The sequence below is a fragment of the Curtobacterium sp. Csp2 genome (assembly GCF_013347165.1).
The window spans coordinates 2,213,122-2,324,607 of record NZ_CP054593.1; the positions used below are offsets into that span (position 1 = coordinate 2,213,122).

Genomic DNA, 111,486 nt, shown 5'->3' on the forward strand with positions numbered 1-111,486 from the left:
TGGATGACGCCCTTGCTCACGGCCTTGTCGAGCTTCTTCGAGGCGAGGACGAGGGCCGCGGTGGCCTTGTCCTTGTCGCCGGCGGCGACGGCCTCGTTGGTGTGACGGATGACCGTCTTGAGCTCCGAGCGGTAGGCCTTGTTGCGCTCCTGGGCCTTCAGGTTGGTCTTGATGCGCTTGATCTGCGACTTGATGTTCGCCATGCGTGTTGCTCCTTGTCGTCTCTCCGGGTGGTCGCGACGTCTGGGTAGAGGGGCCCTCCGTCGCATCGCGTTCCACCCGTGGGCGGGGAACGCGGAAGCCAGCCACCTACTCTACCAGCAGGACGGGGTCCCACCAAAGACCGGAGCGTCGCGGTCGGAAACCGCCCGGCAACACGCAGCCGCTACCGTGACGGCATGCCCTCCCTCGCGCCCCGGATCGACACCGTCCCCGCCTCCGGCATCCGCCGGGTGTACGAGCAGGCCGCCCTGCTCCAGGCCGACGGCACCGACGTGGCGATGCTCGTGATCGGCGAGCCGGACGTCCCGGTGGCCCCGCACGTCGGCGAGGCGGCGCGCCGTGCCTGGTCCGAGGACCGCACCGACTACACGCCGAACGGTGGGATCGCCCCGCTCCGTGCCGCGATCCAGGAGAAGCTGCGCCGCGAGAACCGGATCGAGGTCGACCTCGAGCAGGTCTGGATGACGATCGGCGCGACGCAGGCCCTGTTCCAGGCGATGACCCTCGTCCTCAGCCCGGGCGACGAGGTGCTCGTGCCGGACCCCGGGTACACGACCTTCACGATGAACGCGCACATCCTCGGCGCGACCCCGGTGCCGTACCGGCTCGAGCCGCAGCACGGCTTCGAGCCGGACCTCGACGCGCTCGAGGCGAGCATCACCGAGCGGACCCGGGCGCTCGTCGTGAACTCCCCGTCCAACCCGCTCGGCTCGGTGTTCAGCGAGGACACCCTGCGCGCCCTGCTCGCCCTCGCGAAACGGCACGACCTCTGGGTGATCAGCGACGAGGTCTACGAGTACTTCACCTACGGCACCCGGCACGTCAGCATCGCCGCCCTCGACGAGGACGACCGCGTCTTCAGTGCCTTCTCCCTGAGCAAGACCTACGCGATGACCGGTGTCCGCGTCGGCTACCTCGTGACACCGAAGGGCCTCGGCCCGACGATGCGCACCACGCAGGAGGCGATGATCAGCTGCGTCGCCGAGCCGGACCAGTGGGCGGCGCTGGCCGCGATCGTCGGTGACCACCAGTCCGTGCAGGACGCCCGCGAGCACTACCGCGCGAACCTCGCCGTCGCGAAGGAGGTCCTCGACGCCGCCGGGATCCGCTACCTCGACCCCCGCGGGGCGTTCTACCTCTGGGTCGACGTGTCGCACGCCGCCGCCGGCGACGTCGCGGAGTGGGCCCTCGCGTTCCTGCACCGCGAGCACGTCGCGGTCGCGCCCGGCAGCGCCTTCGGTCGCTCCGGCGAGGGCTGGATCCGCGTCTGCCTCGCCGCCACCGCGGACGACCTCCGCCGCGGCCTCGGCGCGCTGCCCGCCCCCGCCACGGTGGCCGTCTGACGGACTGGAGGCGCGGGGCGGCCCCGCCACGCGCCTCCAGTCCGTCCTCCACACCACCTGGTGCGGCGCCCGCCGTCCACAGGTGTGCCGGCGCTGCGCGCTCCGCGCGCACAACCGTGGGACAATCGTTCGACCGTCCCGACCCCTGAGGAACCGTGAGCCCACAAGCATCCGCGCCACTCGAGCCCGCCGCGACCCCGGCCGGGTCGATCCGCAACTTCTGCATCATCGCGCACATCGACCACGGCAAGTCGACGCTGGCCGACCGCATGCTGCAGATCACCGGCATCGTCGAGGACCGTGCGATGCGCGCGCAGTACCTCGACCGCATGGACATCGAGCGCGAGCGCGGCATCACGATCAAGTCGCAGGCCGTCCGCATGCCGTGGGAGCTCGACGGGCAGACCTTCGCGCTCAACATGATCGACACCCCGGGGCACGTCGACTTCTCGTACGAGGTCTCCCGGTCCCTCGCCGCGTGCGAAGGTGCGATCCTGCTCGTCGACGCCGCCCAGGGGATCGAGGCGCAGACGCTCGCCAACCTGTACCTGGCGCTCGAGAACGACCTCGAGATCATCCCGGTCCTCAACAAGATCGACCTGCCCGCCGCGGATCCGGACAAGTACGCCGCGGAGCTCGCGCAGCTCATCGGCGGCAAGCCGGAGGACGTCCTGCGCGTCTCCGGCAAGACCGGCGTCGGCGTGCCCGAGCTGCTCGACCGTGTCGTCGGCTCCGTGCCCCCGCCCGTCGGGACCGTCGACGCATCGCCCCGCGCGATGATCTTCGACTCCGTCTACGACAGCTACCGCGGCGTCGTCACCTACGTCCGGATGGTCGACGGCACGATCAAGCCGCGCGAGAAGGTCCAGATGATGTCGACGGGGACGACGCACGAGATCCTCGAGATCGGGGTGTCCTCGCCCGAGCCGAAGCCGACGAAGGGCCTCAGCGTCGGCGAGGTCGGCTACCTGATCACCGGCGTGAAGGACGTCCGCCAGTCGAAGGTCGGCGACACCGTCACGACCGCGCAGAAGCCCGCGACCGAAGCGCTCGCGGGCTACACCGACCCGAAGCCGATGGTGTTCTCGGGCCTGTACCCGATCGACGGCTCCGACTACCCGGACCTCCGCGAAGCGCTCGACAAGCTCAAGCTGTCCGACGCGGCGCTCGTCTACGAGCCGGAGACCTCGGTCGCGCTCGGCTTCGGCTTCCGCTGCGGCTTCCTCGGTCTGCTCCACCTCGAGATCATCACCGAGCGCCTGTCCCGCGAGTTCGGGCTCGACCTCATCACCACCGCGCCGAGCGTGATCTACGAGGTCACGAACGAGGACAACACCGTGACCGAGGTCACGAACCCGTCCGAGTTCCCCGGCGGCCGCATCGTCGAGGTCCGCGAGCCGATGGTCCGTGCCGCGATCCTCGCGCCGAAGGACTACGTCGGCGCGATCATGGAGCTCTGCCAGTCGCGTCGCGGCTCCCTGCTCGGCATGGAGTACCTCGGCGAGGACCGCGTCGAGATCCGCTACGAGATGCCCCTCGGCGAGATCGTCTTCGACTTCTTCGACCAGCTCAAGAGCAAGACGCAGGGCTACGCCTCCCTCGACTACGAGCCCACCGGCGACCAGGCTGCTGACCTCGTGAAGGTCGACATCCTGCTGCAGGGCGAGCAGGTCGACGCGTTCAGCGCGATCGTGCACCGCGACAAGGCGTACGCGTACGGCACGCTCATGACCGAACGACTGCGCAAGCTCATCCCGCGCCAGCAGTTCGAGGTCCCGATCCAGGCGGCCATCGGTGCGCGCATCATCGCCCGCGAGAGCATCCGGGCGATGCGCAAGGACGTCCTCGCGAAGTGCTACGGCGGTGACATCACCCGCAAGCGCAAGCTCCTCGAGAAGCAGAAGGAGGGCAAGAAGCGCATGAAGATGGTGGGTCGCGTCGAGGTCCCGCAGGAAGCCTTCATCGCCGCGCTCTCGGGTGACGTCGAAGAGAAGAAGAAGTAGCGCGGAGCCCGGGCGGGCAGGTGCGCCCGAGCCGCCCGGGTAGGCTTGCCGCATGAGTTCCCGCGGCAGCTACCGGACCGCCCTGACGTACGGCGCCGTGGGCGCGACCCAGGCGGCGGACCTCATGACCTACCCGCCCGAGGGCTTCGTCCCGGCGGAGTCGCGGGCCCGGATCGGGCACGGCGACCAGCGCTTCGAGACCGCCGTCACGCAGACGCTGTCCTGGCAGATCCAGGAGCGCAGCGGCATCCGGGTGCGCGTCGAGGACCAGCCCGACGATGACGAGGTGCGCTACAACCCGGTGACCTTCGACGAACGGGGCGTGCCGATCGCGCCGGCCTCGATCGGGACCCCGCGCGTCGAGAAGTTCGCGGCCGACGGCACACCGCTCCTGACGGCCGGCACGACGGCCACGCTCGAGATGCACGCGTTCGGGCAGACCGTGCACGCGCCGGTCCGGGTCGTGTCGATCATCGACGAGACCGACCGCAAGGGCTTCGCCTACGGCACGCTCGAGGGTCACCCGCTGTCGGGCGAGGAGTCGTTCGTGGTCGAGCGCACCGCCGACGGGTCGGTCTGGCTGCAGGTCCGGCAGTTCTCGCAGCCGGCGAGCCCGAAGTGGCGCTTCCTGTCGCCGCTGCTCAAGCGGCAGCAGAAGGTCATGGCGGCGAAGTACCTCGAGGCGCTGCGCGGCGACTGACCCTGCGCTGCGCGACGACTGACGCCGCGCTCCGCGACGGGTGCGCTACCGCAGCGGAGGGAGCGCGGCGATCGCGTCCTCGATGAGCCCCGCGTCCTGCACGCAGTCCCGCGCGACCGTGACGGCGTTGGTCGTGCGGAGGGCGTCGACGTCGTAGACCCCGGTCGCGACGGCGAGGAACGGGATCCCCGCGGTGTCCGCGGCCTCGCCGTCCCGCGGGGTGTCCCCGACGATCACGGCGCGGGTGCCCGCCAGTGCGGCGGCGGCCCTCGCGGTCACACCGGACCGGTCGACCTCCTCGTCGCCGAAGAACGAGTGCTCCCAGTCGAAGGCGTCCACGGCGAACCCGGCGCCGGCGAGCTTCACGCGCGCCCGGTGCTCGGAGTTGCCGGTGAGCAGCCCGTTCCGCCAGCCCAGGGCGGCGAACCGCTGCACGAGCGCGGTCGCCCCCGGCGCGGGCGAACGACGGTCACCCCGCCGGTGCCGCTCGTCGGTCAGGTCCCGCAGGTGCCCGGTGACGGTGGGAATGAGCGCGTCGTCGAGGTGGTGCGCCCGGACGTGCTCGGCGATGAGCCCCGCGTCGGTGCGCCCGTGCTGGTGCCCGACGCGCAGGGCGAGGTCGCGACCGACGGCCCGTTCGAGCGCGAGGTGGTAGAGGTTGCCGGGCGAGACGGCGTTCAACACGAGGGTGCCGTCGATGTCCCACAGCACCGTGGTGGGGACGGTGTGGTGCTCCATGCCCTCCATCATGACCGAGAATGGAGTCCATGCCGAGTGCTCTGCCGATCGCCGACCCCGCGCCGTCGGACGGCCTGATCACCCCCGGCCCCGGAGCGGGCGACGTCCCCTTCGGCGTGTACGTGCACGTGCCGTTCTGCCGGGTGCGCTGCGGCTACTGCGACTTCAACACCTACACGGCGTCCGAGCTCCGAGGGGTCCGCCGCGACGACTACGCCGGCCACGCGGTGCAGGAGATCGCCTGGGCGGCCGAGGTGCTCGACCGCTCCGGCGTCCCGCGCCGACCGGTCTCCACGGTGTTCTTCGGCGGCGGCACCCCGACGATGCTCCCTGCGTCGGACCTCGCGATGATCCTGCGGGCGATCGACGACACGTGGGGGATCCTGCCCGGGGCGGAGGTCACGACCGAGGCGAACCCGGACTCCGTCGACGCGGACGCGATCGGCACCCTGCAGCGCGCGGGCTTCACGCGGATGAGCTACGGCATGCAGTCCGCGGTGCCGAACGTCCTCGCGACGCTCGACCGCACGCACGACCCCGAACGGGTGCCCGTCGTCGTCGACCTCGCGAAGCAGCACGGGCTCGACGTCTCGCTCGACCTCATCTACTCGACGCCCGGCGAGTCCCTGGACGACTGGCGGACGTCACTCGACGCGGCGCTCGCGTGCCGGCCCGACCACGTCTCGGCGTACTCGCTCATCGTCGAGGAGGGCACGGCGATGGGCCGCGCGGTGTCCCGCGGCGAGCTCCCGGCCCCGGACGACGACCTCGCCGCCGACATGTACGAGCTGGCGGACCGGGTCCTCGGTGACGCCGGCTACACCTGGTACGAGGTCTCGAACTGGGCCCGGGCGGACGCGGACGGCAGTCCGGCGCAGCACGCGAGCCGGCACAACCTGTCGTACTGGAAGGGACACGACTGGTGGGGGATCGGACCTGGCGCGCACTCCGCGGTGGCCGGCACCCGCTGGTGGAACGTGAAGCACCCGGCCGCCTACGCGAACCGGGTGCTCGCGGGGGAGTCACCGGCAGCCGGCCGCGAGACGCTCGACGACGAGACCCGGTACGTCGAGCGCGTCCTGCTCGCCGCGCGGGTCCGCGGCGAGCTCACCACGGCGGAGCTCCGTCCGTCGGCACGCGAGCGCGTCGCCGGGCTCATCGCGCGCGGACTCGTGGACGGTTCGGCCGCGGTGCGGGGGCGGCTCGAGCTGACCCTGCAGGGTCGGCTGCTCGCGGACGCGGTGGTCCGCGAGCTGCTCGACTGACCTGGTCCTGCTCGAGCGGCCTAGTTCTTGATGAACTCGATCGTGAGCGGGTACTTGTAGAGGTCGCCACGGTTCGCTGCGATGGCCGCCATGATCGCGAAGACGATGACGAGCACCCCGATGATCGGGAGCAGCACGAAGCCGATCAGGACGATGCAGAGCAGCCCGGCGACGATGTACGCGATGGCCGCGGTGATGTGGAAGTTCAGCGCCGTGCGGGTGTGCTCCTTGATGAACGACCCACGGTCGCGGAGCACCAGGTAGGCGATCAACGGCACGAGGAAGTTGAAGAAGATGCCGCCGACGTGCGTCAGGGTCGCCCACAGCCGCTGGTCCTCCGGCGACATCGGCTGCGGGACCTGGTACCCCTGCGGGTACTGCGGTCCGCCGGGGTTCGCCGGCCCCCCGGGCTGCTGGTCGTAGGGCCCTCCGGGCTGCTGTCCGTAGCTCATGCCCAGAGCGTAGCGGGAGGGGCCCGCCCGGGTCCCGGTCCGTCGGCGGTCGGGCGTAGGATCAGCAGTCGAGACGTCCGAGTGCCAGCATCGAACGGAAGGGGTCCGGATGGTCAGCGAACGCTCCCTCGAGGTCCTCAAGGCCATCGTGCGGGACTACGTCGCGTCGCGCGAGCCCGTCGGCTCGAAGTCGATCGTCGACCGCCACGCCTTCGGGGTGAGCGCGGCGACGATCCGGAACGACATGGCCCTGCTCGAGGACGAACAGCTCATCGTGGCCCCGCACACCTCGTCGGGCCGGGTGCCGACCGACAAGGGGTACCGGGTCTTCGTCGACCACCTCGCGGCCGCCCGCCCGCTGTCCAGCGCGCAGCGCCACGCGATCGAGACGTTCCTCGGCACCCCGAACGACCTCGACGAAGTCCTCGGCCGCACCGTCCGGCTGCTCAGCCAGCTCACGAACCAGGTCGCACTCGTCCAGTACCCGTCGATGGTGCGCGCGCGGGTGCAGCACATCGAACTCGTCCGCCTCGGCGACACGCGGCTCATGGTGGTGCTCATCACCGACACAGCCCGGGTCGAGCAGCGCGTCGTCGAGACCGACGTCCCGCTCGACGAAGACGCTCTCGCCGAACTGCGCTCCGTGCTCAACGGCGCGTCCGTCGGGTTGCTCCTGCACGACGTGCCCCGGGCGCTCCGGGCGGTCCCGCAGCAGCTCCGCCCCGACGCCCAGACGCTCGCCGGTGTCGTCGTCGCGACGCTCATCGAGCAGGTCGCGGCGAACCGACAGGACCGCCTGGTGATGGCGGGGGCGGCGAACCTCGCGAAGAGCGAACGCGACTTCTCCGGCGGATTGTTCCCCGTGCTCGAGGCGATCGAGGAGCAGGTCACCCTGCTCCGGCTCTTCGGGGAGATGCAGCTGGACGACGTCGCGGTCGCCGCGAGCATCGGCGCCGAGAACGCCGAGTACGGGCTCGACGCCACGAGCATCGTCGCGGGCGGCTACCTGGCCGGCGGCGGCGAGGTCGCGCGGCTCGGGGTGCTCGGGCCGACGCGGATGGACTACGGCACGAACATGGCCGCGGTGCGCGCCGTCGCACGGTACCTGTCCAAGCTCCTGGGCGAACATTGACCGACCCGGCCCCCGACGGGCACAGGCCGCCCCGCCCGGGTGATCCGTGCCTCCAGACCGACCTGACCGGCGGCGAACGCCGCACCGACCGAACCGACTGAGGGATACGTGGCAGACCACTACGACGTCCTCGGCGTCCAGCAGGACGCCTCCGATGCCGACATCAAGAAGGCGTACCGCCGGCTCGCGCGCGAGCTGCACCCGGACGTGAACCCGAGCCCGGACGCGGCCGAGCGCTTCAAGGACGTGACGCACGCGTACGACGTGCTGAGCGACCCCGAGCAGCGGCGGCGGTACGACGCCGGACCGCAGGCGGACAGCCCCTTCGGTGGCGGCGCCGGCGGGTTCAGCGACATCTTCGACGCGTTCTTCGGCGGCGGCGGCGGTGGCGGGCGGGGCAACGGCCCGCGCAGCCGGGCCGAGCGTGGACAGGACGCCCTGCTGCGCATCGAGGTCGACCTCGACGAGGTCGTCTTCGGCACCCACAAGGACGTCGAGGTCGACACGGCCGTCGTCTGCGAGACCTGCAACGGCTCGTGCTGCGCGCCCGGCACGAGCCCGCGCACGTGCGACATCTGCGGCGGCAGCGGCCACATCCAGCGCCAGGTCCGATCGCTCCTCGGCAACGTGGTGACGAGCGCCCCGTGCGGCACCTGCCGCGGCTACGGCACCGTCATCCCGAGCCCCTGCCCGACCTGCCAGGGCCAGGGCCGCGTCCGTGCGCGCCGCACGATCCCGGTGGACGTCCCCGCCGGCGTCGAGACCGGGCTCCGACTGCAGATGCCCGGTCAGGGCGAGGTCGGTCCGGCTGGTGGCCCCTCGGGTGACCTCTACCTCGAGGTGAAGGTCCGCCACCACGACGTCTTCAGCCGCGACGGCGACGACCTGCTCGCGACGCTCGAGGTCCAGATGACCGACGCGATCCTCGGCGCGCACACCACGATCGACGGTCTGGACGGCCCGGTCGAGCTCGAGCTGCGCCCGGGCGTGCAGAGCGCCGACGTGCTCGTGATCAAGGACCGCGGGGTCACCAAGCTCCGCGGCAACGGTCGCGGCGACCTGCGCGTCGGCGTGCAGGTCGTCACCCCGACCAAGCTGTCGCACAAGGAGCGCCAGCTCGTCGAGCAGCTCGCGAAGTCGCACAAGGCCGCGAAGCCGCAGCTCGCCCGGTTCCAGCAGGGCATGTTCGGCAAGCTGCGCGACCGCTTCCTGCACTTCTGATGGCGTCCCTCCACCTGGTCGACCCGGGCACGCTCGACGGCGTCGGGGTCGGTGACACCGTCACGCTCGACGGTCCAGAGGGCCGGCACGCCGTGTCGGTCGCGCGGGTCCGTGTCGGCGAGGCCCTGCGCATCGCCGACGGCCGCGGCACGGTGGTGGCCGGGACGGTCGCGTCGACGGGTCGCGACGAGCTGACGCTCACCGTCGACGCCGTCACGGTCGAGCCCGCGCCCCGACCAGCGCTCGTGCTCGTGCAGGCGCTCGCGAAGGGCGGCCGCGACGAGATGGCGGTGCAGGCCGCGACCGAGATCGGGGTCGACCGCATCGTCCCGTGGGCGGCGACGCGGAGCGTGTCGCGGTGGGACGGCGCGAAGGTCGGGAAGGGTCGTGCCCGGTGGGCCGCGATCGCGCAGGAAGCCGCGAAGCAGGCCGTCCGGTCCCGCGTCCCCGAGGTGGACGCACCGGTGACGACGGCGCAGCTGGCATCGTCGTCGGGTGTCGGCCCGTCGTCTGGTGTCGGCCAGGAGGATCGGCGTGCGCTGGTCGTGCTGGACCCGGTGGGCGCGGTGCGGCTGTCGGCATGGGAACCGCCGGCGGACGTCGACGAGATCGTCCTGGTGGTCGGTCCGGAGGGCGGGATCGACAGCGCCGAGTTCGACCGGCTCGAGCGCGCCGGTGCGGTGCGGGTGCGGCTCGGCGACACGGTGCTGCGCACCTCCACCGCGGGCCCGGCTGCCCTGGCCGTCCTCCAGACGCGGCTCGGACGCTGGTAGCGGTGGACCGGGAAGGTCCGGCGTCGGACCCGCGTTCTACGATGGACCAATGAGCACCAGCACCCCGAGCGTCTTCTCGAAGATCATCGCGCGCGAGATCCCCGCCACCGTCGTGGCCGAGGACGACCGCGTGATCGCGATCGAGGACATCGCGCCGCAGGCCCCGGTGCACGTGCTCGTGATCCCGAAGACCGAGCAGTACCGCGACGTGAGCGCCCTCGCCGCGGGCGACCCGGAGCTGTTGGCCCACGTCGTCGCCACCGCCCAGCGCATCGCCGACGAGCGCGCGGACGGCCAGTACCGACTCGTCTTCAACACCGGCGAAGCCGCCGGCCAGACCGTCTTCCACGTGCACGCGCACGTGCTCGCGGGCGAACTGCACGAAGGGAACCTCCTTGCCGGTTGACACGACCGCCCACCACGACGCCGAACCGTCGGACGTCACCGTCGACATCCAGGTCGACGGCATCGCGATGGTCCAGCTCCTCGGTCCCCAGGACCGCCTGCTCAAGACCGTCGAACGGCAGTACCCGGGCGTGCGGGTCCTGGTCCGCGGCAACGAGGTCACCCTGACCGGCCCGGAGCGGGACGTCGCCCGTGCCCACGCGCTCGTCGACGAGCTCGTCGGGATGGTCCGACGGGGCCAGGACATCGGGCCGTCCGACATCCCGGTCTCCGCCCGGATGCTCGACGACGACCGCAAGCCCTCGGACACGTTCGGCACCCCGATCGTCTCGAGCCGCGGCAAGTCGGTGCGTCCGAAGACGGAGGGGCAGCGTGCCTACGTCGACGCCATCGACGAGCACACCATCACGTTCGGCATCGGTCCGGCCGGTACCGGCAAGACCTACCTGGCGATGGCCAAGGCGGTCCAGGCCCTGCAGCGGCGCGAGGTGAACCGGATCATCCTGACCCGCCCCGCGGTCGAGGCCGGCGAGCGGCTCGGGTTCCTGCCGGGCACGCTGACCGACAAGATCGACCCCTACCTGCGCCCGCTGTACGACGCTCTGAACGAGATGATGGACCCGGAGCTGGTCCCGAAGCTCCTCGCCGCCGGCACGGTCGAGGTCGCTCCGCTCGCCTACATGCGCGGCCGGACGCTCAACGACTCGTTCGTGATCCTCGACGAGGCGCAGAACACCACGCCCGAGCAGATGAAGATGTTCCTGACGCGCCTGGGCTTCGGCTCGAAGATGGTCGTCACGGGCGACATCACCCAGGTCGACCTGCCCGGCAACCTGTCCGGACTCCGGCTCGTGACGCGGATCCTCGGCGACGTCGGGGACATCCACTTCGCCCGGCTCGGCAGCGAGGACGTCGTCCGCCACACGCTCGTCGGCCGGATCGTCGACGCCTACACCGTCTACGACGAGGAACGTCTCGCCGAGCAGGCCGGACACCGCCCCGGCGGTCGGGGCACCGCGCCCGCCGGCAACCCCGCCGGTGCGAACCGCGCCGAGCGTCGGGGACGGCCGCCGCAGGACCGGCAGCAGTCCCCGTACCCCCAGAACGACGCCCGAGGAGGCAACTGGTGAGCATCGAGCTCAACAACGAGTCCGGCGTCGAGGTCGACGAGGCCGCCATCCAGCGCCTCGCCGCCTTCGCGCTCGACGCGATGCACGTCCACGCGGACGCGGAGCTCGCGATCGTGCTCGTCGACGAGGGCGCCATGGAGCAGCTCCACGTCCGGTGGATGGACGAGCCCGGCCCGACCGACGTGCTGAGCTTCCCGATGGACGAGCTGCGACCAGGGACCGAGGACGAGCCGACGCCCGCCGGACTCCTCGGGGACATCGTCGTCTGCCCGCAGGTCGCGGCGGAGCAGGCGAAGACCGCCGGGCACACGAGCACCGACGAGATGCTGCTCCTCACCTGCCACGGCATCCTGCACCTGCTCGGGTTCGACCACGCCGAGCCGGAGGAGAAGGCCGAGATGTTCGGACTCCAGGGCGAGATCCTCTCCGCGTTCGCCGCCCAGCAGCGCGGGCGGTGACCTGATGGTGCTCGTCGCCGTCCTGCTCGCGGTGGCGTTCGTGCTCGTCGTCGTCGGTGGTCTGCTGGCCGCGTCCGACGCAGCGCTCACGGTGCTGTCCCGCGCCGACCTCGACGAGATCGCGAAGGACAGCAGCCGCCGTCGGGCGATCGAGGCGATCGCGGACGACGTCGGCGCGCACGTCAACGCCCTGAACTTCGTCCGCGTCCTGGCCGAGACCGCCGCCGCGGTGCTCGTGACCATCGCACTCGTCACGGTGTTCGACACCTGGTGGGTGGCGCTCATCGTGTCCGCGGCGATCATGACCGCTGTCTCGTTCGTGCTCGTCGGGTCCAGTCCGCGCAGCGTCGGGCGGGCGCACGCCGAGCGCTTCATCGCCGCGACCGGCGGGCTCGTCCGCGGTGTCCGGATCGTGCTCGGTCCGCTCGCCGGGCTGCTCGTGGCGATCGGTGACCGGGTCACGCCCGGACGCGGTCGCAGCGCGTCGACGGTGTCGAGCGAGGAGCAGCTGCTGTCGCTCGTCGACGAGGCGACCGAGAGCAACGTGCTCGAGCAGGACGACCGGGAGCTCATCCACTCGGTGTTCGAGTTCAGCGACACCCTCGTGCGCGAGGTCATGGTGCCGCGCACCGACATGCTGACCGTCGACGGGGACGACACCCTCGCGGCCGGGATGGAGCAGTTCCTCGTCGCCGGGGTGTCGCGCATGCCCGTGACCGGCAAGGACAGCGACGACGTCCTCGGGGTCCTGTACCTGCGCGACGTGTCCCGCGCGCTGTACGAGCGGCAGGGCGCCGGGCAGGAACCCGTGACGACGCTGCTGCGTCCGGCCGAGTTCGTGCCGGAGTCGAAGCACGCCGACGACACGCTCCGGCACATGCAGCTCGCGAAGAACCACCTGGTCCTGGTCGTCGACGAGTACGGCGGCGTCGCCGGGCTCGTCACGATGGAGGACCTCATCGAGGAGCTCGTCGGGGACATCTCCGACGAGTACGACCGCACCGTCGTCGACCGCACCGAGGTCGAGCCCGGCGTCTGGCGCATCGCGGCCCGGCTGCCGATCGACGAGCTCGGCGACCTGTTCGGCATCGAGCTCGAGGACGACGACGTCGACACCGCCGGCGGACTCCTCACCAAGGAACTCGGCCGACTGCCGGTGAGCGGCGAGCAGGTCAGCGTGTCCGGTCTGCTGCTCACCGCCGACCGGGTGGAGGGCAAGCGCCGCCACCTGGTCACCGTCCTCGCAGAGCGGACCGCCGCGCTGCAGGACGCCGAGGACGCCCTCGACGACACGACACCGACCACGACGGGAACCACGAACGCATGACCGACACCGAGACCGGACCGACGACCCCCGAGCGCCCCTACCGCGCCGGCTTCGTGTCGTTCGTCGGCCGCCCGAACGTCGGCAAGTCGACGCTCACCAACGCGCTCGTCGGCGAGAAGGTGGCGATCACGTCGTCGAAGCCGCAGACCACGCGGCGCGCGATCCGCGGCATCGTGCACCGACCCGACGGCCAGGTCATCATCGTCGACACGCCCGGCGTGCACCGGCCGCGGACGCTCCTCGGCGAGCGACTGAACGACCTCGTGCAGTCCACGCTCGGCGACGTCGACGTGATCGGGTTCTGCGTGCCGGCGAACGAACCGATCGGCCCCGGTGACCGTTGGATCAACGAGTCGCTCGACCAGTACCCGCGCGCGAAGAAGATCGCGATCGTGACGAAGATCGACCGCACCGCGAAGGACAACGTGGGGGAGCAGCTCCTGGCGGTCTCGAAGCTGCGCGACTGGGACGCCATCGTCCCGACCTCGGGCACGAAGGGCCTGCAGCTCGAGGCGCTCCTCGGGGAGATCACCTCGCTGCTGCCCGAGTCGCCGCAGCTCTACGACGATGCGACCGTCACCGAGGAGACCGACGAGGACCGCATCGCCGAGCTCATCAGGGAGGCCGCGCTCGAGGGCGTCCGCGACGAGCTCCCGCACTCGCTGGCCGTCGTGGTCGAGGACGTCGTCGAACCCGACGACGAGGACGACCCCGACGGGCCGCTGCGCATCTTCGCGAACCTGTTCGTCGAGCGGGACAGCCAGAAGGCGATCGTGATCGGCCGGGGCGGCGAGCGGCTCAAGGACGTCGGGTCGCGTGCCCGGGCCGAGATCGAGTCCCTGCTGGGCGGCCGGCACGTGTACCTGAACGTCCGGGTGAAGGTCGCGAAGGAGTGGCAGCGCGACCCGAAGCAGCTCGGGCGCCTGGGGTTCTGACCCGCGTCATCCGCCGGACGGACGCGCTCGTGGCCGGCCGGACGTACCGTGGGGTGGTGTTCCGTCCCATGCTGCGCTCGCAGATCGTCACCGACGTCGTCACGTCGTCGGTGCTCGGGCTGCTCGTGCTCGTGGTGTCGACGCGCGGGGTGGACGGCCCGGTCAGCTGGCTGACGGTGGTCGGACTGACCGCCGCGCTGGCGTTCCGCCGGCTCTCCCCGGGGCTCGCCCTCGGCATCGCATGGGTCTTCGCGGCGTTCCAGATGGTCACGGGCCAGACGCCGAGCATCGCGAACCTGTTCATCGCGCCGATCATGTACACGACGAGCGCGTACGGCAGTCCGCGGGTGCGGGGCCTCGGGCTGGCGTCCGCGATCGGCGGGTCGGTCACGGCCGCGCTCTACGAGGGGGTCACGGACTACGGGGTGCGGGTCGGCGAGGCCACTGCGACGACGCCGCTGCAGGAGTCCCTGCAGGTGACGATCTCGTTCTTCGCCGTCACGCTCCTGCTCCTCCTGCTGCCGTGGCTCGCCGGCCTCGTGGTCCGGACGCGCCGGTCCGCCAGCATGAGCCGCGAAGCGCAGCTCGTCGCCGAGCGGGACGCAGCCCGGGCCGACCGCGCCGTCGCCGTCGAGCAGGAGCGGGTCCGGATCGCCCGGGACATGCACGACATCGTGGCGCACTCGCTCGCGGTGGTGATCGCCCAGGCGGACGGGGCGCGGTACGCGCTCAAGGCCGACCCCGCGATCGCGGACCAGGCCCTCGGCACCATCTCGAGCACGGCGCGCGGAGCCCTCGGCGACGTCCGTGAGCTCCTCGGGGCACTCCGGCACGAGCAGGGGACCGCCCCGACGCCGGAGGTCGACGACATCGAGAAGCTCGTCGGCGAGATGCGCGACGTCGGGCTGGACGTCCGCGTCGACCGCGAGGGCGACCCCGGACGGCTCCCCACCACCACGCAGCTCGCGGTCTACCGCATCGTCCAGGAGAGCCTGACGAACGCGTGGAAGCACGGCCAGCCCGGAGCCCCCGTGCACGCGTCGCTGACGTACCGTCCGGACACCGTCGAGATCACCGTGGTGAACCGGCGCGCCGACGACGGCACCCGCGGCCCGGGCACCGGGCACGGGCTCGTCGGGATGCGCGAACGGGCGACGATGACCGGCGGCACGATGACCGCGGGACCCCGCGGCGACGACTTCACGGTGGCCGTCCGGATGCCCGCCGTCCCGGCCAGCGGGCAGATGCCCCGCGACCGGATCACCTCGACCCAGCAGGAGCGCACCACCCGATGACCACCACCGCGGCCACCGCCCCCCAGATCCGTGTCGCGCTCGTCGACGACCAGGCGCTCTTCCGCACGGGCATCCGGATGCTCGTCGACTCGCAGCCGGACCTCCTCTTCGTCGGCGAGGCGGGCGACGGAGCAGCGGGTGTCGAGCTCGTCCGCCGGACCCGGGCGGACGTCGTGCTCATGGACGTCCGGATGCCCGTGATGGACGGCATCACCGCGACGTCCCGCATCGTCGAGCAGAGTGGTCCGGACGCCGCGAAGGTCCTCGTCCTGACCACGTTCGACTTCGACGAGGCCGCGGCGAAGGCGATCCGCGCGGGGGCCAGCGGCTTCGTCCTGAAGGACGCCGACCCCGAGTTCCTGCTCGCCGCCGTCCGCACGGTGCACGCCGGCACCGCGGTGTTCGCCGCGTCGGCCACCCGCGAGCTCCTGCGCCGGTACGACGACACCGCCGGACAATCCGCGCCGGTCCCGCCGTCGTTCGCCGAGCTGACCCCGCGCGAGCGCGAGATCTTCGACCTCGCGGCCCGTGGGTTCAGCAACAGCGAGATCGCCCAGCACGAGTACGTCAGCGAGGCGACCGTGAAGACGCACATCTCGCGGGTGCTGACGAAGCTCGACCTCCGGGACCGCGTGCGGCTCGTGGTGTTCGCGCACGAGCACGGGCTCGTGCCGAAGGCGGAGTGACCGACCGTCATCCGACAGGATGACCCCTCCACAGGGAACCGAGCCGAGCGGACGATCCACAGGAGACGACGGACCGACGCGGGGCGTGCCTCCCGACCGGGAGGGTGGTGCCATGACCACCAACCAGACGCCGATCATCCGACTCGACCACGTCTCCAAGCACTACGGCGACGCCGCGCGCCGGGTCACCGCCCTCGACGACGTCAGCGTCGACATCGGTGCGGGGGAGTTCACCGCCGTGATGGGTCCGTCCGGCTCAGGCAAGTCGACACTGATGCACGTCGCCGCCGGACTCGACGCGGTGTCGTCGGGGCGGATCAGCATCGACGGGGTCGAGATCACCGGGCTGGCGGACCGCGAGCTCACCGAGCTGCGTCGGCGCCGTCTCGGCTTCGTGTTCCAGTCGTTCAACCTCGTGCCCACCCTGGACGTCGCCGAGAACATCCGCCTGCCGTTCCTGCTCGGTGGGCAGAAGCCCACGCGGGACGAGTCGGCGTGGATCGACCGGCTGGTCGAGATGCTCGGCCTCGGGAACCGCCTGGGCCACCGTCCCCACCAGCTCTCCGGCGGACAGCAGCAGCGGGTCGCGATCGCGCGGGCGCTGGCCTCGCGTCCGGCCGTCGTCGTCGCCGACGAGCCGACCGGAGCCCTCGACTCGCGGACCGGGCGCGACGTGCTCGGGATCCTCCGTGGCGCCGTGCAGGAGTGGGGGCAGAGCGTCGTCATGGTCACGCACGACCCCGTCGCGGCGGCGAACGCCGACCGCATCCTGTTCCTCGCCGACGGCCGCATCGTGGACGACCGTCCGGCGATGACCGCGTCGGACATCTCCGCCACGATGCTCGGGATGGAGGCGGCAGCATGAGCGGCCTCCGCGCCTTCGCGCCCACCGTGCTCGTCGCGGCGCTCGGCACCACCTTCGGCTCGGCGCTCGTGATCGCACCGGGCGTCGTGACCCAGGCGATGGCCGCGGCGGGGTTGAGCGACCTCGGTCCGGTCAAGGCGATCCTCGCGGTGATCGGCTGGCTCTTCCTCGGCATCGCCCTGTACGTCGGGGCGATCGTCACGGCCAACACCTGCGCCACCCTCATCGCCGGCCAGACGCGCATCATCGCGCTGCAGCGGCTCGTCGGTGCCACGGGCGCCACGCTCCGCGCCCGCATCACCCGCACCGGGCTGCTCGTCGGCGCGCTCGGAGGTGCGATCGGTGTCGTCGTGGGGACCGGGCTGTCGGCCGTGTTCGTCGCGGTGCTGCGCGGGAACGGCTTCCTGCCGGAGACGGCGTACACCCTCGTCCCGTGGGAGCTCGTCCTGCCGCTCGTCGCCGTCGTCCTCGCGACCTGGGGCGCCTTCGCCGCCGGGTCGCGGCGCGTCCTGACGGTGACCCCGCTCCAGGCGCTGTCGTCGAGTGTCGAACCCGCGCACGAGGACGTCCGGTCCGGCACTGCGCGGAAGGTGTGGGCGATTCTGCTCATGGCCGCTGGCGCGCTGCTGATGCTGCTCGGGCTGGCCGTCAGCGTGAGCTCGCCGTTCGCGGTCCTGCCGGCCGCCCTCGGCGGCTTCGTGTCCTTCGCGGGCGTCGCCGTCGGAGCGACCATCGTGATGCCGCCGGTCCTGCAGCTGATCGGACGGATCGGCTCCCGCGACCCTGTGGTGCTCCTCGCCGGTCGGAACGCGATGCGGGCGCCCGGGCGGGCCTCGCGTGCCACGATCGGACTCGTCATCGGCGTGACGCTCCTCGTGACGTTCGCGGTCGCGCTCGGGATCATGCAGCACGTGCTCGAGCAGCAGCTCTCCGCGATGGACGACGGCACGATGACGCCCGAGGTCCTGCAGGCGCAGCGCGACTTCTTCGTGCAGCTCAACACCGTCGTGGGCGTGATCGTCGGGTTCTCCGCCGTGATCGCCGCGGTCGGGGTCGTGAACGCCCTCGCCCTCGGCGTGCTCCAACGTCGCCGTGAGCTCGGTCTGCTCCGTGTGCTCGGGCTCACCGGGGCGCAGGTCCGGCGGATGATCGTGACCGAGGCCGTGCAGATGGTCGTCGCTGCGGTCGTGACCGGACTCGTGCTCGGCACCTGCTACGGCTGGGTCGGCGGACAGACGCTCCTCGGCTCGATCGGCACCGTCGTGCCGCCCGTGCTGCCGCTCGGTACCGTCGCCGTGGTCGTCGTCGGGGCGCTCGTCCTGGCGGTGGTCGCGACCGTCGCTCCGGTCCGCCGCGCGATGCGGGTCCCGCCGACTGAGGCGCTCGCCGTCGACTGAGCACGACACCTGGCCCGGGCGGCAGTGCCCGGGCAGCAGCGCCCGGACAGCAGCGCCCGGGCCAGTACTGCAGCACCCAGGCCCGGGCGCCGGCAGCGTCACGCACTTGCACCGCGCTGGTGTACCAGTGCTACGGTGGCCGTGATGTACCCGGCACTCCTTCTCCTTCGCTGCCGCGACGAGGCCTGACACAACGGCCCACCTCGTCGCGGAGTCCGTCGTGGCCTGACACACACCTGACGACGAAAGCGACGAACCGATGCAGAACACGCAGCGCCCCTCCGGGATGCCCATCCACAAGTACGTCCCCTTCCACGAGCAGATCGCGGTCGAGCTGCCCGACCGCACCTGGCCGACGAAGCGCATCGACCGTGCGCCGCGGTGGTGCGCGGTCGACCTCCGGGACGGCAACCAGGCCCTGATCGACCCGATGGACTCCGAGCGCAAGCGGGCGATGTTCGACCTGCTCGTCCGGATGGGCTACAAGGAGATCGAGGTCGGGTTCCCGAGCGCCTCGCAGACCGACTTCGACTTCGTCCGGTCGCTCATCGACGACGGAGCCATCCCCGACGACGTCACGATCCAGGTCCTCACGCAGGCCCGCGAGCACCTGATCAACCGCACGTACGAGGCGATCGACGGTGCGAAGCAGGCGATCGTGCACCTGTACAACTCGACGTCGATCGTGCAGCGCGAGGTCGTCTTCCGGACGGACGTGCAGGGCGTCGTGGACATCGCGGTCGAGGGCGCGCGGATGTGCAAGGCGGCCGAGGCGGCGCTGCAGCACGACACGACGGTGTTCTACGAGTACTCACCGGAGTCCTACACGGGCACCGAGCTCGAGGTGGCGGTCCGGATCTGCAACGCCGTGCTCGAGGTCTTCGAGCCGACCCCTGATCGCAAGGTCATCATCAACCTGCCCGCCACGGTCGAGATGGCGACGCCGAACGTCTACGCCGACTCGATCGAGTGGATGTCGCGGAACCTCGACCACCGTGAGGACGTCATCCTGTCGCTGCACCCGCACAACGACCGTGGGACGGCCGTCGCCGCAGCGGAGCTCGGTTACATGGCCGGCGCCGACCGCATCGAGGGCTGCCTGTTCGGCAACGGGGAGCGCACCGGCAACGTCGACCTCGTCGCCCTCGGCATGAACCTGTTCACGCAGGGCATCGACCCGGAGATCGACTTCAGCGACATCGACCAGGTGAAGCGGACGGTCGAGTACTGCAACCAGCTACCGGTGCCCGAGCGCCAGCCCTGGGCGGGCGACCTCGTGTACACCGCGTTCAGCGGGTCGCACCAGGACGCCATCAAGAAGGGCTTCGACGCCATGCAGGCGAAGGCCGAGGCGGCCGGGACGACCGTCGACGAGATCGCCTGGGCGGTGCCGTACCTGCCGGTCGACCCGAAGGACATCGGCCGCTCGTACGAGGCGGTCATCCGCGTCAACTCCCAGTCCGGCAAGGGCGGTGTCGCGTACCTGCTCAAGACCGACCACGCGATCGACCTGCCCCGCAAGCTGCAGATCGAGTTCTCCGGTGTCGTGCAGCAGCGCACCGACTCCGAGGGCGGCGAGTTCTCGTCTGAGCGCATCTGGGACCTGTTCCGCGACGAGTACCTGCCCGCGACCACGGACGAGGACAAGTGGGGTCGCTACGAGATCACGAAGACGGCGACGTCGAGCGACTTCGACGGCACGACGAAGCTCTCGGTCGCGATGCGCGTCGACGAGGGGTCGGTCGAGGCGCAGGCGATCGGGACCGGGCCGATCGACGCGTTCCTGTCGGTGATGCGCGACCAGGGCGTCGCCGTCACGCTGTACGACTACTCGGAGCACACGATGAGCGCCTCGGGTGACGCGCAGGCCGCCTCTTACGTCGAGCTCGACGTCGACGGCGTCCGCCTGTGGGGCGTCGGCATCGACGCGGACATCGCGACGGCCTCGCTCAAGGCGATCGTCTCGGCGGTGAACCGCGCAGTCCGCGCCGGCGCCGCGTCCGGCGCGCCGGAGCTGGTCTCCGCCTGACCGCGCGCTCAGCGCGACCACCTGACGGGAGGCGCGGTGCGGGTCGGACCCGCACCGCGCCTCCCGTCCGCGGTGCCGTCCCGTCCCTACCCGTCGCGCCCGCCGTCGCGTGGTGCGTTCCGTCCCATCGCGCCCGAGATGGGAGGACGGATCGCGCATGGGAGGACGGAACTCGCGGTCTCCGACGCGCGGATCGGTCTCCGACGCGCGGATCGGTCTCCGACGCGCGGATCGGTCTCCGACGCGCGGCACGGTCTCCGACGCGCGGAACGGTCGCCCCCCGCGCACCCCGCTGTCGGCGGGGCGGGGGATACTGGTGCGATGCCGCTGTACCGGGACGAGTGCGTCGTGTTGCGCACCCACAAGCTCGGTGAAGCCGACCGCATCGTCACGATGCTCTCCCGGCAGCACGGCAAGATCCGGGCCGTCGCGAAGGGCGTCCGGCGCACCGCGTCGAAGTTCGGGTCGCGGCTCGAGCCGTTCATGGTCGTCGACGCGCAGTTCTACGAGGGCCGCTCGCTCGACATCGTCACGCAGGCCGAGAGCCTCGGGTCGTACGGTGCCCAGATCGTCGCGGACTACGGTGCGTACACGGCCGCGAGTGCGATGGTGGAGACCGCCGACCGCCTGAGCGAGGCGGACGCCGGCCTGCAGCAGTACCTGCTCCTCGTCGGGGCGCTGCGCTCGCTGTCCCGTCGCGAGCACGTCACGAGCGCGACGCTCGACTCCTACCTGCTCCGGGCGATGAGCATCGCGGGTTGGGCGCCCTCGTTCGGCGACTGCGCGGTGACCGGGGAGCCCGGGCCGCACACCGCCTTCGTCGTGCAACTCGGCGGCGTCGTGGCCGATCGGGCGGCGCCGCCCGGCACCCCGCGCCTGGACATCGGCACGCTCGGCCTGCTCGGAGCCCTGCTCGCGGGCGACTGGGCGACCGTGGACGTCGCGGACGAACGGACGCGCTCCCGGGCCTCCGGCGTGGTGGCGGCGTACGCCCAGTGGCACCTGGAACGATCGCTCCGGTCCCTGCCTCACGTCGACCGCAGCGAGCACCCGGCACCGGTCGCACCGACGCCGGGTGGGGTCCCCGCCGCGGTCGCCGCGACACCGGCGCCCGCGGTCCCCGTCCCGACCGACACCCTGCCGTCCGATCCCGAAGGAGCCCCTGCATGAGCCCACGCCGGTCAGCAGCGTCCGAGCCGATGAAGCCCGTCGACTGGACGGGGGAGCAGCCGCCCGCGATCCCCGCGCAGTTCGTGCCCGAGCACGTCGCGATCGTGATGGACGGCAACGGCCGGTGGGCGAACCAGCGCGGACTGACGCGGGTCGAGGGGCACAAGGCGGGCGAGGCCTCGCTCCTCGACGTCGTCGCCGGCGCCATCCAGATCGGCGTCAAGCACGTCTCGGCGTACGCGTTCTCGACCGAGAACTGGAAGCGCTCCCCGGACGAGGTCCGCTTCCTGATGGGCTTCAACCGCGAGGTCATCCACCGCCGACGGGACCAGCTCCACGCCTGGGGCGTCCGGGTCCGGTGGGCCGGACGGCGCCCGCGGCTCTGGCGGAGCGTGGTCGACGAGCTGCAGACCGCCGAGCGCATGACGGCCGACAACGCTCGTCTCACCCTGACGATGTGCGTGAACTACGGCGGCCGGAACGAGATCGTCGACGCGGTCCGCGGCATGGCCGAGGACGTCGCCGCCGGGCGGATGAAGCCGAGCCAGGTCACCGAGAAGGCCCTGGCGAAGCGGCTGTACGTGCCGGAGCTGCCGGACGTCGACCTGTTCCTCCGGAGCTCGGGGGAACAGCGCACCTCGAACTTCATGCTCTGGCAGTCGGCCTACGCCGAGATGGTGTTCCTCGACCGGCTCTGGCCGGACTTCCGGCGGACGGACCTCTGGGGCGCGATCGAGGAGTACGCGAGCCGGGACCGCCGGTACGGCGGCGCCGTCGACGCACCCACCGCCTGACCGGAGGCGCGTGGCGGGCGCCGCCACGATCCTCCCGTCCGACACGGGCCAGCCCCGTCAGTCGAGCAGGTGCGCCGCCCCACGGACCGCGTCGAGCGCGGCGCGGACGCTCGGCACCCGGTCCGCCCCGCGCGCGACGACCACCTCGACCCGCCTGGCCAGGTCGTCCTCGGCGGGGGTGACGGCGACGCCGGCCGGGATGACGGTCGACACGAGCGCGAGCCGGGGCAGGAGCGCCACCCCGAGGCCGGCCGCGACGAGCCCGACGACCGCCGCAGCGTTGTCGGTCTCGAGCACGATCTCCGGGGTGAACCCGGAGGCGGCGCACGAGGCGAGCAGGTGTCCCCGGCAGCGCGGGCAGCCGCCGATCCAGCGCGCCTCGCGGTGGTCGGCGAGGTCCGCGACGCTCCCGCCGGACCAGTCGACCGGAAGTGCTCCGTCGCCACCGCCCGGGCCCGGCGTCACGAGTGCGAGCGGGTCGCGTCCGAGCGCCCGGGTGCGGAGCATCGGGTCCGTGGTGGTGTCGTCGGCGGGCTCGACGAAGGCGTGCGAGAAGACCAGGGCGACGTCGACCTCGCCGCGGCGGACGAGCTCGACGGCCTCGGGCGGTTCGGCCTCCACGTACGAGGTCACGACCCCGGGGTGGTCCGCCGCGAGCGTGGCGAGCACGGCGGGCACCAGGGTGGACGAGGCACTCGGGAACCCGGCGAACCGCACCCGTCCGCGTGCGAGTCCGCCGACGGCGTCCAGGTCCTCGCGTGCGGCGGCCAGCGCGGACTCGACCGCCTGCGCGTGGCCGGCGAGCACCGCACCGGCCTCGGTGAGGGTGGCGCCGCGCCCACCACGACCCGCGGGCCCGCCGCGACCGCCGACGCCGGTGCCGGCGCTGCCACCGGGCCCGGCGCTCCCGCCGGTTCCCCCGCGCAGCACGAGCTCGTGGCCCAGCCGACGCTCGGCCCGCGCCAGGAGCTGGCTGACGGCCGGCTGGCTGTACCCGAGGACGTTCGCGGCGCGGCTGATCGACCCGGCGTCCCGGACGGCACGGAGCACACGGAGCAGCTGGGGGTCGAGGTCGTCCACAACACGATGTTATGGGGTGCCGAAGAAAGCTGCCCTGGTGTGATGGCCGCCCGCCGTCGACGCTGGACGCATGGACTCCTTCGTCGACGGCACCGGGTACCTCGCCGCCTGCACCGCCGGGCTGCCGACGCTCGGCACGCTCACCGCCCAGCGCGCGGACCTCGACGCGTGGTCCCGGGCGGCGACGACCCCGACCGGCTACGGCGCACTCGTCGAACAGGGCCGCGAACTGTTCGCGGGGATCGTCGGCGTCGATCGGGCGCGGGTCGCCACCGGCTCGCAGACGTCGGCGATGGTCGCCGTCGTGGCCGCCTCGCTGCCCGACGGCGCCGAGGTCGTCGTCCCCGACGGGGACTTCAGCTCCGTCGTCTTCCCGTTCCTCGCCCAGGCCCACCGCGGGGTCCGGGTGCGGAGCGTCCCGCTCGCGGACCTCGCCGACGCCGTGCGCCCGGGCACCCGACTCGTCGCGTGGTCCGCCGTGCAGTCCGCCTCCGGCGTGGTGACCGACCCGGCGCCCGTGCTCGCCGCGGCCCGGGCGGTCGGCGCCCTGACGCTGTGCGACCTCACGCAGGCAGCCGGAGTGCTCCCCGTCGACGCGGCACCCTACGACGTCACCGTGACGCACGCCTACAAGTGGCTCTGCGCGCCGCGCGGGGTCGCGTTCGCGACGTTCTCGGACCGCGCGCTCGCGGAGCTCCGGCCCGTGCAGGCGGGCTGGTACGCGGGCGCCGACGTGTGGTCCTCGTGCTACGGACCCGACATGCGGCTCGCCGACGACGCCCGTCGCTTCGACGTCTCCCCGGCCTGGCAGGCCTGGCCCGGGGCGGTCGCCGCCCTGCGGCACCTCGCGTCCGTCGACGCGGCCTCGGCCTGGAGGCACGCCACCGGTCTCGCGGACCGGCTCGCCGACGCGCTCGGGAGGCCCCGACCCGGGCAGGCGATCACGACGTTCCCGGACCCTGACGGCACGGCGCTCCGCGCACTGGCGGACGCCGGGGTCACCGCGAGCGGCCGGGCCGGGCGGCTGCGGCTCGCCTTCCACCTGTGGAACGACGCCGAGGACGTCGACCGCGTCGTCGCGGTGCTCGGGGGACTCGGCAGCTTCCGACCGGTGGAGCGGCCGCTCGTCCACAGCGTGCGGTAGCCCGTCCGCCCCCGCTCGACGGGCCGGTACGCTTGCCGGGTACCGTTCCGACCCGGGCACCCAGTCCGGCGACCACAGGAGTCCCTCTTGGCACCGTCCTCCCGTCTCGACAGCGTCATCGCCCTGGCCAAGGGCCGCGGCTTCGTCTTCCAGTCGGGGGAGATCTACGGCGGATCGCGCTCCGCGTGGGACTACGGGCCCCTCGGTGTCGAACTCAAGGAGAACATCAAGCGCCAGTGGTGGCAGCGGTTCGTCCGCGGCCGTGGCGACATGGTCGGCCTGGACTCGGCCGTCATCCTGCCGCGCAAGGTGTGGGAGGCCTCCGGCCACGTCGCGACCTTCACCGACCCGCTCGTCGAGTGCCTGCACTGCCACCACCGCTTCCGCGAGGACCACCTGGTCGAGGCCTTCGTCGCCAAGAAGGGCCGCGACCCCGAGGGCGGCATGGCGGAGATCGCCTGCCCGAACTGCGGCACCCGCGGCGAGTGGACCGAGCCCCGTGAGTTCTCCGGGATGCTCAAGACGTACCTCGGCCCGGTCGAGTCCGAAGAAGGCCTGAACTTCCTGCGCCCCGAGACCGCGCAGGGCATCTTCGTCGACTTCGCGCAGGTGGTCACGACGAGCCGGATGAAGCCCCCGTTCGGCATCGGACAGGTCGGCAAGGCGTTCCGCAACGAGATCACGCCCGGCAACTTCATCTTCCGGACCCGCGAGTTCGAGCAGATGGAGATCGAGTACTTCGTGCCGCCGGCCGACGTCGACACGCACTACGAGCAGTGGATCGCCGACTCGGTCGCGTTCTTCACCGACCTCGGCATCGACCCGGAGAACCTCCGCCGGTTCGACGTGCCGGACGGGGAGCGCGCGCACTACTCCGACGCCACGGCCGACATCGAGTACCGCTTCGGCTTCGCTGGATCCGAGTGGGGCGAGCTCATGGGCGTCGCGAACCGCACCGACTTCGACCTCAACAACCACATCGAGTCCTCGGGCAAGGACCTCCGGTTCTTCGACCAGGCCGCCAACGAGAAGTACGTGCCGTACGTCATCGAGCCGTCGTTCGGGCTCACCCGTGCGCTCATGGCGTTCCTGCTCGACGCCTACCACGAGGACGAGGCCCCGAACGCGAAGGGCGGCGTCGACAAGCGCACCGTCCTGCGCCTGGACCCGCGGCTCGCCCCGGTCAAGGCCGCTGTCCTGCCGCTGTCGCGCAACGAGCAGCTCTCGCCGGTCGCCCGTGGGCTCGCCGACGACCTCCGCAAGCACTGGAACGTCGACTTCGACGACGCCGGTGCGATCGGTCGTCGCTACCGTCGCCACGACGAGATCGGTACGCCGTTCTGCATCACGGTCGACTTCGACACGCTCGACGACCGGGCCGTGACGGTCCGCGAGCGCGACACCATGGCGCAGGAGCGCGTGTCCCTCGACCAGCTGCAGGGCTACCTGGCGCAGCGGCTGCTCGGCGCGTAGCACCGACCGCCAGACAGACAGACAGACAGGCACAGGCGGCCACGGCCCGGGAATACCCGGGCAGTGGCCGCGTTGTCGTCCGCGTGAACGACTCCGTGAAGGTCGATGTCTGGTCCGACATCGCATGCCCCTGGTGCTACATCGGCAAGCGCAAGTTCGAGGCGGGAGCCGCGGCGTTCGGCGCCGGCCCCGACGCCGCGCCCGTCGAGGTCGAGTACCACTCGTTCGAGCTCAGCCCGGACACCCCGGTCGACTTCGAGGGAACCGAGGCCGAGTTCTTGTCCGGCCACAAGGGCATGCCCGTCGAGCAAGCGCAGCAGATGCTCGAGCACGTCGCCGGCATCGCGCAGAGCGTCGGCCTGGACTACGACTTCGACGCGATGCACCACACCAACACGGTGAAGGCGCACCAGGTCATCCACCTCGCCAAGCAGCACGGCAAGCAGCTCGACATGGTCGAGCGGCTCTTCACCGCGTACTTCGAGCGGGGCGAGCACGTCGGGCAGGACGAGTCCCTCGCGGACCTGGCCGCCGAGGTCGGCCTGGACCGCGACGAGGTCCTGACGACCCTGCGCGACGACGGGCAGCTCGCCGCCGTCCGTGCCGACCAGGCCCAGGCACAGGCGTTCGGCATCAACGGCGTCCCGTTCTTCGTCATCGACGGCAAGTACGGCGTCTCCGGGGCCCAGGACCCGGCGGCCTTCGAGCAGGTGCTCCGCCAGGTCGTGGCGCTGCGCTCGTCCACACCCGAGGAGCTCGCGGCCGAGCAGCAGCGTGCCGAGGACGACGCGGCAGCGGATGCGGCGGCGGCCCGGTGAGCGACGTGACGACGACCGGCGGGGCCGCACCGGGCCTCCAGGCCGGGTCGAACCCGTCCGCCGGACCCGCACTGCTGACGTTCCCCGTGACCGGCGGCGCGCCGGTCTGCGAGGGCGACAGCTGCTTCGTGCCCGGCGCCGAGGGGAGCTGGACCGAGGTCCCGGACTGACGGACCCGCGCCCGGGTCAGCCCCGGACGGGTTCCTCGTCCGTGATGTCCGCGACCGTCGCGTCGTAGGCGGCGACCAGGGCGTCCGCGTCGACGAACGCGCTCGCGCCGTGCCGTCCCGCGCCGAGCGCGATCCGTCGGCCGAGCACGCGCTCGTCGGCGACGACCGGCAGGTCACCCGTCGCACCGATCGGGGTGATCGTGCCGCGCTCGTAGCCCGAGGCCTCGAGCGCGGTGGCCGCGTCGGGCATCGCGAGCTTGTTGACGCCGACGACCGCGCGGAGCTTCTTCCACGCGATGCTCCGCCCTCCCGGTACGAGCGCGAGCAGGAAGCCGCCGTCGTGCCGCTTGACGACGAGGGTCTTGACGATGTCGCCCGGGGTGATCCCGAGCAGTGAGGCGGCCTGCTCGAGCGAGTCGGCCGCTGGGCGTTCGACGACCTCGACGTCGAGCCCCCTGGCTGCTGCGTCGGCGTCGAAGCGGGCGATGGCGGTGTCGGACATGTGGAGAACGCTACCGGCGCGGAACGGGCATGGGAGAATGGACGACGTATGACGATCACTGACGCGCCCCGGACGGCGACCCGACCGGCGAAGCCCCTGCGCATCGGCCCCATCGAGGTCGACGCGCCCGTGGTGCTCGCTCCGATGGCGGGCATCACGAACATGGCCTACCGCCGACTCTGCCGCGAGTACGGCGCGGGTCTCTACGTCTGCGAGATGATCACCTCGCGCGCCCTGGTCGAGCGGACCCCGGTCTCGATGCAGCTCATCCAGCACCACGAGTCGGAGACGCCCCGGTCGATCCAGCTGTACGGCGTCGAGCCGACCACCGTGGCCGAGGCCGCGACGATCCTGGTGGGCGAGGACCGGGCCGACCACATCGACCTGAACTTCGGGTGCCCGGTGCCCAAGGTCACGCGGAAGGGCGGGGGAGCGGCCCTGCCGTGGAAGCTCGACCTGTTCAAGGACCTGGTCGAGAAGACCGTCAAGGCCGCCGGTGACGTCCCGGTGACCGTCAAGATGCGCAAGGGCATCGACGCGGACCACCTCACGTACCTCGACGCGGCGCGCATCGCCCGGGACGCGGGTGTGGCCGCGATCTCGCTGCACGCCCGCACCGCGAACGAGCACTACTCCGGGCACGCGGACTGGTCGGCGATCGCGACGCTGAAGGAAGCGATCACCGACATCCCGGTGCTCGGCAACGGCGACATCTGGTCCGCCGCCGACGCGCTGCGCATGGTCGACGAGACCGGCTGCGACGGCGTGGTCGTCGGCCGCGGGTGCCTGGGGCGTCCGTGGCTGTTCGGCGACCTCGCGGCGGCGTTCCGCGGCGAGGACGTCCGTGCGATGCCGTCCCTCGGCGACGTCGCGAACGCGTTCCGCCGGCACGCCGAGCTGCTCGTCGAGTTCTTCGGGTCCGAGGACCACGGCTGCCGTGACGCCCGCAAGCACGTCTCCTGGTACTTCAAGGGCTACCCGATCGGCGGCGACGTCCGGTCGGCGCTGTCGATGGCGTCGAGCCTGCAGGAGATCGACGACCTGCTCGGGCAGCTCGACTGGACGGCCCCGTACCCGGGCGCCGACGTCGAGGGACCCCGCGGTCGCGCCGGGCACCCGAAGCGCACGGCCCTGCCGGACCGGTGGCTCGAGTCCCGCGACGTCGACGAGGCGTTCCGGAAGGTCCTCGCCGCCGCCGAGCTGCACCACAGCGGCGGATGAGCGCCACCGCCTCGTACGGGCCCGCCGACGCCGAGCGCTGGCTGCCCGAGACCCACGGCAACCGTCGGTCCGACTTCGCCCGCGACCGTGCCCGACTGCTGCACTCGAGCGCGCTCCGGCGGCTCGCCGCGAAGACCCAGGTGCTCAGCCCGACCACGGGGCTCGACTTCGCGCGGAACCGCCTGACGCACTCGCTCGAGGTCGCGCAGGTCGGCCGCGAGCTCGCCGACTCGCTCGGGCTCGACCCCGACGTCGTCGACACGGCCTGCTTGGCGCACGACATCGGCCACCCGCCGTTCGGCCACAACGGCGAGACGGCCGTGAACGCCTGGGCCGCCGGGATCGGCGGGTTCGAGGGCAACGCGCAGACCCTGCGTCTGCTCACGCGACTCGAGCCGAAGGTCTACGGCGTCGGTCCGGACGACGACCGTCCGTACGGGCTCAACCTGACCCGGGCCTCCCTCGACGCGAGCTGCAAGTACCCGTGGCCGGCGGCGCAGGGTGTGGCCGAGGCGTCGTCCGGGCGCACGAAGTTCGGCTTCTACGACGACGACCACGACGCCTTCGAGTGGCTCCGTGCTGGGGCTCCCCGCCGGCAGCGGTGCATCGAGGCGCAGGTCATGGACCTGTCCGACGACATCGCGTACTCAGTGCACGACTTCGAGGACGCGGTCGTCGCGGGCTTCATCGACGTGGCGGCGCTCGGCGACCGGGTCGGCGAGAACGACATCGTCACGGCGATGCACGCGTGGGTGGGGTCCGACCTCAGCCGCGACGAGCTGCTCGAGGCCTTCGACCGGCTGCGTTCCCTGCCGCTGTGGATGACCTCGTACGACGGGTCGCGGCGGGACATGGCGCGGCTGAAGAACCTGACGTCGCAGCTCATCGGGCGCTTCGCGCGCACGGCGACGGCGGCGACACGGGAGTCCTACGCGTCCGGGTCGCTCGTGCGGTTCGCGGCGTCCGTCGTCACCCCGCCCGAGATCATCGGGGAGATCGCGGTGCTCAAGGGCATCGTCGCGGCGTTCGTGATGACCCAGGGGGACCGGCAGCCGGTGTACGAGGACCAGCGTCGCGTCCTCACCGAGCTGCTCGACGCCCTCGCGGCCACGGGGAGCGCGGACCTCGAGCCGGGCTTCGCGGCGGACTGGCGAGCGGCGTCCGACGACGCCGGGCGGCTGCGGGCCGTGGTCGACCAGGTGGCGAGCCTGACCGACCAGGGTGCACTCGCGTGGCACAAGCGGCTCGTCGTCGGCGAGCGGGAGACGACGCACATCCCGGTCTGAGCCCAGTGCCGGTGCCGCGAGACGCCCTCGTACGCGCGAGACGCCGCCGAATCCGGGACCGTCTCGGTGGGACGCGACCGTCTCGGCGCGACCGGACCGTCTCGGCGGGACCGGACGTGGCCGCGGACGCGGCCGTGCACGCCTCCGGTCCGGACCACCCCGCGACCGCAGCCGACATGCCGGACGTGCCCCGTGCCTCCAGGCCGTCACCCGTCCACAGGCGGATGCTCGTCCACAGGCGGGCGCGACCGTCCGCCGGGGTCACCGGCACGAACTAGGATCGAAGGGTGGCTGGCAGGATCGCGCGGAACGACATCGACGAGGTCCGCTCGCGTGTCAACATCGCCGACGTCGTCGGCGACTACGTCACGCTGAAGTCCGCCGGTGTCGGGTCGCTCAAGGGCCTCTGCCCCTTCCACGACGAGCGTTCCCCGTCCTTCCACGTGCGGCCCCAGGTCGGTCGGTACCACTGCTTCGGGTGCGGTGAGGACGGCGACGTCTTCGAGTTCATCATCAAGCAGGACCACACGACGTTCCAGGAAGCCGTCGAGCGGATGGCGGCGAAGATCGGCTTCACGCTCCACTACGAAGAAGGCGACGGGCCGCGCACCGACTACAACCAGCGCGCGCGGCTGATCGCCGTGAACGAAGCCGCGCTGGCGTTCTACCAGGCGCAGCTCACGACCGCGGGCGCCGAACCCGCCCGCCGGTTCCTCGGGGAGCGTGGCTTCGACCCCGCCGCGGCGCAGCACTTCGGGGTCGGCTTCGCGCCGCAGTCGTACGACGCGACGCGCGAGCACCTGCGCGGCCGGGGCTTCTCGATGGACGAGATCCTCGCCGCCGGGCTCGCGGGCCAGGGGGACCGGTCGCCGTACGACCGTTTCCGCGGACGCCTGATGTGGCCGATCCGCGACGTCACCGGCGCGACGATCGGCTTCGGTGCGCGTCGCCTGCTCGACGACGACAAGGGGCCGAAGTACCTCAACACCCCCGAGACGCCGATCTACCACAAGAGCCAGGTGCTCTACGGGCTCGACCTCGCCCGGCGGGACATCTCGAAGCAGAAGCAGGTCGTGATCGTCGAGGGCTACACCGACGTGATGGCGTGCCACCTTGCGGGCGTGACCACCGCGGTCGCGACGTGCGGCACGTCCTTCGGGGTCGACCACATCAAGGTCCTGCGGCCGATGCTCGGCGACTCGGCCGGTGCGCACCTGTCGCAGCTCGGCGACATCGTCTTCACGTTCGACCCGGACGAGGCCGGGCAGCGTGCCGCGGCACGCGCCTTCGCCGAGGAGAGCCGGTTCGCCTCGCAGACCTACGTCGCGGTCGCGCCGGGTGGCCTCGACCCGTGCGACCTGCGCCTGACGCGAGGCGACGCCGCGATCGAGCGGCTCGTCGAGACCAAGCGCCCGATGTTCGAGTTCATGATCCGTCGCCGCTTGGCGTCCCACGACATCGAGACCGCCGAAGGCAGGGTCGCCGGGCTCCGCGACGCCGCACCCGTCGTGGCCGGCATCCGCGACCGCACGCTGGCCAGCGCCTACGTCCGCGAGACCGCCAAGTGGCTCGGGATCGACATCCCGGAGGTCCGGCGCGCGGTCGAGAACGCGCGGCAGCGGCAGGGATCGGCCCGTCAGGACCAGTCAGGAGGCTCGGTGCCGGTCGGGCAGGCGGGTCCCGGTGGCGAGCTGGTCGCCCCTCCGGAGGAGCCCGTGGCCGGGCTGCGACTGCTGCCGAACGACCCGGTCACCCGGATGGAGCGCGACGCCGTGATGGCGATGGTGCAGCAGCCCGGGTACGTCGGGACGCCGCTGATCTGGCTCGCTGCATCGGCGACGTTCTCGGCGCCGATGCTGTCGGTCGTCCGTGACGCCGTCGTGGCCAACGTCGACGCGATCGGCGCGGGGGACTGGCTCGACCGGCTGCTGCAGGACGTGCCGGCGCCGTTCCGCGGCCTCGTGCAGGAGCTCGCGCTCGCGCCGATCCCCGCCCGCACCGACGAGGACCTCGCGCTCTACGCCCGGAGCATCGTGCAGGCCCTGGTCGAGCGTGACCTGCTCGCCCGTAAGGCCGCGCTCCTCGGGCAGCTGCAGCGCGCTGATCCGCACGAGCAGGGCGACCGCCGCGCCGAGATCCAGCGGGAGCTCGTGGAGCTCGACGCCCAGCGCATGCGACTCCGGGCCGACGGCGAGGCGTCCGCGTAGGGACTCGTCGTCCGCCTCGTCCGGCGTGCCCGCTGGCCGGCGTGCCCGCTGGCCGGCGTGACCGCTGTCCGGCGTGCCCGCGGTCCGGCATGCCCGCTGTCTGCCCTCCGCCGAACGGGCAGGACACGCCGCGTGCTCGACGTCGAGCGGTCGAGAAGTGTCGGGTCGGACCGCCGAGCGGGCCACAAGTGGCACGCTCGGCCCGCTCGCGCGGCCCCGTTGCCGAACGCAACAATCGTGCGTGACACGCCGGGCGCCACGCGCGCATCATGCGCCATGCGACGCGGTCCTGCATTACAAGGGTGTAAACAAATGCCCTCCGGCGCCGGAGATTCCGTGTCAGGGTGGTACCAATGAGCGTTCCTGGCCGGGCACACAGTCGAACCACCGCCCTGTCCAGGACCCTTGCAACCATCACCAGAGAGAGAGCGGACATGGCATCCGTGACCAAGTGGAGCAAGCGCGGTCTCGCGCTCGGCGCCGGGGCAGCAGCGACGGCGCTGGTGCTCACGGGCTGCGCGAGCAGCAGCGTCTCCGACACCGCCCTGAACGGCATCAGCATCGGCACGACGGACAAGATCACGTCCCTTGACCCGGCGGGCTCCTACGACAACGGCTCCTTCGCCGTGCAGAACCAGGTGTTCCCGTTCCTGATGAACACCCCGGTCAACAGCCCGGACGTGAAGCCGGACATCGCCACCAAGGGCGAGTTCACGAACCCGACGACGTACACCGTCACGCTCAAGAAGGGCCTGCAGTTCGCGAACGGCCACGACCTCACGTCGAGCGACGTGAAGTTCTCGTTCGAGCGCGAGCTGAAGATCAACAACGAGAACGGCCCGCAGTCGCTGCTCGCCAACCTCAAGAGCATCGACACCCCGGACGACACGACAGTGGTGTTCAACCTCGACCACGCCGACCAGACCTGGCCGCAGGTGCTCTCGAGCCCCGCCGGCCCGATCGTCGACGAGCAGGTGTTCTCGGCCGACAAGCTCACGCCGGCGGCCGACATCGTCAAGGGCAAGGCGTTCGCCGGGCAGTACGAGATCACCTCGTACAAGGAGAACGACACCATCCAGTACAAGGCGAACCCGAAGTACGACGGGCTCCTCGGCAAGGCGAAGACCGACGAGGTCACCGCCAGCTACTACACCAAGGAGACCGACCTCAAGCTCGCCGTGCAGAAGGGCGACGTCGACGTGGCGTACCGCTCCCTGACGCCGACCGACATCGCGGACCTCCGCAAGGACTCCAAGCTCGAGGTCACCGACGGCCCCGGCGGCGAGATCCGCTACCTGGTCTTCAACTTCAACACGCAGCCGTTCGGAGCGAGCCAGTCCGACAAGGACGAGACGAAGGCCCTCGCGGTCCGTCAGGCCGTCGCCGACGTCGTCGACCGCGAGAAGCTCGCCAAGGACGTCTACAACGACACCTACTCGCCGCTGTACTCGATGGTCCCCGAGGGCCTGACCGGTGCCGCGAAGCCGTTCGAGCAGCTCTACGGCGACGGCAACGGTGGTCCGAGCGTCGACAAGGCGAAGGAGACACTGTCCAAGGCCGGCGTCACCGGCAAGGTCCAGCTCGACATCCAGTACGCGCCGGACCACTACGGCTCGACCTCGGACGACGAGTACGCCGAGCTCAAGACGCAGCTCGAGAACTCGGGCCTGTTCACCGTGAACATCCAGTCGACGGTCTACACGACGTACGCGCAGGAGCGCACGAAGGACGCCTACCCGGTGTACCAGCTCGGTTGGTTCCCGGACTTCTCGGACGCCGACAACTACCTGTCGCCGTTCTTCACGAAGGAGAACTTCGTGCAGAACCACTACGACGACCCGACGATCCAGGACCTGATCTCGCAGGAGCAGCAGGAATCGGACAAGAGCAAGCGTGCCGACCTGATCGAGCAGGCGCAGGAGCGTGAGGCCACCCAGATCTCGACGCTGCCGCTGCTGCAGGGCAAGTCGGTCGCGGTCGCCTCGAAGGACGTCAAGGGCCTGGTCCTCGACTCCTCGTACAAGTTCCGCTACGCCACCCTCTCCAAGTAACACCGGCGTCGGCCCACGGGGGCGTTCCCACGAGGAACGCCCCCGTGGCCGCGTCCCGAACGGCACCGAAAGGCACCCGTCCTCGTGACCCTCAGCACCCCGGAGGCGACCTCGGAGCTGGCCACCGACCCCACCAAGCCCCAGGCACAGCGACGTGCCCGCGGGCAGGGCGGCGGGCTCGGCCGGTACATCCTGGTCCGCTTCCTCCTCATCTTCCCGACCGTGTTCATCCTGGTCACGCTCGTCTTCTTCCTGATGCGCGTCATCGGCAACCCGATCACCGCGTCCGTCGGTGGTCGCCTGACGCCGGCGCAGCTCCAGGAGCGCCTGCACGCCGCCGGGTACGACCGGCCGGTCATCGTGCAGTACCTCGAGTACCTCGGCAACATCGTCCGCGGCGACTTCGGCACGACGTCGACCGACAACCGTCCGATCACCGAGATCATCGTCACCTACGGTGGTGCGACCGCGGAGCTCGTGTTCTGGGCGCTCATCGTGGCGCTCGTCCTCGGCATCCCGCTCGGCATGCTCGCCGCGTACGTCCGCGACAAGTGGCCGGACGTGCTGTTCCGTGCGCTCGCGATCCTGACCTACGCGACGCCGGTGTTCTTCGGCGGCCTGCTGCTCAAGCTCGTCTTCTCGGTGTGGCTCGGGTGGCTGCCGCTCGGCGACCGCGCGTCGACCCGGGTGTCGCTCGTCCTCGACAACATCCCGGGCGCGACCGGCATCTACATCGTCGACGCGCTCCGCACCGGCAACGCGCAGATCATCGGCGACGTGCTCGCGCACGCCGTCCTGCCCGCGCTGACGCTCGGGCTCCTCACCGCCGGCATCTTCCTGCGCCTGGTGCGCGCCAACATGATCGGCACGCTCGGCTCGGAGTACGTCGACGCGGCCCGCTCGCGCGGCGTCCGGGAGGCTCGTCTCGTCCGGACGCACGCGTTCCGTCCGGCGCTGGTCCCGATCATCACCGTGATGGGTCTGCAGATCGCCATGCTGCTCGGCGGCTCGGTGCTCACCGAGACCACCTTCGGTTGGCGAGGACTCGGCTTCGAGCTCAACCAGTACCTGTCGGCCCGCGACTTCGTCGCGGTCCAGGGCATCGTCGCGATGCTCGCCGTGATCGTCGCCGTGACGAACTTCGTCGTCGACGTCGTCGCGGCGCTCATCGACCCGAGAGTGAGGTTCTAGCGATGGCCGACGTCTCGCTCGTCGACCGCCACGAGCCGCTCTGGAAGCGGCTGCCCGTGGTGGTCCAGCTCCGCCGGAGCACCGGCTGGCAGCGCGCCATGCTCATCACCGGCGTGGTCATCTGCGCCCTGTACCTGATCGTCGCGATCGCGGCGCCGCTCATCGCCCCGTACGGCTTCGGCCAGCTGCAGGGCGCCGACGGCCAGGGCTTCCCGCGCACCGGTGCTCCGAGCCCCGAGCACATCTGGGGCACCACGGTCGGCGGGTTCGACGTGTTCAGCCGCGTCGTGTTCGGCGCGCGGACCGCGGTGCTCGTGGTCATCGTCGCCGTGGTCGTCTCGATCACGATCGGCGTCATCCTCGGCATGGTGTCCGGCTACCTGGGCGGCTGGCTCGACCGGGTGCTCGTCGTCGTGGCGGACGCGATCTACGCGTTCCCGTCGCTGCTCCTGGCGATCGTCGTCTCGATCGTCATCTCCGGCGGCAACTCGAGCTACTCCGGCGGCATCGTCGCCGCGGCGATCTCGATCACGGTCGTCTACGTGCCGCAGTACTTCCGCGTCGTCCGTGCCGAGGCCGTCCGGCTGAAGAACGAGGCCTTCGTCGAGTCCGCCCGCGTGGTGGGCACGAACCCGTGGCGGATCATGACGCGCCACGTGCTCCGCAACTCGACGCGGTCGCTCCCGCTCATCCTCACGCTCAACGCGAGCGACGCGATCCTGACGCTCGCCGGCCTCGGGTTCCTCGGGTTCGGCATCGGCCCGACCGCCGGGGCCGAGTGGGGCTACGACCTCAGCCGCGCGCTGTCGGACGTCGCCTCCGGCGTCTGGTGGACCGGCGTGTTCCCCGGCGTCGCGATCGTCGTGCTCGTGCTCGGCGTGACCTTCATCGGCGAGAGCCTCAACGACATCTCCGACCCGCGTCTCCGCGCCCGTCGCCGGCTGAAGCAGCTGGTGTCGCGCAAGCAGGCCGCGACCACGGAAGGGGCGACGGCATGACCGGCGCAGCGAACGACCAGCAGCACGCACCCGTCGCGGTCGTCGACGACCTGACCGTCACCTTCGCGACCGACGGCGGCGCCGTCGACGCCGTGAAGGGTGTCAGCCTGGACGTCCGTCCCGGCGAGGTCCTGGCCCTGGTCGGCGAGTCCGGATCGGGCAAGTCCGTCACGGCCCGGAGCATGCTCCGCCTCATGCCGGAGACGGCGACGCTCGGCGGCGCGGTGTACCTCGACGGGACCGACGTCGTCAGCGTCGGCCCGGCGAAGCTGCGGGAGCTCCGCGGGACCGCCGGTGCGATGGTGTTCCAGGAGCCGTCCACGGCGCTCAACCCGGTCTTCACGGTCGGGTGGCAGATCGCCGAGGGCCTCCGGGCGCACGGCGGCGTCTCGAAGAAGGAGGCGCGGGCGAAGGCGGTCGACTACCTGCGGCGGGTGGGCATCCCCGACCCGGAGCAGCGCGTCGACCACTACCCGCACCAGTTCTCCGGCGGGCAGAAGCAGCGCGTCGTCATCGCGTCCGCCCTGGCCCTCGAGCCGAGCGTCATCATCGCCGACGAGCCGACCACCGCGCTCGACGTGACGGTGCAGGCGGAGATCCTCGACCTGCTCCGCCGCTGCCGCGACGAGTTCGGCGCGGCGATCGTCATCATCACGCACAACATGGGCGTCGTCGCCGACCTGGCCGACCGCGTCGCCGTGATGTACCAGGGCGAGGTGGTCGAGGAGGCCCCGGTCGCCGAGCTCTTCGCGGCGCCGCAGGCCGACTACACGAAGAAGCTCCTCGCCGCCGTGCCCCGGCTCGAGGCCTCGACCGGGACCGCCCGTCGTGCCGCGATCACCGAGGACGTCGAGCCGCTGGTGTCGGCCCGCGGGCTGGAGATCGAGTACCCGGGCCGGCTCGGCTCGCCGGCCTTCCGCGCGGTGAAGGGCGTCGACCTGGCGATCCGTCCCGGCGAGGTCCTCGGACTGGTGGGGGAGTCCGGCTCCGGCAAGACCACCATCGGCCGGGCCATCGCGGGCCTGACGCGCATCACGGGCGGCTCGCTGAACGTCCTCGGGACCGAGATGCTCGGGTACCGCGAGCGGGACTTCAAGCGCCACCGGAAGGACATCGGGTTCGTGTTCCAGGACCCGGCGACCTCGTTCAACCCGCTGCTGACGATCGCGGAGTGCGTCGCCGAACCCCTCGTCGTGCACGGCGAGGTCCGGAACCCCCGCGTCGCCCGGAAGCGCGTCGACGAGTTGCTCGAGGCGGTGCAGCTGCCCGCCGCGTACGGCGACCGCTACCCGCACGAGCTCTCCGGTGGCCAGCGGCAGCGCGCGTCGCTCGCCCGGTCGCTCGCGCTCCGGCCGAAGCTGCTCATCGCGGACGAGCCGACGAGCGCGCTCGACGTGTCCGTGCAGGCCCGCGTGCTCGAGCTGTTCCTCGAGCTCCAGCAGGACCTCGGTTTCGCCTCGCTGTTCATCAGCCACGACCTGGCGGTCGTGGGGGCGCTGTCGGACCGCATCGCGGTCCTCTACCGCGGTGACCTCGTGGAGACCGGCACGACCGCCGAGGTGCTCGGGGCGCCCCAGCACCCGTACACGCAGCGGCTCCTCGCGTCGCTGCCGGTCCCGGACCCGGCCGAGCAGGCCGAGCGACGGCGTACGCTGGTCGAACTGGAGCACGCCGGGTCCTGATCCGGTGGCGACCAGCCTGGAGGCGCGACCCGCGTCCGCGACGCGGGTTGCGCCTCCAGGCGGTCACCTCCACCGCACCACGTCGTGACCGCACCGTCGCGACCGACAGGCGCGGTCGCAGTCAGGGGCGCCGCGGAAGGGGATCCATGATCGCGGTGAACGGCCCGGCGGTCGTCGCAGACGACGTCTCGATCGAGTACCGGGGGGCTCGCGGCGCAGCCGCGATCCGGGCCGTCGACGGGGTGAGCCTGACCGTCCGACAGGGGGAGATCCTCGCCGTGCTCGGCGAGTCAGGCTCGGGCAAGTCCACGTTCGCCGCGGCGATCGCCGGACAGCTCGGCGCGACCGGCGAGGGCGAGGGGGCGCACCGACGGCACATCACCGGTGGCGAGCTCACCGTGCTCGGGCAGAAGGTCCGCGGGCTCCGGCCGACGTCGCGGAAGGCCGCCCGGCTGACCGGTCGGATCGGGTACCTGCCGCAGGACGGCGCCGACCGGCTGAGCCCGGACCTGACCGTCGGCGAGGCGATCGCCGAACCCATCTACGTGCGCGACCGTCGCTTCGACCGGAAGGAGGCCGGGCTCATCGTGGCCCGCCTGGTCGACGCCGTGCACCTGCCGCTCGGGGTCATGCGACTGAACACCTGGGAGCTCTCGAGCGGCCAGCGGCAGCGTGTCGCCCTCGCCCGTGCGCTGGTCCTCGAACCGCAGCTCCTCGTCGCCGACGAGCCGGCCCGCGGTGTCGACGTGCTCGTGCGGCAGTCCGTGCTCGAGGCACTCACGAACCTGCAGCGGGGCCGGCAGTTCTCCGCCGTGGTCGTCTCGAGCGACCTCCGCGAGGCCCGTGCCCTGGCCGACCGCGTCGCCGTGATGGCCGACGGCCGCGTGGTCGGGCTCGGCACCTTCGACGAGGTCCTCGACAACCCCGTCGACCCGTACGTGAAGACCCTGGCGGCGACGGCGTCCCGGCCGGTCAAGCGTCGACCGGCCACGGCTTCCGGGGCCCGGTCCGCCGCACCCCGTCGGCCCGTCGCCGCGGCCGGCACCGGCCCCCGCGCCGAACGACAGGAGCACGCATGACGACCACCACCGGGACCTCCGCCCGCGGCCACCGTGCCGTCGTGACCGACGCCGGCGCACCGCTCCCGGTGGCGCCGCCCACCGCCGGACCGGTCGCGATCCTGCCGTCGCCGGCCGACCTGCACGTCGCCGCGGTCACCGACGCCGGCGGGACGGTCGCAGCGCTCGACGAGGACACCCGCGCGGTCGTCTGGCTCGACGCGCGCGACCCCGACGGGCTCGCCGCGGCGCTCGACCGGGCGCCGGGCGTCGGGTGGGTGCAGCTGCCGTTCGCGGGGGTGGACGCGTTCGCCCACCTCATCGAGGAGCACGGGGACCGGGTGCTCTTCACCTCGGCCAAGGGCGCGTACGCCGAGCCCGTCGCCGAGCACGCCCTCGCCCTGACGCTCGCGACGCTGCGTGTCCTGCCGAAGCGTGCCCGGGCGACCTCGTGGGCGACCGAGCCAGAGGGCGTCTCGCTGTACGGCCGGAACGTCGTGGTCATCGGCGCCGGGGGCATCGCGCTCGAGTACATCCGACTGCTCGCACCGTTCGAGGTGTCGGTGACCGTGGTGCGGCGCTCGAGCGACCCCGTGCCGGGCGCCGACCGGACCGTCACGACGGACGAGCTCGACGCCGTGCTGCCGGACGCCGACGTCGTGATGGTCGCCGCGGCGATGACGAGCGGCACCGCGAAGCTCCTCGGGGCACCGCAGTTCGCCCGCATGAAGCCGAGCGCCCGGATCGTGAACATCGCCCGCGGCGGTCTGGTCGACACCGACGCCCTGGTGGCCGCACTGCACGACGGCGAGGTCGCCGGCGCCGGGCTGGACGTGACGGACCCCGAGCCGCTGCCGGACGGAGACCCGCTGTGGACCACACCAGGGGTCGTCATCACGCCGCACCAGGCGGACACGCCGGAGATGGTGGCGCCGCTCCTCGCCGAGCGCGTGCGCACGAACACGACCGCGTTCCTGGGCGGAGCGGGCGAGGGGTTCGTCGGGGTGGTCGACCCCGCCGCCGGGTACTGACCGCGCGCGGTCGTCGCGGGGTCCGCGTGCGGCGCGCCCGGGATGCGCGGCGGATGCGCGGAGCGGCCGCTGCGTCCTGCTATGCTGGTACCCGTTGTTCGCAGGGGGTTCACCTCAGCGGGCAGTGATCCTCGATAGCTCAATTGGCAGAGCAGCCGGCTGTTAACCGGCAGGTTGTTGGTTCGAGTCCAACTCGGGGAGCAGGCAGGCCCTCACCGTTCGCGGTGGGGGCTTTCTCGCGTTCCGGGGCGAGGTTCGCGTGCGTGGCCCGTGCGTGGGCCGTGCGCGGGATGGTTGCGCGGGCGCGGTGGTCGGGTGCGCCGAGTCTCGCGCTGCCGGACGAGACGCGCGTTGCGAGCCGCGAGTCTTGTCCGCCGAGCCGAGTCTCGGGGCCGCCGGCTGGGGCGGGCTGGGCTGGCTGCGCCGGGTTCGCAGGTCGCGTCCGGACGGAAGCTGTTAGCGTTCACAGGTGACCACCCTGCGCCGCGCCCTCGCCACGACGGTCATCGTCGCCGCGGCGCTCGGCCTCGCGGGGTGCACGGCCGGGGTCGAGCCCGAGCTCGACGGCTCGGTCGACGCCACCTCCGGGGCTGAGGTCGCCGCGTCCGGCAGCGCGCCGATCGTCTTCGCGTTCGTGTGCCGTACGGGGCAGGGCGACGCGACGGAGACCTACACGACCTACGCCGCCGCGTGGGAGGCGGACCGGACGGACTGCACCGCGAAACCGATCACCGGGACCGAGATGTCCGCGCAGCAGCAGGCCGCGGTCCGCGCAGCGGACGACACCGTCGACCTGCGCGACCTCGCGGCGACCTGCGCGGAGCGCGGGGTCGCACCGTGGACGGCCGCCGTCGAGACGGACGACCAGGCGCGCGTCGCCGCCGGGCTCCTCGAGTACTGCCCCGGCCACCCGGAACGGGACCGCCTGCAGGAGGCGCTGCTCGCCCACCGGGGCTGAGCCGCGCCTCCAGGCCGGTCCGGTGAGCGCGCCGGACCGCGGCGGACCGTACCGGGCAGCGCTGCGTCAGCCCTCGGGGTGGTCGCGGCCGGGGAGCCAGGACTTGCCCGGGACGCCCCAGCTGCTCTTGCGGACGGCCTTCGCCGCCTGCTTGGCGTAGGGGTGCCCGAGGCGGTCGGCGTACAGGTAGCCGTCGAGGTGGTCGTACTCGTGCTGGAAGATCCGGGCGAGCCAGCCGTGGGCCTCGACCTCGAACGGGGTGCCCTCGGCGTCGACGGCGCGGAGCAGGACGCCCTCGGCGCGGCGCAGCGGGAAGCGCTCGCCCGGGATCGAGAGGCAGCCCTCGGACTCCTCGTCCTCGTCGAGTTCCTCCACAGCCTCGGGCACGAGGGGGCTCGTCCACAGCACGGGGTTCACCGCGACGCCGCGGTGCAGGACCTCGTCATCATCGGTCCATGCGTACACGAAGAGCCGCTTCCCGACGCCGACCTGCGGTCCGGCCAGGCCCACCCCCGGGGCCAGGTCCATGGTCTCGAACATGTCGTCCACCAGGGTGCGCAGGTCGTCGTCGAAGACGGTGACCTCGGCTGCGCGCTCGTGCAGGACGGGTTCGCCGGTGATGCGGATGGGGAGAACGGCCATTCACCCAGGTTATCCGGCGGTGACCGGTAGCCTCATCGCGTGACGACGGACCTCCCGATCCCGGATGCGGTGAACCTGACACCCTTCCAGGCCCTGATGATCCCCGTCGCCCTCGTCGGTGCGGTCTTCCTGTCGCTCGGCGCGCAGTTCCAGAGCCGCGGCGTCCAGCGGGTCGAGGCCAAGCTCGGCCGGCAGTCCAAGGGGCTCTCGGTCCGGCACGTGCTCGCGCTGCTCGGCAGCGGGTACTGGGTGCTCGGCACGCTCATGCTCGGGCTCGCGGTCGTCCTGCAGCTCTTCAGCATCACGAACGCGCCGCTCATCGTCGTGCAGCCGCTCGGAGCGGTGGCGCTCGTCATCACGACGTGGTTCTCGTCGCGGTCGAGCGGCCGGCCGCTCGGACAGCAGGCGCGCCGTGCCGTCTGGACGTGCATCGTCGGCGTCGGGATCTTCGTCGCGATCGCGGCCTTCGTCGGTCGCGAGAGCGCGATCGACGCCGCCCAGCTGACGACGATCCTGCTCATCCTGGTCGTGGTGCTGGCGGTCGTGCTCGTCTCGTTCCGGTTCGCCGCGAAGCACCAGGTCGCGCTGTACTACATCGTCGCGGCGGGCGTCCTCTACGGTTTCGTCGCGACGCTCGCGAAGGTCGTGCTCAACCGGTTCGTGGCCGGCACGTTCGACTGGCTCACGGTGCTCGCGATCGTCGGGGTGGTGGTCGCGGCGGCACTCGGCGGGTACTTCGTGCAGAACGCGTACTCGAGCGGGTCAGCCGACCTGGTCATCGCCGGGCTCACCGTGATCGACCCGATCGTGGCGGTCGGCATCGGCGTCGTGGTGCTCGGCGAGGCCCAGGGGGCGCCCTGGTTCGCCGTGCTCGGGTTCCTCGTCGCCGCGGTCGTCGCGATCACCGGGGTCTTCCTGCTCGCCAAGCACCACCCGGAGTCGCGGAGCTGACCAGCGGCGCTGTGCGGAGCTGACCGGCGGCGCTGTGCGGAGCTGACCGGCGGCATTGTGCGCAGCTGACCAGCGGCGCTGCGCGCTGCCGCCCGCCCGCTCGTCCGCCTGACCGCCGCCCGGGTCCGCCGCGAGGCGGACGCGTCCCTCCGGGAGCGTGCGGTACCGTCGAGCACCGACCAGCACCCGCCCACGAGAGGACGACGCCAGCCGTGTCAGAGGACGCCACCACCGCCACCGCCGAACCGACGGGTGCGACGGGCGGCTCCCGACCGCTCCGTGTCCTGATCGCTGCGGACACCTTCCCGCCGGACGTCAACGGCGCCGCCACGTTCGCCGAGCAGCTCGCCGTCGGCCTCGCCGAACGCGGGCACGAGGTGCACGTCGTCGCCCCGGCGTCGAGCGCCCACCACGGCACGTTCGACGAGGAGCACCGCGGCGTCACCCTCACGGTGCACCGGCTGAAGTCGTACAAGTGGCCGTGGCACGCGTGGCTCCGCTTCGTCTGGCCGTGGAGCGTCCGGAAGTGGACCGGCCCGATCCTGGACGCCGTGCAGCCGGACGTCGTGCACATCCAGTCCCACATCGTCATCGGGCGCGGGATCGTGCAGGAGGCCCACGAGCGCGGCATCCGCGTCGTCGGCACCAACCACTTCATGCCCGAGAACCTGCTCGAGTACACGCCGTTCGGTCGGTTCACATTGCCGATCGCGCTCAAGATCGCCTGGAACGACGCCGCCAAGACCTACCGGCTGGCCGACGCCATCACGACGCCGACGGTGCTCGCCGCCGACTACCTGCGCAAGGCGATCGCCGGGCAGCAGGTCCTCGCGATCTCGTGCGGCATCGACGCCGCCCGCTACACCGCACGACCGGGACGACCGGCCACGAACGAGATCGTCTTCGTCGGCCGCGTCGCCCCCGAGAAGAACCTCGACGTCCTGGTCCGGGCACTCCCGCTCATCCCCGCCGAGCTGCACGCGCACCTGACCATCGTCGGCGGCGGCGAGATGATCCCGAAGCTGACGGCGCTCGTGCACGAGCTCGGCCTGGACGACCGGGTTCGGTTCGCGGGCTTCGTCACGGACGAGGCGAAGCGGCAGGCGCTGACGAACGGCACCGTGTTCGCGATGCCGTCGACGGCCGAGCTGCAGAGCATCTCCTCGCTCGAGGCGATGGCCTCCGGGCTCCCCGTCGTGGCGGCCGACTCGATGGCGCTGCCGCACCTGATCGACGGCAACGGGTACCTCTTCACCCCGGGCGACGCTTCCGACCTCGCGGCGAAGCTCACGACCGTACTGACCGCGTCGGACGAGGACTACACGACGATGCGCGAGCGCAGCCTGGCGATGATCGAGGCACACGACATCAACCGCACGCTGTCGACCTTCGAGTCGCTGTATCGTGGGGAAGCGGTGGCCTGAACGGTCTCCGAGGGGCGGTAGCCAAGCTGGTCAAGGCAGTCGGCTCATAACCGAACGATCCGCGGGTTCAAGTCCCGCCCGCCCTACGCGAAACGCCCGAGGAAGGCTGACCCGTCTCCCATGCAGTTCAAGCGCAAGCACGACGAGTCGGAGGAGCACGGCCCGACCCCGAACGTGACGTTCGAGGCGACCCGGGTCGGCACCGGGGTCCGGGTCAATGCCTTCCGGATCGGCTTCACGGGGGCGCTCGGCGTCCTGATCGCCCTGCTCGTGGGCACGATCGTCAGCGAGCTGAGCACGGTCCTCGTCTACATCGGCGTCGCCCTGTTCCTCTCGCTCGGCATCGACCCGCTGGTGTCGTTCCTCGAGCGGTACATCCCGCGGTGGTCGGCGATCACGATCGTGGTCGTCGGAGTCCTCGCTGCCTTCGCCGGGGTCGTGTTCGCAGTCGTCCCGATCCTCATCCAGCAGGCGACGAACCTCATCCAGAACTTCCCCGAGATCGTGCAGGACATCTCCCGGCAGGAGTGGGTGCAGGACCTGTCGCAGCAGTTCGCGGGCTCGTTCGACATCAACCACGCGCTGCAGTCCCTGCAGTCCTTCGTCGAGGACCCGGGCAACCTGCTCAGCCTGGGCGGCGGCATCCTGGCGGTCGGCGGAGGCATCCTCTCCGGGCTCACCGGTGCCGTGATCGTCATCATCCTGATGCTGTACTTCCTGGCGTCGATGCGCGGCCTCAAGTCGATGGCGTACCGGTTCGTCCCGGCCACCCGGCGCGAGAACTTCATCGACGTCAGCGAGCAGATCACCCAGGCCGTCGGTCGCTACGTCGTCGGGCAGATCAGCCAGGCGCTCATCAACGGCATCCTCAGCCTGGTGTTCCTGCTCATCATCGGGGCGCCGCTGCCGGTGCTCCTGGCGACCTTCGCGTTCCTCGGGTCGCTCATCCCGCTCGTGGGCACGCTGGCCGCGGCGATCATCATCTCGCTGCTGTGCCTGTTCGCCTCGCCCGCGACCGCACTGGCCGCGGCGATCTACTACCTCGTCTACATGCAGGTCGAGGCGTACCTCATCTCGCCGCGAATCATGTCCCGAGCCGTGCAGGTCCCCGGGGCCCTCGTGGTCATCGCGGCGGTGGCCGGCGGCACGATCGGCGGAGTCCTCGGCGCGCTCGTGGCCGTGCCGTTCGCGGCGTCGGTGATCATCATCGTCCAGAAGGTCATCTACCCCCGCCAGGAGCAGTCGTGACCGAGCAGTCGTTGGCGGACCACGTCGCCGAGCGTGACCGCTGGGCCCGCAGCGCGCGGGGACCGCTCGCCCTGGTGACGACGCAGCTCGTCGAGCAGCCCCAGCCGGTCTGGCCCGTGCCGGGGCGGTGGGCGCCGGCCGCAGGCGGACTGACGGTCACGGCCGACGCTGCGGACGGCATCGTCGTCGACGCGTCCCGGTCGACGGCGCGGTGCTCGTCGCCGGCGACCAGGCGGTCGTCCCCTCGACGGTCGCCTTCGCGGACGGCACGGCCGCCACGGTGCACGGGCACACGCTGCGGGTGTGGGACCCGGGGAGCGACGCGGTCACCCGCTTCGCCACGATCGCGCGCTTCGGAGTGTCGCCGTCGCACGTCACCTCCGGCAGGTTCCGGGCGACCACCGGCCAGGAGGACCGTGGCAGCGTCGTCGACGCCGCCGGCGATCCGCTCGTGGTCGCCGGCACCGTCTCGACCGAGGTCGACGGCGTCCCGCTGGAGCTCCTGGCGGTGCGTTCGGCGGTCCACCACGGTGCTGCCCGCCTGCAGCTCATCGTGCAGGACGCCACGAGCGCCCTGCCCGAGGACGACCCCGGCAGCTCGTACTCGATGGGCCGGTTCCTGTACCTCGACGACCCCGGTGCCGATGCGCCCGGTGCCGATGCGCCCGGTGCCGATGCGCCCGGTGCAGATGACTCCGGTGCCGAGGTGCTCCTCGACTGGGACCGCCTCGTCCTGCCGCCGTGCGCGTTCTCGTACCAGTTCGCCTGCCCGATCCCACCCGAGCAGAACCGGATCCCGGTCCCGCTCCGCGCGGGGGAGCGCCACCCGGTCGACGCCACCGGAACCGTCCTGCACTGAACGGTGAGCACTGACGCCGCCGGTATCCGTGCGACCCGGGTGTGGCGTTCGCAGCCGGTGCCATGCATAATGGGCGTGTCCGCAAGGACATCACAATCGGATACCGATGTCCCGTTCCGGGGCTCCGCACCACAGGTCGATGGGGAAGTCGCACCTGACGAAGCGGAGGAATCGTGAACGGAACGACGACAGGGGTGCTCTACGTGCACTCCTCACCACGCGCGCTCTGCCCGCACGTCGAATGGGCGGCAGGTCGCGCGATGAGCCGCGCCGTGAACTTCTCGTGGCTCGACCAGCCCGCGCTCGACGGCTCCCGTCGGACGGAGTTCACCTGGACCGGGCAGGTCGGCACCGGTGCGGCGATCGCCTCTGCCCTGCGCGGTTGGGAGCACCTGCGGTTCGAGGTCACCGAGGAACCGACGGCGGAGTCCGACGGCGGCCGTTGGATGCACACGCCGGACCTCGGCGTCTTCTTCGCGCAGACCGACGTGTCCGGCAACATGGTCGTCCCCGAAGACCGCGTCCGCTACGCCATGGAGCTCGCCGGGAGCAACGCCCTCGAGCTGCACCGAGAGCTCCGACTCGCGCTCGGGCAGGCCTGGGACGACGAACTCGAGCCGTTCCGCCACGCAGCCGAGGGCAACCCCGTCGTCTGGCTGCACCGCGTCGGCTGACCCGCGCGGTTCCGCCCGCCCGGTTCCTCTCGCACCTCGGACGCCGTCCGCTCCCTCCGGAGCGGGCGGCGTCCGTCGTACCCCGCCACCTGACGTGCTGGGCGGCACCGCACGCGGCGGGCGGCGGCCACGCACGGACCGGTCTCCGGACGCACTTGTCGCGCCCGATCCGCGAAGGCGACGGTTCCGCGCGGTTGATCGGCGGGCATGTGTCGCCCTCGCGGGACAGACACGCGTGCGGGGGGCGCGATGTGTCGCCTTCGCGAGGGAGAACGGTGAGCGGGGAGGGTGATGCGGCGGCCGGTGCGGGCGTGCCGGGGCCGGCCACGACGCGACGGAGGCCCGCCCTGCGGACGCAGGACGGGCCTCCAGACCGTGACCGGGGGTCAGACCGAGCGGAACGCGACCACGGCGTTGTGCCCGCCGAAGCCGAACGAGTTGCTGACCGCCAGCAGGTCGCCCGCCGGCAGCTCGCGCGGCGCGGTGGCGACGTCCATGACGATCTCCGGGTCCTGCTGCGTCAGGTTGATCGTCGGCGGGGCGACGCGCTCGTGCAGGGCGAGGACGGTGAACGCGGCCTCGATCGCGCCGGCACCGCCGAGCAGGTGCCCCGTGGACGCCTTGGTCGCCGAGACGACCACGTTGTCCAGGTGGTCGCCGAAGACGCGACGCATGGCGTGGTACTCGGCCACGTCGCCCACCGGGGTGGAGGTCGCGTGCGCGTTGACGTGGACGACGTCCTCGCGGGCGGCGCCGGCGTGCTCGAGCGCCGTGATGACCGCGCGGGCGGCGGCGCTGCCCTCGGGGTCCGGGGCGGTGATGTGGAACGCGTCCGAGGTGATGCCGGCACCGGCGACCTCGGCGTAGATCTTCGCGCCGCGGGCCTCGGCGTGCTCCTTGGTCTCGAGGATCAGCGCCGCAGCGCCGTCACCCAGGACGAAGCCGTCACGCGTGACGTCGTACGGCCGCGAGGCGGTCTCCGGGGAGTCGTTGCGGCGCGACAGGGCCTGCATCGCGGCGAACGCTGCGAGGGGCAGCGGGTGCAGCGCGGCCTCCGCGCCACCGGTGATGACGATGTCGGCCTCGCCCGATGCGACGTGGCGGTAGGCCTCGGCGAGGGACTCGGTCGAGGACGCGCAGGCCGAGAGGTACGTGCGGGCTCCGCCGCGGGCGCCGAACTCCATCTCGATGGCGGCGGCGGGGCCGTTCGCCATGAGCATCGGCACCGTCATCGGCATGACGCGGCGCGGGCCCTTCTCGCGCAGGGTGTCCCAGGCGTCGAGCAGCGTGTTGACGCCGCCGATGCCGGTCGCCCAGTCGACGATGAGGCGCTCGGGGACGACGGACTCGGCGTCGATGCCGGCGTCGGCCCAGGCTTCGCGTGCGGCGACGAGCGACAGCTGCGACGAGGGGTCGAGGCGCTTCGTCTCCGGGCGGGTGAGCTGGTCGGTGAGGAACCGGCGGCCCTGGCCGGCGAACTCGACGGGGAGTTCGAGCTCGGCGTAGCGCGGGTCCTCGATGCGGGTGATGCCGGACTTTCCGGCGAGCAGCGCTTCCCACGTCTCCGGGGCGGTCGCGGCGAGGGGTGTGATCGCACCGATCCCGGTGACGACGACGGTCTTGTTGGTCATGGAACGACGTGTTCTTTCGTTGGACGAGCTGGCTCGCGTGGGGAGCCGGGGGTGGACGAGACGAGCGCCGCGGCCCGCGGCAGTTCCGCCGGGGCCGCGGCGCTCAGGAAGCTCGCGTCAGGCCTGCGCCTTGACGATGAAGTCGACGGCGTCGCCCACGGTCTTGAGGTTCTTGACCTCTTCGTCCGGGATCTTCACGTCGAACTTCTCCTCGGCGTTCACGACGATGGTCATCATCGAGATCGAGTCGATGTCGAGGTCGTCGGTGAACGACTTGTCGGCGGCGACGGTGTCGGTCGCGATGCCGGTCTCGTCGTTGATCAGCTCGGCCAGGCCGGCGAGGACTTCTTCGTTGGACAGGGCCATGAGGGTTCTCCTTGAGGGGGGTGTCGTTTGACCGTGGGACAGCCTAGGGCACGGGCTCGGTCCGTGCGCGGAGGCGCGGGGACTAGGGGAGGACGACCACCTGGGCACCGAACACGAGTCCGGCGCCGAAGCCGATCTGCAGGGCGAGGCCGCCCGACAGTTCCGGGTGCTCCTCGAGCAGGCGGTGCGTGGCGAGCGGGATGCTCGCGGCGGAGGTGTTGCCGGTCGTGGTGATGTCGCGGGCGATCGTCACCGTGTCCGGCAGGCCGAGCTGCTTGGCGAACTCGTCGATGATCCGGATGTTCGCCTGGTGCGGCACGAAGGCGGCGAGGTCCTCGGGGCGGACCCCGGCGGTCTCGAGTGCCTGGCGGGCGACCTTGACCATCTCCCACACGGCCCAGCGGAACACCGTCTGTCCGGCCTGGCGCATGGTCGGACGGGGTGCGCCGGCGGCCCACTCGTTGTAGGTCGCGGTCATGCCGATCGCGTCCCACTTCGAGCCGTCCGAGCCCCAGATCGTCGGGGCGATGCCGGGGAAGTCGCTCGGGCCGACCACGGCCGCGCCCGCCCCGTCACCGAGGAGGAACGAGATGGAGCGGTCGGTCGGGTCGACGACGTCGCTGAGCTTCTCGGCGCCGACGACGAGCACGTGGTCGGCGAGGCCGGACTTGATGAACGAGTCGGCCTGGGCGATGCCGTACGCGTAGCCGGCGCACGCGGCGCTGACGTCGTACGCCGCGGCCGGGGTGGCGCCGATGCGCTCGGCGAGCAGGGACGCCATCGACGGGGTCGCCACGGTGTGCGTGACGGTGCTCACCAGCACGACGCCGATCTGCGACGGCTCGATGCCGGCCTTCGCGATCGCCTCGCGCGCGGCGGCCTCGGCGAGGTCGACCGCTTCGACGTCGGCGCCCGCGCGCTTGCGGGTCACGATGCCGGTGCGCTGCCGGATCCACTCGTCGGAGGAGTCGATCGGGCCGACGAGGTCGTCGTTCGGGACGACGTTCTCGCCGCGGGCGGCGCCGAACGCGAGGATGCGGGTGAACTCGTGGCCGCGACGCTGCTGCAGCAGCGGACGGGAGGCACGGGGAGCGGCCGTCCCGTCGGTGGCGGGGGACGGCGTGGTCGCGTCGGTCATGCGGTTGCGTCTGCTTCCTGGCCTGCGGACTGGTCGCGGTCGCGCTCCAGGAGCTCGACGGCGGCGGGCAGGTCGTCGGGGGTCTTGATCGCCACGGTCGGGGTGCCGCGGAGGCCGCGCTTCGCGAGGCCGACCAGGGCACCTGCCGGGGCCAGTTCGATGATGCCGGTGACGCCGGCGGCGGCGAAGGACTCCATCACTGCGTCCCAGTGCACGGGGTTCTCGATCTGCTGGACCATGAGGTCGACGAAACGGCGGCCGTCGTCGACGCGGGAGCCGTCGGCGTTCGTCCAGATCGGCAGGCTCGGGTCGTGCGCGGTGGCGGCGGCCGCGACCGGGGCGACCCTGGCGACGGCGGGGGCCATGTACCGCGTGTGGAAGGCGCCGGCGACCGCGAGCGGGACCACGCGGGCCTTGGCGGGCGGCTCCGAGGCGAGGGCGGCGATGCTGTCGGCGGGACCGGCGACGACGGTCTGGCCGCCGCCGTTGTGGTTCGCGGGCACGAGGCCGTGCTGCTCGAGCGCCGCGGCGACCGCGTCAGGGTCGCCCCCGAGGACGGCGGCCATCGAGGTCGGTTCGAGGGCGGCGGCGTCGGCCATGGCCCGGCCGCGCTCGGCGACGAGCGACACGGCGTCGGTCGGCTCGAGGACTCCGGCGACGGCGGCGGCGGTGAACTCGCCGACGGAGTGGCCGGCGACCCCGCCGACGAGGGCGCGACGGCCGTCGGCGAGCAGGGCGTCGGCGGTGACCAGGCCCGCGGCCACGATGAGCGGCTGCGCGAGCGCGGTGTCCTTGATGGTGTCGGCGTCGGACTCGGTGCCGTGGTGCGCGAGGTCGACGCCGATCGCGTCGGACCACGCGCCCACGCGGTCACGGACGGCGGCGTCCTCGAGCCAGGGGGCGAGGAAGCCGGGGGTCTGGGAGCCCTGTCCGGGCGCGACGACGACGATCACCCATCGATCCTTCCTGCCCCGGCGGCCGAGGAGCGTGTGGACTTCCGACAGCGATCCGCCGGAGACCTTGTGCGATCCCTATCGTCGCGCGGCAGGCCGCCGGCGGCCGGTGTTCGACTCGGACATGGCGCCGAGGATGAGCGCCGACTGCACGATGAGGGCGTCGCGGGCGTGCGTGGCGTCCCACCCGATGACGTCGGCGACGCGGCGGAGCCGGTAGCGCACGGTGTTCGGGTGCACGAAGAGCTCGCGGGCCGTGGCCTCGAGCGACCGGCCCGTGTCCAGGTAGCACCAGAGCGTCTGGAGGAGCTCGGTGGACTGGTCCTTGAGCGGCACGTAGATGCGCTGGACGAGGGCGGACCGGGCGAGCGGGTCGCCGGCGAGGGCCCGTTCGGGCAGCAGGTCGTCCGCCAGCGCCGGGCGTGGGGCGCCGCGCCAGGCCCGCGCGACGGCGAACCCGGCGAGGGCGCCCTTCGCGCTGGTCGAGGCGTCGACGACCCCGGGGACCTCGTTGCCGAGGACCAGGTGGCCCTCGCCGAAGGACGGTTCGAGGGCCTGCGCGATGGCGGTGAAGGAGACGGGCTCCTCGCCCTCGGGGACGTCGTCCCGCGGGGTGGCGCGGCCGATGACGACCACGAGCCGCGAACCCTGGACGCCGATGAGCACGTCCGCGTCCATGTGCCGTGCGGTCCGCCGGATCTGGTCGACCTCGAGCTGCTTCGGGGCGTTGCCGACAAGGACCGCGACCTCGCCGTGGCCGTGCCAGCCGAGCGCCGCGATGCGGGAGGGGAGTTCGTCGTCGTACTCGCCGGACAGGATGGAGTCGACGACGAGGGCCTCGAGCCGGGCGTCCCAGAGCCCACGGGCCTCGGCCGCGCGGGCGTAGACGTCGGCTGCCGCGAAGGCGATGTCCCGCGAGTACTTCAGGATCGCCTCCTGCAGCATCTCGTCGTCCTTGGCACGTTCCTCGACGACGGTGACGACCACGCGGATGAGCTGCAGGGTCTGCTGCAGGCTCACCGAGCGCAGGAGCTCGCGCGGCGCGGAGCCGAAGACGTCGGCGGCCGCGATCCACGGCGTCGACGCGCTGCCCTCGAGCCAGGAGATGAACGACGTGATGCCGGCCTGGGCCACGAGCCCGACGGCCGAGCGGCGCCCAGGGGGCATCTCGCTGTACCACGGGAGGGTGTCCTCGAGCCGCTTGATCGTCGCGGTCGAGAGTTCGCCCGACACCTGCCGGAGCCAGGAGAGCGCGCGGTCACGATCGCTCTCCCGGCCCACGGCGGTGTCGGTGCGGGGGGTGCTCACCTGCTGATCAGCTCTCGCCGCCAGCGCTGCCGGTCGTGCCGGCGGTGACGTCGTGCAGGCGGTAGCGGTCGATCGCCTGCTGGACGACGGCCTGGTCGACCTTGCCCTGGCGGGCGAGCTGCTGCAGCGTCCGCACGACGACCGAGGGGCCGTCGATGTGGAAGAAGCGGCGGGCGGCCGGACGCGTGTCCGAGAAGCCGAAGCCGTCGGCGCCGAGGGTCGCGTAGTCGGTCGGCACGAACGGGCGGATCTGCTCCTGCACCTGGTGCATGAAGTCGCTCACGGCGACGACCGGGCCCTCGGTGCCGAGCAGGCGCTCGGTCACGTACGGGGTGCGCGGCTGCTCGTTCGGGTTGAGGAACGCGTGCTGCTCCGCGTCGAGACCGTCGCGGTACAGCTCACCCCAGCTCGTGACGCTCCAGACGTCGGCGGACACGCCCCAGTCCTCGGCGAGGAGCTGCTGCGCCTCGAGGATCCACGGCACCGCGACACCGGACGCGAGCAGCTGGGCCTTGGGGCCGTCGTGCTCGCTCGGCTTGAGCAGGTACATGCCCTTGACGATGCCCTCGACGTCGACGCCCTCGGGCTCGGCCGGCTGCACGAGCGGCTCGTTGTAGACCGTCAGGTAGTACATGACGTTCGGGTCGGCGTGCTTCGGCGAGCCGTCCTCGTTCGTGCCGTACATGCGCTCGAGACCGGAGCGGACGATGTGCCCGATCTCGTAGCCGTACGCCGGGTCGTAGGACACGACCGCCGGGTTCGTCGCCGCGAGGAGCAGCGAGTGGCCGTCGGCGTGCTGCAGGCCCTCGCCGGTCAGCGTGGTGCGACCGGCCGTGGCGCCGATCATGAAGCCGCGGGCCATCTGGTCGCCCGCCGCCCAGATGGCGTCGCCGGTGCGCTGGAACCCGAACTGCGAGTAGAAGACGTAGACCGGGATGAGCGGTTCGCCCTGCGTCGAGTACGAGGTACCGATCGCGGTGAACGCCGCGAGTGCGCCCGCCTCGTTGATGCCGACGTGGACGATCTGGCCCTGCGGGCTCTCCTTGTAGGCCAGGAGGAGCTCGCGGTCGACCGAGGTGTAGTGCTGGCCGTTCGGGTTGTAGATCTTCGCGGTCGGGAAGTACGCGTCCATGCCGAACGTGCGTGCTTCGTCCGGGATGATCGGGACGACGCGGTCGCCGAAGTCCGGGGAGCGGAGTAGGTCCTTGAGCAGGCGCGCGAACGCCATGGTCGTGGCGACCTCCTGCTTGCCGGAGCCCTTCTTCACGACCTGGTACTTCGCGTCCTCGGGGAGGGTGAACTGCGTGTACTTCGTCCGGCGCTCCGGCACGTAGCCGCCGAGCTCGCGGCGACGCTCGTGCATGTACCGGATCGCCTCGTCGTCGTTTCCCGGGTGGTAGTACGGCGGCGTGTAGGGGTTCTCCTCGAGCTGCGCGTCGGAGATCGGGATGCGCATCTCGTCGCGGAACTGCTTGAGGTTGTCGAGCGTGAGCTTCTTCATCTGGTGGGTCGCGTTGCGGCCCTCGAAGCTCGGGCCGAGGCCGTAGCCCTTGACGGTCTTCGCGAGGATGACGGTCGGCTGGCCCTTGTGCTCGGTCGCGGCCTTGAACGCGGCGTAGACCTTGCGGTAGTCGTGGCCACCGCGCTTGAGGTTCCAGATCTGGTCGTCCGAGTAGTCCTTGACCAGCTCGAGCGCCTTCGGGTCGCGCCCGAAGAAGTTCTCGCGGACGTAGGCGCCGTTCTCGGCCTTGTACGTCTGGTAGTCGCCGTCCGGCGTGGCGTTCATCAGGTTGAGCAGCGCGCCGTCGGTGTCGCGCGCGAGCAGGTCGTCCCACTCGCGGCCCCACACGACCTTGATGACGTTCCATCCGGCACCGCGGAAGAACGCCTCGAGCTCCTGGATGATCTTGCCGTTGCCGCGCACCGGGCCGTCGAGGCGCTGGAGGTTGCAGTTGATGACGAAGTTCAGGTTGTCGAGCCCGTCGTTCGCCGCGACCTGCAGCTGACCGCGCGACTCGACCTCGTCCATCTCGCCGTCGCCGAGGAACGCCCAGACCTGCTGGTCGCCGGCGTCCTTGATGCCGCGGTTGGTGAGGTACTTGGCCTGCTGGGCCTGGTAGATCGCGTTGATCGGGCCGATGCCCATCGACACGGTCGGGAACTGCCAGAAGTGCGGCATGAGGCGCGGGTGCGGGTACGACGACAGGCCGCCGCCGGCGTGCGACTTCTCCTGGCGGAAGCCGTCGAGCTGGTCCTCGCTGAGGCGGCCTTCCATGTAGGCGCGGGCGTACATGCCGGGGGAGGCGTGGCCCTGGAAGAACACCTGGTCGCCGCCGGACGCGTGGTCCTGCGCGCGGAAGAAGTGGTTGTAGCCGACCTCGTACATCGCGGCGCTCGACGCGTAGGTCGAGATGTGGCCGCCGACGGCGATGCCGGGGCGCTGCGCGCGGTGCACGGTGATCGCGGCGTTCCAGCGGATCCACCGGCGGTAGCGGCGCTCGAGTTCTTCGTCGCCGGGGAACTCCGGCTCGTCCTCCGGCGCGATCGTGTTGACGTAGTCGGTCGTCGGGACCATCGGCACGCCGAGGTGCAGCTCGTTCGAGCGCTTCAGCAGGCTCTGCATGATCTCGCGGGCCCGCTGGTGGCCGTGCGTCGCGACGAGACCGTCGAGCGATTCACGCCACTCTGCGGTCTCCTCCGGGTCCTGGTCGGTCCCTGCGGTGCTGCGCGGGTCCTGGTCGTTCACCGTCACCCTTGACCTCGTTCGTTCTCGTGGTGGTGGACATGGTGGTTCCCGTTCGGGTCGGGTCGCGACCGGGGGGGAAACCCACACCACTCTAGGCCCCACCGCCGACCGGCAGCCTGATGGTGACGTGCAGGTGGACACGCGCTTGCATTCGGGTGCCGTCGGCGTACGATTGCCGATCGTGCACGCGCGACCCGCGCCTGCACACGCGACACGGGCACACCCCACGCCCGAGGAAGAAGCACGCACCGATGGCCCTGGAGATCGGCTCGATCGCGCCGGACTTCGAACTCCCGAACCAGTTCGGTGAGCACGTCCGCCTCAGCGACTTCCGCGGCGTCCGCCCGGTCGCCCTCGTCTTCTTCCCCCTCGCGTTCTCGTCGGGCTGCACCAACGAGCTGTGCACCCTGCAGGACAACATCGCGATGTTCGAGGACCAGCGGGTCGAGCTCATCGGGGTCTCCGTCGACTCGAAGGCCACGCTGCGGTCGTTCGCGGAGCAGCACGGCTACGACTTCGAGCTCCTCGCCGACTTCTGGCCGCACGGCGCCGTGTCGAAGGAGTACGGCGTCTTCCTCGAGAAGAAGGGCTTCGCCACCCGCGCGACCTTCGTCATCGACGTGCAGGGCCGCATCAAGGCGTCGATCATCACCGAGCCCGGTCTGCAGCGCGACGTCGCCGAGTACCGCGCGGCGCTCGACCGGCTCGCCGCCTGCACCGCGCCCGTCCCGGTCGGCTGACCCCGTCCCCGGTCCACTGGACGAGGACTACGCGCCGTACCCGGTGACGGCCGACCCGACCACGTGGTCGCTGCGTCGTACGGTCGTCCGGACCGGCGTCGGACCGGTCGTGGTGCACCACCGACCGGGCCCGCGTCCCGTCGTGCTGCTGCACGGCGTCGCGGGGTCGTGGACGACCTGGACGCCGGTGCTCCGGGCCGCCGACGGCGTCGACGGCCGGGGGCTCGTGCTCCTCGACCTGCCGGGCTGGGGTGCGTCGCCGCCGCCGGAGCGCCCCGTGGACGTCGACGCGGGAGCCCGGGTGGTCGTGGACGTGCTCGACGCGCTCAGGGTGGCCGCCGCGGACGTCGTCGGGCACTCGATGGGCGCGTTCGTCGGGCTCCACCTGGCCCGGACGTCCCCGGACCGCGTGCGCTCGCTCGGGCTGGTCTCCGGGACCACGACGGCGACCATCAGGGCCGCCGCCCACCCGTTCCGCGCGCTCCGGACCCTGCCGGCGTTCACGCTGCTCCGCGCTGGCGTGCTCGTCACGGGTGGAGCAGCACGCGGCATGCTCCGCGGGCTCGCCCGGGTCGGGCTGCTGCCGCTGCTGGCCGCCCCGGTGTTCGCCCACGTGCGGCGGCTCGACCGGAGCGTGCTCGACGCGTTCGTGCAGGAGTTCCGCCCGGAGCTGTTCGCCCTGACCGCCCGAGCCGCCGCGGGGTACGACGTCGACGGCTGGCGGACGGTCACCGTGCCGGTCGCGGCGGTCGTCGGGCGCGGGGACGTGTTCGCCCGACCGTCCGACCTCGACGACCTACGCGCACTCCTGCCCGCCGTGCGCACGGCGGTGCTCGAGGACTGCGGGCACTTCGCGCACGTCGAGCACCCCGCGGCCGTCGCGCGGCTCACCGGGCTGCTGCCGACCCCCTGACGGACGTCCTGACGCGTTCAGCGGGACAGGGCCCGTGCGGGGAACGTCTCGGCGACCCGCGACCGCACCTCGGCGACGACGGTCTGGCGCATCCCGGGGGAGAAGAGCGCGTGGTCGCCGTCCGGGACCTCGACGACGGTCAGCCGGGCGCCCCACCGTCGGACCGCACGGCGCCCGCCGAACCGGTCGAACAGTGCGACGTCCTCGGGGGTGGCCACGACCACGACGTCGGTGCCGCGGTCGAGGACGGGTCCGAGGTGGCCGACCACGCTGCCCAGGGCACCCCGACGGGCGATGCGGTCACGGAGACCGGCCGGGACCCAGCGGTTGTACGGACCACGCAGCCAACGGCGCAGCGGGGAGGCGTCCGCGACCCCCTGTGCGGTCTCGGCGTACGACCCCGGCGCGGCCGGGGTGCGGCGGTAGTCGTTCGGGCTGATCTCGACGACGAGCCGCGGGTGCTCCTCGACCGCCCGGCCGGCGAGCCAGGCGCCGGCGCACATCCCGACGATCGCCAGTCGCTCCGCGGGCACGCGCAGCGCGGACACGACGGCTCGCTGGTCGTCCAGCCACTCCTGGGCGAACAGGAACGCCTGCTCGTCCGCGTGCACCGGTGAGCTCTCGCCCGTGCCGCGGCGGTCGACCCGGACCACCCGGACGCCGTCGCGGGCCAGGGCCCGGGCGAGGTCGACCTGGTAGTCGGTGGCGCCCGTGCGGTGTTCGGCACCGCCGTTGTGCAGGACGACGACGGGGGCGTCCTCGTCCTGCGCCGACGACACCGTCTCGACGGCGAACAGCCCGTGCGGGCCGATCCGGAGGATGCGCTCGGCGACGCGGTCGTCGACGTCGAGGACCTCGTCGAGCGCCGGCGCCGTGGTCGGCGTCGCGACCGCGGGTGCCCAGGCGTCCAGCCGGTCGACGATCCTGGCGACCGCTGCACCGGGGATCCGCGCGTCGATGCTCGTGCCGTCGAGCAGCTCCGCGGTGCCCGGGACCTCGAGCACCTCGGCGCCGCCGAGGGCCCGGGGCGCGCGGGAGCCCGGCCGGACGACCGCGATGGTCGGACCGCTCCGCGCCGGGTAGGTCAGTGCCTCGACGACCGCGACCTCGGCCGGCGGGAGGTCGATCCCGACGAGCGACTCGACCCCGTCCACCGTGAGCGCGCCGCTGACCGACACGGCCGCGAGGGCACGCTGGCCCCGGAGCCATGCTCGGCCGGAGGCCGGGGCGTCCCAGACGACGAGCGCGTCGTCGTCCGTCGCAGCGGCCGCCGCGACGAGCGCGGCCGACGCCAGTCCCAGGAAGGCGATGCGCTCGACGCCCGCGCGGCGGAGCAGCGCCGCCGCGTACCGGGCGGAACGCACCTGCGCGTTCGGAGCCGCGTCGTCGGCGGAGTCGCCACGCCCGGACGGGTCGTAGCGCACCGAGGCCACGCCACGATCCTCCAGGCCGTCCGCCAGCAGGCGGAGCGTGCGGTACGCGATCACGCCCTCCTGCCCGAGCGGCGGGCAGAGGACGACACCAGCGCGCGCGGCGTCGGGGAGCTGGACGGCGACCCGCATGGCGGGGCGACCGGACCAGCCGTGGTGCGTGCTCACAGGCCGAGGGCCGCGCGGACGTCGCCGTCCCAGCGGTCCGGCGCGGTGCCGTGCAGCGCGAACAGGGCGATCGTGATGCGCTCGAGGCCGAAGGCCAGGCAGGCGCTGTGCGCGACCGCGCCGTCCTCGGTGCGGAGGCCGAACGACGTGCCGAAGTGGTCCTCGTGCAGGTTCGCCGAGCTGATCGCCGTCTCGGGCAGGTCCGGGCCGTACACGTGCGTGACGAACTCGAACTTGAGCGACTGCTCGACCTGGTTGCGGGCGAGGACCTGCCCCACCCGTCCGAAGAACGGGTCGTTCGCGGGGACGACGTCGATGCCGAGACCGAAGGACTCGAGCAGCGCGCGCATGCCGGGGATGCGGCCGTCGCGGTGCGCCCGGGCGGACGCCGGGGTGCCGACGTGCACGAACTCGTGCATGTGGAAGGCCTGCAGACGCATCGGGTCGAGGGACGGTTCGCGGCGGAACGAGTCGCCGAGGACGTCGAGGTTCCGGCCGCCGGCGGGCACGACGTCGCCGATCAGCCCGTAGACGGGGTGGCAGACCGCCGGGGTCAGCATGAGGTCGGCGGGCTCGAGGAACGACTCCCAGCGCTCGCCGCGGTCGCGGGCCGCCAGGAGTGCGCGATGGGCGCGGTCGTCGCCCGTGAAGCCGGACACGGCGGCGGCGAGGTCGGGGAAGGACGCGATGTAGTCGGTGCGCTCGAAGGCGGCGAGGGGTTCGACGGGCGGGAAGCGCAGGACGTCGGCGTCGAGGTCGGCCTGGCTCCGGACCGCCGCGGCGTCGACGGCGGCGTACACGCGCTCGAAGACGCCCGTGCGGCCGTAGAGCCCGGGGGAGCCGAGGTCGAGCAGGACCCCGTCGGCGAGCAGGCGTCCGCGGAGGTCGGCGCGCGCGGCGTCGAGCGCGGCGGGGGACTGGTCGATGTCGGGCTGGGTCGTGGGCTGGGTGATGGTCACAGCAGTGCTCCCGTCATGAGGGCGAGGTCGGCGTCGGCGGCGAGGAGGCGGTCGTTGGCCACCATCACCGCGGCGCCGTGCGCGTCGCGGAGGTGGCGGCCGAGGCTGGTCGGGCCGCTCGCGGCGTACCCGGCGATCCCGACGATGCGGAGCGCCCGGGTGACGAGGTCGGTGACGCGCTCGGAGGCGCCGACCTTGAGGGCGTTCGCGGCGAGGGCGTGGGCGGGCGACCCGAGGGTCTCCGGGTCGTCGGCGGCCTCGTCGAAGCGGTCGGCCGACCGGCGGACGGTGTCGCCGAGCGCCTGCAGGTCGACGAGCAGCTCGGCGAGCCGCAGGGCGGACGGCGGGGTCGTGCCGAGCGAGGCGCGGGCCTGCTTCCGGACGGCGGCGCGGGCACGGTCGGCGGCGTCGGCGGCGATGCCGAGCCAGACCGAGGCCCAGAGGACGTGCGACACCGGCAGGACCGTCGTCGCGGAGATCGTGGCGTAGTCCTCGGGGAGCACGAGGTCGGCGTCCGTGTCGGCGTCGAGCACCCAGCCGTGGCTGCACGTCCCGCGGAGGCCGAGGGTGTCCCACGTCGACGTCTGCGTCAGCGTGGTGTCCGACGGCAGGCACACGACCAGGCGCTGGTCGGACGGTGCCGCGTCGGGGGAGCGGCGCGCGGTGACGAGGACCGCGTCGGCCTCGGTGGCGTACGAGATCACCGGCGCGTCCTTGTGCAGGTGCACGCGGCCGTCGGCGGTCGTCTCGACGGCGCAGGTGCTGCGGCGGGTGTCGCCGCCGACGCCGCGCTCGGTGGTCGCGGAAGCCACGAGCGCCCCGTCACGGACGGCGTCGACCGTGCGGGCGATCCCGGTCGAGGGGCCGCCGTGTCGCCAGAGGGCCATCGCCTGGCCGTGGTGCATCGCGAACACCATTCCGGTCGCGGCGCACGAGCGGCCGAGGGTGGTCGCGATGCGGGAGAGTTCGGCGAGGGTCGCGCCCTCGCCACCGAGCCGGACGGGCACCGCGGCGGCGAGCAGGCCGTGCTCGCGCATCGCGGCGATGGCCTCACGCGGGGGTCGGGCGTCCCGGTCGACCTCGTCCGCGTGGCGGGCGGCGACCTCGGCGACCCGGGCAGCACGTTCGGCGAAGCGGTCCGCGGGAGCCCCTTCGGCCGCGGCGGCGGGTGCAGCCGCGACGGCCGGTGCGCTCGCGACGGCCGGAACACCCGGGCCGGACCCGGCGGGGCGGTCGAGCACGGGGGCGCTCACGCTGCCGCCCCCGTCGGGGTGCCGGTGCCGACGAGCGCCGTGGTGGCCGCGGCGACGAGGGCCTCGACCGTGGCGAAGGTGGAGCGGTGCAGCAGCGCGTCCGGGAACTCGGTGTCGAGGTCGTCCTCGATCGCGAGCATCACGGTCACCGATGCGTGCGAGGTCAGACCGAGCGTGTAGAGGTCCGCGATCGAGGCGACGTCCCGGGCGTCCACGGCGAGCCGGCCGTGGTCCGCCAGGGCGCCGCGCACGACCTGCTCGACCTCGCTGGCGTCGGGTGCGACAGCGGTGGCGACGGGGTTCGGGTCCTGGTCCATGCCCGCCACCATAGGGACGACCGGGCCTCGGGAAGCCGCCGTGCGGGTGCGGGAAACCGCACGCCTCCGGGCCCGACCAGCCCCGACGCGGGACCGGCCGTCGTCAGCGCTGGGTCAGCGCGACCGCGGTCGCGACCGCGAGTCCCCGTTCGTGGGACAGCGACACCGCGATCGCACCGCAGCCGATGGCGTCCGCGAGCGCTGCGGCCCGGCCGGACAGCTCCACCGTGGGGGCGCCGTCCACGTCGAGCACGATCGCGACGTCGCGGAGCGGGACCGCCTCGTCGCGAGCGGGGCGGAGCAGCTTGAGCACCGCCTCCTTCCCGGCGAACCGGGCGGTGAGGCGTTCCGGGTCGTCCCCGGCGTCGGCACGTTCCCGGTCGGTGAAGACGCGGGACAGGTAGCGCTCGCCGTGTGCGGCGACGGCCGCGACGACGTCGTCGACGGCGGCGAGGTCGGTGCCGGTGCGGATGGCCATCACGGTGCGAGCGTACGGCGTGGGGGCGCGCCCCTGGTCGTCCGGATCGTTCAGCGGTACTGCGGCGGCCAGTCGAACGGTTGCGGCAGGTGCGGGACCTGCCCGAGCCCGGTCACGGCGAGCACGATCTGCCGGCGGTCGGTCAGCGCGATCGAGCGCGGGTTGCCGAGGTAGCGGTGGCCGTCGACCCAGACGGTGAGTTCACCCCGCAGCCCGCCGACGTGCCCGGCGCCGAGCGACACGTCCCACTCGTCGAAGAACTGGCCGAGCGTGAACGTCCGTCGCTCGGGGGATTCGACGTGCAGGATGCCCGACGTGTCGTGGGTGTGCAGCTCCGCGGCGAACCGTTCGCGGTCGGAGTGGCCGACGTTCGCCGGCACCGTCACCGGCACGTCGCCGTCCAGGATGGTGAGGTGGGTGTGCACGTGCTCCGCCAGCGGCTCGCCCCACACATCGTGCAGGCCCGCCGCGTCGGCTCGCGTCTGCAGGTCGGTGGGCGCCGGCCAGGGAGGCACGGTGCGGGTCGTCCCCGCCGCCGGCGCCGTGCAGACGGCCAGCAGCAGGACGGCGACCGCCGCGACGAGCGTCACGACGACGGCGCGGGGCGCCGTCGGCCGGGCGCCTCGGGCGCGGTCCCCGGCCCGGCCGGGTCGTGTGGTCGTCACCACCGGTCGTGCACGGCGGCGCGGAACCACCGGTCGTAGAGCTCGTGCACCGTGGCGTCGAGCCCCGGCACCTCGCCGAGGTCCGCCGCGCCGGCGTTCGAGCGGGCCTGCTCCGGGTTGCGCGCCCCGGGGATCGCTGCCGTGACACCCTCCTGCGCGATGATCCACGCGAGCGCGGCCTGCGGGACCGACATGCCCTCCGGGAGGGCCGCGGCGAAGGCCTGCGCGGCCTGCACCCCGTCGGCGAAGTCGACGCCGCTGAAGGTCTCGCCCTGGTCGAAGGCCTCGCCGTGCCGGTTGTAGTTGCGGTGGTCCTGCTCCGGGAAGGTCGTGTCCGTCGTGTACTTGCCGGAGAGCAGTCCCGACGCGAGCGGGACGCGGGCGAGGATGCCGACACCCGCTTCGCGCGCCGCGGGGAGCACCCGGTCCAGCGGCTTCAGGCGGAAGACGTTGAGGATGACCTGCACGGTCGCCACGTTCGGTCGGGCGATCGCCGTGAGCGCCTGGTCGGCGGTCTCGACCGAGACACCGTAGGCGGCGACGGACCCGTCGGCGACGAGGGCGTCGAGCGCGTCGTACACGGCGTCGTCCTCGTAGACGGGCGTCGGCGGGCAGTGCAGCTGGACCAGGTCGAGGGTGTCCTGCCGCAGGTTCCCCCGGGAGCGGTCGACCCACTCGCGGAAGTGCGCGGCGACGTAGTTCGACGGGACTTGCTCGGCACGGCGGCCCATCTTCGTCGTGACGGTCAGCGGGACGTCGGGGTGGCCCTGGCGCCAGGCGCCGATGAGCTGCTCGCTCCGCCCGTCGCCGTACACGTCGGCGGTGTCGAACAGGGTCACGCCGGCCTCGACGGAGGCGTCCATGACGGCGTTCGCGTCCTGCTCGCTGACGGGACCCCAGTCGCCGCCGAACTGCCAGGTGCCGAGACCGACGACGGACACGGAGCGGCCGGTACGGCCGAGGGTGCGACTCTGCATGCGGCCGAGCGTAGTCACGCCACCGTGGGGTCGCCGCGGTCTGTCCGTCCCCCGCCGAGCGACGTCCGCCCGACGGGCGTGGCGGCGGTGGGGCGTGCCTCCAGGCCGGCCCGGTCAGGGGACGATGGTGACCCCGCGACGGAGGACCGCGCGCGCAGCGCGGGCCCGGGGGATCACCCAGAGCGCCGACCAGGCGCCGATGCCGACCCACAGGCCGACGAGCAGGACGGTCAGGACCGGTCCGTGCTGCGGCTCGGCCGACCACGTCATGAGGCTCCACAGGACGCAGAGCACGATCTTGCTCCAGCCGGCGCCCTCGCGGTCCGCCTGTGCCTGCAGGAGCGGAACCCAGGTCTCGGCGGGGACGCCGGGCGGCACGGCGCCGTCGGCGACCCACCGCTGGGCACGGACGCTCTGCTCGTAGCCGCCGGCGGTGCGCCAGCTCCGGAGCTGCGACCACACGCCGATCCCGGCGCCGACCGCGCCGGCGGGGACGCCGACCCCGACGAGCAGACCGGTGGTCGCGGCCGTCCACGACGACGCGAGGAGCACGGCGAGCACCCCGCCGAACGCGGCGCCCGCCACGGCGGCGCCGAGCAGCCGCAGTCGCCCGGCCTCGTCGACCACACCGACACCGTCCACGCGTGCGACCGTACCCCCGTCCGGTGCGGGAGCGCTGCGCATCCCCGCCCGCATCGGGCATGATCGACCGGTGCCCTCCACGAACCCGACCACCGCCTACCGTGCCGCCCGGGACGAGCTCCTCGCCGTCCTCGACGAGCAGGACCCCGTCCGCGCCGACGCCGCGCGCCGTGCGTTCCGGTGGCCGGACCTCGGCCCGACCTTCAACTGGGCGACCGACTGGTTCGACGTGGTCGCGCGGGACAACGACCGGGTGGCGCTGTGGATCGTGGACGGGGACGGCGGCTCCCGCACGACCTACGCCGAGATGGCCGCGCGGTCGGACCGGCTCGCGGTGCATCTGGACCGGTGGGGCGTCCGGAAGGGCGACCACGTGCTCGTCATGCTCGGCAACCAGCTCGAGCTGTGGGAGACCATGCTCGCCGTCATCAAGCTCGGCGCCGTGATCCTGCCGACCTCCACCATGCTCGACACCGCGGACCTGCAGGACCGCGTCGACCGCGGCGCCGTCGCGCACGTCGTGACGAACCGCGGCGAGACGCCGAAGTTCGACGGCGTGACCGGGGCGGAGTCCCGCATCGTGATCGGCGGCGACGTGGAGGGGTGGCGCTCGTACCCGACGGACCTCGGCGAGCCCGCACCGGCCGACGAGCAGCGACCGGTCGTCACGACCCTGACCACCGACCCGTGCCTGGTGTACTTCACCTCGGGCACGACGTCCAAGCCGAAGATGGTCGTGCACTCGCAGACCTCGTACCCGGTCGGACACCTCAGCACCATGCACTGGCTGGGGCTCCGCCCCGGTGACGTGCACCTGGCGATCAGCTCGCCCGGCTGGGGCAAGCACGCGTGGAGCTGCTTCTTCTCGCCGTGGATCGCCGAGGCCACCGTCTACGTGTACGACACCCCGCGGTTCGACCCGGCGGGGCTCCTCGCCCGGCTCGACCAGGACGGCGTCGACACCTTCTGCGCGCCGCCGACCGCGTGGCGGATGCTGCTGCAGTCGGACCTCGGACCGAAGCCGCGGGTGCTGCGCGAGGTCGTCTCGGCGGGCGAGCCGCTCAACCCCGAGGTCATCGCGCGGGTCCAGGCGGCGTGGGGGCTCACCATCCGCGACGGGTACGGGCAGACCGAGACGACCGCGATCATCGGCAACGTCCCCGGCTCCCCGGTCACCCCGGGGGCGATGGGGCAGCCGCTGCCCGGCGTCTCCGTCGTGCTGCTCGACCCGCTCACCGGGGAGCCTGGTGACGAGGGCGAGGTCTGCCTCGACCTGACCGAGCGTCCGACGAACCTGATGTCGGGGTACCTCGGCGACCCGGCCCGCACGGACGACGCGATGCGCGACGGTTCCTTCCACACCGGCGACATCGCGAGCCGGGACGCCGACGGGCAGTTGACGTTCATCGGGCGGACCGACGACGTGTTCAAGTCCTCGGACTACAAGGTGTCACCGTTCGAGGTCGAGAGCGCCCTGCTGCAGCACCCCGCCGTGGCCGAGAGCGCGGTCGTGCCGGCACCTGACGACGCCCGCCTCAACGTGGTGAAGGCATACGTGGCGCTCGCCGCCGGATGGGAGCCGTCCGCCGAGACCGCCCGCGCGGTCCTCGAGCACGCCCGGACGTCGCTGCCGGCCTACGCCCGGGTGCGTCGGGTCGAGTTCGCAGAGCTGCCGAAGACGATCTCGGGGAAGATCCGGCGGGTCGAGCTGCGGGAGCGCGAGGAGCGGGCGGTGGCAGACGGGGCACCGGTGGCGGGGGAGTGGCGGGACGAGCAGTTCCCGGAGCTGCGGTCGGTCGGCCGGCGGGCGGATGACCGGCGGAGCTGAGCCAGCCAGACCGGCTCGGCGTCAGACCGCGCGGAAGAAGTCCCCGTACGACGGCTCCTGCGGCACGTCCCCGATCGTGCGGTGGTGCACGAGGGCGTCGATCTCGTCCGGGTGGCGCATCCCGCGTCGGTGCCACTCGTGCGGGTGGCGCTGGAGCTCGCTGAGTTCGCGGAGGTGGACCATCGTGCTCAGGCCCCCAGGGTGACGACGGTGACGGCAGCGGTGGCGACGGTCACGGCGACGATGCCGAGGCTCGTCGCGACGGCGGCGAGCAGGCGGCCCCTTGCTGCCTCGCGGACTTCGGAGAACTGCGAGTGCGTCGCGTCGATGGTGCTCATGGCCGGCCCTTCCGTGTCGTCGGAGACCACCGTCTCGGTGGCTGGGTCCAGCATGCGCTGGTTTCTCTAGTTTGTCTAACTACTGATGTGGATGCGTACGCATATGGGACAGCGGGTCACGCGCCTCTGATCCGTCGTCCTCCATCGCTGCGATCAGCTCCGTGAAGAACCCGGCCATCTCGTCGACGGTCTGCGGCGACAGCCGCTCGGCGGCGGCGATCATCCGGGCGTGCACGTCGGTGAGCTCGGTCCGGACCTCCTCGTCGGTGTGCCCCGTCGCGACGAGCAGCGCACCGCGTCCGTCCGCGGGGTCCGCGCGGCGCTCGGCGTGCCCGGACGCGACCAGGCGCTTCACCACCGCGGTGGTCGACGCGGACGTGATGCCGAGGTGGGCCGCGAGGTCGCCCGGGCGGACCTGCTCGTCACGCTCGCCGGCGCGCAGGAGGAAGCGGACCGCCTCCATGTCCGTGGCGTTCATCTTCATCGACCGCCGCGTCCGCTCGCGCATCGCGACCTCGGCGGCGCGGTAGCGCCGCATCAGGGTCAGGACCTCGACGCCGGACCGGGACGGCCGGTCGGGGTACCAGTACCCCGTCGCGTCGTACGTGTCGCCTTCGGCCACGAGCAAACCTCCTGTTGCGGTGCGCCGAACAGTACCGGCCGCCGCGCCCGCACCGGGGTACAGGCGCACGGCCCCGTCGGAGCCGGCAGGCCCCGACCGAGCCGGGCGGGCGCTCCCGGCGGGGCGCACGGACGCCGCTCGCGGCCGGGACGTAGGCTCCGTCGTGAGCAGTCGTCACACGAGACGGAAGGTCGGCATGACCAGCACCACCGAGCACCCCGCGTCCAGCACCGCCGCCGGGACGCGCACCACGCAGGCGACCGCGTCCGTCGCCGCGATCCTCGCCGAGTCCGCGAGCCGCTACCCCGACGACGTCGCCGTCATCGTGGGTGACCGCCGGACCACCTACGCCGAGCTGTGGGCCGAGACGCTCGGCTACGCGGGTGCGCTCCGCGCCCGAGGGGTCGCCGAGGGCGACCGCGTCGCCATGCTCGTCCCGAACGTCGCCGACTTCGCCCGCGTCTACTACGCGACACTCGCGCTCGGCGCGGTCGTCGTCCCCGTGCACGCACTGCTCAAGCGGAAGGAGATCGAGTACGTGCTCCGCGACAGCGGCGCGCGACTGCTGGTCTGCGCCGCCCCGCTCCTCGCCGAGGGCGCCGCCGGCGCCGACCTCGCCGGTGTCGACGTGGTCACCGTGCTCGCACCGGCGGACTCCGCGGACGGCCACGACCGACTGGAGGCACTGGCCGGGTCGAGCGAGCCCCTCACCACGTACGTGCCCCGGGACCCGTTCGACACGGCCACGATCCTGTACACGAGCGGCACGACCGGGCGCCCCAAGGGCGCCGAGGGGTCGCACTTCGCGCTCCTCGAGCAGGTCAACACGAACCTGATGAGCACGTTCGACATGCACCGCGGCGACGTGCTGCTCGGGGCGCTCCCGCTGTTCCACACCTTCGGGCAGACCTGCACCATGAACACCGGCTTCCGCGCCGGCGCAACGATCGTGATGCTGCCGAAGTTCGACGGCGACGCCGCACTCGCCGCCATGGTCGAGCACGGCTGCGAGATCTTCATGGGCGTCCCCACGATGTACATGGCGCTCCTCGACGCGGCCGCCCGCAGCGAGGCCCGCCCGGCCCTGCGCTACGCGATCTCCGGTGGCGCGTCGCTCCCGCTCGCCGTGCTCGAGAAGTTCCAGCAGGTGTACGACGCGCCGATCCACGAGGGCTACGGCCTGACCGAGACCTCGCCCGTCGCGTCCTTCAACCACGTCGGCACCGCGCCGCACCCCGGGACGATCGGGACGCCGATCTGGGGCGTCGACATCGAGATCGCCGACCCCGAGGTCACCGACGCGGTCCGGTTCATGCCGAACGGGGAGATCGGCGAGCTCGTGATCCGCGGGCACAACTTGATGAACGGGTACCTGAACCGCCCGGAGGACACCGCCGCCGTGATGGTGGACGGGTGGTTCCGCACCGGCGACCTCGGCACGAAGGGCGACGACGGGTACCTGACGATCGTCGACCGGACGAAGGACATGATCATCCGGAACGGCTACAACGTGTACCCGCGGCAGGTCGAAGAAGTCCTCGCGTCGCACCCCGACGTGACCATGGCCGCCGTGTTCGGGATCCCGCACGAGGTGCACGGGCAGGAGGTCGCCGCGGCCGTGGTCCTGCGTGACGGAGCGACCGTCACCACGGACGAGCTCATCCACTTCGTCGCTGACGAGATCGCCGTCTACAAGTACCCGCGGGTCGTGCACGTCCTCGACGCGCTCCCGCTCGGGCCGAGCGGGAAGGTGCTCAAGCGGGAGCTCGTCGACCGGTTCGGGGACGCCTGACGTCTCGGCAGCGCTGACCGGTCCCGGTAGGATCGGCGGCAGGGGCCTTTAGCTCAGCTGGTAGAGCGCCACGTTTACACCGTGGATGTCGTCGGTTCGATCCCGGCAGGGCCCACTGGTGCGCGACCGGCGCCGGCCGAGTCTCGGGTGGTGCGACGAGTCTCGCACCCGGGCACGCGGAACTCGTCGTTGGGGCCGAGACTCGGTGCGGGAGCCGGCCGATCGGTGAGCGGCGATGCGGGACTCCGATCCGTCCGCGTGCTGCGCTCCGCGTCGGCCGCCATCCGGTTCCCGAACGTAGTTAGGCAAACTAACCTCGAGGCGTCATGCTGGTGACGAGCGCTCCCCGGCGCAGCAGTGAGGCGGCCCGACATGGAACCGACGACGATCCCCGCGATCCACGTCGCGCACAGCGGTGTGCCGCGCCTCCGGCTGGTCGCCGCGGGGGCGAAGGCCTTCGCTCTCGCCCTGGCCACCGCCGCCGCCTCGGTCCTCGTCGTCGTCCTGGTGCCGGCGTGACCGAGCACGAGCACCCCGTGGACCCCCGGTCGCAGGCGGTCGAGTGGCACCGCCGCGGGATGAGCCACCCGGACGAGATCGCGGCGATGGTCCTGCGGCGTCTGCACGAGGACGTGCCGGTCGAACCGACGTACGGCGACTTCTTCCTCGCGCCCTGACCGCAGAACGTCCGCCGCGCGGCACGCCCGACGCGGAGCGCGCGCCGCGCCGGGTGGACGGATCGCTAGGCGATCTAGCGAATTCGCCTAGGGTGGCACGGTGCCCTCCCAGCAGCCCGGACCACACGACCACGACCACCGGCGGTTCGTGGACGACTTCGTCAACTCGCTCGCACCCGTCGAGTCCGTCGACGACGACCATCCGGAGGACGAGCGGCCCGGTCAACCGAGGCGCTGAACCCTACGGAGCGTCTCGGACGGTCGCTCCCCGAAGGACTCTGCGTAGAACGCGGCGAACCGGCCCAGGTGCGCGAACCCCCACGCGCCCGCCGTGGCCGCGACGGTCGTGGTCGTCGGGTCGCCGGCCACCAGCTGCGCCCGCACGCGGTGCAGCCGGACCTGGCGGAGGAACGCCATCGGTGTGGTGTCGGCGTGCCGTTGGAAGGTCGCCTGCAGGGCGCGGGCCTTGACCCCCGCAGCGCGCGCGACGTCGGTCCCGGTGATCGGCCGGTGTGCGTTCGCGATCATCCACTCCTGCGCGAACCGCATCGTCGCCGGGCCCTCGAACAGGGCGACGTCGACCGTCGGCGCGGCGTCGTACGCGTCGACGACCGACTCGGCGACGAGCATGTTGAGGGCCGCACGGCGGTCCCGGTCGGTACCGGGGTCGAGGAGCTCCGGCGCGGCGGCACGGATGAGGCCACGGAGGTGTTCGAGGTGTGCGGCGTCCGTCGTGCTGGTGAACGTCAGGGGGCCGGGCACGGTGGCGCGACGGGCCGCGGCGACGGACTCGAGGAAGCCGCTGTCGAACCGGATGAGGTGCTGCGTGGTGGGGAGTGCCTCGAACGCGAAGTCGCGTCCGACCGGGTACATCACCGGGACGCCGGGCTGCATCTGCAGGGGGTCGCGGGACGCCGAGTCGAGCGTCAGCCCGGGAGCCGTCGCCCAGGCGAGCACGTACCCGGTGCCCTGCCCGACCGTGCCCCAGCGGTTCGCGCCCACGGACGAGGTGCCGACCGTGACCTCGTCGTCGCCGACGGCTCGGTAGCGCCAGGAGAACCCGTCGGGCACCGCGCGCCCGACGTTGATGTCCGGGCTGTCGTAGACGCGCTCGTAGAACGCGACCGCCTCGTCGATGGAGGTACTGCGGCGGTCGACGTCGTGCGGGAGCGCGGCATCGGTGGGCATGCCCTCCACATTCTGCCGGTCTCCACCGACGGTCGATGCCCCACACCGGGGGCGAGTGCGGACGGTGGATGGTGACCGGCTGACGGACGGGAGGCGCGGTGCCGACTGGCACCGCGCCTCCCGACCGTCACGCGGTCGCGCCACGTGCCCGGCTCGCGCCGCTGCGTCGACGGCTCACGCCGCCATCGGTCCGTACCGGCGGTGCCCCTTGACGTCGTACCGGTCGAGCATCATGACCTTGTCCCACGCCGCGACGAAGTCGCGGACGAACCGCTCGTGTCCGTCGCTGCCCGCGTAGGCGTCGACGATCGAGCGTAGCTGCGCGTTCGAGCCGAAGAGCAGGTCGGCGCGGGACGCCGTCCAGCGCTCCTCACCGGTGCCCTGCACCGTGCCGGTGAACGTCGTCTCGGTGTCGTCGGTCTTCGTCCACACCAGGTCGGTGTCCGTCAGGTTCACGAAGAAGTCCGTCGTGAGCGCCCCGACCCGGTCGGTCAGGACACCGGTCGACGAGCCGTCCCAGTTCGCCCCGAGGACGCGGAGCCCGCCCGTCAGGACCGTCCACTCGGGCGCGGTGAGCGTCATGAGGTTCGCGCGGTCGAGGAAGACGGCCTCCGGCGCGACCCCGGGGGCGAAGTCCGCGAAGCGTTCCGAGACGTGGTTGCGGAACCCGTCGGCGACCGGGCGGAGCCACTCGAACATCTCGACGTCGGTCTGCTCCTGCGTCGCGTCCACCCGGCCCGGGGTGAAGGGCACGGTGACCTCGACGCCGGCGGCGCGTGCGGCGTCCTCGACACCGACGCAGCCGGCGAGGACGACGAGGTCGGCGAGGGACACGTGGCCACCGCCGCGGGCGAAGTCGGCCTGGACACCGCGGAGCGCCTCGACGACGGGGACGGTCCGGCGGTTCACCGGCCAGTCCTTCTGCGGCGCGAGGGCGATCCGGCCGCCGTTCGCACCGCCGCGCTTGTCGCTGTCGCGGTAGGTCGACGCGGCGGAGTACGCGGTGACGACGAGGTCCGAGGCGGAGATCCCGGTGTCGCGGACCGCCTGGCGGAGCGTGTCGAGGTCGGCCTCGCCGAGGGGCGCGCCCGTCGCGTCGGGGAGCGGGTCCTGCCAGAGCAGCTCGTCGGAGATCGTCGTCTCCGGGCCGAGGTAGCGGTGCTTCGGCCCCATGTCGCGGTGCGTCAGCTTGTACCAGGCCTTCGAGAACGCGGTCGTGAACAGGTCGAAGTCGGCGAGGAATCGCTCGCAGACCTCGCGGTAGGCCGGGTCGACCTTCAGCGCGAGGTCCGACGTCATCATCATGAGCGCGTGGGTCTCGCCGGGCACGTGGGCGTCCGGCGTGCGCGGGGCGTCCGCGTCGACGGGCGTCCACTGGAGGGCACCGGCGGGGCTGCGGGTCTGCTCCCACTCGTGGCCGAACAGGTTCTCGAGGTAGCTGTTGTCCCAGCGGGTGGGGTCCTGCGTCCAGCTGCCCTCGATGCCGTTCGTCGAGGTGTCCTTGCCGTTGCCGGCGCCCTGCGGGTTGTGCCAGCCGAGCCCCATCGACTCGATGGGTGCGAGTTCCGGCGACGGCCCGATCTTCGCCGCGGGCACCATGCCGTGGCTCTTGCCGAACGCGTGGCCACCGGCGATCAGGGCGACGGTCTCCTCGTCGTTCATCGCCATCCGCGTGAACGTGATCCGGATGTCCCGGGCGGAGCCGAGCGGGTCGCCGTTCGCGTACGGGCCCTCGGGGTTCACGTAGATGAGCGCCTGGTGCGACGCGGCCAGCGGGCTCTGCAGGTCGTAGTCTGCGTCGCCGTTCTGCCCGTGCCAGCGCTCGTCACGACTGACCATCTCGTCCATGCTCGTCACGGCGTGCGGGTCCCAGACCTCGGGGCCCCACCAGGTGCCGTCGTCCGGCTCCCACGCGTCGAGGCGTCCGCCGCCGAAGCCGTACGTCGGCAGACCCATCAGCTCGAGGGAGCAGTTGCCGGTCAGGACCATGAGGTCCGCCCAGGACAGGGCGTTGCCGTACTTGTGCTTGATCGGCTGGAGCAGGCGGCGGGACTTGTCGGTGTTGCCGTTGTCCCACCAGCTGCCGATCGGGGCGAACCGCTGCATCGCGGTCCCCGCGCCGCCGCGGCCGTCCGCGATGCGGTAGGTGCCGGCGGCGTGCCACGCCATCCGGATCATCTGCGGGCCGTAGTTGCCGTAGTCGGCGGGCCACCAGTCCACCGAGGTCGTGAGGAGGGTCTTGATGTCGCGCTTGAGTTCCTCGAGGTCGATCGTCGCGAAGGCCGCGGCGTAGTCGAAGTCGGGACCGAGCGGGTCGGCGTCCACACCGTTGCGGTGCAGGAGCTCGACGCGGAGGCGCTGGGGGTACCAGGCCTCGAGGGTCGGCGACTGCCCGAAGGAGCCGCCCAGGTGGTCGCCGCCGGCCGGCAGGGAGCCGGCCATGTGGAAGCTGCAGGTGTCGGTGCCGTCGGCGTCGCGGTGGTCCGCGCCGCCGTGCCCGGCGCCACGGTGGTCCGGGTCGCCGTTGCTGCTGGTCGTGCTGTTCTCGCTCAACGCTGCTCCTGTTCGATGCTGTCCGCGGAACGCGGGGGCCGGTGGTCACGCTTCGCTCCCCGCCTGGGAGGAGCACGGGAGGGGTGCGGTCGGAGGCTGTCAGCCCGTCCAGACCGCCCGGTCGTGCTGGGTGGCTGTCAGCCCTTCCAGACCGACACGGCGCCGGCGTGGCCGATCACGACGACCTCGATGATCGAGCCGATCCCGGCGGCGACGAGCAGCACCGGACCGACCACGCCGACGGCCCGCACGAGCCCGGTGTTCGTCACGCGCGGTGCGGCGAACCGGTGCCACCCCCACCACAGCGTCACGAGCACGAACACCGCGATCGACCACGGCAGCAGTCCGTCCGCGAGCTCGGTGTGCCGTTCGAGCAGGGCGGTCTCCTTCTCGCGGTGCTCGAGCCACTCGCCGGACGACGTCGCCAGGGGCACCGACACCAGGGCGACGAGCGCGATGACCGGCGCACCGACCGCGAGCCACCGTCGGGCGGCGGGCCACGCGGCGACCACGATGGCGCTCAGGGCGGCGACCGGGACCGAGACGGTGGTCAGGTGGACGAGGAGGGGGTGCAGCGGGACGCCGTCGAACTGCCAGTTCACGAGGGGGCCTTCCGGTTCGCGCGCCGGTCCGTCCGACGCCTCGCCCCCAGGCAACCGGCTGTGTCCGCACACCGCCCGCACGACGGGCCGATCAGCGCACTCCGCGATCACTCGAAACCACACACGAACGCGGGCCGCCGGACCTGGTTCACTCGGACCCATGAGCGAACCCGAAGCCCGCGCCGCCGAGCCGTCGGCCGCCGAGCCGCACCCCGGCGAGGCCCACACCGGCGACCTGTCGTCGCGGCTGAACTGGCTCCGCGCCGGTGTCCTCGGCGCGAACGACGGCATCGTGTCCACCGCGTCGATCGTCGTGGGCGTCGCCGGTGCGTCGACGTCCGTGCCGGCGATCGCCACCGCCGGCATCGCGGCCCTGGTCGGCGGTGCGGTGTCGATGGCCCTCGGCGAGTACGTCTCGGTGAGCAGCCAGTCCGACAGCCAGCGCGCGCTGATCGAGAAGGAGCGCCGGGAGCTCGCCGAGGACCCGGACGCCGAGCTCGAGGAACTCACGCGGCTGTGGCAGGACCGCGGGCTCCAGCGGGGCACCGCCGAGCGCGTCGCCGCGGAGCTGACCGACCGGGATGCCCTGCGTGCACACCTCACGACGGAGCTCGGCATCGACGAGGACGAGGTCGTGAGCCCCTGGCACGCCGCCGGCGCCTCGGCCGTGGCGTTCTCGGTCGGGGCGCTCCTGCCGCTCCTCGCGATCCTGCTGCCGCCCGACGCCGTCCGGGTCCCCGTCACGTTCGTCGTCGTGCTCCTCGCCCTCGCGCTCACCGGGGCGATCGGTGCGAAGATCGGCGGGGGGTCCGTGCCACGGGCGACCATCCGCGTCGTCGTCGGCGGGGCGCTCGCCCTGGCGGCCACGTTCCTGATCGGATCGCTCCTGGGGACGAGCGGCGTCGTCTGACGCCGGCGCCGACCGGCAGCGGCCGGCGGCACCGGCCGACGCCGCCAGCCGCCACCGCAGACGACGGAGACCCGGGAGGGGACACACGATGGCGAAGATCCTGGTGGTCGAGGACGACCCCGAGATGGGCACCCTCGTCGAACGCGGCCTCACCGACGAGGGCCACGACGTCACCCTGGTCCGGGACGGCAACGCCGCCCTCGGCCAGGCACTCGCCGAGGACTTCGACGCCGCCGCGATCGACGTCATGCTCCCCGAGATGAGCGGCTTCGAGGTGTGCCGACGACTCCGGGAACTCGGCAAGGACCTGCCCGTCGTGCTCGTCACCGCCCGCGACGCCGTCGACGACCGCGTCTTCGGGCTCGACTCCGGCGCGGACGACTACCTCACCAAGCCGTTCGCCATCGCCGAACTGAACGCCCGCCTCCGCGCACACCTGCGCCGTCGCGCCGCCGGCACCCCCACCGTGGCGCAGGCCGGCGCCGTCCGGCTCGACACCGTCGCCGTGCGCGCGACGGTCCGCGGCCGCGACCTGCCCCTCAGCGTCAAGGAGTTCTCCCTGCTCCGGTTCCTCATCCAGGGCAGCCCGGAACCCCGGAGCCGTACGGCCGTGCTCGAGGAGGTCTGGGGGAGCGCCGAGCACTTCGACCCGACGATCGTCGACCAGTACGTCAGCTACGTCCGCAAGAAGCTCGCCGCCGCCGATGCGGACGTCGCCATCCGCACGGTGCGCGGTGTCGGCTACGCCCTGGACGTGCACCACCCGTGAGGCGCTGGCTCCTCCGCCGCAGCATCCGGACGCGCATCACCCTGGGCAGCGTCGCGGTCGGCCTCGTCGTCCTGTCCGCCGCCTCCGTCGCGCTGCACCACCAGGTCCGGACGGCCACCGAGGACACCGACCGCTCGCTCGCCGCGAGCGACCTGGCACCGTTCGTCCAGGACCTCCGGCAGAACCCGGACGAACTGCCCGACGAACCCACACGCGGCGTGCTGGTCGGCATCCGAGCCGACGGCCGCTGGGTGGTCGACACGCTCCCGCGGGGCGTCCGGGAGGCACTGCCCACCACCGCGGGCACGTCCGGTCCCACGGACGGTCGGCCCCAGGACGACGGGGACGGCGACCGGGACCGGGACCGGGACGGCAGCGGAGACGGGGACGGCGACCGCGCGGCGACCCGCGAGGTCCGCGCCGACGGCCGCACGTACGTCGTCGCCGGTCAGCAGGTCGGTGACACCGTCGTCTGGGCGGCACGGGACACCCGCCCCGGGCAGGAGACCATCCGCCGCGTCGACCGTTCGCTCGTCGTCGGCACCCTGCTCGCCGTCGCCGCGTTCGCCGGCACCGCCTGGGTCCTCACCGGGCTCGCCCTCCGTCCGGTCGCCCGGATGCGCCGCCGCGCCGAGGACCTCGGCGACGGGGGAGCGGACGGACACCTGCCCGTCGGACCCGCCGAGGACGAACTCGCCGCCCTCGCCCGGACCCTCAACCGCTTCGTCGACCGGCAGCACGAGAACGCCGCCCGGGAACGCCGCATGGTCTCCGATGCCGCCCACGAGCTCCGCACACCGCTCGCCGCCCTCACCGCGCGACTCGAGCTCGCCCACCGGCACAGCGGGGACGCGCCCGCCCTCGAGGGCGACCTGACCGCCGCCGAACGCGACGCCGCCCGACTGTCGGCGCTCGCCGCGTCGCTCCTCGAGCTCAGCCGGCTCGACGACGGGGCCGATGAGCACGTGACCTCGACGGCGGACGAGCTGGTCTCCGAGCTGATGGCGTCCGTCGACCGCGCCCGCGCCCTGCCCGAGGCGGTCACCACCGAGGTCGACTTCGTCACCGCGGTGCCGGACGGCGACGCCCGGTACGCCATCGGTCGGTCGGCGTTCGCCCGGGTGGTCGACAACCTCACCGCGAACGCCCTCGCCGCGGCGACGGGCGGCTCGGTGCAGGTCGACCTCGCGCAGCGCGACGACGAGCTCGTGCTCCGGGTGCTCGACGACGGACCCGGTGTGCCGGACGCGTTCCTGCCGCACGCCTTCGAGCGGTTCGCCCGGGCGGACGCGTCGCGGAACAGCGCCCTGGGCGGCAGCGGTCTCGGGCTCGCGCTCGTCCGGGGCACCGCCGAGCGCGCCGGCGGTTCGGCGACGCTGCGCAACCGGGAGACCGGCGGTGCCGAGGCCGAGGTGCGGCTGCCGCGGCGCTGACCAGGAGCTCCGACCCGCAGCCGTTCTCAGAGCACTCGAGATCTCGAACGAAGTCCGGGTCCCGTTCCGAGGTCCCTGCGAGGTCGCGCTCCGATGCTGTGAGGGACCCGAACCCCCGCTGGACAGGAGCGACCCGATGATCGACACCGCGCGGCCGACCACCCGCCGCACCCCGCTCGACCGGCCGCCGGCCCCCGAACCGCTGCCCGTCGCGGCCGAGCGCCGCCGTGCCGCCACCCGTCGACGCCTGCGCGGGGTCGACCTGCTGACCGTGCTGACCTGGCTGTCCGCAGCCGTGGCGGTCACGCTCTGGCTCGCGACCCCGGGGTCGCACACCGTCGCCGGCATCGGTGGCTGGCTCGAGGCCGGCGGGATCGTCGCGGGACTGATCGGGACCGACCTCGTGCTCGTCATGCTGGTCCTGGCCGCACGGGTGCCGGTCATCGACCGCCTGATCGGGCAGGACGTGGCGATCGCGCACCACCGGGCGCTCGGCAAGCCGGTCCTGTACCTGCTGCTCGCGCACGGTGCACTGCTGACGCTCGGCTACGGCATCGGCGACGGCACGGGCCCGATCGCCGAGACCGTCGCGCTGTTCGGCTCGCAGGACATGCCGCTGGCCTACCTGTCGATCGGCCTGTTCGTCGTCGTGGTCGGCACCTCGATCGTCGCGGTCCGCCGTCGGCTGCCGTACGAGGCCTGGCACGTGATCCACCTGCTCAGCTACGCCGCGGTGCTCGTCGCGTTCCCGCACATGACCACCGGCAGCGTCCTCGGTGCGGGCAGCTGGCAGCGGGCCTACTGGATCGCGCTGTACGTCGCCGCGTTCGGACTCGTCGCCCTGTACCGGTTCGTGCTGCCCGTCGTCGTGACCTTCCGGCACCGCATCCGGGTGGTCGGCGTCGAGCCGATCGCTCCGGGGGTCGTCTCCATCCACATGGCCGGCCGGGACCTCGACGCACTCGGCGCGCACGGCGGCCAGTACGGCGTCTGGCGCTTCTGGAGCCGGCAGACCTGGTGGCACGCCCACCCGGTGTCGTTCTCCGCGGTCCCGAGCCGGAACGGCGCCCGCATCACGGTGCGTGACCTCGGCGCGGGGTCCGCGCGGCTCGGCCGCATCCGCCCGGGCACGGCCGTCTCGCTCGAGGGGCCGTACGGGCTCTTCACGAAGCAGGCACGGTCCGCGCCGAAGCTCGCGCTCGTGGCCTCGGGCATCGGCATCACCCCGATCCGCGCCCTGCTCGAGGACGCCGACCTGCGTCCGGGCGAGGCGACGGTGCTCCTCCGTGGCTCCGACAGCGACCAGCAGTACCTGTGGGAGGAGACCGCCGAGCTCGCCCGTCGCACCGGCAGTCGTGTGTACGGCATGGTCGGGCCGCGTGCCGGGTCGGCCGAGAGCTGGATGACCGAGGACGACCTGCGTCGCGGGGTGCACCTGCGGAGCGTGTTCCCCGACCTGCTCGACTCCGACCTGTACGTCTGCGGCCCGCAGGTCTGGACGGACCTCGTCGTGGCCGAGGCCCGCGCGGCCGGCGTCCCCGAGCACCGCATCCACCAGGAACGGTTCGCCTCGTGACCGCCGTGCGGACCCGCGGGGTCGTCATCGGCGCGCTGTCCTCCGTCGCGGTGCTCGTCATCGGGTGGCAGCTCGGCGGCCAGCCCGCCCAGGTCGCCGCGTCGGGCACCACGGCCGGGACGAACTCCGGCACCACGAGCGGCACGAGCGGGACGAGCGCGACGGGAGCCACCGGGACCGGTGGCACGACCGCCACCGCCCCGGCCACCACCGCCCCGTCCGCCGGCGGCGGCAGCGCGTCCGGCGGCAGCGGCGCGTCCGGCACCTACACCGGCACCGCCGCCGAGACCCGCTACGGCCCCGTGCAGGTCCGGGTGACCGTCAGCGGAGGGAAACTGACCGACGTCCAGGCCCTGCAGCTCACGAACCGGGACGGCCGGTCGGTCGCGATCAGCCAGCAGGCCGCGCCGATCCTCCGGCAGGAGGCCCTGCAGGCGCAGTCCGCGACGATCCAGGCGGTCAGCGGTGCGACCTACACGAGCGAGGGCTACACGACCTCGCTGCAGTCCGCCCTCGACCAGGCGGGCCTGTGAGCCGCGTCGACCGGCCCGCGGCCGACACCGCCGTGCGGACCTTCGAGACGATGGGCACGGTCGTGAGCCTCCGCGGCGCCGACGCCCCGACCGCCCTCGCCGTCCGGGACGTCTTCGTCGCGTACGACCGCCGGTACAGCCTGTACGACCCGGACTCCGCGCTCAGCCGGATCGCCGCCGGGACGCTCCGGCTCGCGGCCGCACCGCAGGACGTCCGCGACACCTACGCGCTCGCCCTCGACTGGCGCGAGCGGACGCACGGTGCCTTCACCCCGCACCGACCGGACGGCGTACTCGACCTGTCCGGGGTCGTGAAGGCCCTCGCGATCCGCGACGCCGGCGCCGTCCTCGACGCCGTCTCCCGGGCGGGGTCCACCGACTGGATGCTCGCCGTCGGCGGCGACGTGCTCGCGAGCGGGACGCAGGGCGACGACCCCTGGCAGGTCGGCGTCGTCGATCCGCTCGACCGCACGCGGGTCGTCGGCGTGGTCCCGCTCGGCGACGACCGTCGGGCGGTCGCGACCTCCGGCACCGCCGAGCGCGGCGAACACGTCTGGCGCCGGGCCGAGCCGGTGTTCCGGCAGGTCACCGTCGTCGCGTCGGACATCGTCACCGCGGACGTCCTGGCCACCGCGGTCCTCGCGGGCGACGAGCACGACCTCGCCTCGGTGACCGAAGACGGCTCGGTCGACGTCCTGGCCTTCGGGGTGGACGGCCGTGTGTGGGCGACCCCTGGCGCCTCCGCGTACGTCACCGCCGCCGCGGCCTGACCGACGGCGCTGCCCGAGAGACTTCCGCGGCAGGCCGGGACCTGCCAGCATGGTGCCCACCGGACGACGATGTCCGCCCGACCCGGAGGGAACCACCCGTGTCCGTCACGCTCAACCCGTACATCGGCTTCCGCGACCAGGCCCGCGACGCCCTCGGCTTCTACCACGCGGTCTTCGGCGGCGAACTGAAGACGATGACCTTCGCCGAGGGCGGCATGGTCCAGGACCCGGCGGACGCCGACAAGGTCATGCACGGCCAGATCGAGGCCGACGACCTGACGCTCATGGCGTCGGACTCGCCGTCGAGCATGCCCGCCCCGACCGTGAGCAACATCTCGGTCTCGCTGAGCGGCGACGACGAGGCCCGGCTCACCGGCTACTGGGAGGGTCTGTCGGACGGTGCGACCGTCATCGAGCCGCTGACGAAGGCCCCGTGGGGCGACACCTTCGGGATGCTCACCGACCCCTTCGGGGTCACCTGGCTCGTCAACATCAGCGGCGTCCCCGCCTGACGCGCGCCGGTCCGCAGGCGGCACCGGCAGACAGACGGGAGGCGCGGTGCCAGCTGGCACCGCGCCTCCCGTCCGTCGTCCAGCACCGACCGCCGGTCAGTGCTGTCCGTTGATCAGCGCTGTCCGTTGGTCAGTGCTGTCCGTTGATCTGGCCGAGCCAGCGACCGAAGGTCGTCTGCGGCTCGTCGTGCAGCACGCGCAGCGTGGTGGTGGTCGGGTTCCAGCGGCGCTCGGTGTCGACGCCGTTCCCCTTGTGGAGGTCGAGGGTCATGATGTGCTCCTTCGCATGTCGGTGGATGGTTCGACGCCGGAGGGGGCTCCGGCATTCCCGGTCAGGGGGTGACCATGCCGCCGTTGACGTTGAGGGTCTCGCCGACGACGTAGCTCGACTCCTGCGAGGCGAGGAACACGTAGGCGGGGGCGAGCTCGGCGGGCTGCGCGGCGCGGCCCATCGGTGACTCGCTGCTGCCGAACTCGGGCAGCGACTCGGGGTCGACACCACCGCTCGGCTGCAGGACGGTCCAGGTGGGCCCCGGAGCGACGACGTTCACGCGGATCCCGCGCTCCACGAGGAGCTGCGAGAGCCCCTTCGAGAAGTTGTTGATCGCGCCCTTCGACGCGGCGTAGTCGAGCCGGTCCGGCGCGGGCTTGTACGCCTCCATCGACGCGGTCGTCGTGATCGTCGACCCGGGCTCGAGGTGCGGCAGTGCGGCCTTGACGAGCCGGAACAGCCCGAACACGTTGACGTCGAACGTCGCCTCGAACTGCTCGTCGGTCAGGTCGAGCAGGTCCGGCTGCCAGCGCTGCTTGCCCGCCACGCTGACGACGGTGTCGATGCCGCCGAGCTCCGCGACCGCCCGCTCGACGAGCTGCCCGGCGTACGCCTTGTCCCGGAGGTCACCCGGCACCGTCACGGCACGACGACCGGCCGCCTCGACCTGCTCGACCACGTGGTCGGCGTCCGACTGCTCCTCGGGCAGGTAGGCCAGGACGACGTCGGCGCCCTCGCGGGCGAAGGCGATCGCGACGGCCGCGCCGATGCCGGAGTCGCCGCCGGTGATCACCGCACGGCGACCCTCCAGGCGTCCGGTGCCCCGGTAGGAGTCCTCACCGAGGTCCGGCACGGGCGTCATCGCGGACTGCAGGCCCGGCTCGTCCTGGGTCTGCGGCTCCGGCGAGACGTCCGGGTAGCGCGTCCGCGGGTCCCCGAACGCGTACTGGTCGATCGGCCCGGTCACTCGGCGACCTCCAGCTCGACCTTGACCCAGCCCGGCTCGCGACGGTCGAAGGCCTCGTACGCCTCGATCGCCGAACCGACCGGCTCGTGCTCGGTGATGAGCGCTGTCGGGTCGAACTGCCCCGACGCCACGAGGTCGATGAGCGGCGGCGTCACCGAGTGGTGGTCGCAGTTGCCCATCCGGATCGTCAGGTTCTTGTTCATCGCCTGCCCGATCGGGTAGCGCTCCGCCGTCGGGCCGTACACGCCGATGATGCCGATCCGGCCGTACTTCGCGACCGAGGCCACGGCCCACTGCGCGACCTGCGACGGACCGTCGCCGGGCTTCCACTGCTCGAGGTCGCCGAAGCCGTCCGGGGACGCGTCCGGCGCGACCTGCTGCACCTCGGCGTCGAACTGCGCGGCCTGCTCGTCGGACACCGCCGCCGGGCCGCGCTTCGGGCGCTCGGCGTCGACCCCGACGGCGTCGATCACGGCGTCCGCGCCGATGCCGTTCGTCAGGTCCATGATCGCCTGCACGGGGTCCTCGCGGTTGTAGTCGACCACTTCGCAGTGCTGCGCGAGGGCCGCCGCGAGCCGGGTCTCGTCCCCGTCGACGACGATCACGCGACCGGCGCCGAGCTTGTACGCCGACGCCGCGGCGAACTGCCCGACGATGCCGGCGCCGAAGACCACGACGACGTCGCCGCGGGTGACCCCGGCGAGCTCGGCGCCGAACCAGCCGGTCGGGAAGATGTCCGACAGCAGGATGGCCTGCTCGTCGCTGACGTTCTCGGGCAGCGGGTGCATGGTGTTCCGCGCGTACGGGACCCGGACGTACTCGGCCTGCAGACCGTTCACCGGGCCGGTCGACTGCGGGCCGCCGAAGAAGCTCGTGCCGGCCTGCGGACCGTTCGGGTTCGCGACGTCGCACTGGGCGGTCTTGCCCATCCGGCAGTACCGGCAGGCGCCGCAGGAGATCGTCGAGTTGATCACGACGCGGTCACCGGGGCTGAAGCCGCGCACCGCGTCGCCGACCTCGGTGACGACGCCGACGGCCTCGTGGCCGAGGATCGTGCCCTCCTCCATCGGGGCCATGGTCCCGCGGACGAAGTGCAGGTCCGTGCCGCAGATCGCACTCCGGGTGATCCGGACGATCGCGTCCTCCGGATGCTGGATGGTGGGCTCGGGGACGTCGTCGAGTCGGATGTCGCCGATCCCGTGCCAGACCACTGCGCGCATACTGCTCTCGCTTCCTTCTCGGTGGTGGGTTCGGGGGACACACAACCCGTTCGGCCCTGGAAGCACCTGCAGTGGCGTCCGATGTGCGCACCGGTTCGGGGGACAACCGCTCCTGCGTCGTCACCCAGGCGGCACGGGTTGCGTGACGGCCATGAGCGATGACCAGCACGACGAGCAGCAGACCCGGGACGACTTCGCCGACGCCGTCAACATGACCGCGTCGGAGCTGAAGCGGTGGCTCGACTCCGACGAGTCGAAGGAGGCCGGCCAGAAGCCCGCGAGCGGTGGCGAGTCGACCGGGCACGAGAGCGGCCGGCACATCGTCCGGATCCTCGAGAAGAAGCAGGCCGACTACACCGACGACGACTACGCCCACATGCGGAAGGTCGTCGGGTACGTGGCCCGGCACGGGAAGCAGGAGCCGAAGGGCGACACGCACGACTCGAAGTGGCGGTACTCGCTCATGAACTGGGGCCACGACCCCGAGAAGTGACCGGACTGGGGCAGGATGGAGGCGTGAGCGACTCCGGCATGCCCCGTTTCCGCCGCATCTGGTCGACCATCCAGGTGGGCGTGCTCGCCGCCGCGGTCGTCTTCTGCGTCGTCATGCTCGTGATCGGGCAGGGCAAGCTCGACCGCGTCTACGCGGTCGCCGCGGTGTTCTTCGGCCTGGCCCTCGCGGGACACAGCACCTACCTCTGGTTGCTGGCGCGCCAGCGTCGCTGACGTGACCACCCACCGGACACAAGGAAGGTGGCGGCGCCCGCCACGGGCCTGCTGTCCGGCGTCAGCCCAGCTGCCAGACGCGCACCCAGTCGACCAGCATCTGCTGCGGGAACCGCGTGGTCGCATCCGGCGACCCGGGCCAGGTGCCACCGACGGCGACGTTGAGCACGACGAAGAACGGCTTGTCGAACACCCACGGGTTCGTACCCACGGCGTCCCGGGTGACGGTGCCGCGTTCGACACCGTCCACCAGCCAGGTGATCGAGTCTGGGCGCCAGTCGACGCCGAAGACGTGGAAGTCGTCGGCGAAGGCGGCGCCGGTCGGGCTCGTGCACGCGGCGGACAGGCCGTTCGCGCCCGAGTACCCCGGGCCGTGCACCGTGGCGTGCACGATCGTCGGCTCGTACCCGACGTTCTCCATGACGTCGATCTCGCCGCACGCGGGCCAGCCGACCTGGCCGATGTCGGCCCCGAGCATCCAGAACGCGGGCCAGATGCCCTGCCCGCGGGGGATCTTGATGCGCGCCTCGACGCGGCCGTACTGCGCGGTGAAGGTGCCCTCGGTCTTCAGCCGGGCCGAGGTGAAGGTGCCGTCGGGCTCGCGGATCGCGGTGATCGCGAGCTGCCCGGAGCCGTTCAGGGCGCTGTTCCGGCGGGAGTCGGTGTAGGTCTCGAGCTCCTGGTTGCCCCACCCGCCTGCGCCGGTGTCGAAGCGCCAGATCGCCGGGTTCGGGGCGCTGCCGGCGGGGCCGTCGAACTCGTCGGCGGCGAGCAGCTTGGTCGGGGCGGTCGTGCTCGTGGAACTCGTGGTGGCTGCGGTGTGGGTGGCTGCGTGGGCAGCGTCCGGTGCGGCGAGGGCTGCGGTCGCCGCGGCTGCGGTGGCGGCGGTCCCGGTCAGGCCGAGGGTGAGGAAGCGGCGCCGGTCGAGCGGGCGCGCGGCAACGGGGGTCTGGTGCTGGGGCATCGGGGGGTCCCTGGGGTTCGGGCGGATCGGGTCGCTGGATCATCGCCCGGACGCGGACGGTACACCAGTCCGCACTTCGACGGACCCTCCTGCGAGGGACGGCCCGCGGGGTGCGCGTCGGTCCGTGTTCAGGGGCGGTACGCGACGCAGAGGACGGTGACGTCGTCCGGGTGGTCGCCGGACGCGGCGAGCTCCGCGATCCCGTCGACGATCTCCTTTGCGTGCGAGCGCGAGGCCACCCAGGTCTCGAACCGGTCGAGCGCGTCGAGGTCGCCGCCGAACAGGTCGAGCACGCCGTCGCTCACCGCCACCACCACGTCGCCGGGGTCGAGGGACGTCGTGTCGGCGGTCCACGTCGTGCCCACGCCGATCGGCAGGTGCCCGGCGCGCAGCGGGTGCACGGAGCCGTCCGCCCGGCGCAGGACGGTCAGGCCGTGACCGGCGTCTACCCAGCGCGCGTGCCCGTCCCGGTCGATCCGGATGTGGAAGCAGGTCGTGAACTGGCCGCTCGTCAGGTCCGAGCCGCCGGTGGCGAGCCCGGAGGCCGCACGGCGGACGGCGACCGCGGGGTCGGTCTCGTCGACGGTGCTCCGGATCAGGGAGCGCACGGCGGCGGCGATCATCCCGGCACCGACGCCCTTGCCCATCACGTCGCCGAGAGTGAAGGCGGCACCCTCTCCCGTGGGGAACCAGTCGTAGAAGTCGCCGCCGACCGTCCGGGCCGGCAGGCAGACCCCGACCGCGCGCAGCTCGTCCGGCAGCCCGGCGGTCGTCGTCGGCAGCAGGGAGCGTTGGACGAGTGCGGCACGGTCGATCTCGCCCTCGGCCACCCGGCGCTTCCGCTGCACGGCGCTCAGCTGCAGGTCTGCGCGGCGCGCGAGCTCGTTCGTCACCGCGGCGGCCGCGGCGTAGACGAGGAGCGCCACCACAAGCCGCACCAGCTCGCTCGGCTGCGGCGCCACGGGGTCCAGGACGTAGGGGAGGAGCAGCGTCGCGGCGGTGCCGAGCAGCGGGTACACCACGTGTCGGCGACCGGGGTTCGTCGCCATCCAGATGACCGGCAGGACGACGATCGCCAGGAACACCGACCGCGCCTCACCGGTGCCGTAGCGGAGCAGGCCGACGGCCAGGAAGTCGAGGGCCGGGAGCAGGAGCTCCACCCGGGTGACGGCCGGCCAGCGTGCCATCAGCCCGCCACCGAGCAGCCCGACCAGGACCAGTCCGACGGCGGTCCACATCAGCGGCGCGTCGGTGACCTCGAGCCAGGGTGTCAGGACGCTCGCGATCGCGGCACCCACGACGAGGACCGCGACGACGGTCTGCTTGACGAGGGGCTCCCACGACGCCCGGACGCCGGTCAGCACGATCGGTCCGGTGTCGTCCCGGACGGTGGTCGTCCACGACGTCACGCCGCTCCGGTCGGTGGTGCTCGTCACCCGCCCGAGTCAACCGGTTCGAGCATCGCTCGGCAACTCCGGATGCCGGGGTGTCGCGCAGGTCGGACTGGTAGGGCGACGCCGACGGGTCAGACGCCGAGCCGGAGCAGCAGCGGGCCGAGCAGCCCCACGACCCAGACCAGGACCATCGCCAGGGCCGCGAACGCGATGATCCGCCGGCGACGTCGGAGCTTCGGGCTGCGGTCCTCGCCCCACATCTGCGCGCGCACAAGGGTCCGGTTGGCCTGGTCGACGACCTTGCGGACCTCGGGGTCGTCGAGCGGCAGCGAACCGGAGCGGGCGTGCTCAGCGATCGCGGTCGCTTCCTCGACGGTCAGGTCGTCACGGGGCATGCGCCCATCGTGGCGCCTCCCTCCGACGCGCGAAAGCGTGGCACCTCGGTCCGATGTCGGACGCGTGTGCGCGTGGCCGCGGACCGCGACGCCTGGGGGACGGCGCAGCGGCGTCCGGGTACCACCGGGGTCATGGCACATCGGTTCCGCGGGAAGATCGTCGTCGTCACCGGAGCATCGAGCGGCATCGGGAGGGCCGCCGCGCACGAGTTCGCCCGGCAGGGCGCGACCCTCGTGCTCGCCGCCCGCGGCCGCCAGAGCCTGGAGGACGCGGCGCAGGAGTGCCGAGACCTCGGCGCCGAGGCCGTCGCGATCCCCACCGACGTCGCCGAGGAGCACCAGGTCGCCGACCTCGTCGCCACCACGACCGCACGGTACGGCCGGATCGACGTCTTCGTCGGCAACGCCGCGCTGTTCGTCTACGGCCTGTTCGAGCAGACGCCGACCGAGGCCTTCAAGCGCGTCGTCGACACGAACCTGCACGGGCACGTCCACGCCGTGAAGGCCCTGCTCCCGCACTGGCAGCAGCGGGGCGAGGGCACCTACGTCCTCGTCGGGTCGATCCAGTCGCTCCTGTCCGCGCCGTACCAGTCGGCGTACGTCACGAGCAAGCACGCGGCCCTCGGCCTGATGGACGTGCTCGCCGACGAGCACCAGGGCACGCGGATCCGTTTCGGCGCCGTGCTGCCCTCGACGATCGACACCCCGATCTACCAGAACGGCGCGAACTACACCGGCAAGGCGTCGCACCCGCTGCCGCCGACCGTCTCCGTGCAGCGCGCCGCGAAGGCCGTCGTCGCCCAGGCCCTGCACCCGAAGCGGAACCGGTACGTCGGGCGGCTGCAGGCCGCGCTCGTGCCCGCCGAGTTCGTCGTGCCGTGGCTGTTCCACCGAATCACCCGGCCCGCCGTCGAGGTCTTCGCCCTCCGCGGCCGCCAGGACCCCACCGACGGCAACCTCTACGCCCCCGCGGACCACGCGAACGCCACGGACGGCGGGTGGGTCGCGAAGCGCCGCCGGGTCACGCGCCCGCTGCTCTGGGCCGGCGTCGCCGCGGTCGTCGGCACGGTGCTGCTCCGCCTCCGCTGAGCCGGCCCCGATCCGCCCCGCCCGCCAGCCCGCCTGCCCTTCCGCGCGTAGCGTGCCGATCCGCGCATGGGAAGCCGTTCCGCTCGTGGTGTGTCGTTCCTCCCGGCCTGCCATGCGCGGTCCTGCCTCCCATCGCGCGTGCGATGGGCAGGAACGTCGCGTCGGCGGCAGGAGCCGGACGGGAGGCACGGCACCAGCCCGCACCGCGCCTCCCGTCCGGCCCGTGGCCACGCTGGTACCCGTCGCCGCCGTCGCGAGCGGGCTGTCCCGGCCACCCGCGCTGCGAACGGGCCATCTCGGTCACTGCTGTCGCGTCCGGGCGACCTGTTCCGCCCGCTCGCGTTACGGCGCGCGTCCAGCCGCGCCCGGCCCCGTCCGTCGGGGTCGTACGGTCGGAGCATGAGCACGACGACCGGGACCGACAGCACCGCCGCCGCCAGCACCACCGCCGCCGAGTGGACCGAGTGGGCCGAGTGGCACGCGGCCCACGAAGCCGTGCGGGCGAGCGAGCACGGGTTCCTCGCGATCACGAGCATGCGCTGGCTCACGCCCACGCCCGAGCGGTTCGACGACCTCCCCGGGGCGTGGTCGACGGACGAGGCCGGTCCGGTCGTCACACTCGCGTCCGAAGAGTCCCTCGAGGTCGACGGCACGACCGTCACCGGGACACACCGCTTCGGCAGGCTGCAGGACCGTCCCGAGCCCCGCGTCGTCTGGCACCTGGAGGACCGCGATGTCGTCGTCGAGGTCGCCCGGCGCGGCGGCAGCGACCTCCTCCGTCCGCGCGACCCGGCCGCCCCGACGCGCACGGCGTACCGCGGGACGCCGACCTTCGCGCCGGACGCCCGCTTCGTCGTCGAGGCCCGCTTCGAGCCCTTCGACGTGCCGCGCGAGGTGACCGTCGGGTCCGTCGTCGACGGCCTGCAGCACGTGTTCGCCGCGCGGGGCACGCTGTCGTTCGACCTCGACGGGCCGCGGACGCTCCTGGCCTTCAACGGGCACGGCGACGGGCTGCACGTGCTGTTCACCGACCGGACGAGCGGCGCGACGACCGCTGCGACGCGGAGCCTCGACGTGCCGGCACCCGGTGCGGACGGCCGCGTGCGGCTCGACTTCACCCGGGCGACGAACCTGCCGTGCGCCTACACTGCGCACGCGACCTGCCCGCTGCCCCCTCGGGAGAACCGGCTCGACGTCGCGATCGAGGCGGGGGAGCGCCTGCCGGCCTGACGGCCCGCGCGCCCGTCCGAGCCGCGCGGCGGGGCGGTTTGCTGCGCTCTGCACAACCGGAAGCACGTCGTACCGCGGAAACGCGTGGTGCGGCGTGCTTCCGGTTGTGCGGGGGCAGTGCGCACCACGGCGGGCGCGAGGCCACCGCCGCCGGAGCCGTCCGCGCCGCCGGGCTGCGCCGCATGCCCGGGTCAGCCGACCCGCGCCCACCCGGAGCACGCGCGCCACCGCCGCGGGTCGAACGTGAACACGCTGCCCATCCCCGGCTGGTCGAGCGCCCGACTGATCGGCACGCCGCGGAGATCGGCGAGGAGCAGCGCGCCGACCGCTCCGTGCGACACGACCGTCACGTCCCCGGTCCGGGTCAGCGCCCGGACGGCCGCGACGACCCGGGCCTGCGCGTCCACCGCACGTTCCCACCCCCGGACGGACTCGTCCGGGCGGGCGAAGAACGCGTCGACGACGGCCTCGAACTCGGCCGGTGGCAGGTAGCCCGTCGCGCTGCGGTCGATCTCGCCGAGCGCCGGCTCGACCTCGACGTCCGGTCCGCTTCCGACCGCCCGAGCGAGCACCGCCGCGGTCTCCTCGGCCTTCCGCTCCGCGCTCGAGACGATCCGTCCGACCTCGGGGGACCACGCGAGGCGGTGGGCCGCGGCGGCACGGCGTCGACCGGCGGCGGACAGCCCCCACGACTCGATCGGGACCTCCGGGTCGACGACCACCTCAGCGTGGGTCAGGAAGCAGGACACCATCCGACGAGCCTGCCAGACGTCACACGACGCAACGTCCGGTCATCCTCCGCAACACCCGTCGTCGCCGGACCCTCCCGGCCGTAGCGTCGGCTCTGTGCCCGACCGAACCATCCTCGTCACGGCCCTCCTCGGCGCCGGCTGGCACCCGGCCGCCTGGCGCGCCGACCCCGCAGCCGCCCGCGACACCACGCGTCTCGCGCACTGGCGCCGCGTCTTCGTCGAGCAGGACCGCGCCGGCGTCGACGCCGTCACGCTCGAGGACGCCTTCACCGCGGGTCCCCTCGACGCCGACGGCGACCTCGACACTCGGACCGTCGTGGGGCGGCTCGACGCCCTCCTGGTCGCGAGCGCGGTCGCACCCGCCCTCGCGCGGCTACCCTGACGACCGTGACCACGCATCGCGTCCCCGCGCCGCAGCCGCCCGCCGACGGGACGAAGGTCTCCGGCCCGGCCTCGTACTTCCCGAGCATCGAGCGGACGTACGGCCGGCCCGTGCAGGAGTGGCTCGACCTGGTCGCCGACCGCCTCGACGACCACCGCCACATGGAGGTCGTGGCGTGGCTCAAGGCGGAGCACGGGCTCGGCCACGGCCACGCCAACGCGCTCGTGGGGTACGTGCGGCGCGCTCTGGACGCCTGAGCGCGGCGCCGCCGAGCCAGCGCGCCGGTGGTTGACGCGGTTGTCGTGACGGCGTAGGCTCCGGTTGACGCAGTTGACAGGAGGCGCCATGGCAGCGACGACCCACGCACGGCGGGCCACGGGGACGGACGGCCCCTCGGCGGACGAGACGGCGCTGCTCGACGCACTGCGCCGGCGGATCGCGGACGGTCGCGCGGCCGGTGCGCTCGAGTCCGGCGTCGACGTCGAGCTCCTGGCCGACCGGATGCTCGCCGCCCTGCCGTCCGTCAAGCACGAGGCCGACGCGCTGATCGGCCCGTTCTACGACACCCCGACGCTCGCGGCCTGGCGCGGGGTGACCCGGCAGGCGCTCAGCAAGGCGGTCGCGAAGCGCGACCTGATCGGGCTGAAGATCGGCGACGGCAGCCTCGTCTTCCCGTCCTTCCAGTTCGGCGCGTCCGGGACGCCGTTGCCGCACCTGCGGCAGGTCCTCGCGCTCGTCGACCCCGACCGGATCGATCCCTGGGGCAGCGCCCTCTGGCTGCACACCGTGGCGGACGAGTTCGGCGGGACCACCGCGGCGCAGGCGCTGCGCGAGGGCCGGCACGAGCAGGTCCTCGCCGCCGCCCGCCGTGCCGCCACGGCCTGGGCGGCCGACGCGTGACGCCCAGGCGCACCGACGTCGCCCAGCAGCGTCCGCGCGACGACCTGGACCTGACCGACTTCCCCGCCGAGGAGAGCCGCGGCACCACGTTCTACCGTGCCAAGCGGCACGATCGTGGCGCATGGTGGTTCGCGAGCACGGAGCCGGACGCCGACGGGGTCGACGGTGGTCGGTTCGACCTCGCCGTGCCGCGGGGCACCTGCTACTGGGCGGACGCGGTCGAGGTCGCGGTGCGCGAGCGCCTCGCGCACCACGTCCTGACGACGAACACGGTGTTCGCGTCGCGCGCCCGCGAGATGGTCGTCGTCGCGGCCCGGGCCTCGCGCGGCCGTCGCTTCGCGGACGTCACGCACCCGGCGGCGGTGCGGTGGGGCGTCGGCGCGGAGCTGCAGACGATGGGGGACTACCGCGTGCCGCAGGCCTGGGCCCGGGCCCTCGACGCGGCGGGCTTCGCCGGCGTGCGGTACAGCACGCGGTTCACGAGCGCGTCGGCGGCGAACGCGTGGGCGGTGTTCGGCGCGGCGGGCATCCCGCGGCGGCCGCGTCCGGAGCGCGTGCACCGCGACGGGGTCACGGCGTGCCGCGAAGCGGGGATCCGGGTGCTCGACGACGGGTCGGAGTCCGGGCCGGAGCGCTTCACGTTCGCGACGCCCCCGCAGGACTGACGGCCGGGCCGAGCACGGGCGGACGGTCGGACGGTCGACGGGCCGCGGTGTCGGTGGCCGTCCCTACCGTGGCGGGGTGGTCGAACCCGTCGATGCGTGGTGGCGCCGCCGGCAGTGGTCCCGCGGCGTCGCGGTGCCGTACGCCGTCGGCGAGTTCCGGTCGGCGTGGGCGTCCTACCCGGTGCTGATCCGGCAGTACCACCCGGAGTGGAACCACGGCGTGGTCCTGACCCAGGTTCCCCCGACGGCCGAGGTCCTGCTCACGTGGGAGTGCGACGTCGGCCACGTGTTCGTCGCGACGCCGGCCGAGCAGCGGTCGCGGCCGGGCCGGGAGCGTCGCCGGTCGGTGTGGTGCCCGGAGTGCCAGCTCCAGGCGCAGCCTCGCCGGTGGCCCGTGCTGCCCGCGGACTGGCCGGCGTCCGTGCCTGCACCGCAGCGGGCCGAACGTGTCACCGGTCGCCAGACCCTGCCCGCGGCGCCGGTGCGCGGCGCGGCTCCGTCGCCGCGCGGAGCGGGGCCGACGGGGGCCGTCGCGTCGAGCCGTGCGCGGTCCGGGCGGTCCGGCGCGGGCGGTGGCGGTGGCGGTGGTGGTCGGCGGGCGGCTGCCCGACCGCCCGTCCCGAGGACGATCTGCCCGAAGACCCCGAGGCTGCCGTCGGGGGAGTCGTTCCCGAGCGTGTGCGCCCCCGCGACGGCCTCCGCGGTCGAGGCCGAACTCCGGGCGGCCCTGCAGGAACGGTTCGCGCTGACGTTCGACCACACCGCGATCCGTCTCGACCGGCCGTTCTTCGACCACGTCGAGGCGTGGCCGGACATCGTGCTGCCGGAGCTCCGCGTCGCGATCGAGTACGACAGCACGGGGCGACACGGACTCGAACACGTCGGGCCGCGGCAGGAGACCGACCGTCGGAAGGACCGCGCCGTCCGGGCCGTCGGGTGGGAGGTCGTGCGGATCCGCACGGGTCGGCTCCCCGCACTCGGGCCGTACGACCTCGAGGTGTCCGGCATCTCGCGGCGGACGATCGACCAGCTCGTCGACACCCTCCGCGCGGTCCGCGGCCCGCTGTTCGTCGACGCCTACGGGCGCTGACACCCGGGTGACGACCCGTCGGCCGGGCGCTACGCGCGTCGGCGCAGCGTGTCCCGCGGGTACTCGCCGTGGCGCTGCTGGTACGTCGCGGAGAACCGTCCGGCGTGCGCGAAGCCCCACTGCTTCGCGACCTCGGCGATGCTCGTCGTCGCCGGGTCGCCCTGCAGCAGCGCGTCCCGCACCCGGTCGAGCCGGACCTGCCGGATGTAGGCGTTGGGGGAGAGCTCGAACGCCCGCTGGAACGCGATCTGCAGCGCACGGAGGCTCAGCGAGGCCACCCGGGCCAGGTCGGTGCTCGTGATCGGCAGGTGCGCGTGCTCGTGCACGTACTCGACGGCCCGTCGGACGTGGGCGTTGCGGGGGAGCAGCAGCTCGTCGGGGAGCGACGCGCTGACCACCGGGTAGAGCTCGAGCAGGGCGAGGGCGCCGAGCCGTCCCATCTCGGCCTGCAGCAGCGGCGACGCCTTGCGGTCGAGCACGGTGTGCGAGATGAGCTGCACGCTGCTCCGCCAGACCCGCAGGGCGCGCTCGTCGGGGCGGACGGTGTGGTCCAGGACGAGCTGCCCCGGTGCCGTCCCGCGTTCGCCGGCGACCTCCTCGAGCGCCGCCCGGTTCACCTGCACGATCTTCTGCTCGTAGTTCCGGTACGAGAACGCCGCACCCTGCTGCGGCCAGAGCTGCGGCCGACCGGTCTCCATCAGGAGCTGGTCGTCCCCGGACCCGATCGTGGCCGTCCCGCGCGTCGTCCACTGCACGACGAAGTCCTCGGACGGGGTCATCACGCCCTGCAGGTGCCCGTCGAAGCGGATCGTCCGGAGGGACATCGCGGTGTCGCCGACGGCCGCGAACCGGAACGCGAACGGCATCGCGGTCGCGTCGGCGCGCCACTCGTTCCCCGCGTACGCGGTGGCGAGCAGGTCGCGGGCGGCGTCGAGGTCCGAGCTCTGCTCGTCGACTTCGATCCGGGTCGGGGATGTCGGGTTCATGGGTCTCGTGCATGATGTCCGCTCCACGCGGCCCTGTCCGGGTCGCCGTGCCCCCGGTCCGGGGGTCGACCGCCCGGTCCGCCGCCGCGGGCGATGTCCACGGATCGTCGCGTGTCGGATTCCGACGTCCGGGAATCGTCGACCACGGGCGTCCGCACCGCGTCGCAGCGGCCGGCGTCCTAGCGTCGTCGGTGACGGGTCCGGAGCAGCCGGACCCCCGAGACGAGGAAGCCACCGTGACGACCATCGCCGCCGACCTGGACACCGGACCCACGAGCGCCCGCGACGCGGTCTCGTCGACGAGCCGACGCCGAGGGGCCACCTTCTCCGAGGTCCGCCAGGCCCGCCTGCAGCACGGGCTGCAGGTCGCCGCGGTGACGACCGGGCTGGTGTCCGTGACGGTGGCCGCGTCGGCCGCGATCCTGCTCGGGGTCTCCGCATGAGCATCCCCCGCAACGAGCTCGGCATCCGCGGGTCCCGGGTCGCACGCGGCACCCGGGCGATCCCCGGAGCGGACCGGTCCCTCGCCGACACGCTCCTGCCGGTGCGCCGGTCGGCGGCGTCCGACACCGCGACGCAGCCCATCGACATGCGTGCCCTGCTCGCCGAGACGCTCGACACGTCGCGCGTGCCCGGTCAGTAGGCTCACCGCACGAACGAGCCCGCACGAGCGAGCCCGCACGAGCGAGCCCGCACGAACGTCCACACCAGCCCCGATCAGCAGAGAGCGCATGAGCACCGTCACCCCGACCCTCGTCCGGACCGACCGCGAGACGTCCGTCCAGCGACGGGCCTCCGGTGCCGCCGACGCCCTGTTCACCGAACGCGGCGTCACCCCGGTCACCCTCGACGACGTCGCGGAGCGGGCGGGGCTGACCCGTGCGGAGCTCACCGCGGCCTACCCGACGAAGCGTGCGCTCGTCGTCGCGGTGCTGCAGCGGTGGCACGGAGCCTGGCGCCGCGCTCTCGACGGGATCGCGGCGGCCTCCGACGACCCGCGGGACGAGGTCCTCGGGGTGTTCGGCTACCTGGAGCAGTGCTTCGCCGACGAGGGCTGGCGCGGCTGCGCGTTCATCAACGGCCACGCCGAGCTCGGGCGGCAGGACCCGGCGATCGCCGCGCTCGCCCAGGAGCACTTCGCCGACGTCGAGGCGCACCTCACGATGCTCTGCTCCCGCGCCGGGATGCCCGCCCACGTGGCTCAGGCCCTGTCGCTCCTCGTCGAGGGCGCCCGCGTCGAGTCGGCGGTGCAGCGCTCCGCCCAGCCCGCACGGGCGGCACGCCTCGGCGCCGCGATGCTGCTGTCGGTCTACGAGGGCGACCCGACCGACTGACCGCAGCCCGGCGCGGGGACCGGACCCAGCGCGGGGACCGGACCCAGCGCGGGGAGCGGACCCAGTGCGGGGTACAGGATCAGTACGGGGTACAGGATCGGGGTACGCCCGTCTGGGTCCGGCCGTTCCGCCCCGGTAGGAACGAAGGATGACAGCGACCGCGTTCTGCCTCCACGCCCTCGGGTCGAGTTCGGAGGAGTTCGCGCTGCTCCGCTCCGAGCTCGCGGGCGACCTCGACCTGGTCGGCATCGACCTCCCCGGCTTCGGCCGCAGCCCCGCGAGCGCAGGGACCACCGTCGAGGAGATGGCCGTCGCGGTCGAGCGGGCCATCGGCGCGAGCGGCGCCACCGAGTGGGCGCTGGTGGGGCACTCGATGGGCGGGAAGGTCGCGACGGTGGTCGCGGACCGCACGCTCTCCGGCGCGAACGGCCTGTTCGGGCTGCGCGCCGTCGTGCTCCTCGCGGCCTCGCCCCTCGCTCCCGAGCCGATGGCCGAGGAACGTCGGGAGTCGATGCTCGCGTGGGCCGAGCACGGACGCATCCGACCCGACCACGCCGCCGAGTTCGTCGACGCGAACACCGCGTCCACGCTGCCGCCGGACCGGCACGAGATGGCCGTGCACGACGTCGAGCGCACCGACCCGCGGGCCTGGCGCGACTGGCTGCTCCGCGGCAGCCGTGAGGACTGGTCGGCCGACGCCGAGCCCAACCCCGCGCCGGCGCTCGTCCTGGCCGGTGCCGAGGACGGCGACCTGGACGCCGACGCCCAGCGACGCCTGACGATGCCGCACTGGCCCGCCGCCGAGCTGCACGTCGTCGACGGCGCCGCCCACCTGCTGCCGTGGGAGCGCCCGGTCGAGGTGGCCGCCGTCGTCCGCGAGTTCTGGTCGCGCCGGGTCGCGCCGTCCCCGGTCGTCCCCGCCGACACCGCCCGGGTGCTCGCGTCGCCGCGGGTGAGCGCCCGCACACGCGGGGTCCTGGCCGTCCGCGCACTGCCGGACGACCCCGCGACGGAACCCCGCGCCCTGACCGCCCGGCAGCTCGACACGCTCCGCGCGGTCGCCCGCGTCGTCGTCCCGCAGCCGGGTCCGCAGCAGGTCGACCTCGCGTTGCGCCTGGACGCCCAGCTCGCCGCGGGTCAGGGGGACGGGTGGCGCGCCGACGGCATGCCGACGGACGCCGACGCCTACCGGGCCGCCCTCGACGTGCTCGCGCCGATCGCCGACTCCGGTGGCCTGCCCGCGGCGCTCGAGGACGCCGCGGCCGGACGACTGCGCTCCGACGGTCCGCTCGACGCCGGGCAGCTCCGGACGTGGTTCGAGGACGCCGGGGTGGACCTGGTCAAGCAGTGGCTCGCCCACCCCGCGACCATGTCCGACATCGACTACGACGGCTTCGCCAACGGTGGCGACGGCGTCCGCAAGCAGGGCTTCCAGTTGCTCGGAGCCGGGCAACGGGAAGCATGGGAACCGGAGGGAACAGCACGATGAGACTCGACGCACAGCGCCGGTACCCGGACGACGAGGTCGTGGACGTGGTCGTGGTCGGCACGGGGGCCGGCGGCGCCCCGCTCCTGGCCCGACTCGCCCGCGAGGGCCTGACCGCGGTCGCCTTCGAGGCCGGCCGCAACACCGAGCCCGAGGACCACCTGCCCGACGAGGTCGAGGCCCCGGCGGACATCAACTGGATGGACGAGCGGATCAGCGGCGGGTCCGCACCGACCGCGTTCGGTCCGAACAACAGCGGCACCGGCGTCGGCGGGTCGACCCTGCACTGGGGTGCCTTCACGCCCCGGCCGAGCGTCCACGACCTGCGCCTGCGCACCGAGAGCGGGCAGGGCGAGGACTGGCCGGTCGACCACGCCGAGCTCACCGCCTACATCGAGCGCGTCGAGCACGAGGTCGGCGTCGCGGGTCCCGCGCACTACCCGTGGGACCCGGAGCGCCGCTACCTGATGGGTCCGCCGCCGCGGAACGCCTCGTCGGACATGATGGTCCGCGGCGCCGAGGCGCTCGGCATCACCGCGACCGACGCCCCCGTCGCACTCACGACCGAGGACCGCGTCCAGGAGCACCACGGCCTCCGCCAGGCCTGCGTGTCGTGCGGCTCGTGTCACCAGGGCTGCCGGAACGGGTCGAAGGTGTCGATGGACACGACGTACCTGCCCGCGGCCGTGGCGTTCGGGGCCGAGATCCGCCCCGAGTCGTTCGTGCACGGCATCGAGCTCGACGCCGAGGGGCGGGTCTGCGCGGTGCTGTACACCCGCGACGGTCAGGAGCGCCGGCAGCGGTGCCGTTCCCTGGTGCTCGCTGCGGGCGGCGTGGAGACCCCGCGGCTCCTGCTCCACACCGGGCTCGCGAACAGCAGTGGCCAGGTCGGGCGGAACTTCACCGCGCACGGCGCGACGCAGGTCTGGGCGACCTTCGACGAGTCGATGCGCTCGTACCGCGGCTACCCGTCGTCGATCATCACCGAGGACTTCGTCCGACCCGCCGACGCGGACTTCGCCGGCGGCTACCTCATCCAGTCCCTCGGCGTGCAGCCGCTCACGTTCGCCACCACGCTCGTGCGTGGCGGCGGGCTGCGCGGCGCCGAGCTCGTCCGGGCGATGCGGGACTACCCGAGGACGGCCGGCGTCGGCATCAACGCGGAGTGCCTGCCGTACGACGACAACCGGCTCGTGCTGTCCGACGAGCTCGACGAGCACGGGGTCCCGCGGGCGCGCGTGACCTTCTCGCCCGGTGCGAACGAGGACGCCATCCGGGCGCACGCCGTCCGGACGATGACCGCGATCGTCGAGGCGGCCGGCGGGACCGACGTCCGGGTGCTCGAGCGCACCGCGCACACGATCGGCACCGCGCGGATGGGCCTCGACGCCGGGAGCTCGGTCGTCGACCCGGCCGGGCGTTCGTGGGACGTGCCGAACCTGTGGGTCTGCGACAACTCGGTGTTCCCGAGCGCGGTCATCGCGAACCCGGCGCTGACCATCATGGCGCTCTCGCTCCGCACGGCCGACCGCTTCCTGCGCGACGACCCGGCCGCCGACCGCGCCCGGAGCGCCGCCACCGCGGCCTGACCCCGCCCACCCGTCCGAGACGGAGGACCGGCGGCCTCAGCCCCGCAGCGCCAGCGCCTCGCTCCGCCAGCGGGCGTGCAGGACCCACGGGTCCGGCACGCCCGCGGCGACGACGTCGACGTGGTCGAGGAGCGCCGGCGTGGTCCGGAACCACTCGGTCCCGGCGAAGCGGTCCGCCGCGAACGCCGCGTGCCGCCGCCGCTCGAGCGTCCGGTCGCCGCGCTCGAACGCGAGCAGCTCCTGGTGCGGCACCGCCGCGAGCCGCTGCCGCGGGTTCGCCGTCGTGCCGATCTTGATCCGGTCGCCGAAGTCGTCGCGCTGCCGCAGGTAGTAGACGACGTCCACGCGCGGCGGTGCGAGGTCGCCGTCGGGCACCTCGCCCCAGCGCCACTCGCACACGGCGCACAGCATCCCCGACGGGTACCGCACGCCGAGCCGCGACCCGCACGCCGGGCACGGCCCGGGCAGCACGTCCTCCACACCGGACACCAGACCGGACGCGGCCCCGGACTCGGTCGCAGCCGCAGCTGCGGCCCCGACGGCTTCGGCCGCCAGCCCGAGGTGCTCCGGACATAGCGGCAGCACGCCCTGCGTGCCGGGTGCCGTGGGGCGACCGCACCCGGTGACGCAGCAGCGGGCCGCAGACGAGGTGCTCACCCGCCGGACGCTACCGGCAGCCACCGACCCCGCCGGCGGCCGCCGGGTCGCCCGCGCCTGCGGTCAGTCGAAGATCACCCCGACCGGCTCGCGCTTCTCCTCCTGGAACCGGTCCTCCGCCCGCCCGAGCGCCCAGTACGCGGACAGCGACAGGTCCGCCTTCTCGAGTCCCCACTCGTCCTGCAGCAGTCGACGGATCGCCTTGACCGCGGTCCGCTCACCGTGCGCGAACACCTGGACCGGCCGGGAGGCACGGGGCAGCTCCCGGGTCGCCGCGAGCAGGAGCGTGCCCGGCTCGGCGCCGGTGGCGTCGCGGTGCAGCCACCGCAGGTCGAGCCCGGCCGGGTGGGCGAGCGGCTGCTCGTCAGCGGGCCCGGCCACCTCGACCAGGGCGACGCCCGTGGCGGCGGCGGGCAGCGCCTCCAGGGCGGAGCCGATCGCCGGGAGCGCGCTGTCGTCGCCGAGCAGCACGTGCGTGACGGCGGGGTCCGTGGACGGCGCGTAGCCGCCGCCGGGGCCGGAGAGCGCGAGCAGGTCGCCCGGCCGCGCCGTGGCGGCCCAGGGGCCGGCGCGCCCCTCGTCGCCGTGCACCACGAAGTCGACCGCGATGGTGCCGGCCTCGTGGTCGACCGCCCGCACGGTGTAGGTGCGGCGCGCGGGCAGCTCGTGCTTCGGCAGCGTCGCCCGGAGTGCGTCGAGGTCGTACGGCGGCCGCAGGTCGGAGCTGGGTGCGGGGAGCAGCAGCTTCACGTAGCGGTCCGTCGACGCGAGCCGCTCCGGGTCGGCGGCGGCGACGAAGTCCGCGAACGCCGGACCGCCGAGGTGCACACGGACCATGTGCGGCGTGAGCCGCTCGGTGCGCTCGACCACGAAGACGTGCTGCGGGCGCTGGGGCTTGGAGCTCATCGGGGGACTTCCTGTCAGTCGACTGCTTGACGTTCCGAGCACTGAGGTTAGCCTTACCTCATGGGTGCGACCGTGACGACGTTCTCCGAGCTGCTGCGGCGGCGGGCGGGTCGCTCGGACGCGGCCGCATCCGGGGCGGCTGCGTCCGGCGCGCAGGGCCTGTTCGCGGGGGAGTGCGACGTCGCGGACTACGCCGACCTGCTCGGCCAGTACGCCCACGTCTACGCCGCCCTCGAACGCGCCGCCGAGCGGATGGCCGACCACCCCGTCGCGGCGCCCTTCGTCACGAACCAGCTCACCCGGCTGCCCGCGATCACCGCGGACCTGGAGTACCTCGTCGGTCCGGACTGGTCGGAGCTGTGCTGCCCGACCGCCGCGACGACCGCGTACGTCCGGCGGCTCAACGAGGTCGCCGCGACCTCGCCGGGCGGGTTCGTGGCGCACCACTACACGCGCTACCTCGGCGACCTCACCGGGGGTCCGACCCTCGCTGCGCTGCTCGAGGAGCGGTTCGGCTTCGACACGAACGGCGTCCTGTTCACGATCTTCGACCAGGTCGCCGACCCGGCCGCGTTCCAGGCGACCTACCGCGCCGAGCTCGACGCCGCACCGTGGACGGACGCAGAGCGCGACGCCGTCCTGGCCGAGGTCGAGACGGCCGCCGCACTCGACCGCGCCGTGCTCCGGTCGATCGGCCACGGCCTGCCCGCGGCGACCGCCTGAGCCCGACGCGGGGACCGTCCGGACGGTCGTCGTCACGGTCCTGTCCACGCCGGTACGCTGCTGGGGACCCGGGCCGCGTGCCCGGCGGACGTGAGAGGAACCCATGACGGCGATCGACGGATCGACGCGCCACGGGCGCGCACGGGACGACGTCAGCGGAGCGGTCGACAGCGACCTGCGCGCGGACGTCCGGTACCTCGGCAACCTGCTCGGGCGGGTGCTGCGGGAGACCGGTGGAGACGGACTCCTGCACGACGTGGAGGACCTGCGTGCCGCCGTGATCGGCGCGTACGAGGGGTCCGACACCGACGGTGCCGCCCGGGCCGAACGGATCGTCGCGGGGATGTCGGCGGAGCGTGCCGAGGCCGTGGCCCAGGCCTTCACGACGTACTTCCACCTGACGAACCTCGCCGAGGAGCACCACCGCGTGCGCGTGCTGCGTGCCCGTGGAGACGACGGCGGTGTCGCGGGTGACTCGTTCCCCGCCACCTACGCGTCCCTCGTGGAGCAGGTCGGCGCGGACGAGGCAGCCGCGCGGCTCCGTGACCTCCGGTTCCACCCGGTGCTCACCGCCCACCCGACCGAGGCCCGCCGCCGCGCCGTCACCACGGCCGTCCGGCGCATCACCGACCTGATCGACGAGCGCGACGCGGCCCGCAACGCCACCGCCCGCGCCGAGAACGAGCGTCGGTTGCTCGAGGAGATCACGACGCTCCTGCGCACCTCGCCGCTCCGCACGACCCGTCCGACCCCGCTCGACGAGGTCCGCACGGCGATGAGCGTGTTCGACCAGACGCTGTTCGAGATCGTGCCGCAGGTCTACCGACTGCTCGACGACCGGCTGCTCGGCGAGGACGCCGGCAGCGTGCCCGTCACGGCACCGGCATTCGTGCGGTTCGGCACCTGGATCGGCGGCGACCGCGACGGCAACCCGCACGTCACCGCCGAGGTCACCAGGCAGGCCGCGGACATCGCCGCCGAGCACATCCTGCTCGGGCTCGCCCGCGCCGCCACCCGCATCGGCGCCGCGCTGACGCTCGACGCCGCCGAGACCCCGGCGGACGCCGGGCTCCAGGCCCTCGTCGCCGCGCAGGAGTCGCTCGACCCCGCCGTCGCCGAGCGCATCGGGGTGCGCGCCCCGAACGAGACCCACCGTCGGGCGCTGCTCTTCGTCGCCGCCCGCATCCGCGCCACGCGCCGTGGTCAGGACGGCATGGCCTACGCCGGACCCGAGGAACTGCTCGCCGACCTGCGCGTCATCCAGGCCTCGCTCGTCGCCGCCGGTGCCGCTCGCACCGCGAACGGCGAGCTGCAGAACCTCGTCTGGCAGGTCGAGACCTTCGGGTTCCACCTCGCCGAGCTCGAGGTCCGCCAGCACTCGCAGGTGCACCGGACGGCCCTCGCCGAGATCCGCGCCGGCGGTGAGCTGAGCGAGACCACGGAAGAGGTCCTCGCGGTCTTCCGCACCATCGCCGACCTGCAGCGCCGCTACGGCGTCCGCTCGGCGCACCGCTACATCGTCTCGTTCACGCAGTCCGCCCAGGACCTGGCGAACGTCCACGAGCTCGCGGTCGCGGCCCTCGGATCGGTCGAGGCAGCACCCGTGCTCGACGTCATCCCGCTCTTCGAGACGTTCGCCGACCTGCACGCGAGCGTCGACATCCTCGACGAGGCCGTGCGCACCGAGGCGTTCGAGCGCCGGCTCGCCGCGACGGGCCGGAAGCTCGAGGTCATGCTCGGCTACTCCGACTCGTCGAAGGACGTCGGCCCGGTCTCGGCGAACCTCGCGCTGTACGACGCGCAGGCCCGCATCGCCGACTGGGCACGGGACCACGACGTCGAGCTGACGCTGTTCCACGGTCGCGGCGGCTCGCTCGGTCGCGGCGGCGGTCCGGCGAACGAGGCCGTCCTCGCCCAGCCGCCGGGGTCGATCGACGGTCGACTCAAGCTCACCGAGCAGGGCGAGGTCATCTTCGCCCAGTACGGCGACCAGGACATCGCCGCGCGGCACCTCGAGCAGATGGCCTCGGCCACGCTGTTCGCGTCGTCGCCCTCGAACGAGGACCGCACCGCCGCCGCGGCGACCCGGTTCGCGGACCTCGCGCAGCAGCTCGACGACGTGTCGCGGACCGCGTTCCACGACCTCGTCAAGGCCGACGGCTTCGCGCCCTGGTTCGCCCGGGTCACGCCGATGGAGGAGATCGGCCTCCTGCCCCTCGGCTCCCGCCCGGCCCGCCGTGGTCTGAGCGTCGAGTCGCTCGAGGACCTCCGCGCCATCCCGTGGGTGTTCTCGTGGACGCAGGCCCGCATCAACCTCGCCGGCTGGTACGGCCTCGGCTCCGCGCTCGAAGCGGTCCGCGACGTCGAGCTGCTCCGGACGGCGTACGCCGAGTGGCCGCTGTTCGGCGCGATGATCAAGAACGTCGAGATGTCGCTCGCGAAGACCGACGAGCAGATCGCCCGCCGGTACCTCGAGCTCGCCGACCGTGACGACCTCGCCGCGAAGGTCCTCGACGAGATGCTCCGCACCCGCGACTGGGTGCTCCGGGTCTCCGGCGGCAGCGACGTCCTCGAGGACCGCCCCGTGCTCGCCCGCGCCGTCCGCCTGCGCAGCCCCTACGTCGACGCCCTGTCGCACCTGCAGCTCCGCGCGCTGCGGTCGATCCGCACCTCCGGCAGCACCGACCCGACGGACGCCGACCACCGGCTGCTCCTGCTCACCGTGAACGGCGTGGCCGCCGGCCTGCAGAACACCGGGTGACCCCGCGGGTCGCGATCGCGACCTGTGCGACGGACTGGAGGCACGTGGCGGACCCGCCACGTGCCTCCCGTCCGTCGTGGGGTCACCACCCACCCGCCGCGGTCGCACTGTCGAATCGATTCGGAGGCGCGTAGCGTTGCGCGGGTGACGACGGAGCGCGCGGGGACCCGACCGACCACCGGAGCGGTGCTGCCGCCGATCGTGCCGCTCGCGCTGATCGTCGGGGTCTCGCCGTTCGCGACGGACATGTACATCCCGGCGCTCCCCGCGATCGCCCGCGAGCTCGGGACGACGCCCGGTGTCGTGCAGCTCTCGCTCACCGCCTTCCTCGTCGCGTTCGCGGTGGGGCAGCTCCTGGCCGGACCGGTCAGCGACGGGATCGGACGGCGACCGCTCATGCTCGTCGGGACGACGGCGTTCGCCCTGGCGTCGGTCGGCTGCGCGGTCGCGCCGGACGTCGGCACGCTCGTCGCCGCCCGGGTCCTGCAGGGCCTCGCCGGGGCCGCGGCGGCGGTGGCCGGACGCGCGATGGTGTCGGACACGACCACCGGGGCCCGCACGGCGAAGGTGTTCGGGACCCTCGCGGCGATCAACGCCCTCGGACCGGTCGTCGCGCCGCTGGCCGGGGGAGCCGTGCTCACCGTCGGGTCGTGGCGGCTCATGTTCGTCGTGCTCGCGGTGCTCGGGGTGGGGTTCGCGGCGGCCGTCGTGCTGCGCTTCGGCGAGACGCTGCCGCCGGCGTCCCGCGGGGGCACGGGCTTCCGCGACAACGGCCGCCGGATCCGGGACCTGCTCGCGATCGGGCGGTTCCGGGCGTACGTCCTGACCGGCGTGCTCTCGACGATCGGGTTCTTCGCCTACATCGCGACGAGCTCGTTCGTCTTCCAGCGGCAGTACGGCTTCTCCGAGCAGCTGTACACGCTCGTGTTCGCGACCAACGCCACGATGATGGTCGTCACGACGCTCGTGTTCCGCCGGGTCGTCGGCCGTGTCTCCGAGGACACCCTGCTGACCGTCGGGCTGCTCGTCGGCACCGTCGGCAGCACGGTGGTGCTCGTCGCGGCGCTGGCCGGTGCCGGACCGGTCCCGGTGTGGTGCGGGCTCGCGGTCGTGACCGGCGCCTGGGGCTTCGTCCTGCCCGCGGCGATGACGCGGACGCAGCACGTCGGTGCGGCGCACCCCGGGACGGCCGCGGCGCTGCAGGGCGGCCTGACGTTCGGCCTCGGCGGGCTCGGGACCCCGCTGGCCGGTGCGCTCGGCGGGACCGCGCTCGCGATGGGCGGGGTGATGGCGGTCCTCATCGCCGCCGCGCTCGTCGTCCAGGTCGTCGCCACCCGGCGAGGCCGGAACACCTGACGGACGCTACCCGGTAGGTTGCAAGCTGCACCCGCAGTGATCAGGAGGGACACCTGCATGGACATCGTCGTACACGAGGCCACGGCGGACACCGCCGTGCTCGAATGCAGGGGCCGGCTCAACATGGTGAGCGCCGGTGCGTTCCGTGAGACGGTGGCCAAGGTGGTCGAGGGCGGGCGTTCGCGCCTGGTCGTCGAGCTGTCCGGCGTCGAGTTCATGGACTCCTCCGGCCTGGGTGCTCTCGTCGGCTGCCTGAAGACCGCGCGACAGGCCGGGGGCGACCTGCGGCTGGCGGCGCCGTCGGAACAGGTCCAGATGGTGCTGAAGCTCTCGAACATCGACAAGATCCTGCGGACGTACCCGGACGGGGACGCCGCGGTGACGAACTGGGGATGACCCTCGCCATGGGCGGGCACGTCCTCGACCTCGCGTGTCCGCCGGACGACGTCACGGCGGTGCACACGTTCCTCGCCGACGTCTGGGCCAGCGAGCCCGACGTGTCGGCGGAGGACCGCATGGCGCTCGAGCTCGCGCTCGTGGAGCTCGCCTCGAACGTCGTCGAGCACGGTGCGGCGGGCGGTGCCGTGAGCTGCTCGCTGCGGCTCGACGTGGACCCGTCCGAGGTCCGCGTCCGTCTGACCGACGACGGTGTCCCGGTGCCGGTCGACCCGGCGAAGGCGCACCTGCCCGAGGGGCTCGCCGAGAGCGGTCGCGGGCTCGCGCTCGTGCAGATGGTCGTCGAGGACCTGCGGTACGAGCGGGTCGGCGACGAGAACCGGTGGACCGCACGGCGCGACCGGCACTGACGGCGGTGCCCCGGCCGTCGGGTCCCGGACGGCCCCGACCCTCGACCGACCGTCCGGACGGCACCCGGACGGGGGCATCGCGTCATCCGGTTTGCGCACGGGTAGAGCCGCCATGCGCACCCGTCGCCGCCACGCGAGCCGTCGGACGGTGCCGGTGGGACGGTGGATGCGATGAGCATCGACACCCCGATCGACCCGCGCACCCGGTTCGAGACCGCCGGCACCGACCTCGGCGCCGCGCTCGACATGTTCGGGCAGGCGTACGAGGGGGCGGGCTTCGTCGGCGGCCACACCGACCGGCCGTTCTCCTACCGGTTCCGGGTCGTGGGCGACGACGTCATGTCCTTCCGCTCGACGGTGTTCGACGCCCGTGCCGCGGGTCAGGCGTCGTCCGGGGACGAGTACGTGGTCGTCTGGACGTCGGAGGGCCGGGGTGTCATCGGCTCCGGCCAGGACGAGGTCCGCTACGGTCCCGGGACACCCGTGGTGTTCCCGACGGACGGCCCCTTCGCCTTCGACCTGCAGGACGTCCGGCAGAGCCTGGTGCACTTCGACAAGCGGTTCCTCGAGGGCATCGCCTCCGAGGTCCACGGCGGGTCCGCCGGGCCGCTCGTCTTCGACCAGGCAGCGCGTCCCCGCCGCGAGGACCTGGTCACCTGGAACGCGCAGGTCCAGCGCGCCGCATCGACGATCCTCGGCAGCGGCCCGGTGTCGCCGATCGCGATGGCCGAGACCGCCCGCGCGACCGCACTCGCGATGCTGCACACGTTCCCGCACCGCCAGCTGGCCCCGGAGGTCCCCGTGCCGCAGGGGGCGACGAGCCGTGTCCGGACGGCGATCGAGTTCATGCACGCGTTCGCCCACACCCCGATCTCGACCACGGACGTCGCCGAGCACGTCGGGCTGAGCGTCCGCGGGCTCCAGCAGGCCTTCCAGCGGCAGGTCGGCACGGCACCGAACGCGATGCTCCGCGGCGTCCGGATGGACCGCGTCCGTGAGGAGCTGCTCCGCGGAGCGCCCGGGCAGCTGACCGTCGCCGAGGTCGCCGTGCGCTGGGGCTTCGCGCACCTCGGCCGGTTCTCCGCTGCGTACCACCAGCGCTTCGGTGAGTACCCGCGTGACACACTCCACCGCTGACGCCCGGGGTCCCGCTACGCTGCCCGGGTGAACGCAGGACCACGGCCGTCGGCCCGGAGCCAGGGGAGCCCGCAGCGGCACCCCTGGGTGATCGTCCCGGGGATCTGGGACTCGGACCCCGAACACTGGCAGTCCCGGTGGCAGGCGGAGCCCGGGGTCGAGGCCGTCCGGATCGCGCCCACCTCGTGGTCGGACCCGGACCCGGTCGACTGGTCGCAGGCGCTGACCCGCGCCGTGGCGTCCGCGAGCCGCCCGCCGGTGCTCGTCGCCCACAGCCTCGGCGTGCTCGCGGTCACCGACTGGCTCGTGACGCACGGGGACCGCGTCGCCGGAGCTTTCCTCGTGGCGCCGCCGGACCCCGACGCACCGTCCTTCCCCGCGGCCGCCGCGGGCTTCCGGGCCCCGACCGTCCGGGTGTCGACGCCGACCGCCCTCGTCGTGAGCGACGACGACCGGTACTGCTCGGCGGACCGTGCGACGGCCTTCGCCGCGGCCCTCGGCGCCGAGGTGCTGCGGGTGGGCGCCCGGCAGCACGTCAACGTCGCCAGCGGTGTCGGCCGGTGGGACGAGGGACGGCAGCTCCTGGCCGCGTTCGAGGAGCGCTGCTGAGCGGTCCGACACGCCGCTCACGTCCGGGCTGGCACACCACGTCCGCGGCCCCGTGAACCGCGACACACCGCGGATGTCCGCCGTTCACGGGCGCGTGATATCTATCCTTCGTCACATGGAGACGCAGCCCGGCGCACGCACCCCCCTCGTGGACCCCTTCGGTCGCGAGGTCGAGGAGTGGCTGCGGGACGCGCCGGCGACGCGCACGCCCTACCTCGCGGACCTCGTGGTGCCGCCGGTGACCGGGCCCGTGCAGCGTCCGGACACCGTGGTCGACACGGCTCCGGTGGACGCGGAGGCGGAGGCGACCCAGCCCGACCCGATCGACGAGGAGCCGGCCGACGAGGCACCGGTCACCGTCGCCGCCGAGGCCGCCGTCGCACCCGAGGCCACCTCCTTCCGCCGCCGCGACCGGGCCCGCCACGTCGCCGCCTGCGCGCCGTCGTTCCCCGAGCCGCCGGAGCGCCTCGCCCTGCGCATCGAGGACCTGGCCGTCGAGCTCTCCGCAGCCACCGGACGCACCACGGTCGAGCGCATCGTGCTGCTCGAGGACGAGATCCGCCGCCGTGACGAGGACCTCGCCCGCCTCGCCGCGTGGGAGGCCACCGTCGCCCACCTGGACGACGCCGAGGTCGAGGCCGCCCGTGCCTTCGCGCGCACCGTCTTCGCCGACCTGCTCGCCGACGCCGCTGCCGAGGCAGACCGCCGTGACCGCGCCGCCGCCCGTCGCGCCGCGACCGGCTCCCTGCCGACCCCCGTCCGCCCGGCACCCGCACGCACGGTGCCGGCGGTCCCCGGAGTGACGCAGGCGGTCGCAGCGGCAGCCGAGCCGGTGCGCCCGGTGCTGTCCCTGCCCGTGGTCAACCCGGTGTCCGCGAACACCCGCCCGACCCCGCTCGTCCAGCCCGCGACCGGTCCGACCGTGATCGACCGCGCCGCCTTCGCCGCCGCCCTCACGGCCCACGCCGGCGTGACGGCGAGCACGCCCGTCGTCCTGCCCGAGGCGGTCGCGCTGCCCGCGGCGCCGGAAGCGTCCGACGCAGCGGTCGAGGAGCCGGCGTCCGACGCCCGCGCCGGCTGGTGGTCGCGGTTCGTCGCCCGGCTCCTCGGGCTGTTCGGCCGCCGATGACCCAGGTGCCGGTCCCGGCCCGGGTCCCGGCGCTCGGCCGCCAGCGCGCTCGGTAGACTGACGGGATGCCGACGCTCCGCGAACTCCAGGCCGTCATCGAGGACCTGTGGCCCGCCGCGGGAGCGGAGTCCTGGGACAGCGTCGGACTCGTCTCCGGCCGCGCCGACCAGCCGATCGAGCACGTGCACCTCGCCGTCGACGCCGTCCCCGCGACCGCGCACGAGGCGGTCGAGGCCGGCGCCGACCTGCTCCTCACCCACCACCCCCTGCTCCTGCGCGGCGTGACGACCATCGACGAGTCGACCGTCAAGGGGAACGTCCTCGCGACCCTCGTCCGCGGCGGCACGGCCCTGCTCGCGGCACACACCAACGCCGACGTCGTGACGACCGGCACCTCGGCGGTGCTCGCCGACCGACTCGGACTGGTCGACCAGCGTCCGCTCGAACCCGGTGCCGACCCCGCGACGGGCCTCGGCCGCGTCGGGACCCTGCCCGCGCCGACGACCCTCGGTGCGCTCGCCCGCGCTCTCGTCGACCTGCTCCCGCCGACCGCCACCGGCGTCCGGGTCTCCGGTGACTTCGACCGGCCGGTGCGCACCGTCGCGCTCTGCGCCGGCGCGGGGGACTCGCTGCTCGGCAACCCCGCCGTCCGGGCCGCCGACGTCTACGTCACGAGCGACCTCCGGCACCACCCCGCGTCCGAGTTCCGCGAGCAGGCACTGCTCGGCGACGGTCCAGCCCTGGTCGACACCTCGCACTGGGCCACCGAGTGGCTCTGGCTCGACGTCGCCGCCGAACAGCTCCGGCGCGCCGCCGGGGTCCGCGTCACCGTCAGCGAGCTCCGCACCGACCCGTGGGACTTCGCCGTCCTGCCCGCGGCCGAGCCGGTCGCGCCCACCACCCCCGCCTCCGAAGGAGACCGACCGTGAAGGCAGCACCCGAGGACCAGGTCGTCCTCCTCGACCTCCAGCGCCTGGACAACGACGTCACGCGCCTGACGCACCGCATCACCGCCCTGCAGAAGGGTGACCGGCTGACCGAGCTCGGCACCACCGCCGCCGGACTCCGCGCGGAGCTCGCCGCCGCGACCGGCCGGGTCGAGGACGCCGAGCGCGACCTCGCCCGGCTCGAGTCGGACACCGCGACCGCGCAGGCCCGCATCACGCGCGACACCACCATGCTGCAGAACGTCTCGAACGCGAAGGACGCCGCCGGCCTGCAGAGCGAGTTGGAGTCGCTGCAGCGCCGCATCGGCGACCTCGAGACGGCCGAGCTCGAGGTGATGGAGCAGCTCGACGTGCACCGCGCCCGGGTCGGCGACATCGAGGCACAGCTCGCCGACGTCGAGACCTCGCGCTCCACCCTGGTCGCTGAGCGCGACACCGAGATCGCCCGCGTCGAGGCCGACCGCGACGCCGCGGTGCAGAGCCGTGCCGCGGTCGCTGCGAAGGTCCCCGCCGACCTGCTCGCCCTGTACGACCGGCAGCGGGCACGCTACGGCTTCGGCGCCTCCCTGCTCCAGGGCGGCGTGTCCACGGCGTCCGGCGTGACGCTCACCAACTCGGACCTGCAGACCATCCGTCAGGCCGCGCCCGACGACGTCGTGCTCTGCCCGGACAGCGACGCGATCCTGGTGCGGACCGCCGAGTCGGGCCTGTAGCCGGCGCGACCACGCGACGGACGGGAGGCACGGTGCCAGCGGGCACCGTGCCTCCCGTCCGTCATGTGCGCGCATGCGCACGTCCTGTGTGGTCTGTGTGCGAACGGTGGTCTGTGTGCGAACGGTGGTCTGTGTGCGAACGGGCCGGCCGTACGCCGGGTTCTGTCCCTCCTCGCGGAGGTGACGGCCATCTCTCTCGGACCGACGTTGCCGTCGGCCTCCAGCGGTCCACCCGAGGACTCAGCGAGCAGCCTCGTCGTCCTCTGTCTGACCTTGCTCCGGGCGAGGTTTACCGAGCGGATCCGGTCACCCGGACCCCTGGTGGTCTCTTACACCACCGTTTCACCCTTACCGACGTCGCCGCCGGCGGTCTGCTTTCTGTGGCACTGTCTCGCGGATTGCTCCGGGTGGGTGTTACCCACCGCCCTGCTCTGTGGAGCCCGGACGTTCCTCGGCACTCCCGGGGGAGTGACGCGACCGTCTCACCGACCCGTTCGCCCTCCGAGTCTACCGGCCGTGCGCGCCGGTCCCTGCGCCGGGTCGCCGAGCGTGCCACTTCTGTCGCGCTCGACGCCCGTCCCCGACCGGTACCGCCCGTTCGGCGCACCGCGCGCGGCGTGTCCTGCGCGTTCGGCGCGCGACCCGCGTCCGCGTCCGCGCTCAGCGCTGCTGCGACCGCGCGGCCAGGGTCGCAGCGCCGATGATGCCCGCGTTGTTGCGCAGGGTCGCGGGGATGATCCCGGCCTGCAGGTCGAGCAGGGGCAGGAACTCCTCGTGGTGCTTCGACACCCCGCCGCCGACGACGAAGAGCTCGGGGGAGAGCAGCGCCTCGAGCGTCGAGTAGTACTTCTGCAGCCGCTTCGCCCAGTGCTTCCAGCTCAGCTCGTCCCGCTCCTTCGCCGCGAACGAGGCCCGCGACTCGGCGTCGTGCCCGTCGATCTCCAGGTGCCCGAGCTCGGAGTTGACGATGAGCACGCCGTCGTTGATGAGTGCCGTGCCGATCCCGGTGCCGAGGGTCGTGACGACCACCAGGCCCGCCTTGCCCTTCGCGGCACCGAACTGCTGCTCGGCGAACCCGGCGGCGTCGGCGTCGTTGACGAAGTGGATGGAGCGGCCGAGCTCCTTCTCGAAGAGGGCCTCGGCCTCGAACCCGATCCACTTCTTCGACACGTTGGCGGCCGACATGGTCTTGCCGTCGCGGACGATCGCCGGGAAGCAGACCCCCACGGGCACGTCCGCACCCGGGGCGAGCTCGTCGAGGATCGACTTGGCCACGGCGACGATGTCGTGGGGCTTGCCGCCCTCGGGGGTCGCCTTCTTGATCCGGTCGGTCTGGAGTTCACCGGTCGTCACGTCGACGATCGCGCCCTTGATGCCCGTACCGCCGATGTCGACGCCGACTGCGAGAGAGGTCATGGGGATGGTGCCTTTCAGGAGACGGTGAGGAGTTCCGCGCCGCGCTCGGTGACGACGAGGGTGTGTTCGAACTGGGCGGTCCAGGACTTGTCGCGCGTCGACACGGTCCAGTCGTCCGACCAGATGTCCGCGTCGATCCCGCCGAGCGTGAGCATCGGTTCGATCGTGAAGACCATGCCCGGCTCGATGACCGTGTCGTAGTGGGGCGCGTCGTAGTGCGGGATGATCAGGCCGGAGTGGAACGCGCGTCCGACCCCGTGGCCCGTGTAGTCGCGGACGACCCCGTAGCCGAAGCGCTTCGCGTAGGCCTCGATGGCCCGCCCGATCACGTTCACCCGGCGGCCGGGGGCGACGGCCTTGATGCCGCGTTCGAGCGCGGTCCGCGTGCGGTCGACGAGGTCACGGACCTCCTGCGAGCCCTCGCCGACGATGAACGTGCGGTTCGTGTCGCCGTGCATGCCGTCCTTGTAGGCGGTGACGTCGATGTTGACGAGGTCGCCCTCCTGCAGCACGGTGTCGTCCGGGATGCCGTGGCAGATGACCTCGTTGAGGCTCGAGCAGAGCGACTTCGGGTACCCGCGGTACCCGAGCGTCGACGGGTACGCACCGTTCGACACGACGTACTCGTGGCCGATCCGGTCGAGTTCGTCGGTGGTGATGCCGGGGCGGATCGCTGCACCGACGGCGTCGATCGCCTGCGAGGCGATCCGCCCGGCGACCCGGATGCGCTCGACCTCGTCCGGGGTGTACGTGTCGCCGAGGCCGTGCTCGTGCGGCTCGGCCCGTCCGACGTACTCGGGGCGCTCGATCTCCCGGGGCACCGCCCGCTGCGGGGAGATCCGGCCGGGGGTCAGGTGTCCGTGTGCGTCCCGGGGCATGCCGACCACTCTATCCGCGCGTGGCGCGCCCCCGTCGCCCCCGTCGCGCCCGTCGCGCCTGCCGCGCGACCGGGTGAGACTCGCGCTGGGGGACGGGACTCGCGCTCCAGGAGGCGAGTCCCGTCCGCCAGCGCGCGTCTCGGGGCGCGCACCCGAGCGCGCGGGGCCCACCCGACCGGCGTGGTCGAGAAGCGACCGCCTGGAGGCCCGGTG

Annotated in this window: 114 protein-coding genes, 3 tRNA genes and 1 other RNA gene (1 of these 118 only partly in view); 79 read left to right on the plus strand and 39 right to left on the minus strand. The window is 72.8% G+C overall.

Annotated elements, in window-relative coordinates:
- Window positions 1–203, minus strand: partial view of a 30S ribosomal protein S20 gene (gene rpsT, locus HUN59_RS10715; protein WP_058742457.1) — the 5' portion only. It extends 58 nt beyond the left edge of the window; the window shows 203 of its 261 coding nt (coding positions 1–203); its start codon is at window positions 201–203; its stop codon lies off the left edge, out of view.
- Between the two features lie 195 nt (window positions 204–398).
- Between rpsT and HUN59_RS10720 the strand changes: the two genes are divergently transcribed.
- The 3 genes from HUN59_RS10720 (at window position 399) to HUN59_RS10730 (ending at window position 4,268) form a co-directional block, all read left to right on the plus strand.
- Window positions 399–1,565, plus strand: a complete 1,167-nt coding sequence (locus HUN59_RS10720; RefSeq protein ID WP_174778335.1) for a pyridoxal phosphate-dependent aminotransferase — start codon at window positions 399–401, stop codon at window positions 1,563–1,565.
- Between the two features lie 155 nt (window positions 1,566–1,720).
- On the plus strand, window positions 1,721–3,568 hold the full coding sequence (gene lepA, locus HUN59_RS10725) for a translation elongation factor 4 (RefSeq protein WP_114850978.1): 1,848 nt from the start codon (window positions 1,721–1,723) through the stop codon (window positions 3,566–3,568).
- A gap of 52 nt (window positions 3,569–3,620) precedes the next feature.
- Entirely contained in the window at window positions 3,621–4,268 is a 648-nt protein-coding gene (locus HUN59_RS10730) for a DUF1990 family protein (protein WP_144801458.1), read from the plus strand.
- A gap of 45 nt (window positions 4,269–4,313) precedes the next feature.
- Here HUN59_RS10730 and HUN59_RS10735 read toward each other — a convergent pair whose 3' ends face one another.
- Window positions 4,314–5,006 (minus strand): HAD family hydrolase, encoded by a 693-nt coding sequence (locus HUN59_RS10735; protein ID WP_167510043.1) that lies wholly within the window; start codon window positions 5,004–5,006, stop codon window positions 4,314–4,316.
- Window positions 5,007–5,035: 29 nt separating this feature from the next.
- On the opposite strand from HUN59_RS10735, the gene hemW reads away from it, so the two are divergent.
- Window positions 5,036–6,271 carry a radical SAM family heme chaperone HemW gene (gene hemW, locus HUN59_RS10740; RefSeq protein WP_174778336.1) on the plus strand — a complete coding sequence of 412 codons (1,236 nt, stop codon included), beginning with the start codon at window positions 5,036–5,038 and terminating at the stop codon, window positions 6,269–6,271.
- A gap of 20 nt (window positions 6,272–6,291) precedes the next feature.
- Here the strand turns inward: hemW and HUN59_RS10745 are convergent, their stop codons facing one another.
- A complete protein-coding gene (locus tag HUN59_RS10745; RefSeq protein WP_229666891.1) occupies window positions 6,292–6,723 on the minus strand; it encodes a DUF4870 domain-containing protein in 432 nt (143 codons plus the stop codon).
- A 109-nt stretch (window positions 6,724–6,832) separates the two neighbouring features.
- On the opposite strand from HUN59_RS10745, the gene hrcA reads away from it, so the two are divergent.
- The 15 genes from hrcA (at window position 6,833) to HUN59_RS10820 (ending at window position 22,340) form a co-directional block, all read left to right on the plus strand.
- The gene (gene hrcA, locus HUN59_RS10750) at window positions 6,833–7,855 is read left to right on the plus strand and encodes a heat-inducible transcriptional repressor HrcA (RefSeq protein ID WP_174778337.1); all 1,023 of its coding nucleotides are present in this window, start codon (window positions 6,833–6,835) and stop codon (window positions 7,853–7,855) included.
- 108 nt (window positions 7,856–7,963) lie between these two features.
- A complete protein-coding gene (gene dnaJ, locus HUN59_RS10755; RefSeq protein ID WP_144801452.1) occupies window positions 7,964–9,076 on the plus strand; it encodes a molecular chaperone DnaJ in 1,113 nt (370 codons plus the stop codon).
- A complete protein-coding gene (locus HUN59_RS10760; RefSeq protein WP_174778338.1) occupies window positions 9,076–9,849 on the plus strand; it encodes a 16S rRNA (uracil(1498)-N(3))-methyltransferase in 774 nt (257 codons plus the stop codon). The genes dnaJ and HUN59_RS10760 overlap by 1 nt, the downstream gene beginning before the upstream one ends.
- A 49-nt stretch (window positions 9,850–9,898) precedes the next feature.
- Entirely contained in the window at window positions 9,899–10,255 is a 357-nt protein-coding gene (locus HUN59_RS10765) for a histidine triad nucleotide-binding protein (RefSeq protein WP_174778339.1), read from the plus strand.
- A 67-nt stretch (window positions 10,256–10,322) separates the two neighbouring features.
- Complete coding sequence (locus HUN59_RS10770) at window positions 10,323–11,384, plus strand: PhoH family protein (protein ID WP_254630061.1); 1,062 nt, start codon at window positions 10,323–10,325, stop codon at window positions 11,382–11,384.
- Window positions 11,381–11,842, plus strand: coding sequence for an rRNA maturation RNase YbeY (gene ybeY / locus HUN59_RS10775; protein WP_058742447.1), 462 nt, complete (start codon window positions 11,381–11,383; stop codon window positions 11,840–11,842). Before HUN59_RS10770 ends, ybeY begins: the two co-directional genes overlap by 4 nt.
- Before the next feature lie 4 nt (window positions 11,843–11,846).
- On the plus strand, window positions 11,847–13,169 hold the full coding sequence (locus tag HUN59_RS10780; RefSeq protein WP_114850972.1) for a hemolysin family protein: 1,323 nt from the start codon (window positions 11,847–11,849) through the stop codon (window positions 13,167–13,169).
- Window positions 13,166–14,104: a GTPase Era gene (era, locus tag HUN59_RS10785; RefSeq protein WP_174778341.1), complete on the plus strand. Its 939-nt coding sequence runs from the start codon at window positions 13,166–13,168 to the stop codon at window positions 14,102–14,104. The genes HUN59_RS10780 and era overlap by 4 nt, the downstream gene beginning before the upstream one ends.
- 56 nt (window positions 14,105–14,160) lie before the next feature.
- Window positions 14,161–15,399 (plus strand): sensor histidine kinase, encoded by a 1,239-nt coding sequence (locus tag HUN59_RS10790; protein ID WP_174778342.1) that lies wholly within the window; start codon window positions 14,161–14,163, stop codon window positions 15,397–15,399.
- Window positions 15,396–16,085 (plus strand): response regulator, encoded by a 690-nt coding sequence (locus HUN59_RS10795; protein WP_141861201.1) that lies wholly within the window; start codon window positions 15,396–15,398, stop codon window positions 16,083–16,085. The genes HUN59_RS10790 and HUN59_RS10795 overlap by 4 nt, the downstream gene beginning before the upstream one ends.
- 112 nt (window positions 16,086–16,197) lie before the next feature.
- Window positions 16,198–16,950, plus strand: a complete 753-nt coding sequence (locus HUN59_RS10800; RefSeq protein ID WP_058742442.1) for an ABC transporter ATP-binding protein — start codon at window positions 16,198–16,200, stop codon at window positions 16,948–16,950.
- Window positions 16,947–18,347, plus strand: a complete 1,401-nt coding sequence (locus tag HUN59_RS10805; RefSeq protein WP_174778343.1) for an ABC transporter permease — start codon at window positions 16,947–16,949, stop codon at window positions 18,345–18,347. The genes HUN59_RS10800 and HUN59_RS10805 overlap by 4 nt, the downstream gene beginning before the upstream one ends.
- Before the next feature lie 259 nt (window positions 18,348–18,606).
- The gene (gene leuA / locus HUN59_RS10810; RefSeq protein WP_174778344.1) at window positions 18,607–20,376 is read left to right on the plus strand and encodes a 2-isopropylmalate synthase; all 1,770 of its coding nucleotides are present in this window, start codon (window positions 18,607–18,609) and stop codon (window positions 20,374–20,376) included.
- Between the two features lie 321 nt (window positions 20,377–20,697).
- Window positions 20,698–21,546 carry a DNA repair protein RecO gene (gene recO / locus HUN59_RS10815; protein WP_174778345.1) on the plus strand — a complete coding sequence of 283 codons (849 nt, stop codon included), beginning with the start codon at window positions 20,698–20,700 and terminating at the stop codon, window positions 21,544–21,546.
- Window positions 21,543–22,340 carry an isoprenyl transferase gene (locus tag HUN59_RS10820; protein WP_058742438.1) on the plus strand — a complete coding sequence of 266 codons (798 nt, stop codon included), beginning with the start codon at window positions 21,543–21,545 and terminating at the stop codon, window positions 22,338–22,340. Before recO ends, HUN59_RS10820 begins: the two co-directional genes overlap by 4 nt.
- A 57-nt stretch (window positions 22,341–22,397) precedes the next feature.
- Here the strand turns inward: HUN59_RS10820 and HUN59_RS10825 are convergent, their stop codons facing one another.
- Window positions 22,398–23,420 carry a LysR family transcriptional regulator gene (locus HUN59_RS10825; protein ID WP_174778346.1) on the minus strand — a complete coding sequence of 341 codons (1,023 nt, stop codon included), beginning with the start codon at window positions 23,418–23,420 and terminating at the stop codon, window positions 22,398–22,400.
- A gap of 70 nt (window positions 23,421–23,490) precedes the next feature.
- Between HUN59_RS10825 and HUN59_RS10830 the strand changes: the two genes are divergently transcribed.
- The 4 genes from HUN59_RS10830 to HUN59_RS10845 all read left to right on the plus strand — a co-directional run bounded on the left by HUN59_RS10830 (window position 23,491) and on the right by HUN59_RS10845 (window position 27,025).
- A complete protein-coding gene (locus HUN59_RS10830) occupies window positions 23,491–24,564 on the plus strand; it encodes an aminotransferase class V-fold PLP-dependent enzyme (protein WP_058742436.1) in 1,074 nt (357 codons plus the stop codon).
- Window positions 24,565–24,651: 87 nt separating this feature from the next.
- A complete protein-coding gene (locus HUN59_RS10835) occupies window positions 24,652–26,037 on the plus strand; it encodes a glycine--tRNA ligase (RefSeq protein WP_058742435.1) in 1,386 nt (461 codons plus the stop codon).
- Window positions 26,038–26,120: 83 nt separating this feature from the next.
- Complete coding sequence (locus HUN59_RS10840) at window positions 26,121–26,855, plus strand: DsbA family oxidoreductase (protein ID WP_174778347.1); 735 nt, start codon at window positions 26,121–26,123, stop codon at window positions 26,853–26,855.
- A gap of 5 nt (window positions 26,856–26,860) precedes the next feature.
- On the plus strand, window positions 26,861–27,025 hold the full coding sequence (locus HUN59_RS10845) for a hypothetical protein (RefSeq protein WP_167510044.1): 165 nt from the start codon (window positions 26,861–26,863) through the stop codon (window positions 27,023–27,025).
- 16 nt (window positions 27,026–27,041) lie between these two features.
- Here the strand turns inward: HUN59_RS10845 and HUN59_RS10850 are convergent, their stop codons facing one another.
- Window positions 27,042–27,527 carry an aminoacyl-tRNA deacylase gene (locus HUN59_RS10850; RefSeq protein WP_174778348.1) on the minus strand — a complete coding sequence of 162 codons (486 nt, stop codon included), beginning with the start codon at window positions 27,525–27,527 and terminating at the stop codon, window positions 27,042–27,044.
- Window positions 27,528–27,575: 48 nt separating this feature from the next.
- Here HUN59_RS10850 and dusB point away from each other — a divergent pair, with 48 nt between their 5' ends.
- The 11 genes from dusB to HUN59_RS10905 all read left to right on the plus strand — a co-directional run bounded on the left by dusB (window position 27,576) and on the right by HUN59_RS10905 (window position 41,210).
- A complete protein-coding gene (gene dusB / locus HUN59_RS10855) occupies window positions 27,576–28,748 on the plus strand; it encodes a tRNA dihydrouridine synthase DusB (RefSeq protein WP_174778349.1) in 1,173 nt (390 codons plus the stop codon).
- Window positions 28,745–30,034 carry a deoxyguanosinetriphosphate triphosphohydrolase gene (locus HUN59_RS10860; protein WP_058742431.1) on the plus strand — a complete coding sequence of 430 codons (1,290 nt, stop codon included), beginning with the start codon at window positions 28,745–28,747 and terminating at the stop codon, window positions 30,032–30,034. The genes dusB and HUN59_RS10860 overlap by 4 nt, the downstream gene beginning before the upstream one ends.
- 287 nt (window positions 30,035–30,321) lie before the next feature.
- Window positions 30,322–32,241, plus strand: coding sequence for a DNA primase (gene dnaG, locus HUN59_RS10865; protein WP_174778350.1), 1,920 nt, complete (start codon window positions 30,322–30,324; stop codon window positions 32,239–32,241).
- 434 nt (window positions 32,242–32,675) lie between these two features.
- On the plus strand, window positions 32,676–34,292 hold the full coding sequence (locus HUN59_RS10870; protein WP_174778351.1) for an ABC transporter substrate-binding protein: 1,617 nt from the start codon (window positions 32,676–32,678) through the stop codon (window positions 34,290–34,292).
- Between the two features lie 84 nt (window positions 34,293–34,376).
- Window positions 34,377–35,483: an ABC transporter permease gene (locus tag HUN59_RS10875; protein WP_058742428.1), complete on the plus strand. Its 1,107-nt coding sequence runs from the start codon at window positions 34,377–34,379 to the stop codon at window positions 35,481–35,483.
- A gap of 2 nt (window positions 35,484–35,485) precedes the next feature.
- A complete protein-coding gene (locus HUN59_RS10880) occupies window positions 35,486–36,481 on the plus strand; it encodes an ABC transporter permease (protein ID WP_058742427.1) in 996 nt (331 codons plus the stop codon).
- Window positions 36,478–38,163: an ABC transporter ATP-binding protein gene (locus HUN59_RS10885; RefSeq protein WP_174778352.1), complete on the plus strand. Its 1,686-nt coding sequence runs from the start codon at window positions 36,478–36,480 to the stop codon at window positions 38,161–38,163. The genes HUN59_RS10880 and HUN59_RS10885 overlap by 4 nt, the downstream gene beginning before the upstream one ends.
- A 146-nt stretch (window positions 38,164–38,309) precedes the next feature.
- The gene (locus tag HUN59_RS10890) at window positions 38,310–39,242 is read left to right on the plus strand and encodes an ATP-binding cassette domain-containing protein (protein WP_083520025.1); all 933 of its coding nucleotides are present in this window, start codon (window positions 38,310–38,312) and stop codon (window positions 39,240–39,242) included.
- Window positions 39,239–40,252 carry a D-isomer specific 2-hydroxyacid dehydrogenase family protein gene (locus HUN59_RS10895; RefSeq protein WP_174778353.1) on the plus strand — a complete coding sequence of 338 codons (1,014 nt, stop codon included), beginning with the start codon at window positions 39,239–39,241 and terminating at the stop codon, window positions 40,250–40,252. The genes HUN59_RS10890 and HUN59_RS10895 overlap by 4 nt, the downstream gene beginning before the upstream one ends.
- Before the next feature lie 128 nt (window positions 40,253–40,380).
- Window positions 40,381–40,453, plus strand: a tRNA-Asn gene (locus tag HUN59_RS10900).
- 268 nt (window positions 40,454–40,721) lie between these two features.
- A complete protein-coding gene (locus tag HUN59_RS10905) occupies window positions 40,722–41,210 on the plus strand; it encodes a hypothetical protein (protein ID WP_174778354.1) in 489 nt (162 codons plus the stop codon).
- 66 nt (window positions 41,211–41,276) lie between these two features.
- On the opposite strand, the gene def is transcribed toward HUN59_RS10905, so the two are convergent.
- The gene (gene def, locus HUN59_RS10910) at window positions 41,277–41,852 is read right to left on the minus strand and encodes a peptide deformylase (protein WP_058743393.1); all 576 of its coding nucleotides are present in this window, start codon (window positions 41,850–41,852) and stop codon (window positions 41,277–41,279) included.
- Between the two features lie 39 nt (window positions 41,853–41,891).
- On the opposite strand from def, the gene HUN59_RS10915 reads away from it, so the two are divergent.
- The 6 genes from HUN59_RS10915 to HUN59_RS10940 all read left to right on the plus strand — a co-directional run bounded on the left by HUN59_RS10915 (window position 41,892) and on the right by HUN59_RS10940 (window position 47,008).
- On the plus strand, window positions 41,892–42,803 hold the full coding sequence (locus tag HUN59_RS10915; RefSeq protein WP_058743394.1) for a hypothetical protein: 912 nt from the start codon (window positions 41,892–41,894) through the stop codon (window positions 42,801–42,803).
- Window positions 42,804–43,015: 212 nt separating this feature from the next.
- Window positions 43,016–44,227, plus strand: coding sequence for a glycosyltransferase (locus HUN59_RS10920; RefSeq protein WP_174778355.1), 1,212 nt, complete (start codon window positions 43,016–43,018; stop codon window positions 44,225–44,227).
- Between the two features lie 11 nt (window positions 44,228–44,238).
- Window positions 44,239–44,313: transfer RNA gene (locus HUN59_RS10925), tRNA-Ile, on the plus strand.
- Window positions 44,314–44,347: 34 nt separating this feature from the next.
- Window positions 44,348–45,475: an AI-2E family transporter gene (locus tag HUN59_RS10930; RefSeq protein ID WP_144801427.1), complete on the plus strand. Its 1,128-nt coding sequence runs from the start codon at window positions 44,348–44,350 to the stop codon at window positions 45,473–45,475.
- Between the two features lie 211 nt (window positions 45,476–45,686).
- Complete coding sequence (locus HUN59_RS10935) at window positions 45,687–46,334, plus strand: DUF1684 domain-containing protein (protein ID WP_174778356.1); 648 nt, start codon at window positions 45,687–45,689, stop codon at window positions 46,332–46,334.
- 173 nt (window positions 46,335–46,507) lie between these two features.
- Window positions 46,508–47,008, plus strand: coding sequence for a DUF3145 domain-containing protein (locus HUN59_RS10940; RefSeq protein WP_058741346.1), 501 nt, complete (start codon window positions 46,508–46,510; stop codon window positions 47,006–47,008).
- 386 nt (window positions 47,009–47,394) lie between these two features.
- Here HUN59_RS10940 and HUN59_RS10945 read toward each other — a convergent pair whose 3' ends face one another.
- From HUN59_RS10945 to aceE, 6 genes are all read right to left on the minus strand, one after another.
- A complete protein-coding gene (locus HUN59_RS10945; RefSeq protein WP_174778357.1) occupies window positions 47,395–48,639 on the minus strand; it encodes a beta-ketoacyl-[acyl-carrier-protein] synthase family protein in 1,245 nt (414 codons plus the stop codon).
- A 117-nt stretch (window positions 48,640–48,756) separates the two neighbouring features.
- Window positions 48,757–49,005: an acyl carrier protein gene (locus HUN59_RS10950; RefSeq protein ID WP_058741348.1), complete on the minus strand. Its 249-nt coding sequence runs from the start codon at window positions 49,003–49,005 to the stop codon at window positions 48,757–48,759.
- 82 nt (window positions 49,006–49,087) lie between these two features.
- Window positions 49,088–50,143, minus strand: coding sequence for a beta-ketoacyl-ACP synthase III (locus tag HUN59_RS10955; RefSeq protein WP_058741349.1), 1,056 nt, complete (start codon window positions 50,141–50,143; stop codon window positions 49,088–49,090).
- Window positions 50,140–51,096, minus strand: coding sequence for an ACP S-malonyltransferase (locus HUN59_RS10960; RefSeq protein ID WP_174778359.1), 957 nt, complete (start codon window positions 51,094–51,096; stop codon window positions 50,140–50,142). The genes HUN59_RS10955 and HUN59_RS10960 overlap by 4 nt, the downstream gene beginning before the upstream one ends.
- Window positions 51,097–51,174: 78 nt before the next feature.
- The gene (locus HUN59_RS10965; protein WP_141861245.1) at window positions 51,175–52,404 is read right to left on the minus strand and encodes a PucR family transcriptional regulator; all 1,230 of its coding nucleotides are present in this window, start codon (window positions 52,402–52,404) and stop codon (window positions 51,175–51,177) included.
- Window positions 52,405–52,411: 7 nt separating this feature from the next.
- Window positions 52,412–55,156: a pyruvate dehydrogenase (acetyl-transferring), homodimeric type gene (gene aceE, locus HUN59_RS10970; RefSeq protein ID WP_058741352.1), complete on the minus strand. Its 2,745-nt coding sequence runs from the start codon at window positions 55,154–55,156 to the stop codon at window positions 52,412–52,414.
- Between the two features lie 245 nt (window positions 55,157–55,401).
- Here aceE and HUN59_RS10975 point away from each other — a divergent pair, with 245 nt between their 5' ends.
- Window positions 55,402–55,890 (plus strand): peroxiredoxin, encoded by a 489-nt coding sequence (locus HUN59_RS10975; protein ID WP_058741353.1) that lies wholly within the window; start codon window positions 55,402–55,404, stop codon window positions 55,888–55,890.
- Between the two features lie 43 nt (window positions 55,891–55,933).
- Window positions 55,934–56,803, plus strand: coding sequence for an alpha/beta fold hydrolase (locus tag HUN59_RS10980; protein WP_174778360.1), 870 nt, complete (start codon window positions 55,934–55,936; stop codon window positions 56,801–56,803).
- A 17-nt stretch (window positions 56,804–56,820) separates the two neighbouring features.
- Here the strand turns inward: HUN59_RS10980 and HUN59_RS10985 are convergent, their stop codons facing one another.
- From HUN59_RS10985 to HUN59_RS11020, 8 genes are all read right to left on the minus strand, one after another.
- Window positions 56,821–58,401 carry an alpha/beta fold hydrolase gene (locus tag HUN59_RS10985; RefSeq protein ID WP_174778362.1) on the minus strand — a complete coding sequence of 527 codons (1,581 nt, stop codon included), beginning with the start codon at window positions 58,399–58,401 and terminating at the stop codon, window positions 56,821–56,823.
- Window positions 58,398–59,360, minus strand: coding sequence for an amino acid--[acyl-carrier-protein] ligase (locus HUN59_RS10990; RefSeq protein WP_217483540.1), 963 nt, complete (start codon window positions 59,358–59,360; stop codon window positions 58,398–58,400). The genes HUN59_RS10985 and HUN59_RS10990 overlap by 4 nt, the downstream gene beginning before the upstream one ends.
- Window positions 59,357–60,613 carry an acyl-CoA dehydrogenase family protein gene (locus HUN59_RS10995; protein WP_206609164.1) on the minus strand — a complete coding sequence of 419 codons (1,257 nt, stop codon included), beginning with the start codon at window positions 60,611–60,613 and terminating at the stop codon, window positions 59,357–59,359. Before HUN59_RS10995 ends, HUN59_RS10990 begins: the two co-directional genes overlap by 4 nt.
- Window positions 60,610–60,930, minus strand: a complete 321-nt coding sequence (locus HUN59_RS11000; protein ID WP_114851008.1) for an acyl carrier protein — start codon at window positions 60,928–60,930, stop codon at window positions 60,610–60,612. Before HUN59_RS11000 ends, HUN59_RS10995 begins: the two co-directional genes overlap by 4 nt.
- 103 nt (window positions 60,931–61,033) lie before the next feature.
- Window positions 61,034–61,408, minus strand: coding sequence for a holo-ACP synthase (locus HUN59_RS11005; RefSeq protein WP_167510046.1), 375 nt, complete (start codon window positions 61,406–61,408; stop codon window positions 61,034–61,036).
- 50 nt (window positions 61,409–61,458) lie between these two features.
- On the minus strand, window positions 61,459–62,073 hold the full coding sequence (locus HUN59_RS11010) for a hypothetical protein (protein WP_174778364.1): 615 nt from the start codon (window positions 62,071–62,073) through the stop codon (window positions 61,459–61,461).
- Window positions 62,070–63,050: an aldo/keto reductase gene (locus HUN59_RS11015; protein ID WP_174778365.1), complete on the minus strand. Its 981-nt coding sequence runs from the start codon at window positions 63,048–63,050 to the stop codon at window positions 62,070–62,072. Before HUN59_RS11015 ends, HUN59_RS11010 begins: the two co-directional genes overlap by 4 nt.
- A 114-nt stretch (window positions 63,051–63,164) precedes the next feature.
- Window positions 63,165–63,692 (minus strand): hypothetical protein, encoded by a 528-nt coding sequence (locus tag HUN59_RS11020; protein WP_174778366.1) that lies wholly within the window; start codon window positions 63,690–63,692, stop codon window positions 63,165–63,167.
- A 70-nt stretch (window positions 63,693–63,762) separates the two neighbouring features.
- On the opposite strand from HUN59_RS11020, the gene HUN59_RS11025 reads away from it, so the two are divergent.
- A complete protein-coding gene (locus HUN59_RS11025) occupies window positions 63,763–65,520 on the plus strand; it encodes an AMP-binding protein (protein WP_174778367.1) in 1,758 nt (585 codons plus the stop codon).
- Between the two features lie 21 nt (window positions 65,521–65,541).
- Here the strand turns inward: HUN59_RS11025 and HUN59_RS11030 are convergent, their stop codons facing one another.
- From HUN59_RS11030 to HUN59_RS11040, 3 genes are all read right to left on the minus strand, one after another.
- Entirely contained in the window at window positions 65,542–65,703 is a 162-nt protein-coding gene (locus tag HUN59_RS11030; RefSeq protein WP_174778368.1) for a hypothetical protein, read from the minus strand.
- A gap of 5 nt (window positions 65,704–65,708) precedes the next feature.
- Entirely contained in the window at window positions 65,709–65,858 is a 150-nt protein-coding gene (locus HUN59_RS11035; protein ID WP_167510048.1) for a hypothetical protein, read from the minus strand.
- Window positions 65,859–65,937: 79 nt separating this feature from the next.
- On the minus strand, window positions 65,938–66,480 hold the full coding sequence (locus HUN59_RS11040; RefSeq protein ID WP_174778369.1) for a MarR family winged helix-turn-helix transcriptional regulator: 543 nt from the start codon (window positions 66,478–66,480) through the stop codon (window positions 65,938–65,940).
- Window positions 66,481–66,676: 196 nt separating this feature from the next.
- On the opposite strand from HUN59_RS11040, the gene HUN59_RS11045 reads away from it, so the two are divergent.
- The 5 genes from HUN59_RS11045 to HUN59_RS11065 all read left to right on the plus strand — a co-directional run bounded on the left by HUN59_RS11045 (window position 66,677) and on the right by HUN59_RS11065 (window position 69,187).
- Window positions 66,677–68,272, plus strand: a complete 1,596-nt coding sequence (locus tag HUN59_RS11045; RefSeq protein WP_174778370.1) for a long-chain-fatty-acid--CoA ligase — start codon at window positions 66,677–66,679, stop codon at window positions 68,270–68,272.
- Between the two features lie 42 nt (window positions 68,273–68,314).
- Window positions 68,315–68,387 (plus strand) — tRNA-Val (locus HUN59_RS11050).
- Between the two features lie 257 nt (window positions 68,388–68,644).
- Window positions 68,645–68,791 (plus strand): hypothetical protein, encoded by a 147-nt coding sequence (locus HUN59_RS11055; RefSeq protein ID WP_174778371.1) that lies wholly within the window; start codon window positions 68,645–68,647, stop codon window positions 68,789–68,791.
- Complete coding sequence (locus tag HUN59_RS11060) at window positions 68,788–68,949, plus strand: hypothetical protein (RefSeq protein ID WP_174778372.1); 162 nt, start codon at window positions 68,788–68,790, stop codon at window positions 68,947–68,949. The genes HUN59_RS11055 and HUN59_RS11060 overlap by 4 nt, the downstream gene beginning before the upstream one ends.
- A 100-nt stretch (window positions 68,950–69,049) precedes the next feature.
- Window positions 69,050–69,187 carry a hypothetical protein gene (locus tag HUN59_RS11065; protein WP_174778373.1) on the plus strand — a complete coding sequence of 46 codons (138 nt, stop codon included), beginning with the start codon at window positions 69,050–69,052 and terminating at the stop codon, window positions 69,185–69,187.
- Here HUN59_RS11065 and HUN59_RS11070 read toward each other — a convergent pair.
- From HUN59_RS11070 to HUN59_RS11080, 3 genes are all read right to left on the minus strand, one after another.
- On the minus strand, window positions 69,172–70,137 hold the full coding sequence (locus HUN59_RS11070) for an AraC family transcriptional regulator (protein ID WP_152999450.1): 966 nt from the start codon (window positions 70,135–70,137) through the stop codon (window positions 69,172–69,174). The two genes, HUN59_RS11065 and HUN59_RS11070, sit on opposite strands and share 16 nt — an antisense overlap.
- Window positions 70,138–70,311: 174 nt before the next feature.
- Window positions 70,312–72,579 carry a catalase/peroxidase HPI gene (gene katG / locus HUN59_RS11075; protein ID WP_058741374.1) on the minus strand — a complete coding sequence of 756 codons (2,268 nt, stop codon included), beginning with the start codon at window positions 72,577–72,579 and terminating at the stop codon, window positions 70,312–70,314.
- A 248-nt stretch (window positions 72,580–72,827) separates the two neighbouring features.
- Complete coding sequence (locus HUN59_RS11080) at window positions 72,828–73,292, minus strand: DUF2231 domain-containing protein (RefSeq protein ID WP_174778374.1); 465 nt, start codon at window positions 73,290–73,292, stop codon at window positions 72,828–72,830.
- A gap of 160 nt (window positions 73,293–73,452) precedes the next feature.
- On the opposite strand from HUN59_RS11080, the gene HUN59_RS11085 reads away from it, so the two are divergent.
- The 7 genes from HUN59_RS11085 (at window position 73,453) to HUN59_RS11115 (ending at window position 79,795) form a co-directional block, all read left to right on the plus strand.
- On the plus strand, window positions 73,453–74,202 hold the full coding sequence (locus HUN59_RS11085; RefSeq protein WP_174778375.1) for a VIT1/CCC1 transporter family protein: 750 nt from the start codon (window positions 73,453–73,455) through the stop codon (window positions 74,200–74,202).
- 88 nt (window positions 74,203–74,290) lie between these two features.
- Window positions 74,291–74,971 carry a response regulator transcription factor gene (locus HUN59_RS11090; RefSeq protein WP_058741368.1) on the plus strand — a complete coding sequence of 227 codons (681 nt, stop codon included), beginning with the start codon at window positions 74,291–74,293 and terminating at the stop codon, window positions 74,969–74,971.
- Window positions 74,968–76,404 carry an ATP-binding protein gene (locus tag HUN59_RS11095; protein ID WP_174778376.1) on the plus strand — a complete coding sequence of 479 codons (1,437 nt, stop codon included), beginning with the start codon at window positions 74,968–74,970 and terminating at the stop codon, window positions 76,402–76,404. Before HUN59_RS11090 ends, HUN59_RS11095 begins: the two co-directional genes overlap by 4 nt.
- Window positions 76,405–76,540: 136 nt before the next feature.
- A complete protein-coding gene (locus HUN59_RS11100) occupies window positions 76,541–77,980 on the plus strand; it encodes a ferredoxin reductase family protein (protein ID WP_141861278.1) in 1,440 nt (479 codons plus the stop codon).
- A complete protein-coding gene (locus HUN59_RS11105; protein ID WP_254629857.1) occupies window positions 77,977–78,513 on the plus strand; it encodes an FMN-binding protein in 537 nt (178 codons plus the stop codon). The genes HUN59_RS11100 and HUN59_RS11105 overlap by 4 nt, the downstream gene beginning before the upstream one ends.
- Window positions 78,510–79,283 carry an FAD:protein FMN transferase gene (locus HUN59_RS11110; protein ID WP_254629858.1) on the plus strand — a complete coding sequence of 258 codons (774 nt, stop codon included), beginning with the start codon at window positions 78,510–78,512 and terminating at the stop codon, window positions 79,281–79,283. Before HUN59_RS11105 ends, HUN59_RS11110 begins: the two co-directional genes overlap by 4 nt.
- Before the next feature lie 98 nt (window positions 79,284–79,381).
- Window positions 79,382–79,795, plus strand: coding sequence for a VOC family protein (locus tag HUN59_RS11115; protein WP_174778377.1), 414 nt, complete (start codon window positions 79,382–79,384; stop codon window positions 79,793–79,795).
- A 130-nt stretch (window positions 79,796–79,925) separates the two neighbouring features.
- Here the strand turns inward: HUN59_RS11115 and HUN59_RS11120 are convergent, their stop codons facing one another.
- The 3 genes from HUN59_RS11120 to HUN59_RS11130 form a co-directional block, all read right to left on the minus strand.
- Window positions 79,926–80,066, minus strand: coding sequence for a hypothetical protein (locus HUN59_RS11120; protein WP_167510052.1), 141 nt, complete (start codon window positions 80,064–80,066; stop codon window positions 79,926–79,928).
- A 61-nt stretch (window positions 80,067–80,127) separates the two neighbouring features.
- Window positions 80,128–81,033, minus strand: a complete 906-nt coding sequence (locus HUN59_RS11125; RefSeq protein ID WP_231050587.1) for an SDR family oxidoreductase — start codon at window positions 81,031–81,033, stop codon at window positions 80,128–80,130.
- Window positions 81,030–82,253, minus strand: coding sequence for a zinc-dependent alcohol dehydrogenase (locus HUN59_RS11130; protein ID WP_058743217.1), 1,224 nt, complete (start codon window positions 82,251–82,253; stop codon window positions 81,030–81,032). Before HUN59_RS11130 ends, HUN59_RS11125 begins: the two co-directional genes overlap by 4 nt.
- Before the next feature lie 151 nt (window positions 82,254–82,404).
- Here HUN59_RS11130 and HUN59_RS11135 point away from each other — a divergent pair, with 151 nt between their 5' ends.
- Window positions 82,405–82,746: a DUF3140 domain-containing protein gene (locus HUN59_RS11135; protein WP_174778378.1), complete on the plus strand. Its 342-nt coding sequence runs from the start codon at window positions 82,405–82,407 to the stop codon at window positions 82,744–82,746.
- A 23-nt stretch (window positions 82,747–82,769) separates the two neighbouring features.
- Window positions 82,770–82,979 carry a hypothetical protein gene (locus tag HUN59_RS11140; protein WP_114850926.1) on the plus strand — a complete coding sequence of 70 codons (210 nt, stop codon included), beginning with the start codon at window positions 82,770–82,772 and terminating at the stop codon, window positions 82,977–82,979.
- 61 nt (window positions 82,980–83,040) lie between these two features.
- Here the strand turns inward: HUN59_RS11140 and HUN59_RS11145 are convergent, their stop codons facing one another.
- The 3 genes from HUN59_RS11145 to HUN59_RS11155 form a co-directional block, all read right to left on the minus strand.
- A complete protein-coding gene (locus HUN59_RS11145) occupies window positions 83,041–83,943 on the minus strand; it encodes a glycoside hydrolase family 16 protein (protein WP_174778379.1) in 903 nt (300 codons plus the stop codon).
- A gap of 128 nt (window positions 83,944–84,071) precedes the next feature.
- Window positions 84,072–85,379 (minus strand): PP2C family protein-serine/threonine phosphatase, encoded by a 1,308-nt coding sequence (locus HUN59_RS11150; RefSeq protein WP_174778380.1) that lies wholly within the window; start codon window positions 85,377–85,379, stop codon window positions 84,072–84,074.
- An 89-nt stretch (window positions 85,380–85,468) separates the two neighbouring features.
- Window positions 85,469–85,732 carry a hypothetical protein gene (locus HUN59_RS11155; protein WP_058743194.1) on the minus strand — a complete coding sequence of 88 codons (264 nt, stop codon included), beginning with the start codon at window positions 85,730–85,732 and terminating at the stop codon, window positions 85,469–85,471.
- 132 nt (window positions 85,733–85,864) lie between these two features.
- Here HUN59_RS11155 and HUN59_RS11160 point away from each other — a divergent pair, with 132 nt between their 5' ends.
- Together HUN59_RS11160 and HUN59_RS11165 are read left to right on the plus strand one after the other, a co-directional pair.
- The gene (locus HUN59_RS11160; RefSeq protein WP_174778381.1) at window positions 85,865–86,821 is read left to right on the plus strand and encodes an SDR family NAD(P)-dependent oxidoreductase; all 957 of its coding nucleotides are present in this window, start codon (window positions 85,865–85,867) and stop codon (window positions 86,819–86,821) included.
- A 399-nt stretch (window positions 86,822–87,220) separates the two neighbouring features.
- On the plus strand, window positions 87,221–88,051 hold the full coding sequence (locus HUN59_RS11165) for a DUF1684 domain-containing protein (protein ID WP_174778382.1): 831 nt from the start codon (window positions 87,221–87,223) through the stop codon (window positions 88,049–88,051).
- A 191-nt stretch (window positions 88,052–88,242) separates the two neighbouring features.
- On the opposite strand, the gene HUN59_RS11170 is transcribed toward HUN59_RS11165, so the two are convergent.
- On the minus strand, window positions 88,243–88,803 hold the full coding sequence (locus tag HUN59_RS11170; protein ID WP_174778383.1) for a histidine phosphatase family protein: 561 nt from the start codon (window positions 88,801–88,803) through the stop codon (window positions 88,243–88,245).
- Between the two features lie 94 nt (window positions 88,804–88,897).
- On the opposite strand from HUN59_RS11170, the gene HUN59_RS11175 reads away from it, so the two are divergent.
- From HUN59_RS11175 to HUN59_RS11195, 5 genes are all read left to right on the plus strand, one after another.
- Window positions 88,898–89,185 (plus strand): hypothetical protein, encoded by a 288-nt coding sequence (locus HUN59_RS11175; protein ID WP_174778384.1) that lies wholly within the window; start codon window positions 88,898–88,900, stop codon window positions 89,183–89,185.
- Window positions 89,186–89,190: 5 nt separating this feature from the next.
- Window positions 89,191–89,442 (plus strand): DUF4287 domain-containing protein, encoded by a 252-nt coding sequence (locus HUN59_RS11180; RefSeq protein ID WP_058743153.1) that lies wholly within the window; start codon window positions 89,191–89,193, stop codon window positions 89,440–89,442.
- Window positions 89,443–89,530: 88 nt separating this feature from the next.
- Complete coding sequence (locus tag HUN59_RS11185) at window positions 89,531–90,085, plus strand: hypothetical protein (RefSeq protein WP_058743152.1); 555 nt, start codon at window positions 89,531–89,533, stop codon at window positions 90,083–90,085.
- Complete coding sequence (locus HUN59_RS11190) at window positions 90,082–90,750, plus strand: RES family NAD+ phosphorylase (RefSeq protein WP_058743151.1); 669 nt, start codon at window positions 90,082–90,084, stop codon at window positions 90,748–90,750. The genes HUN59_RS11185 and HUN59_RS11190 overlap by 4 nt, the downstream gene beginning before the upstream one ends.
- Window positions 90,751–90,826: 76 nt before the next feature.
- Complete coding sequence (locus tag HUN59_RS11195) at window positions 90,827–91,840, plus strand: hypothetical protein (RefSeq protein ID WP_174778385.1); 1,014 nt, start codon at window positions 90,827–90,829, stop codon at window positions 91,838–91,840.
- A gap of 29 nt (window positions 91,841–91,869) precedes the next feature.
- Here HUN59_RS11195 and HUN59_RS11200 read toward each other — a convergent pair whose 3' ends face one another.
- On the minus strand, window positions 91,870–92,826 hold the full coding sequence (locus HUN59_RS11200) for a helix-turn-helix transcriptional regulator (protein ID WP_058743149.1): 957 nt from the start codon (window positions 92,824–92,826) through the stop codon (window positions 91,870–91,872).
- A gap of 236 nt (window positions 92,827–93,062) precedes the next feature.
- On the opposite strand from HUN59_RS11200, the gene HUN59_RS11205 reads away from it, so the two are divergent.
- From HUN59_RS11205 to HUN59_RS11225, 5 genes are all read left to right on the plus strand, one after another.
- Complete coding sequence (locus HUN59_RS11205; protein WP_174778386.1) at window positions 93,063–93,269, plus strand: hypothetical protein; 207 nt, start codon at window positions 93,063–93,065, stop codon at window positions 93,267–93,269.
- Entirely contained in the window at window positions 93,266–93,469 is a 204-nt protein-coding gene (locus HUN59_RS11210) for a hypothetical protein (RefSeq protein ID WP_058743147.1), read from the plus strand. Before HUN59_RS11205 ends, HUN59_RS11210 begins: the two co-directional genes overlap by 4 nt.
- A gap of 88 nt (window positions 93,470–93,557) precedes the next feature.
- Window positions 93,558–94,160, plus strand: coding sequence for a TetR/AcrR family transcriptional regulator (locus HUN59_RS11215; protein WP_174778387.1), 603 nt, complete (start codon window positions 93,558–93,560; stop codon window positions 94,158–94,160).
- 148 nt (window positions 94,161–94,308) lie between these two features.
- Window positions 94,309–95,649 (plus strand): alpha/beta fold hydrolase, encoded by a 1,341-nt coding sequence (locus tag HUN59_RS11220; protein WP_174778388.1) that lies wholly within the window; start codon window positions 94,309–94,311, stop codon window positions 95,647–95,649.
- Window positions 95,646–97,235: a GMC family oxidoreductase gene (locus HUN59_RS11225; protein ID WP_114850907.1), complete on the plus strand. Its 1,590-nt coding sequence runs from the start codon at window positions 95,646–95,648 to the stop codon at window positions 97,233–97,235. The genes HUN59_RS11220 and HUN59_RS11225 overlap by 4 nt, the downstream gene beginning before the upstream one ends.
- 36 nt (window positions 97,236–97,271) lie before the next feature.
- Here HUN59_RS11225 and HUN59_RS11230 read toward each other — a convergent pair whose 3' ends face one another.
- Window positions 97,272–97,892: a GIY-YIG nuclease family protein gene (locus HUN59_RS11230; protein ID WP_284802691.1), complete on the minus strand. Its 621-nt coding sequence runs from the start codon at window positions 97,890–97,892 to the stop codon at window positions 97,272–97,274.
- Window positions 97,893–97,955: 63 nt separating this feature from the next.
- Complete coding sequence (locus HUN59_RS11235; protein ID WP_174778389.1) at window positions 97,956–98,798, minus strand: siderophore-interacting protein; 843 nt, start codon at window positions 98,796–98,798, stop codon at window positions 97,956–97,958.
- Between the two features lie 60 nt (window positions 98,799–98,858).
- On the opposite strand from HUN59_RS11235, the gene HUN59_RS11240 reads away from it, so the two are divergent.
- The 10 genes from HUN59_RS11240 (at window position 98,859) to HUN59_RS11285 (ending at window position 108,979) form a co-directional block, all read left to right on the plus strand.
- Window positions 98,859–99,521 (plus strand): biliverdin-producing heme oxygenase, encoded by a 663-nt coding sequence (locus HUN59_RS11240; protein WP_174778390.1) that lies wholly within the window; start codon window positions 98,859–98,861, stop codon window positions 99,519–99,521.
- A 103-nt stretch (window positions 99,522–99,624) separates the two neighbouring features.
- Complete coding sequence (locus tag HUN59_RS11245) at window positions 99,625–102,282, plus strand: phosphoenolpyruvate carboxylase (RefSeq protein ID WP_144801372.1); 2,658 nt, start codon at window positions 99,625–99,627, stop codon at window positions 102,280–102,282.
- A gap of 144 nt (window positions 102,283–102,426) precedes the next feature.
- A complete protein-coding gene (locus HUN59_RS11250; RefSeq protein WP_254629860.1) occupies window positions 102,427–103,638 on the plus strand; it encodes a multidrug effflux MFS transporter in 1,212 nt (403 codons plus the stop codon).
- A gap of 57 nt (window positions 103,639–103,695) precedes the next feature.
- Window positions 103,696–104,034, plus strand: a complete 339-nt coding sequence (locus tag HUN59_RS11255) for an STAS domain-containing protein (protein ID WP_174778391.1) — start codon at window positions 103,696–103,698, stop codon at window positions 104,032–104,034.
- Entirely contained in the window at window positions 104,031–104,444 is a 414-nt protein-coding gene (locus HUN59_RS11260; RefSeq protein WP_231050609.1) for an ATP-binding protein, read from the plus strand. Before HUN59_RS11255 ends, HUN59_RS11260 begins: the two co-directional genes overlap by 4 nt.
- A gap of 171 nt (window positions 104,445–104,615) precedes the next feature.
- Window positions 104,616–105,581 (plus strand): helix-turn-helix transcriptional regulator, encoded by a 966-nt coding sequence (locus HUN59_RS11265; RefSeq protein WP_174778392.1) that lies wholly within the window; start codon window positions 104,616–104,618, stop codon window positions 105,579–105,581.
- 27 nt (window positions 105,582–105,608) lie between these two features.
- Entirely contained in the window at window positions 105,609–106,190 is a 582-nt protein-coding gene (locus HUN59_RS11270) for an RBBP9/YdeN family alpha/beta hydrolase (protein ID WP_217483541.1), read from the plus strand.
- A gap of 115 nt (window positions 106,191–106,305) precedes the next feature.
- Window positions 106,306–107,319 carry a hypothetical protein gene (locus HUN59_RS11275; protein ID WP_174778393.1) on the plus strand — a complete coding sequence of 338 codons (1,014 nt, stop codon included), beginning with the start codon at window positions 106,306–106,308 and terminating at the stop codon, window positions 107,317–107,319.
- A gap of 65 nt (window positions 107,320–107,384) precedes the next feature.
- Window positions 107,385–108,248: a Nif3-like dinuclear metal center hexameric protein gene (locus tag HUN59_RS11280; RefSeq protein ID WP_174778394.1), complete on the plus strand. Its 864-nt coding sequence runs from the start codon at window positions 107,385–107,387 to the stop codon at window positions 108,246–108,248.
- Window positions 108,245–108,979, plus strand: a complete 735-nt coding sequence (locus HUN59_RS11285; RefSeq protein WP_174778395.1) for a zinc ribbon domain-containing protein — start codon at window positions 108,245–108,247, stop codon at window positions 108,977–108,979. The genes HUN59_RS11280 and HUN59_RS11285 overlap by 4 nt, the downstream gene beginning before the upstream one ends.
- Before the next feature lie 136 nt (window positions 108,980–109,115).
- Here the strand turns inward: HUN59_RS11285 and rnpB are convergent.
- The 3 genes from rnpB to map form a co-directional block, all read right to left on the minus strand.
- An RNA gene (gene rnpB, locus HUN59_RS11290) (RNase P RNA component class A) lies at window positions 109,116–109,472 on the minus strand.
- Window positions 109,473–109,639: 167 nt separating this feature from the next.
- Window positions 109,640–110,395 (minus strand): polyphosphate--glucose phosphotransferase, encoded by a 756-nt coding sequence (ppgK, locus tag HUN59_RS11295; protein ID WP_174778396.1) that lies wholly within the window; start codon window positions 110,393–110,395, stop codon window positions 109,640–109,642.
- Window positions 110,396–110,409: 14 nt separating this feature from the next.
- On the minus strand, window positions 110,410–111,273 hold the full coding sequence (map, locus tag HUN59_RS11300) for a type I methionyl aminopeptidase (protein ID WP_174778397.1): 864 nt from the start codon (window positions 111,271–111,273) through the stop codon (window positions 110,410–110,412).
- Between the last annotated feature and the right edge of the window lie 213 nt (window positions 111,274–111,486).

What these genes read in the sequence shown, in the direction of transcription:
- HUN59_RS10720 (WP_174778335.1), top strand. Translation starts at nt 399, where the DNA reads ATGCCCTCCCTCGCGCCCCGGATCGACACCGTCCCCGCCTCCGGCATC.
- HUN59_RS10730 (WP_144801458.1), top strand. Translation starts at nt 3,621, where the DNA reads ATGAGTTCCCGCGGCAGCTACCGGACCGCCCTGACGTACGGCGCCGTG.
- HUN59_RS10735 (WP_167510043.1), bottom strand. Translation starts at nt 5,006, where the DNA reads ATGGAGCACCACACCGTCCCCACCACGGTGCTGTGGGACATCGACGGC.
- hemW (WP_174778336.1), top strand. Translation starts at nt 5,036, where the DNA reads ATGCCGAGTGCTCTGCCGATCGCCGACCCCGCGCCGTCGGACGGCCTG.
- HUN59_RS10745 (WP_229666891.1), bottom strand. Translation starts at nt 6,723, where the DNA reads ATGAGCTACGGACAGCAGCCCGGAGGGCCCTACGACCAGCAGCCCGGG.
- hrcA (WP_174778337.1), top strand. Translation starts at nt 6,833, where the DNA reads ATGGTCAGCGAACGCTCCCTCGAGGTCCTCAAGGCCATCGTGCGGGAC.
- HUN59_RS10760 (WP_174778338.1), top strand. Translation starts at nt 9,076, where the DNA reads ATGGCGTCCCTCCACCTGGTCGACCCGGGCACGCTCGACGGCGTCGGG.
- HUN59_RS10765 (WP_174778339.1), top strand. Translation starts at nt 9,899, where the DNA reads ATGAGCACCAGCACCCCGAGCGTCTTCTCGAAGATCATCGCGCGCGAG.
- HUN59_RS10770 (WP_254630061.1), top strand. Translation starts at nt 10,323, where the DNA reads ATGGTCCAGCTCCTCGGTCCCCAGGACCGCCTGCTCAAGACCGTCGAA.
- HUN59_RS10780 (WP_114850972.1), top strand. Translation starts at nt 11,847, where the DNA reads ATGGTGCTCGTCGCCGTCCTGCTCGCGGTGGCGTTCGTGCTCGTCGTC.
- era (WP_174778341.1), top strand. Translation starts at nt 13,166, where the DNA reads ATGACCGACACCGAGACCGGACCGACGACCCCCGAGCGCCCCTACCGC.
- HUN59_RS10795 (WP_141861201.1), top strand. Translation starts at nt 15,396, where the DNA reads ATGACCACCACCGCGGCCACCGCCCCCCAGATCCGTGTCGCGCTCGTC.
- HUN59_RS10800 (WP_058742442.1), top strand. Translation starts at nt 16,198, where the DNA reads ATGACCACCAACCAGACGCCGATCATCCGACTCGACCACGTCTCCAAG.
- HUN59_RS10805 (WP_174778343.1), top strand. Translation starts at nt 16,947, where the DNA reads ATGAGCGGCCTCCGCGCCTTCGCGCCCACCGTGCTCGTCGCGGCGCTC.
- leuA (WP_174778344.1), top strand. Translation starts at nt 18,607, where the DNA reads ATGCAGAACACGCAGCGCCCCTCCGGGATGCCCATCCACAAGTACGTC.
- recO (WP_174778345.1), top strand. Translation starts at nt 20,698, where the DNA reads ATGCCGCTGTACCGGGACGAGTGCGTCGTGTTGCGCACCCACAAGCTC.
- HUN59_RS10820 (WP_058742438.1), top strand. Translation starts at nt 21,543, where the DNA reads ATGAGCCCACGCCGGTCAGCAGCGTCCGAGCCGATGAAGCCCGTCGAC.
- HUN59_RS10830 (WP_058742436.1), top strand. Translation starts at nt 23,491, where the DNA reads ATGGACTCCTTCGTCGACGGCACCGGGTACCTCGCCGCCTGCACCGCC.
- HUN59_RS10850 (WP_174778348.1), bottom strand. Translation starts at nt 27,527, where the DNA reads ATGTCCGACACCGCCATCGCCCGCTTCGACGCCGACGCAGCAGCCAGG.
- dusB (WP_174778349.1), top strand. Translation starts at nt 27,576, where the DNA reads ATGACGATCACTGACGCGCCCCGGACGGCGACCCGACCGGCGAAGCCC.
- HUN59_RS10860 (WP_058742431.1), top strand. Translation starts at nt 28,745, where the DNA reads ATGAGCGCCACCGCCTCGTACGGGCCCGCCGACGCCGAGCGCTGGCTG.
- HUN59_RS10870 (WP_174778351.1), top strand. Translation starts at nt 32,676, where the DNA reads ATGGCATCCGTGACCAAGTGGAGCAAGCGCGGTCTCGCGCTCGGCGCC.
- HUN59_RS10880 (WP_058742427.1), top strand. Translation starts at nt 35,486, where the DNA reads ATGGCCGACGTCTCGCTCGTCGACCGCCACGAGCCGCTCTGGAAGCGG.
- HUN59_RS10885 (WP_174778352.1), top strand. Translation starts at nt 36,478, where the DNA reads ATGACCGGCGCAGCGAACGACCAGCAGCACGCACCCGTCGCGGTCGTC.
- HUN59_RS10890 (WP_083520025.1), top strand. Translation starts at nt 38,310, where the DNA reads ATGATCGCGGTGAACGGCCCGGCGGTCGTCGCAGACGACGTCTCGATC.
- HUN59_RS10895 (WP_174778353.1), top strand. Translation starts at nt 39,239, where the DNA reads ATGACGACCACCACCGGGACCTCCGCCCGCGGCCACCGTGCCGTCGTG.
- def (WP_058743393.1), bottom strand. Translation starts at nt 41,852, where the DNA reads ATGGCCGTTCTCCCCATCCGCATCACCGGCGAACCCGTCCTGCACGAG.
- HUN59_RS10930 (WP_144801427.1), top strand. Translation starts at nt 44,348, where the DNA reads ATGCAGTTCAAGCGCAAGCACGACGAGTCGGAGGAGCACGGCCCGACC.
- HUN59_RS10945 (WP_174778357.1), bottom strand. Translation starts at nt 48,639, where the DNA reads ATGACCAACAAGACCGTCGTCGTCACCGGGATCGGTGCGATCACACCC.
- HUN59_RS10950 (WP_058741348.1), bottom strand. Translation starts at nt 49,005, where the DNA reads ATGGCCCTGTCCAACGAAGAAGTCCTCGCCGGCCTGGCCGAGCTGATC.
- HUN59_RS10955 (WP_058741349.1), bottom strand. Translation starts at nt 50,143, where the DNA reads ATGACCGACGCGACCACGCCGTCCCCCGCCACCGACGGGACGGCCGCT.
- HUN59_RS10975 (WP_058741353.1), top strand. Translation starts at nt 55,402, where the DNA reads ATGGCCCTGGAGATCGGCTCGATCGCGCCGGACTTCGAACTCCCGAAC.
- HUN59_RS11000 (WP_114851008.1), bottom strand. Translation starts at nt 60,930, where the DNA reads ATGGACCAGGACCCGAACCCCGTCGCCACCGCTGTCGCACCCGACGCC.
- HUN59_RS11005 (WP_167510046.1), bottom strand. Translation starts at nt 61,408, where the DNA reads ATGGCCATCCGCACCGGCACCGACCTCGCCGCCGTCGACGACGTCGTC.
- HUN59_RS11015 (WP_174778365.1), bottom strand. Translation starts at nt 63,050, where the DNA reads ATGCAGAGTCGCACCCTCGGCCGTACCGGCCGCTCCGTGTCCGTCGTC.
- HUN59_RS11030 (WP_174778368.1), bottom strand. Translation starts at nt 65,703, where the DNA reads ATGGTCCACCTCCGCGAACTCAGCGAGCTCCAGCGCCACCCGCACGAG.
- HUN59_RS11035 (WP_167510048.1), bottom strand. Translation starts at nt 65,858, where the DNA reads ATGAGCACCATCGACGCGACGCACTCGCAGTTCTCCGAAGTCCGCGAG.
- HUN59_RS11045 (WP_174778370.1), top strand. Translation starts at nt 66,677, where the DNA reads ATGACCAGCACCACCGAGCACCCCGCGTCCAGCACCGCCGCCGGGACG.
- HUN59_RS11055 (WP_174778371.1), top strand. Translation starts at nt 68,645, where the DNA reads ATGGAACCGACGACGATCCCCGCGATCCACGTCGCGCACAGCGGTGTG.
- HUN59_RS11070 (WP_152999450.1), bottom strand. Translation starts at nt 70,137, where the DNA reads ATGCCCACCGATGCCGCGCTCCCGCACGACGTCGACCGCCGCAGTACC.
- katG (WP_058741374.1), bottom strand. Translation starts at nt 72,579, where the DNA reads ATGGCCGGCTCCCTGCCGGCCGGCGGCGACCACCTGGGCGGCTCCTTC.
- HUN59_RS11085 (WP_174778375.1), top strand. Translation starts at nt 73,453, where the DNA reads ATGAGCGAACCCGAAGCCCGCGCCGCCGAGCCGTCGGCCGCCGAGCCG.
- HUN59_RS11090 (WP_058741368.1), top strand. Translation starts at nt 74,291, where the DNA reads ATGGCGAAGATCCTGGTGGTCGAGGACGACCCCGAGATGGGCACCCTC.
- HUN59_RS11100 (WP_141861278.1), top strand. Translation starts at nt 76,541, where the DNA reads ATGATCGACACCGCGCGGCCGACCACCCGCCGCACCCCGCTCGACCGG.
- HUN59_RS11120 (WP_167510052.1), bottom strand. Translation starts at nt 80,066, where the DNA reads ATGACCCTCGACCTCCACAAGGGGAACGGCGTCGACACCGAGCGCCGC.
- HUN59_RS11130 (WP_058743217.1), bottom strand. Translation starts at nt 82,253, where the DNA reads ATGCGCGCAGTGGTCTGGCACGGGATCGGCGACATCCGACTCGACGAC.
- HUN59_RS11135 (WP_174778378.1), top strand. Translation starts at nt 82,405, where the DNA reads ATGAGCGATGACCAGCACGACGAGCAGCAGACCCGGGACGACTTCGCC.
- HUN59_RS11145 (WP_174778379.1), bottom strand. Translation starts at nt 83,943, where the DNA reads ATGCCCCAGCACCAGACCCCCGTTGCCGCGCGCCCGCTCGACCGGCGC.
- HUN59_RS11155 (WP_058743194.1), bottom strand. Translation starts at nt 85,732, where the DNA reads ATGCCCCGTGACGACCTGACCGTCGAGGAAGCGACCGCGATCGCTGAG.
- HUN59_RS11160 (WP_174778381.1), top strand. Translation starts at nt 85,865, where the DNA reads ATGGCACATCGGTTCCGCGGGAAGATCGTCGTCGTCACCGGAGCATCG.
- HUN59_RS11165 (WP_174778382.1), top strand. Translation starts at nt 87,221, where the DNA reads ATGAGCACGACGACCGGGACCGACAGCACCGCCGCCGCCAGCACCACC.
- HUN59_RS11170 (WP_174778383.1), bottom strand. Translation starts at nt 88,803, where the DNA reads ATGGTGTCCTGCTTCCTGACCCACGCTGAGGTGGTCGTCGACCCGGAG.
- HUN59_RS11185 (WP_058743152.1), top strand. Translation starts at nt 89,531, where the DNA reads ATGGCAGCGACGACCCACGCACGGCGGGCCACGGGGACGGACGGCCCC.
- HUN59_RS11200 (WP_058743149.1), bottom strand. Translation starts at nt 92,826, where the DNA reads ATGAACCCGACATCCCCGACCCGGATCGAAGTCGACGAGCAGAGCTCG.
- HUN59_RS11210 (WP_058743147.1), top strand. Translation starts at nt 93,266, where the DNA reads ATGAGCATCCCCCGCAACGAGCTCGGCATCCGCGGGTCCCGGGTCGCA.
- HUN59_RS11215 (WP_174778387.1), top strand. Translation starts at nt 93,558, where the DNA reads ATGAGCACCGTCACCCCGACCCTCGTCCGGACCGACCGCGAGACGTCC.
- HUN59_RS11220 (WP_174778388.1), top strand. Translation starts at nt 94,309, where the DNA reads ATGACAGCGACCGCGTTCTGCCTCCACGCCCTCGGGTCGAGTTCGGAG.
- HUN59_RS11225 (WP_114850907.1), top strand. Translation starts at nt 95,646, where the DNA reads ATGAGACTCGACGCACAGCGCCGGTACCCGGACGACGAGGTCGTGGAC.
- HUN59_RS11235 (WP_174778389.1), bottom strand. Translation starts at nt 98,798, where the DNA reads ATGAGCTCCAAGCCCCAGCGCCCGCAGCACGTCTTCGTGGTCGAGCGC.
- HUN59_RS11240 (WP_174778390.1), top strand. Translation starts at nt 98,859, where the DNA reads ATGGGTGCGACCGTGACGACGTTCTCCGAGCTGCTGCGGCGGCGGGCG.
- HUN59_RS11245 (WP_144801372.1), top strand. Translation starts at nt 99,625, where the DNA reads ATGACGGCGATCGACGGATCGACGCGCCACGGGCGCGCACGGGACGAC.
- HUN59_RS11255 (WP_174778391.1), top strand. Translation starts at nt 103,696, where the DNA reads ATGGACATCGTCGTACACGAGGCCACGGCGGACACCGCCGTGCTCGAA.
- HUN59_RS11260 (WP_231050609.1), top strand. Translation starts at nt 104,031, where the DNA reads ATGACCCTCGCCATGGGCGGGCACGTCCTCGACCTCGCGTGTCCGCCG.
- HUN59_RS11265 (WP_174778392.1), top strand. Translation starts at nt 104,616, where the DNA reads ATGAGCATCGACACCCCGATCGACCCGCGCACCCGGTTCGAGACCGCC.
- HUN59_RS11275 (WP_174778393.1), top strand. Translation starts at nt 106,306, where the DNA reads ATGGAGACGCAGCCCGGCGCACGCACCCCCCTCGTGGACCCCTTCGGT.
- HUN59_RS11280 (WP_174778394.1), top strand. Translation starts at nt 107,385, where the DNA reads ATGCCGACGCTCCGCGAACTCCAGGCCGTCATCGAGGACCTGTGGCCC.
- ppgK (WP_174778396.1), bottom strand. Translation starts at nt 110,395, where the DNA reads ATGACCTCTCTCGCAGTCGGCGTCGACATCGGCGGTACGGGCATCAAG.
- map (WP_174778397.1), bottom strand. Translation starts at nt 111,273, where the DNA reads ATGCCCCGGGACGCACACGGACACCTGACCCCCGGCCGGATCTCCCCG.